The organism is Actinomadura napierensis, assembly GCF_039529375.1.
Lineage (GTDB): Bacteria > Actinomycetota > Actinomycetes > Streptosporangiales > Streptosporangiaceae > Spirillospora > Spirillospora napierensis.
Genome location: NZ_BAAAMR010000015.1, coordinates 1 through 115,343 on the forward strand (window position 1 = coordinate 1; position 115,343 = coordinate 115,343).

At 71.1% G+C, this 115,343-nt stretch carries 85 protein-coding genes and 2 pseudogenes (1 of these 87 running past the window's edge); 45 read left to right on the top strand and 42 right to left on the bottom strand.

Annotated elements, in window-relative coordinates; genetic code table 11:
- Positions 1-105 precede the first annotated feature (105 nt).
- The 3 genes from ABD296_RS11170 to ABD296_RS11180 form a co-directional block, all read right to left on the bottom strand.
- Positions 106-675 carry a VOC family protein gene (locus ABD296_RS11170; RefSeq protein ID WP_344264539.1) on the bottom strand — a complete coding sequence of 190 codons (570 nt, stop codon included), beginning with the start codon at positions 673-675 and terminating at the stop codon, positions 106-108.
- A 184-nt stretch (positions 676-859) separates the two neighbouring features.
- Positions 860-1,318, bottom strand: coding sequence for a hypothetical protein (locus ABD296_RS11175; RefSeq protein WP_344264542.1), 459 nt, complete (start codon positions 1,316-1,318; stop codon positions 860-862).
- An 18-nt stretch (positions 1,319-1,336) separates the two neighbouring features.
- The gene (locus ABD296_RS11180) at positions 1,337-3,667 is read right to left on the bottom strand and encodes a transketolase-like TK C-terminal-containing protein (RefSeq protein ID WP_344264545.1); all 2,331 of its coding nucleotides are present in this window, start codon (positions 3,665-3,667) and stop codon (positions 1,337-1,339) included.
- A gap of 98 nt (positions 3,668-3,765) precedes the next feature.
- Between ABD296_RS11180 and ABD296_RS11185 the strand changes: the two genes are divergently transcribed.
- The gene (locus tag ABD296_RS11185; RefSeq protein WP_344264549.1) at positions 3,766-4,455 is read left to right on the top strand and encodes a GntR family transcriptional regulator; all 690 of its coding nucleotides are present in this window, start codon (positions 3,766-3,768) and stop codon (positions 4,453-4,455) included.
- Positions 4,456-4,480: 25 nt separating this feature from the next.
- Here the strand turns inward: ABD296_RS11185 and manA are convergent, their stop codons facing one another.
- From manA to mmsA, 4 genes are all read right to left on the bottom strand, one after another.
- Positions 4,481-5,659: a mannose-6-phosphate isomerase, class I gene (manA, locus tag ABD296_RS11190; RefSeq protein WP_344264552.1), complete on the bottom strand. Its 1,179-nt coding sequence runs from the start codon at positions 5,657-5,659 to the stop codon at positions 4,481-4,483.
- A gap of 99 nt (positions 5,660-5,758) precedes the next feature.
- Positions 5,759-6,862, bottom strand: a complete 1,104-nt coding sequence (locus tag ABD296_RS11195; RefSeq protein ID WP_344264555.1) for a sugar-binding protein — start codon at positions 6,860-6,862, stop codon at positions 5,759-5,761.
- A 113-nt stretch (positions 6,863-6,975) separates the two neighbouring features.
- The gene (gene mmsB, locus ABD296_RS11200; protein WP_344264558.1) at positions 6,976-8,280 is read right to left on the bottom strand and encodes a multiple monosaccharide ABC transporter permease; all 1,305 of its coding nucleotides are present in this window, start codon (positions 8,278-8,280) and stop codon (positions 6,976-6,978) included.
- Positions 8,277-9,797 carry a multiple monosaccharide ABC transporter ATP-binding protein gene (gene mmsA, locus ABD296_RS11205; RefSeq protein ID WP_344264776.1) on the bottom strand — a complete coding sequence of 507 codons (1,521 nt, stop codon included), beginning with the start codon at positions 9,795-9,797 and terminating at the stop codon, positions 8,277-8,279. Before mmsA ends, mmsB begins: the two co-directional genes overlap by 4 nt.
- Before the next feature lie 341 nt (positions 9,798-10,138).
- Between mmsA and ABD296_RS11210 the strand changes: the two genes are divergently transcribed.
- The 3 genes and pseudogenes from ABD296_RS11210 to ABD296_RS50565 all read left to right on the top strand — a co-directional run.
- A complete protein-coding gene (locus tag ABD296_RS11210; RefSeq protein WP_344264561.1) occupies positions 10,139-11,380 on the top strand; it encodes an ROK family transcriptional regulator in 1,242 nt (413 codons plus the stop codon).
- Between the two features lie 69 nt (positions 11,381-11,449).
- Positions 11,450-12,373: an ROK family protein gene (locus ABD296_RS11215; RefSeq protein WP_344264564.1), complete on the top strand. Its 924-nt coding sequence runs from the start codon at positions 11,450-11,452 to the stop codon at positions 12,371-12,373.
- A gap of 137 nt (positions 12,374-12,510) precedes the next feature.
- A pseudogene (locus tag ABD296_RS50565) lies at positions 12,511-12,963 on the top strand (amidohydrolase family protein); the annotation flags it as partial.
- Positions 12,964-13,180: 217 nt separating this feature from the next.
- Here the strand turns inward: ABD296_RS50565 and ABD296_RS11220 are convergent.
- Together ABD296_RS11220 and ABD296_RS11225 are read right to left on the bottom strand one after the other, a co-directional pair.
- Positions 13,181-14,803, bottom strand: coding sequence for an FAD-dependent monooxygenase (locus tag ABD296_RS11220; RefSeq protein ID WP_344264566.1), 1,623 nt, complete (start codon positions 14,801-14,803; stop codon positions 13,181-13,183).
- On the bottom strand, positions 14,800-15,705 hold the full coding sequence (locus ABD296_RS11225) for an alpha/beta hydrolase (RefSeq protein ID WP_344264568.1): 906 nt from the start codon (positions 15,703-15,705) through the stop codon (positions 14,800-14,802). Before ABD296_RS11225 ends, ABD296_RS11220 begins: the two co-directional genes overlap by 4 nt.
- Before the next feature lie 239 nt (positions 15,706-15,944).
- Here ABD296_RS11225 and ABD296_RS11230 point away from each other — a divergent pair, with 239 nt between their 5' ends.
- Positions 15,945-16,370, top strand: a complete 426-nt coding sequence (locus tag ABD296_RS11230) for an ABC transporter permease subunit (protein ID WP_344264779.1) — start codon at positions 15,945-15,947, stop codon at positions 16,368-16,370.
- Positions 16,371-16,372: 2 nt separating this feature from the next.
- Here the strand turns inward: ABD296_RS11230 and ABD296_RS11235 are convergent, their stop codons facing one another.
- A complete protein-coding gene (locus tag ABD296_RS11235; protein ID WP_344264571.1) occupies positions 16,373-17,179 on the bottom strand; it encodes an IclR family transcriptional regulator in 807 nt (268 codons plus the stop codon).
- A 36-nt stretch (positions 17,180-17,215) separates the two neighbouring features.
- Positions 17,216-17,710, bottom strand: a complete 495-nt coding sequence (locus tag ABD296_RS11240; RefSeq protein WP_344264574.1) for a VOC family protein — start codon at positions 17,708-17,710, stop codon at positions 17,216-17,218.
- 109 nt (positions 17,711-17,819) lie between these two features.
- Here ABD296_RS11240 and ABD296_RS11245 point away from each other — a divergent pair, with 109 nt between their 5' ends.
- From ABD296_RS11245 to ABD296_RS11315, 15 genes are all read left to right on the top strand, one after another.
- A complete protein-coding gene (locus tag ABD296_RS11245) occupies positions 17,820-18,659 on the top strand; it encodes a fumarylacetoacetate hydrolase family protein (RefSeq protein ID WP_344264577.1) in 840 nt (279 codons plus the stop codon).
- Positions 18,660-18,718: 59 nt separating this feature from the next.
- Positions 18,719-19,804, top strand: coding sequence for a TAXI family TRAP transporter solute-binding subunit (locus ABD296_RS11250; protein ID WP_344264580.1), 1,086 nt, complete (start codon positions 18,719-18,721; stop codon positions 19,802-19,804).
- The gene (locus ABD296_RS11255) at positions 19,801-20,505 is read left to right on the top strand and encodes a class II aldolase/adducin family protein (protein ID WP_344264583.1); all 705 of its coding nucleotides are present in this window, start codon (positions 19,801-19,803) and stop codon (positions 20,503-20,505) included. The genes ABD296_RS11250 and ABD296_RS11255 overlap by 4 nt, the downstream gene beginning before the upstream one ends.
- 91 nt (positions 20,506-20,596) lie before the next feature.
- On the top strand, positions 20,597-21,346 hold the full coding sequence (locus tag ABD296_RS11260) for a dienelactone hydrolase family protein (protein ID WP_344264586.1): 750 nt from the start codon (positions 20,597-20,599) through the stop codon (positions 21,344-21,346).
- A 42-nt stretch (positions 21,347-21,388) separates the two neighbouring features.
- Positions 21,389-22,369: a cupin domain-containing protein gene (locus ABD296_RS11265; protein WP_344264589.1), complete on the top strand. Its 981-nt coding sequence runs from the start codon at positions 21,389-21,391 to the stop codon at positions 22,367-22,369.
- Positions 22,370-22,394: 25 nt separating this feature from the next.
- Positions 22,395-23,495, top strand: coding sequence for an alcohol dehydrogenase catalytic domain-containing protein (locus ABD296_RS11270; RefSeq protein WP_344264592.1), 1,101 nt, complete (start codon positions 22,395-22,397; stop codon positions 23,493-23,495).
- Complete coding sequence (locus ABD296_RS11275; RefSeq protein WP_344264595.1) at positions 23,492-25,087, top strand: bifunctional 3-(3-hydroxy-phenyl)propionate/3-hydroxycinnamic acid hydroxylase; 1,596 nt, start codon at positions 23,492-23,494, stop codon at positions 25,085-25,087. The genes ABD296_RS11270 and ABD296_RS11275 overlap by 4 nt, the downstream gene beginning before the upstream one ends.
- 95 nt (positions 25,088-25,182) lie before the next feature.
- Entirely contained in the window at positions 25,183-26,322 is a 1,140-nt protein-coding gene (locus tag ABD296_RS11280) for an NAD(P)-dependent alcohol dehydrogenase (RefSeq protein ID WP_344264598.1), read from the top strand.
- Entirely contained in the window at positions 26,319-27,767 is a 1,449-nt protein-coding gene (locus tag ABD296_RS11285) for an aldehyde dehydrogenase family protein (RefSeq protein WP_344264601.1), read from the top strand. The genes ABD296_RS11280 and ABD296_RS11285 overlap by 4 nt, the downstream gene beginning before the upstream one ends.
- A gap of 80 nt (positions 27,768-27,847) precedes the next feature.
- Positions 27,848-28,294, top strand: a complete 447-nt coding sequence (locus tag ABD296_RS11290; RefSeq protein WP_344264604.1) for a MarR family winged helix-turn-helix transcriptional regulator — start codon at positions 27,848-27,850, stop codon at positions 28,292-28,294.
- A gap of 224 nt (positions 28,295-28,518) precedes the next feature.
- On the top strand, positions 28,519-29,715 hold the full coding sequence (locus ABD296_RS11295; protein ID WP_344264607.1) for a cytochrome P450: 1,197 nt from the start codon (positions 28,519-28,521) through the stop codon (positions 29,713-29,715).
- Positions 29,712-29,903 (top strand): ferredoxin, encoded by a 192-nt coding sequence (locus ABD296_RS11300; RefSeq protein ID WP_344264610.1) that lies wholly within the window; start codon positions 29,712-29,714, stop codon positions 29,901-29,903. The genes ABD296_RS11295 and ABD296_RS11300 overlap by 4 nt, the downstream gene beginning before the upstream one ends.
- Positions 29,900-31,039, top strand: coding sequence for an NAD(P)/FAD-dependent oxidoreductase (locus ABD296_RS11305; protein ID WP_344264613.1), 1,140 nt, complete (start codon positions 29,900-29,902; stop codon positions 31,037-31,039). The genes ABD296_RS11300 and ABD296_RS11305 overlap by 4 nt, the downstream gene beginning before the upstream one ends.
- Before the next feature lie 391 nt (positions 31,040-31,430).
- Entirely contained in the window at positions 31,431-32,927 is a 1,497-nt protein-coding gene (locus ABD296_RS11310) for a GntT/GntP/DsdX family permease (RefSeq protein ID WP_344264616.1), read from the top strand.
- 469 nt (positions 32,928-33,396) lie between these two features.
- Positions 33,397-34,491, top strand: coding sequence for a class I SAM-dependent methyltransferase (locus tag ABD296_RS11315; protein WP_344264619.1), 1,095 nt, complete (start codon positions 33,397-33,399; stop codon positions 34,489-34,491).
- On the opposite strand, the gene ABD296_RS11320 is transcribed toward ABD296_RS11315, so the two are convergent.
- The 3 genes from ABD296_RS11320 to ABD296_RS11330 all read right to left on the bottom strand — a co-directional run bounded on the left by ABD296_RS11320 (position 34,469) and on the right by ABD296_RS11330 (position 39,361).
- Positions 34,469-37,309 carry an ATP-binding protein gene (locus ABD296_RS11320; protein ID WP_344264622.1) on the bottom strand — a complete coding sequence of 947 codons (2,841 nt, stop codon included), beginning with the start codon at positions 37,307-37,309 and terminating at the stop codon, positions 34,469-34,471. The two genes, ABD296_RS11315 and ABD296_RS11320, sit on opposite strands and share 23 nt — an antisense overlap.
- A gap of 230 nt (positions 37,310-37,539) precedes the next feature.
- The gene (locus tag ABD296_RS11325) at positions 37,540-38,397 is read right to left on the bottom strand and encodes a hypothetical protein (protein ID WP_344264625.1); all 858 of its coding nucleotides are present in this window, start codon (positions 38,395-38,397) and stop codon (positions 37,540-37,542) included.
- 607 nt (positions 38,398-39,004) lie between these two features.
- Positions 39,005-39,361 (bottom strand): STAS domain-containing protein, encoded by a 357-nt coding sequence (locus tag ABD296_RS11330; RefSeq protein WP_344264628.1) that lies wholly within the window; start codon positions 39,359-39,361, stop codon positions 39,005-39,007.
- A 526-nt stretch (positions 39,362-39,887) separates the two neighbouring features.
- On the opposite strand from ABD296_RS11330, the gene ABD296_RS11335 reads away from it, so the two are divergent.
- Both ABD296_RS11335 and ABD296_RS11340 read left to right on the top strand, forming a co-directional pair.
- The gene (locus tag ABD296_RS11335; protein ID WP_344264632.1) at positions 39,888-40,235 is read left to right on the top strand and encodes an MmcQ/YjbR family DNA-binding protein; all 348 of its coding nucleotides are present in this window, start codon (positions 39,888-39,890) and stop codon (positions 40,233-40,235) included.
- A 354-nt stretch (positions 40,236-40,589) separates the two neighbouring features.
- The gene (locus tag ABD296_RS11340; RefSeq protein WP_344264635.1) at positions 40,590-41,552 is read left to right on the top strand and encodes a hypothetical protein; all 963 of its coding nucleotides are present in this window, start codon (positions 40,590-40,592) and stop codon (positions 41,550-41,552) included.
- 74 nt (positions 41,553-41,626) lie between these two features.
- Here ABD296_RS11340 and ABD296_RS11345 read toward each other — a convergent pair whose 3' ends face one another.
- Positions 41,627-42,511, bottom strand: a complete 885-nt coding sequence (locus ABD296_RS11345) for a class I SAM-dependent methyltransferase (RefSeq protein ID WP_344264638.1) — start codon at positions 42,509-42,511, stop codon at positions 41,627-41,629.
- A 149-nt stretch (positions 42,512-42,660) separates the two neighbouring features.
- Here ABD296_RS11345 and ABD296_RS11350 point away from each other — a divergent pair, with 149 nt between their 5' ends.
- A complete protein-coding gene (locus tag ABD296_RS11350; protein WP_344264641.1) occupies positions 42,661-43,311 on the top strand; it encodes a TetR/AcrR family transcriptional regulator in 651 nt (216 codons plus the stop codon).
- A 955-nt stretch (positions 43,312-44,266) separates the two neighbouring features.
- Here ABD296_RS11350 and ABD296_RS11360 read toward each other — a convergent pair.
- Positions 44,267-45,502, bottom strand: coding sequence for a PucR family transcriptional regulator (locus ABD296_RS11360; RefSeq protein WP_344264647.1), 1,236 nt, complete (start codon positions 45,500-45,502; stop codon positions 44,267-44,269).
- A 155-nt stretch (positions 45,503-45,657) separates the two neighbouring features.
- Between ABD296_RS11360 and ABD296_RS11365 the strand changes: the two genes are divergently transcribed.
- The 8 genes from ABD296_RS11365 (at position 45,658) to ABD296_RS11400 (ending at position 52,620) form a co-directional block, all read left to right on the top strand.
- The gene (locus ABD296_RS11365) at positions 45,658-45,837 is read left to right on the top strand and encodes a hypothetical protein (protein WP_344264650.1); all 180 of its coding nucleotides are present in this window, start codon (positions 45,658-45,660) and stop codon (positions 45,835-45,837) included.
- Positions 45,838-46,259: 422 nt separating this feature from the next.
- A complete protein-coding gene (locus ABD296_RS11370; protein ID WP_344264653.1) occupies positions 46,260-48,644 on the top strand; it encodes a sensor histidine kinase in 2,385 nt (794 codons plus the stop codon).
- Positions 48,641-49,090 (top strand): roadblock/LC7 domain-containing protein, encoded by a 450-nt coding sequence (locus tag ABD296_RS11375; protein ID WP_344264657.1) that lies wholly within the window; start codon positions 48,641-48,643, stop codon positions 49,088-49,090. Before ABD296_RS11370 ends, ABD296_RS11375 begins: the two co-directional genes overlap by 4 nt.
- Before the next feature lie 6 nt (positions 49,091-49,096).
- Positions 49,097-49,471 (top strand): DUF742 domain-containing protein, encoded by a 375-nt coding sequence (locus ABD296_RS11380; RefSeq protein ID WP_344264660.1) that lies wholly within the window; start codon positions 49,097-49,099, stop codon positions 49,469-49,471.
- Positions 49,452-50,063, top strand: coding sequence for a GTP-binding protein (locus ABD296_RS11385; RefSeq protein ID WP_344264663.1), 612 nt, complete (start codon positions 49,452-49,454; stop codon positions 50,061-50,063). Before ABD296_RS11380 ends, ABD296_RS11385 begins: the two co-directional genes overlap by 20 nt.
- Before the next feature lie 146 nt (positions 50,064-50,209).
- On the top strand, positions 50,210-50,464 hold the full coding sequence (locus ABD296_RS11390) for a hypothetical protein (RefSeq protein ID WP_344264666.1): 255 nt from the start codon (positions 50,210-50,212) through the stop codon (positions 50,462-50,464).
- A complete protein-coding gene (locus ABD296_RS11395; protein ID WP_344264669.1) occupies positions 50,457-51,446 on the top strand; it encodes a polyprenyl synthetase family protein in 990 nt (329 codons plus the stop codon). The genes ABD296_RS11390 and ABD296_RS11395 overlap by 8 nt, the downstream gene beginning before the upstream one ends.
- Positions 51,439-52,620, top strand: a complete 1,182-nt coding sequence (locus ABD296_RS11400; RefSeq protein ID WP_344264672.1) for an oxygenase MpaB family protein — start codon at positions 51,439-51,441, stop codon at positions 52,618-52,620. Before ABD296_RS11395 ends, ABD296_RS11400 begins: the two co-directional genes overlap by 8 nt.
- 50 nt (positions 52,621-52,670) lie before the next feature.
- Here the strand turns inward: ABD296_RS11400 and ABD296_RS11405 are convergent, their stop codons facing one another.
- The 11 genes from ABD296_RS11405 to ABD296_RS11455 form a co-directional block, all read right to left on the bottom strand.
- A complete protein-coding gene (locus tag ABD296_RS11405; RefSeq protein ID WP_344264675.1) occupies positions 52,671-53,060 on the bottom strand; it encodes a group I truncated hemoglobin in 390 nt (129 codons plus the stop codon).
- Positions 53,057-53,392 (bottom strand): twin-arginine translocase TatA/TatE family subunit, encoded by a 336-nt coding sequence (locus ABD296_RS11410; protein WP_344264677.1) that lies wholly within the window; start codon positions 53,390-53,392, stop codon positions 53,057-53,059. The genes ABD296_RS11405 and ABD296_RS11410 overlap by 4 nt, the downstream gene beginning before the upstream one ends.
- Before the next feature lie 93 nt (positions 53,393-53,485).
- A complete protein-coding gene (locus ABD296_RS11415) occupies positions 53,486-54,316 on the bottom strand; it encodes a hypothetical protein (protein ID WP_344264680.1) in 831 nt (276 codons plus the stop codon).
- An 11-nt stretch (positions 54,317-54,327) separates the two neighbouring features.
- Entirely contained in the window at positions 54,328-55,635 is a 1,308-nt protein-coding gene (locus tag ABD296_RS11420) for an MCE family protein (RefSeq protein WP_344264683.1), read from the bottom strand.
- An 11-nt stretch (positions 55,636-55,646) separates the two neighbouring features.
- Positions 55,647-56,663 carry an MlaD family protein gene (locus ABD296_RS11425; protein ID WP_344264686.1) on the bottom strand — a complete coding sequence of 339 codons (1,017 nt, stop codon included), beginning with the start codon at positions 56,661-56,663 and terminating at the stop codon, positions 55,647-55,649.
- Positions 56,660-57,700, bottom strand: a complete 1,041-nt coding sequence (locus ABD296_RS11430; RefSeq protein ID WP_344264689.1) for an MCE family protein — start codon at positions 57,698-57,700, stop codon at positions 56,660-56,662. Before ABD296_RS11430 ends, ABD296_RS11425 begins: the two co-directional genes overlap by 4 nt.
- Positions 57,697-58,725 carry an MlaD family protein gene (locus tag ABD296_RS11435; RefSeq protein ID WP_344264692.1) on the bottom strand — a complete coding sequence of 343 codons (1,029 nt, stop codon included), beginning with the start codon at positions 58,723-58,725 and terminating at the stop codon, positions 57,697-57,699. Before ABD296_RS11435 ends, ABD296_RS11430 begins: the two co-directional genes overlap by 4 nt.
- On the bottom strand, positions 58,716-59,804 hold the full coding sequence (locus ABD296_RS11440; protein WP_344264695.1) for an MCE family protein: 1,089 nt from the start codon (positions 59,802-59,804) through the stop codon (positions 58,716-58,718). The genes ABD296_RS11435 and ABD296_RS11440 overlap by 10 nt, the downstream gene beginning before the upstream one ends.
- Position 59,805: 1 nt before the next feature.
- Positions 59,806-60,837 (bottom strand): MlaD family protein, encoded by a 1,032-nt coding sequence (locus tag ABD296_RS11445; protein WP_344264698.1) that lies wholly within the window; start codon positions 60,835-60,837, stop codon positions 59,806-59,808.
- Positions 60,834-61,700, bottom strand: coding sequence for an ABC transporter permease (locus ABD296_RS11450; protein WP_344264701.1), 867 nt, complete (start codon positions 61,698-61,700; stop codon positions 60,834-60,836). The genes ABD296_RS11445 and ABD296_RS11450 overlap by 4 nt, the downstream gene beginning before the upstream one ends.
- The gene (locus ABD296_RS11455) at positions 61,700-62,491 is read right to left on the bottom strand and encodes an MlaE family ABC transporter permease (RefSeq protein ID WP_455363854.1); all 792 of its coding nucleotides are present in this window, start codon (positions 62,489-62,491) and stop codon (positions 61,700-61,702) included. The genes ABD296_RS11450 and ABD296_RS11455 overlap by 1 nt, the downstream gene beginning before the upstream one ends.
- Positions 62,492-62,776: 285 nt before the next feature.
- Here ABD296_RS11455 and ABD296_RS11460 point away from each other — a divergent pair, with 285 nt between their 5' ends.
- The gene (locus ABD296_RS11460; RefSeq protein WP_344264707.1) at positions 62,777-64,498 is read left to right on the top strand and encodes a class I adenylate-forming enzyme family protein; all 1,722 of its coding nucleotides are present in this window, start codon (positions 62,777-62,779) and stop codon (positions 64,496-64,498) included.
- A gap of 38 nt (positions 64,499-64,536) precedes the next feature.
- On the opposite strand, the gene ABD296_RS11465 is transcribed toward ABD296_RS11460, so the two are convergent.
- Entirely contained in the window at positions 64,537-65,133 is a 597-nt protein-coding gene (locus ABD296_RS11465) for a TetR/AcrR family transcriptional regulator (RefSeq protein ID WP_344264710.1), read from the bottom strand.
- A 257-nt stretch (positions 65,134-65,390) separates the two neighbouring features.
- Between ABD296_RS11465 and ABD296_RS11470 the strand changes: the two genes are divergently transcribed.
- Together ABD296_RS11470 and ABD296_RS11475 are read left to right on the top strand one after the other, a co-directional pair.
- Positions 65,391-66,410, top strand: a complete 1,020-nt coding sequence (locus tag ABD296_RS11470) for a TIGR03617 family F420-dependent LLM class oxidoreductase (RefSeq protein ID WP_344264713.1) — start codon at positions 65,391-65,393, stop codon at positions 66,408-66,410.
- A 30-nt stretch (positions 66,411-66,440) separates the two neighbouring features.
- Positions 66,441-67,628, top strand: coding sequence for an amidohydrolase family protein (locus ABD296_RS11475; protein WP_344264716.1), 1,188 nt, complete (start codon positions 66,441-66,443; stop codon positions 67,626-67,628).
- A 6-nt stretch (positions 67,629-67,634) separates the two neighbouring features.
- Here ABD296_RS11475 and ABD296_RS11480 read toward each other — a convergent pair whose 3' ends face one another.
- Complete coding sequence (locus ABD296_RS11480; protein WP_344264719.1) at positions 67,635-68,459, bottom strand: amidohydrolase family protein; 825 nt, start codon at positions 68,457-68,459, stop codon at positions 67,635-67,637.
- A gap of 158 nt (positions 68,460-68,617) precedes the next feature.
- Here ABD296_RS11480 and ABD296_RS11485 point away from each other — a divergent pair, with 158 nt between their 5' ends.
- Complete coding sequence (locus ABD296_RS11485; RefSeq protein ID WP_344264722.1) at positions 68,618-69,922, top strand: GDSL-type esterase/lipase family protein; 1,305 nt, start codon at positions 68,618-68,620, stop codon at positions 69,920-69,922.
- A gap of 117 nt (positions 69,923-70,039) precedes the next feature.
- Here the strand turns inward: ABD296_RS11485 and ABD296_RS11490 are convergent, their stop codons facing one another.
- Genes ABD296_RS11490 through ABD296_RS11500 form a run of 3 tightly spaced genes read right to left on the bottom strand, consistent with a single transcriptional unit; the run spans position 70,040 to position 73,232 of the window.
- Positions 70,040-70,804 (bottom strand): SDR family NAD(P)-dependent oxidoreductase, encoded by a 765-nt coding sequence (locus ABD296_RS11490; RefSeq protein WP_344264725.1) that lies wholly within the window; start codon positions 70,802-70,804, stop codon positions 70,040-70,042.
- Positions 70,804-71,574: an enoyl-CoA hydratase/isomerase family protein gene (locus ABD296_RS11495; RefSeq protein ID WP_344264728.1), complete on the bottom strand. Its 771-nt coding sequence runs from the start codon at positions 71,572-71,574 to the stop codon at positions 70,804-70,806. The genes ABD296_RS11490 and ABD296_RS11495 overlap by 1 nt, the downstream gene beginning before the upstream one ends.
- Entirely contained in the window at positions 71,571-73,232 is a 1,662-nt protein-coding gene (locus ABD296_RS11500) for an AMP-binding protein (protein ID WP_344264731.1), read from the bottom strand. The genes ABD296_RS11495 and ABD296_RS11500 overlap by 4 nt, the downstream gene beginning before the upstream one ends.
- A 150-nt stretch (positions 73,233-73,382) precedes the next feature.
- Here ABD296_RS11500 and ABD296_RS11505 point away from each other — a divergent pair, with 150 nt between their 5' ends.
- A complete protein-coding gene (locus tag ABD296_RS11505) occupies positions 73,383-75,050 on the top strand; it encodes a CocE/NonD family hydrolase (RefSeq protein WP_344264734.1) in 1,668 nt (555 codons plus the stop codon).
- A 66-nt stretch (positions 75,051-75,116) separates the two neighbouring features.
- Here ABD296_RS11505 and ABD296_RS11510 read toward each other — a convergent pair whose 3' ends face one another.
- Positions 75,117-75,752, bottom strand: coding sequence for a TetR/AcrR family transcriptional regulator (locus ABD296_RS11510; RefSeq protein WP_344264737.1), 636 nt, complete (start codon positions 75,750-75,752; stop codon positions 75,117-75,119).
- Positions 75,753-76,220: 468 nt separating this feature from the next.
- Between ABD296_RS11510 and ABD296_RS11515 the strand changes: the two genes are divergently transcribed.
- The 3 genes from ABD296_RS11515 to ABD296_RS11525 are packed head-to-tail and all read left to right on the top strand — an operon-like array spanning position 76,221 to position 77,301.
- Positions 76,221-76,670 (top strand): hypothetical protein, encoded by a 450-nt coding sequence (locus tag ABD296_RS11515; RefSeq protein WP_344264783.1) that lies wholly within the window; start codon positions 76,221-76,223, stop codon positions 76,668-76,670.
- Positions 76,580-77,017, top strand: a complete 438-nt coding sequence (locus ABD296_RS11520) for a fumarylacetoacetate hydrolase family protein (protein WP_344264740.1) — start codon at positions 76,580-76,582, stop codon at positions 77,015-77,017. Before ABD296_RS11515 ends, ABD296_RS11520 begins: the two co-directional genes overlap by 91 nt.
- Positions 76,942-77,301 (top strand): hypothetical protein, encoded by a 360-nt coding sequence (locus ABD296_RS11525; protein WP_344264785.1) that lies wholly within the window; start codon positions 76,942-76,944, stop codon positions 77,299-77,301. The genes ABD296_RS11520 and ABD296_RS11525 overlap by 76 nt, the downstream gene beginning before the upstream one ends.
- Positions 77,302-77,777: 476 nt before the next feature.
- On the opposite strand, the gene ABD296_RS11530 is transcribed toward ABD296_RS11525, so the two are convergent.
- Positions 77,778-78,599 carry an adenylate/guanylate cyclase domain-containing protein gene (locus ABD296_RS11530; RefSeq protein WP_344264743.1) on the bottom strand — a complete coding sequence of 274 codons (822 nt, stop codon included), beginning with the start codon at positions 78,597-78,599 and terminating at the stop codon, positions 77,778-77,780.
- A gap of 148 nt (positions 78,600-78,747) precedes the next feature.
- Positions 78,748-79,938 (bottom strand): PucR family transcriptional regulator, encoded by a 1,191-nt coding sequence (locus ABD296_RS11535; protein ID WP_344264746.1) that lies wholly within the window; start codon positions 79,936-79,938, stop codon positions 78,748-78,750.
- Between the two features lie 213 nt (positions 79,939-80,151).
- On the opposite strand from ABD296_RS11535, the gene ABD296_RS11540 reads away from it, so the two are divergent.
- Entirely contained in the window at positions 80,152-82,146 is a 1,995-nt protein-coding gene (locus ABD296_RS11540; protein WP_344264781.1) for an ATP-binding protein, read from the top strand.
- 2 nt (positions 82,147-82,148) lie between these two features.
- Here ABD296_RS11540 and ABD296_RS11545 read toward each other — a convergent pair.
- The 4 genes and pseudogenes from ABD296_RS11545 to ABD296_RS11555 form a co-directional block, all read right to left on the bottom strand.
- A pseudogene (locus tag ABD296_RS11545) lies at positions 82,149-82,442 on the bottom strand (transposase); the annotation flags it as partial.
- Positions 82,443-82,636: 194 nt separating this feature from the next.
- Complete coding sequence (locus tag ABD296_RS50570) at positions 82,637-82,852, bottom strand: DUF6059 family protein (protein ID WP_407061468.1); 216 nt, start codon at positions 82,850-82,852, stop codon at positions 82,637-82,639.
- Between the two features lie 51 nt (positions 82,853-82,903).
- Positions 82,904-94,837, bottom strand: a complete 11,934-nt coding sequence (locus ABD296_RS11550; protein WP_344264749.1) for an SDR family NAD(P)-dependent oxidoreductase — start codon at positions 94,835-94,837, stop codon at positions 82,904-82,906.
- A 44-nt stretch (positions 94,838-94,881) separates the two neighbouring features.
- Positions 94,882-95,442 (bottom strand): allene oxide cyclase barrel-like domain-containing protein, encoded by a 561-nt coding sequence (locus tag ABD296_RS11555; protein WP_344264752.1) that lies wholly within the window; start codon positions 95,440-95,442, stop codon positions 94,882-94,884.
- 214 nt (positions 95,443-95,656) lie between these two features.
- Here ABD296_RS11555 and ABD296_RS11560 point away from each other — a divergent pair, with 214 nt between their 5' ends.
- Positions 95,657-96,859, top strand: a complete 1,203-nt coding sequence (locus ABD296_RS11560; protein WP_344264754.1) for a cytochrome P450 — start codon at positions 95,657-95,659, stop codon at positions 96,857-96,859.
- A gap of 44 nt (positions 96,860-96,903) precedes the next feature.
- On the opposite strand, the gene ABD296_RS11565 is transcribed toward ABD296_RS11560, so the two are convergent.
- The 3 genes from ABD296_RS11565 to ABD296_RS11575 form a co-directional block, all read right to left on the bottom strand.
- Positions 96,904-98,088, bottom strand: coding sequence for a cytochrome P450 (locus ABD296_RS11565; protein ID WP_344264757.1), 1,185 nt, complete (start codon positions 98,086-98,088; stop codon positions 96,904-96,906).
- 47 nt (positions 98,089-98,135) lie between these two features.
- On the bottom strand, positions 98,136-98,534 hold the full coding sequence (locus ABD296_RS11570) for a nuclear transport factor 2 family protein (protein ID WP_344264760.1): 399 nt from the start codon (positions 98,532-98,534) through the stop codon (positions 98,136-98,138).
- Between the two features lie 302 nt (positions 98,535-98,836).
- On the bottom strand, positions 98,837-99,352 hold the full coding sequence (locus tag ABD296_RS11575; protein ID WP_344264763.1) for a GbsR/MarR family transcriptional regulator: 516 nt from the start codon (positions 99,350-99,352) through the stop codon (positions 98,837-98,839).
- An 87-nt stretch (positions 99,353-99,439) separates the two neighbouring features.
- Here ABD296_RS11575 and ABD296_RS11580 point away from each other — a divergent pair, with 87 nt between their 5' ends.
- The 4 genes from ABD296_RS11580 to ABD296_RS11595 all read left to right on the top strand — a co-directional run.
- Entirely contained in the window at positions 99,440-100,366 is a 927-nt protein-coding gene (locus ABD296_RS11580; protein ID WP_344264766.1) for an ABC transporter ATP-binding protein, read from the top strand.
- Positions 100,363-101,970, top strand: a complete 1,608-nt coding sequence (locus tag ABD296_RS11585) for an ABC transporter permease (RefSeq protein ID WP_344264768.1) — start codon at positions 100,363-100,365, stop codon at positions 101,968-101,970. The genes ABD296_RS11580 and ABD296_RS11585 overlap by 4 nt, the downstream gene beginning before the upstream one ends.
- Before the next feature lie 258 nt (positions 101,971-102,228).
- The gene (locus tag ABD296_RS11590) at positions 102,229-107,736 is read left to right on the top strand and encodes a type I polyketide synthase (RefSeq protein WP_344264770.1); all 5,508 of its coding nucleotides are present in this window, start codon (positions 102,229-102,231) and stop codon (positions 107,734-107,736) included.
- A gap of 46 nt (positions 107,737-107,782) precedes the next feature.
- Positions 107,783-115,343: the 5' portion of a type I polyketide synthase gene (locus ABD296_RS11595; protein ID WP_344264772.1), read on the top strand. The gene runs 2,474 nt beyond the window's last position; the window shows 7,561 of its 10,035 coding nt (coding positions 1-7,561); the start codon lies at positions 107,783-107,785; its stop codon lies beyond the right edge, outside the window.

The window sequence follows — 115,343 nt, forward strand, 5'->3', positions numbered from 1 at the left end:
ATGATCCTTCCCGGCCGAGGCATCGGCCCCAGCCTTCCGGATCACCACCCCACCCACACGATCTTTCGGACAGTCCCGACTGGACCCCGTTTTCGCGCCTGGGAGCTAGTGCGCTCCCATGAGCACGCCCATCGGGTCCGGCAGCTCTGCCTGCACGGACCAGGAGCGGTTCGTGAGCTCGTCGACGGTGGCGCCGGACTTCCGCGCCTTGAGCAGTTCCTCGGGGTCGAACGCCGGTCCCACCGAGTCGGCGGCGTACTCCGGGCCGTGCATGTAGTGCGTGGCGTCGTCGGGCGCGGCGAAGTTGTCGATCTGCATCTCGACGAAGTTGCCGTCCGGGTCGCGGTAGTACATCGACGTCGTCACACCGTGTGCGATGGACACGGCGGGTGTGATTCCCCGGTCGCGGAGGAGCACGTACCGGTCGAGGAGGCCGTCGAGGTCGTCGAAGGTGTAGGCGACGTGGTGCATGCAGGCGGTGGCGGGGCTCTTGCGCTCCAACGGCGTTGGAGATTTGAGCAAGGCGATCCTGTGGTGCTCCTCGTCGAAGGTGATGAAGGCCAGCGCTTCGTCCTCGTAGACCACGTGCCCGTCCAGGACGGAGCAGTACCAGTCCCGCATCGCGGCGGGCTGGCCGGTCTGGAACACGACGTGCGCGAATTTCGGAGTCGGCATCGCAGGGACCTCCTCAGGGACGCCGGCGGACGGATCGTCGGCCGGCTCGTTCTGTGATGCAAGGCACAGATTAGTCTCTATATTTGATAACAGCAACCACGAACTGGCCTTATCCATAGACCCGCATTCGCCCTACCGTTGTCGGATGGGAAATGCCGGGCGGACCGAGGTCAGATGCCGTCGCTCAGGCGACCTCAGCGCCATCGGGGCGGGCGAGGCGACGGTATGCCTGCCGGACGGCCGGCAGCAGCCGGGCGGCCGCCTCGGGATCGGCCTGCTCGGTGCGGAGTTTGAGGATGTCGCCGTTGCGGCGGTCGGCCGGGACGTGGTCGCCGCGGGCCGCGACCAGCGTGTGGAAGTGCCGGTGGTTCTCACCGAAGACCAGCAGGTATGTCGCCGGTGCGCCGGTGGCCTCGGTGACGGCCGCGACCAGATCCCTGGCCCGCCGGGCGAAGGTGACCAGTTCCGCGTCGTCGAGACCGGTGATGAGGTCGGCGTGGCGCCGGGCCCGCAGGATGAACCAGCCCGGCACCTCGTACCCCGGGACGATCTCCGCGGCCCACAGGGGGTCGCTGAACACCCGCGCGGTCTCGTGGGCCCGCTCCATCTCGCACAGCGGGCATGGATTCTCTGTGTCGTTCACGGTTTCCTTCCGGGGACGTCAGCGCAGGTCGAGGGCCGCCGCCACGATGCTGTCGGTGTCGATGCGGTGATGGCGGTACACCTCGTCAAGGTCGCCGGACTGGCCGAACCGGGTCACCCCCAAGTGGCGCGCGCGCACGTTGTTGACAGCGGCCAGGAACGCCAGCGTGTGGGGATGCCCGTCCAGCACGGTGACCAGCGGGGCGCTCCGGTGCGCGGGGAAGGCGGCGTCCAGGATCCAGCTCGGACCTTCTTCCCGGCCGGCACGGTTCTGCAGCGCCTCGAAGAGCAGTCCCGGACTGGTCACGCACACCACGTCGGCGGGCACTCCCGACGCCGCCAGCCGGTCGGCCGCCGCCAGCGCCTCGGGCAGGAGGGCGCCCACCGCCGCGATGCTCACCGCGGGCGGGCCGTCGGCGCGGCGTATCGGGTACGCCCCCGCGACGACCTGGCGGCGCCGGAGCTCTCTGGCCGCCGGGTCCTCCGGGACGCCCGCCAGGGACTGGTCGACGGGACGGGTCGACAGCCGCAGATAGGCCGACGTGCCGTCCGGGCGGCCGAGCCTGGCCAGCGAGGCCAGCAGTGTCCATTCGACGTCGATGGCGAAGGCGGGCTCATAGGTGACGCAGCCCGGCTGCTCCAGCCCGACCGACGGGGTGGTGATCGACTGGTGCGCGCCGCCCTCGGGGGCGAGCGAGACGCCGGACGGCGTGCCGACCAGGATGGACTGGCCGCCCGCGTAGATGCCGAAGGACCAGGGTTCCAGTGCCCGCTCGACGAACGGGTCGTAGAGAACCCCGATCGGCAGCAGCGGGCGTCCCCAGCGGCTCCAGGTCGCGCCGAGCTCGCCCAGCAGCCCGACCAGGTTCGTCTCGGCGATGCCCAGCTCCAGGTGCTGGCCGGACGGACGCTCGCGCCAGTGCAGGATCGTCTCGGGGTCGTCGTCGAACCAGTCACGCCGCTCCCGCACCGACCAGACGCCGACCTTGTTGACCCAGCCGCCCAGGTTGGTGGACGAGCTGACGTCCGGGCACAGCGTGACGACCTGCCGCGCCGCCTCGGGAGCGGCACGGGTGAGGTCGAGCAGGGTCCGGCCGAGGGCGGCCTGGGTGGTCGTGCGCCCGCTCGGGGTCCGGCCGATGTCGGACGGGATCGCCGCCACCGCTCCCGCGGGGGCCGGTTCCCGGCGCAGGCGCAGCGCGGTCTCGGCGCACAGCCGCCCGGCCGCCGAGTCCGGGACGAAGCGGGCCCACGGCTCGTCCGGCGACATCCCGACCCGGTCCGCCAGCGCGGCGAACTGCTCGGCCGACAGCAGCGACGAGTGGTTCTGGGGGTGCCCCTCGGTGGCCAGCCCGTGCCCCTTCACCGTGTAGGCGAAGATCACGGTCGGCCGGTCGTCGTCGATGGCGTCGAGCGCGTCGCGGAGCGCGTCCAGGTCGTGTCCGCCGAGGTCGCGGACCGCCGCGTGGACGGTGTCGTCCGCAAGGGGGTCCAGCAGGGCCCGGACCGCCGCCGAGTCCGGCCCGGATCCGGGCAGCCGCTCGCGCAGCTGTTCCGGCGCGCACCTCAGCAGCCGCTGGTATTCCGGGTTGGTCATCGAGTCCAGGCGCCGCCTGAGCGCCTCGCCTCCGGGCCGGGCGAACAGCTCCTCCAGAAGGCGTCCGTACTTGACCGTGATGACCTGCCAGCCCGCCGCGTCGAACATGCCCTGCAGGCGGGTCGCGCCGATCTCGGGCACGACGCGGTCCAGCGACTGCCGGTTCAGGTCGACGATCCAGCACACCTCGCCGAGCTCGCCGACCATGGGGTCCAAGACCGCCTCCCAGCAGGCGCCCTCGTCCAGTTCGGCGTCTCCGACCAGGGAGAACTGCCGCCCCGTGCCGGCACCGCCGCCCTTGGACCCGACGTAGCGGCGGGCGAGCGCACCCCAGATGGGAGCCGTCGCGCCGATGCCGACCGATCCCGTGGAGTAGTCCACCACGTCGGGGTCCTTGGAACGGCTCGGGTAGCTCTGCAGCCCGCCGAAGGCGCGCAGGGTGGTGAGGTACTCCTCCTCCAGGCCGCCCAGCAGGTAGTTGATCGCGTGCAGCACCGGCGAGGCGTGCGGCTTGACCGACACGCGGTCCGCCGCCGTCAGGCATCCGAACCACAGCGCGGTCATGATCGTCACCATCGAGGCGCTGGAGGCCTGGTGCCCGCCGACCTTCAGGCCGGAGGGGTTGGGCCGTTTCCGGTTGGCGTGATCGATGATGGCGGTGGACAGCCACAGCACCCGTTCTTCCACCTGGCGCAGGGCATCGACGCGTTCCGCTCCAGGGCGCCGCCGGGACGGTGCCGTCGCGTTGGTCATGATCACCTCCGAGTGTTATCACATATAGCATGCCAGCTCGGAAGGGCTGATCGCTATAGTTGATATCGACCTACCCAACCGCGAGCAAGGGATCCGACGTGGCGACACCGCGGGGGGCCGTCCGGCCCATCACGTCCCGATCGGTGGTCGATCAGGCCACCGACGAGCTGCGCCGCGCGATCCTGGCCGGAACGCTCGCGCCCGGCGAGGAGTACTCGCTGCGCGAGCTGGCCGGCATGCTGGACATCAGCTTCATCCCGATCCGCGAGGCGCTGCGGATCCTGGAAAGCGAAGGCCTGGTCATCTCGCGGCCCGGCCGCAGCACCGTCATCGCGCCGCTCGACCTCGACGACCTGCACGGGATCTACCGGCTGCGGCGGACCCTCGAGCCGGAGATCGCCAGGCGCTCGTGCGTCCTGCTGACCGACGAGGAACTCGACGCCCTGGACGCACAGGCCGCCGGGTTCGGCATCAGGGAACACGGCATGGCCGACATCTACGAGGGGCACCACGCGTTTCACCTCGCGCTCCTGGCGCCCGCCGCGACGACCTGGGACATCCGGATCCTGACCACGCTCTGGCGCGCCGGCGAACGCTACATCCGGATCGGTTTCGGCAAGCTCGACCCGGATCCCGCCGAGCACGAACGCCGCGGGAAGGCGCACGTCGACCTCGTCGCCGCCTTCCGCAGCCGCGATCCCGACACCGCCGCCGCCGGCATCGAAGAGCATCTGTCCCGCAACGAGCGGATCGCCCTCGGCGCCCTCGGAGACGCCCCGCACTCTTGACCCTTCCCGCTCGGACGCGACGCGATCACCGGGGGCCGGCGTCGGGGGCGGATGCGCGAAATCCGACACCGTCGCCTTCGATCACCAGCGGGCCGGCGCCCTCGTAGGGCACGAACAGGGCCTCGCCCGGAGCGAGCAGCTCGGTGGTGCCGCCGCGCGCCACGCTGAGGGTGCCTTCGAGGCAGAGGATCGCGCTGGGGCCGGGGACCGGGATGCCGATGGGCGGGCGTGGGCGCAGCCTGGTCAGCTGGAACTGCTCGGCGGGGGTCGGGTACAGCTCCTCGCCCGTGGGCAGGATGGACGGCTCCAGCACCTCGGGCCGCGTCGGGGTGAAGTCGGTGACGGCGGCGAGTTCGGCCGTGTCGATGTGCTTGCCGGTCAGGCCGCCTCGCAGCACGTTGTCGGAGGAGGCCATGATCTCGACGGCCGTTCCGCGCAGGTAGGCGTGGATCGTTCGCGGGGCGGTGTAGAGGGCCTGCCCGGGACGCAGCGCGCGCAGGTTGAAGAGCAGGGAGGCGACCGCTCCCGGATCGTCGGGGTGGTCCGCCGCGATCATCGCCGCCGCTCGGTGCGCGGGGTCGGGGCCGGTCGTGCCCGCGTCGCGTACCTCCGCGACCAGGGCGGAACGGTCGGCGCCAGGCCAGGCGTTCAGCGCTCCGAGCGCCGCCTCGGGGCCGCCCTCCTCCAGGATGTCCGCGAGGCGCCGTAGCCGGGCGCCGTTCAGGGCCCGCAGCAGGCGCGCGGCGATCTCGGGCGCGCGGAATCCGCACAGCGCTTCGAACGCGGTGACGGCGTAGACCAGTTCCGGCTTCGGCCAGTCGTCGCGGTAGTTGCGCGTGGCGGAGTCGCGCGGGATCCCGAGCGCCTCCTCGCGCGCGAACCCGCGGCGGGCCTGCCCGGAGTCGGGGTGCACCTGGATCGACAGCGGCTCGGCGACCGCGAGGATCTTGAGCAGGAAGGGCAGGCGGTCGTGCCCGGGGCCCAGCAGTCCGGCGCGGTCCGCCTCGATCGCCGTCAGCAGGTCGGTCCCGTCGGCGAGCCTGGACGGCGCCGCCGGATGCGCCCCGATCCAGACCTCCGCCTCGGGGCCGGCCGTGGGCGAGGGCCTGCCCTGCAGGTCCGCGATGGCCGTCCGCGATCCCCAGGCGTAGTCGCGGATGGGGTTGTCCAGCCGGTGGAGCTGGAGCTGCGTGCCAGTGTGCATATCGTCCGGCTCGAGGTTCCTGGGGAGTCGGGGGTTCAAGGGTGCGGTGGGTCACGGGTCCGGCGGGCCGATGACAGACCCGCCGGACCGTTCGACCGCTTACCTGGTGAGCGGGGCGAGCTTGGGGTCGGTGGCGTACGCCTGGGCGGCGTTCTCCTTGGTCACGATGACCGGCGGAAGCAGGTACGCCGGGACGACCTTCACGCCGTTGTTGTAGCTGTTGGTGTCGTTGATCGGCGGCTTGGTGCCCGCCTGCAGCGCCTTCACCATGTTCACGGACTCGGCGACGAGCTTGCGGGTGTCCTTGTTGATGGTGGAGTACTGCTCGCCGGCCATGATCGACTTGACCGACTCGGCCTCGGAGTCCTGGCCGGTGACGACCGGGAGCGGCTTGCCGGCGCCCTTGACCGAGGTCAGGATCGCGCGGGCCAGGGTGTCGTTCGGGGACAGCACGCCGTCGAGGGTCTTCTTGCTGTAGGAGGAGGTCAGCAGCGAGTCCATGCGCTGCTGGGCGCCCTCGGCCTTCCAGCCCTGGATCGCGGTCTGCTTGATGTCGGTCTGGCCGGAGCCGACCTTGACCTCGCCCTTGTCGATGGCCGGCTTGAGGACGCTCATCGCGCCGTTGAAGAAGACCGCGGAGTTGTTGTCGTCCGGCGAGCCGGAGAACAGCTCGATGTTGTACGGGCCCTTCGGCTTCTTCTTCCTCATGCCGTCCAGCAGGGCCTGGCCCTGCAGCTGGCCGACCTTGAGGTTGTCGAACGCGACGTAGTAGTCGACGTCCTTGGTGTTGGTGATGAGCCGGTCGTAGGCGATGACGATCGCGCCGGACTGCTTGGCCTGCGCCACCTGGGTGGACAGCTGCGCGGCGTCGGTCGCGCCGATCACGATCACCTTCGCGCCCTTGGTGACCATCGAGGAGATCTGCGCCTGCTGGTCGGCCACCGTGGTCGAGGCGCCCGCGTACTGCACGTCGGCCTTGAACCCGGCCTGCTTCAGGCCGTTGGTGAACAGGTCGCCGGCGAGCACCCAGTTCTCGGAGGTCTTGGCGGGCAGCGCCACGCCGATGAGGGAGTCCTTGGCGAAGCCCTTCCCGTCGCCCCCCTTGCTGTCGGAGCCCTCCCGGTCGTTGGAGCAGGACGCGGCAGTGAGCGCGAGCATGGCTGCCGCGCCGACCGCAAGGGTCTTGGTGAGGATGGAGCGCATTGTCGGGTGACCTTTCTCGGTTACTGCGGGGTGGGATTGCCTGCCGCGGCAGTGGCGGTCGGAAGGCTGTCTGAGAGGAGCGGGTCAGCCGGAGCCCGGTCGGCCGTGTCCGCTCATCCGTTGACGGCGGCCCTGTCGGCAGCGGAGTCCCCGGGCGACGGTGGCGACGTCGCGTCCGCGGGCGCCGCGTCGCGTTGGAACTGACGCGTGATCGACCCGATGACCGAGAAGCGGCCCTGCTTCTTGTTGAGGACGTCCAGCGCGGCGGCGAGCAGCAGCACGAGACCCTTGATCATCTGAACCCGGTCCGAGCCGACGCCCTCGAGCTGGAGGCCGTTGTTCAACACGGCCATGACCAGGCCGCCGACGATGGAGCCGCCCACGGTGCCGAGACCGCCGGAGACCGCGGCGCCGCCGATGAACACCGCCGCGATCGCGTCGAGCTCCCAGTTCAGGCCGTCCTGCGGGCCGGACGCCGCCGAGCGCGCCACGAAGATCATTCCCGCCAGCGCAGCGAGGACCCCCATGTTGGTCATCACGAGGAAGTTGACCCGGCGGAGCTTCACGCCCGAGAGCTCGGCGGCGCGGGAGTTGCCGCCGACCGCGTAGATGTGCCGCCCGCCGGCGGTGTTGCGGGTGTAGAACGCGTAGGCGATCACCAGGACGGCCAGGATGATGCCGGAGATCGGCAGGCTCGTGCCGACCCGGCCGCCGGCGAAGCGCAGCGTGGCGAAGACGATGACGCCGAGCATGACCGCCAGGCGGATCGCCGAGACCCACACCGGGGTGAGCTCCGCGCCCATCTGCTGCCGGACCTGCCGTGCGCGCCACTCGCGCACCACGACCGCGACGCACGCCAGCAGGCCGAGCAGCAGGGTCAGGTTGTTGTAGCCGGTGTCGGGCCCGACCTCGGGCAGGAAGCCGGCGCCGATCTTGCGGAAGCCCTCCGGCACCGGCACGGTGTCGGCATTGCCGATGTACTGGTTGGCGCCGCGGAACAGCAGCATCCCGGCCAGCGTGACGATGAACGCCGGCACTCCGACGTAGGCGACCCAGAAGCCCTGCCAGGCGCCGATCGCGGCACCGGCGAGCAGGCCGAAGACGATCGCCACCGGCCATGGCAGGTTCCACTCCGACATCGACTTGGCGACCACGATGCCGGTGAACGCGGCGACCGAGCCGACCGACAGGTCGATGTGGCCGGCGACGATCACCATCAGCATGCCGATGGAAAGGATCAGGATGTAGGAGTACTGGCTGACGACCCCGATGAGGTTGCCCGACGACAGGGTGAGGCCGTCGGTGAGGACCTGGAACAGCAGCACGATCGCCACCAGCGTGAAGATCATGCCGAACTGTCGGGCGTTGGACTGGGTGCCCCCGAAAAGGCTCTTCTTCAGGTCTTGGTATCGGCTCACGGCGTTGCCAACTTCTTGTTGGAGGTCATCTGCTTCATGAGGAGTTCGGGGTCGGCCTCGCCGCGCGGCACCTCGCCGGTGATGGTCCCCTCGAACACGGTGTAGATCCGGTCGCACAGGCCGATCAGCTCGGGCAGCTCGGAGGAGATGACGATGATCCCCTTGCCCTGGCCGGCGAGCCGCTGGATGATCCCGTAGATCTCGTACTTGGCGCCCACGTCGATGCCGCGCGTGGGCTCGTCGAGGATCAGCAGGTCCGGGTCGGTGAACATCCACTTCGCCAGGACGACCTTCTGCTGGTTGCCGCCCGACAGCGTGGTGACGCCGGCGTCGACCGTGGGCGACTTGATCCGCAGGCTCTGGCGGTACCGGTCGGCGACCTCGTGCTCCCGGAACCTGTTGATCACTCCGCGCTGGGTGATCTTCGACAGCTTGGCGGCGACGATCGAGGACTTGATGTCGTCGAGCAGGTTGAGCCCGATCTCCTTGCGGTCCTCGCTCACGTAGGCCAGGCCGTGCCCGATGGCGTCGGAGACCGTCTTCAGATGGATCTCCTCGCCGTCCTTGTAGGCGTGCCCGCTCTCCCAGATCCCGTAGGAGCGTCCGAACAGGCTCATGGCGAGCTCGGTGCGGCCGGCGCCGACGAGGCCGGCGAAGCCGACGATCTCGCCGCGGCGGACGTTGAAGCTGGAGCGTTTGGCCACCAGCCGCTCGGCGGAGACGGGGTGGCGCACGGTCCAGTCACGGACCTCGAAGAACACCTCGCCGATGTCGGGGGTGTGGTCGGGGTAGCGGCTGCTCAGCTCGCGGCCCACCATGCCGCGCACGATGCGGTCCTCGTCGACGCCGTCTGCCTTGACGTCCAGCGACTCGATGGTCCGCCCGTCGCGCAGGATGGTGATCCGGTCGGCGACCGCCGCGATCTCGTTCAGCTTGTGCGAGATCATGATCGAGGTGACGCCCTGCCGCTTGAACTCGCGCAGCAGATCGAGCAGGTGCTGGGAGTCGCCCTCGTTCAGGGCGGCGGTCGGCTCGTCCAGGATCAGCAGCTTCACGTCCTTGGCGAACGCCTTGGCGATCTCGACCAGCTGCTGTTTGCCGACGCCGATGTCCTTGACGAGCGTGTCGGGGTCCTCCCTGAGGCCGACCTGTTTCAGCAGCGCCAGGACGCGGTGGTGGGCGCCCCTCCAGTCGATCGCGCCGCTCCGGCGCATCTCGTTGCCCAGGAAGACGTTCTCGGTGATCGACATCCCCGGCACCAGCGCGAGTTCCTGGTGGATGATCACGATGCCGGCGCTCTCGCTCGCGCGGATGTCGCCGAACCTGACCTCCTCGCCGCGGTAGACGATCTCGCCGCTGTAGGTGCCGTGCGGGTGCACCCCGCTCAGCACCTTCATGAGCGTCGACTTCCCGGCGCCGTTCTCGCCGACGATCGCGTGGATCTCGCCAGTGCGGACCGACAGGTTGACGTCGGCCAGGGCGGTGACGCCCGGGAACGTCTTGGTGATCGACCGCATCTCCAGCAGGACCGTGCCGGTCTCTGCGTCGGTGGCGGCGCCCTCGGCGGGGACCGCGTCCTTCGCGGGGCTCATACCCGATGCCCCCTGTCCCGCAGCCCGCCGCGACTGCGCGTATCCGGTCCCGGGGGGACGCGGTGTGCCTCTGACATCGATATCTCCGATGATCTTGCTTTGCCGGCGCGGGCCTGAGAGTCGGACGTGACCCGCCGACGGCGCACGCGTATGACGCGGGTTACATCGGGGCACTTTAAATCCAATTGTTTTACAAAGTCAACGGCAGGGGCCAGAATAGTGTTTGGCAGCAGGCAGAGGCCCGATGCCGGAAGAGAGGACCTTCGTTGCGGCAGGCAGGCACGAACCTTCCCAAGGTGGGGCGCTACAACAGCGCGGTGGTGCTGGACCAGATCCAGCTCGCCGACGGCATCAGCCGCGCCGAGATCGCCGAGCGCACGGGCCTCACCCCGCAGACGGTCTCCGGGATCGTGAAGAAGCTGCTCGCCGAGGGGATCGTCCGGGAGGACGGCTCCAGCCGCGTCGCCGGGCTCGGCAAGCCCCGCACGAGGCTGCGGATCAACGGCGACGCGGGCTGCGCGGTCGGCCTGCACTTCGACCCGGTCGGGCTCGCCTGCGTGGTCGTCGACCTGCTCGGGCGGCCGCTCGTGCTGAAGCGCAGCCCGACACCGGTCGGCGCGCAGCCCGCCGAAGTCGTCGCGGCCATGGCGGACCTGGCCGGTCAGGTGCTCGCCGCGGCGGCCGTGCCGCGCGAACGCGTGCTCGGCCTCGGCCTGGCCAGCCCCGGCCCGATCGACCAGGACCGCGGCATGGTCGTCGCGCCGCCCAAGCTCGAGAACTGGTCGCACGTGCCGATGAAGCAGCTGCTGAGCGAGGCCACGGGCCTGCCGGTGACGCTGGACAACGACGCCACCGCCGCCGCGATCGGCGAACGCTGGTCGGGCGCCGGCCGCGGGGTCGCCAACTTCGCCTACTTCTTCTTCGGCACCGGCATCGGCGGCGGCCTGATCCTCAACCATCAGGTCCACCGGGGCGGCTCGCTCAACGCGGCCGAGTTCGGGCACACGTCCGTGGAACCGGGCGGCCCGCGCTGCTACTGCGGCAACCACGGCTGCCTGGAGAGCCTGATCAGCCCCGCCGCCATCACCGCCGAGACGCACCGCAGGCTCACCGAGGGGGGAACGGGCAGCGCGCTGGAGGAGCCCTTCAAGCGCGACCCCGGCTCCGTCGACCACGCGGCGGTGCGGCACGCCGCCGCCGAGGGCGACCCGCTGGCCACCGCGGTCACCCGCGAGGCCGCCGAACGCGTCGCGTCCGTCGCGGTCAACGTCGCGAACATCACCGACGTCGACCTGATCGTGCTGGGCGGTCACGGCATCAGGCACGTCGAGGCCCTCTACCGCGACGCCGTCGCCGAGGCCCTGGCGACCAGACCGCTGTCACGGCACATCCGGGTCGCGGACGTCGCGGTGTCGCCGCTCGGCCCCGACGCCGCCGTCGTCGGCGCCGCCTCGCTCGTCCTGCACGCCACCTACTCACCGCAGCTGTCGGCGCTCCTGGAGGACTGACCGGAGCGGTTCGTCGCCTCCGCCGCCCGCACGTCGCTCACCCACCGCTCGCACACCAAGGAATTCTTCATGGACCATGACGTCGTGCTCGCGGCGGACATCGGCGGCACCAAGATCAGCGCCGGTCTCGTGGGCGCCGACGGACAGGTGCACCGCCAGTCCGAAGTCGCCACCCCCGCCACCGGGCCCCTGCTCGAGGAGGCGATGCGCGAGCTGCTCGGCTCGGTGGCCGAGGGCGCCTCACCACGCGCGATCGGGTTGGCCTCGGCGGGCCCGGTCGACCCCTCGGCCGGGCGCGTGAGCCCGGTGAACATCCCGGCGTGGCGGGAGTTCCCGCTGCTCGACCTGGTCGGCGCCATCATGCCCGGCGTCCCGTCCGTCCTGGTCGGGGACGGCATCGCGGCGGCGCTGGGCGAGCACTGGCTCGGCGCGGGGCAAGGGGTCGAGGCGATGCTCGGGATCGTGGTGTCCACGGGCATCGGCGGCGGTCTCGTCCTCGGCGGCGAGGTGTACCTCGGTCCGAGCGGCAACGCCGGCCACATCGGCCACGTCGTCGCCGATCCCGCCGGTCCACCGTGCTCGTGCGGCGGTACAGGATGCGTTGAGGCCTACGCGAGCGGGCCGTCGATGGTCAGGTGGGCTCGTGGTCAGGGGTGGACGGGGCTCGACGCCCGCGCTCTCTCCGCCGATGCCGGTCGCGGCGACACGATCGCGCTCGCCGCGTTCGACCGCGGCGCCCAAGCGCTGGCCCGCGGCATCGCCGCCACGGCCACGGTGTGCGACCTGGACCGCGTCGTGATCGGCGGCGGCCTCTCGGCCGCCGGGGAGGTGCTTTTCGCGCCGCTGCGCAGGCACCTGGAAGGCCTCCTCACCCTCGGCTACGCGCGGCGGCTGACCGTCGTGCCGTTCGGGCTCGGGCGTTCCGCCGGGCTGCTGGGCGCGGCCCGCAGCGCCCTCCCGACCGCCCAATTCGAGTTCCCCACCCCCGCCTAGCCAGGGAATGACAGGGGCGATCTCGCGCGGCGCCTTGACCAGTGGAATCGCACCGCCCGCCGCAGGCGCCTAAGGAGCGGACGTCGGGGAACGAGAGCGCGCGGCGACCGGGCCCGGGAGATCCGCCGTCCGCCAACGTGGCGCACGCCTACGGCAAGCTCGTTATGGCGCACGCCACGTCGTCCGCCGCGGTCGACGAGCCCCTGCTGGCCGGCGCCGACATGATCCACCATGTCCCGCTGGACATCGCCCTGACCGCCGCATCGGCCGCGCGGTACGTCTCTGGCAGGCGGGTGTCGGTCCCGACGCTGACCATGATGGAGGGCTTCGCCGCACTGGGCATCCCCGGTCTGAGCTACGCCGCGGCGCGCGACAGCGTCATCGCCCTGCACCAGGCGGGCGTCCGGATCCTCGCCGGCACCGACTCCAACCACAAGCAGGGCATCCCGGTGCAGCCCGCCTTCGGCACCAGCCTGCACCACGAGCTGGAACTTCTCGTCCAGGCCGGACTCAGCACCGTCGAGGCGCTGCGGGCGGCGACGATCCTTCCGGCGCAGTCCTTCGGGCTGCGCGATCGCGGAGCCGTCGCCCCTGGATACCCGGGCGGACCTGGTCCTGGTCGACGGCGACCCCATCGCCGACGTCCGCGCGACCCGGAACATCCAGCGCATCTGGGCCGGCGGCGTCGAGTACTCCCCCGCTGCCTGAGCGGCTCATGGGTCGTGCCGGCCGGGTCTCCCGTCGATCCGGCCGACATGAGCCGCCGGGCCCGAACAGCGCCGCGGCGCCCACCGTGCCACGGCGCGATCAGCGTGCCGCCGGACTCCGGGACCACGTGCCTCCCCGTACCTTGTCGACGAGGGCCATGGCGTCGTCCGGAGCCCTGTTCCCCACCCAGGCGACGATCTGGTCGGGACGGACGAGCAGGAGCCCCGGCCCGGCGCGGCCGGTGCCGGCCGACCCGGGAAGTTCGAGGGTCTTCAGCGGGACGCCGAGCACCGCCGCCGCGTCCTCGATCGCCTTCTTGCCCGCCGCGCCGTCCAGTACCAGAAGGGTCAGGTCGGGGCCGAGCAGGTCGTACAGCGACCGGCCGTCTTCGAGGAAGCGGTGCGGCAGACGGGCCCCCGGCGAGCCGGCGCCGACCGCGCACGGCGCGAAGGTTATGACGGGCGACGCGGTGATGTGCAGGTCGAGGACCAGGTCGAGGGAGTGGAACTCGGCCTTCTTGGTGTCCTGGATGCGGGTGCCCGCCGCCGCGCGGGCGCGGGCGCCCGTCTCGTCGCCGTCGTCGAGGTTGTCGGCGAGCAGCTCGGTCGAGAGCACCCGCATGTTCGCCGTCGCCTCGCCGACGACGCGTTCCTGGATGGGGCGCCGTTCGGTCTCGTAGCCGTCGAGCAGGCCCGGCCCGCCCCAGCCGTTCAGGACGGCCGCGAGTTTCCAGCCGAGGTCCACCGCGTCCCCGATGCCGGTGTTGAGTCCGTGGCCGCCGAACGGGGGGTTGAGGTGCGCGGCGTCGCCGGCGAGGAACACCCGGCGGTCGCGCATGCGGTCGGCGATCTGCATCCGCGCCGTCCAGGGGTCGGTCGACAGGACGCCGGCCCGCACCGGCCGGCCCGCCAGGCCGTCGATGATGCGCCGCGCCTCGCGTTCGCCGGTCTCCCGGTCGACGCCGAAGGCGATCGCCCACCAGGTTCCGTCCCGGTCGATGGGGCCGACCAGTGCCGGCGCGGACGGATTGACGACCCAGTACTGGACCGCCGGCCCGTGCTTCACGTGGCCCCAGAGCTCGGGGCATGCGAAGACCATGCCGAAGTTGGGGCGCAGCGCCTCTCCCCCGCTGTAGGAGGAGCCGATCTGCTCGCGGACGACGCTGCGCGGCCCGTCGCAGCCGATCACGTAGTCGGCGGTGACGGTGCTCTGCCTCCCCGAGGCGTCCTCGACGGTGACGCTCACCAGATCGGCGTCCTGCCGCACCGCGACGACCCGGCTTCCGAGCACGAGGGCGCAGCCGTCGATACCGGCGACGGCCTCGCGGAGAAGCTCCTCCAGGACGTACTGCGGAACCTGCTGGCCGACCTCGGGGAACCGGTCGCCCTCCGGGCTGAGCCCCAGCACCCCGGTGAAGCGCGACAGCTCGTGGCCGGTCAGCGAGGTGCAGAACACGACGTCCTGCGACCAGGAGGCGGGCAGCGGTGCGCGCTCCCGCAGCCGGTCCGCCAGGTCCCAGCGGCGCAGGTGCTCCATCGTGCGGACGTTGACGGTCTTGCAGCGCGGCCGGGCCGTGGAGACGGCGGAGCGCGGCTCGACGACCAGGCAGCCGACACCGCGCCGGCCGAGTTCGACGGCCGCCGCCAAGCCGACCGGTCCTCCGCCCGCGATCAGGACCTGGACGCCGCGCGGGAGGCGGCCGCTCTCGCTGGAGGAAGTCAACGCGCGCTCGCGGCGTTCTGCCGGGCCCAGGCGGCGCACTCCTCGGCGAAGGCCAGTTGCCGCAGATGCAGAGCGAACCCGAGGGTGTGATGGTCGATGCAGTGCCCGGTGCCGCGGGCGACGCTCGCGTCGACGAAGGGCGCCGCGGTGAACATGGCGGCGAACCTGGCGACGTTCTCAGGCGTGCTGTCCCAGAGGGCGTCGAACTCGGCGAGCGCGTTGTGCACCGGGACGCGGACGCGCGGCGCCACGCTCGGCAGGTGCTCCTTCGGCCACATCGGCGCCTGGACGAGCTCCCGTACCGGGACCGGGGCGTACGAGCCGTGGGCCTGCTCCAGCCCCTCGGGGCCGTAGCTGGACTCGGGCCCGAACATCACCTGGTCTCGCTGGTCGTAGGGCAGATCCACCGTCGCGTCCGGGGGAAGGGAACCGAGCGCCTCGGCCGCGCCGCCGGGCGGGATGACGGCGCCCATCCCGGTGGCGGACACGCCGATCAGCGGGAAGCCGGGCTCCCCTGCGGCGATCATCAAGGCGATCATGCCGCCGATCGAATGGCCGACCAGGAACACGGCGCCGGCCCGGAAGCGCTCGACCGCCTGCTCGATGGCAGGGCCGAGCAACTCCACGTGGCGGGCGAAGGTGTTGACGTCCGGCTCGAGCGGCGAGCTGCCCCCGTAGCCGGGACGGTCGAAGGCCACGACCCGATAACCGCAGCGGGCGGCGACGTCCAGGAACGAGCCCTGGTCGGCTCCCGCCACGTCGAAGTAGCGCGCGGTGTAGGTACCGCCGTGCAGGGCGACGATCAGTGGCCTGCCGCTGCCGGCGGCGGGACCGGCGGCGAGCGCCGTGATCTTGTGCCCGTCGACCTCGAAGGTCGGGGTCTCGCGATGCTGGGCCATCATCGGCCTCCTGCCGGGGGTGGGTGTGACGGTTCCGCTCGTCCCGCGCGTCCGCGTACGGGGATGCAACGAAAAGGCCTGGCCGGGCCGCCGCGTGAAGCCCCCGGACGGCCGGGATCCGGATGCTGCGAGGATGATCGCTATATGTGATAACAGCAACACCTGCGGCACATGTCCGCCGCGCTGTGGTACGTCCTGGAACGCACCCGCTGGGCCGGCGCATCTAGGCCACCGGCGGCAACATCGATGCGATGGGCGGGTCCAGCGAAGCGGCCGCGCTGGCCGGGATCCGTACCTCGCGGATCATCCTGGGTGCGCTGGTCACCAGCGGGCTGGTCGCCGGGCTGGACGGGGTGCTGGAGACCTCCCAGCTCTCGGCCGGTGACCCCACCATCGGCCCCGGCTTCCTGCTGCCCGTCATCGCCGCGGTCTTCCTCGGCTCCACCCAGTTCCGCGGCGGCCGCTTCAACATCTGGGGCACCGTCGTCGCCGCCTACGTCCTGGCCGTCGGCGTCAAAGGCCTCCAACTGGCAGTCCTGCCCATCTGGATCCCCGACCTGTTCAACGGCACCGCCCTCCTGCTCGCCGTCGGCCCCGCCGCCTGGCGCAGAACACCCACCCCGCGTCGTGACGTCGTTGGCCGATCCGGCCGCACTCGATGGCCGTAACGTCAGGCGATGTTCCGCAGCCGCGCTTGATCGGCCAGTTGCCCGGCCGCCTCGAGAACAGGGGTGACGTACTGGTCGATCGTCGCGTCGGGCACGCGATGCGAGAGCGTCGCGATACTGATCGCGCAGGTGACCCGGCCGTCTGCGTCGCGAACCGGAGCCGCGACACCGAGGACATCGGGGTCGAGTTCGCCGCGGCTGACCGCATAACCGTGGTGGCGAATGTCGGCGAGGTGCTTCCGCAGCTTGTCGGGATCGGCGTGGGTGGCATCGGTGAACCGGGTCAGGGGGCCGGCGAGCAGATCGTCGAGCTCGTCGTCCGGCACCCAGGCGAGCAGGGCCAGGGCCGCCGCGCCGGCATTGATCGGCAGCACCTGGCCCCGTTCGTACGACAGCCGGAGCGCCTGCCCGGCCTCCTGGCGTTCGAGGCACACCACGGCGGACCCGGTTCGCCGGGTGAGAAGCGCCGGGGCGCCGGTCCGCTCCACCAGCTCTCGCATGATCGGCTTGGCCAGTTCCGACAACCCGATCCCCTTGCGCGCGAGTCGCGCCAGTTCCAGGACGCGGGGTCCGAGCCGGAAACCGCTGCCGGTCTGGTTCTCTTCCAGGAAACCGTTGGAGGTCAGCGACTCCAGGTAACGGTATGCGGTGGACCGGGCCACCCCGAAGTGTTTGGTGACCTCACTGGCGGACAGGGTGAGCCGTTCGTCGTCGAACAGCAGCAGGATGTCCAGAGCCCGGTCCGCGGTCGAATTCCTGACCCGGTACCCCTGGCCGCCTCCGGCCTCGCGCGGTGCCGATACTGACATGCAAGCAAGTTAGCAGGCGCGATGACGGTGCCCGCGTCACTGCACCGGCTGGTAAGCGGTGCCCCCGTCGGTCAGCAGCCGCTCGGCCTCGGCGTAGATCTGCTCGGGCTCCAGTCCGAAGTCGATGCTCCTGCGGAACGGCTGCCGGACGTCCTTCTCGATGCGCAGATACACCTCGTTGCGGTTGCCCTCGGGATCGAAGAAGTAGATGCCGAAGGCGTTGCCGTGGGTCACCTCCTGCTGGACCCGGACGCCCTCCTGCTGGAACAGCCGGTGGAAGTCGCGGATGTCGTCGAGCGAGGCCACCCGCCAGGAGATCTGGTGCTGCTGCTTGTCGCCGATCGCGGACGTGCGCCCCTGCTGCAGCACGAACTCGTGGTGCTCCTCGTCGGGGCGTGCGCTGAAGAACACGATGCCGAGGTCGGCGTCCTCGTCGGTGACCGTCAGGCCCATCATCCGCTCGTAGAAGTCGCGCATCTTCGCCAGGTCGTAGACCCAGAGGCCGGTGTGACCGAGTCCGGTGATCGCCATGTCTCCACCTCTCGCGATGTCCTACTTAGCAGGACTTATATCCTGAATAGTAAAACTACTGTACGATCAGGACTCCGCAACGGTCAACGACAGAAGAGGTGCACGGCCCATGCGACTGGCCACACTCCGGATCCGAGGCGAGACTCGCGCGGCGCGCCTGGACGGCGATGAGTACGTTCTGCTGCCCTTCCCGGACCTCGGGTCGCTGCTGGCCGCCGGGGCGCAGTGGCAGGAGGTCGCCACCCAGTGCGAGGGTGAGCGCCTGCCGAGCATGGACGCGCTGTACGCGCCGGTGGTGCCGCACCCGAACAAGATCATCTGTCTCGGACTCAACTACGCCGCCCACATCGCCGAGATGGGCCGCGACGCTCCGCAGTACCCCACGTTGTTCGCCAAGTACGACGGTGCGCTGATCGGCGCGTACGACGCCATCGAACTTCCCTCCGTCAGCACCCGGGTGGACTGGGAGGCCGAGTTGGCCTTCGTGATCGGGCGGGCCGCCCGTCACGTGAGCAAGGACGCCGCTCTCCCGCATGTCGCCGGCTACACCGTCGCCAACGATGTGACCGTTCGCGACTACCAGCGGCGTACGCGCGAGTTCCTGTCGGGCAAGACGTTCGAGGCGACCACTCCGGTCGGTCCGGTCCTGGTCACGGCGGATGAATTCAACGGCGCGGAGCCGGACCTGGAGATCCGGTGCGAGGTCGACGGTGAGGTGATGCAGCGCTCGCGGACCTCGGATCTCCTGTTCGGGGTCGCCGACATCGTCGCATACGTCAGCGAGATCATCACTCTTCTGCCCGGCGATCTGATCCTCACCGGCACGCCGGGCGGGGTGGGCGACGGCCGCGACCCCAAGGTCTACCTGGAGGAAGGGCAGACGCTGCGGACGACCATCGAGGGCCTCGGCGAGACGTCCAACGTCTGCGCGCCGGCCACGGCTACCTGAAGCACGAGGTCAGACGGTATACCTCTAGTGGTAGAGCTGATAGGGCTCCGGAGGCGCCCATGTCCGCCCGGCCCGCCGCGGGTCGGCGTCCCTCAGGGCTGGATATTTTCGGCAAACAGGACCATAGTCCTGTTAATCAGGACTCCAACGGATGGTGGGGAAGAGCCATGTCATCGGATGTGACAGCAGGCGCACGCCCTGCAGAACCGAAGATCGACCGGTCGGTGACGCTGCATCTACGCGGCGACTGGGGCACCGCGAACCTCCACCGCGTTTGCGGGTGGATCTCTCAGGAGCTCACCGACCGCTGCGGCCCGCACACCCGCATCGCCGTCTGGAACGGCCGTGGTTTCAGCGATGCCGTGCGCGCGGTCGGCCGCGGGGAGGTCCACGTGGCGATGACGACCCCCGTCGCTTTCACGACCGCCGCGCTCGACTCCCGAGGGGTCTTCGGCTCCGAAGGCTTCCCCGACCTGCGCGCGCTCGGTGTGGTGCCGCAGCGCGACCGTCTGGTCATCGGCGTCCACAAATCGTGGGGCATCACCTCCTTCGCCGAACTGCGCGAGAAGAAGCCGCCGCTCAAGCTCGCCACGTCCGTCAACGACGGCGTGAACTACGTGGGGCTCGCCGCTCACGAGATCCTCACGCGATCCGGCGTCGACATCCGTGGCTGGGGCGGGCGGCTCCTGGAGGACGAGCGCCCCTTCGAGACCCTCGACCACGTCAAGGCCGGCCGCGCCGACGCCGTCGCCCACGAGGCCTACATGCTGCCCGCATGGCAGGACATCGGCCGCGACCTGCACATGCTCGAAGTCGAACAGGACGTTCTGGATGGGCTGTGGGACGACTACAGCTGGCCGGCCGCGACCGTGGACGAAGGCCACTTCCCCGCCAGCCGAGGCTTTCGCACCCTGGACTTCTCCGACTTCCTCGTCCTGACCCGCGCCGACCTGGCCGACGACATCGCCTACGCGATCGCCTGGGTACTCGGCGAGACCCGGCACATCATCGAGAACCAGTACCGGCATCTCGCACCCGAGCGCAGCCCCATCACCTATCCGCTGGATCCGGCCACCATGGGTGTGACCCCGGTTCCGTTGCATCCCGGCGCCGCCCGCTACTACCAGGCACTGCCGCGCGCATGACTCCTCTCGAAGCCCAGGAAATGGCCGTGCAGGCCTCGCATGCGCTGGCGGCCGGCGGCCACCAGGACATGGTCTGGGGCCATGCCGCGGTGCGCGACCCGCAGGGCCGCGGCATCTGGATCAAAGCACCGGGCTGGGGACTCGAAGAAGTCGACAGAACCCGGCTTCAACTGGTCTCCTTCGACGCCACAGTGCTGGCCGGCACAGGCCCTCCGCACAAGGAGTGCCACATTCACCTTGAGGTGCTGCTGGCCCGGCCAGAGCTGGTCTGCTCGGTGCACACGCACGCACGCAGCGCCGTCGCCTTCGCCGCCCTCGACGTGCCACTGCTTGCACTGTCACACGAAGGCGCCTTGTTCGGCGGTGACGACGTGCCCCGTTTCCGTGAGACCGGCGCCCTGGTCAGTACACCCGAACTCGGTGAGACGCTCGCCGCCACGCTCGCAGACGCCCCCGCCGCACTCATGCCCAAACACGGTCTGGTCGCCGCCGGTCGCAGCGTTCCCGCCGCCGTCATGCACGCGGTTCTGCTCGAACGGGCCTGCCAGATCCAGCTGGCGGCCATGGCGGCCGGGCACATCCGCACCTGTTCCGACATGAACGAGGCACGCGCCAAACGCGCCGAATGCTGGCCCGAGAGCCAGCTCGAGGCGGGCTGGCGCTATCTGCTGCGACGCGCCCCCGGGGCCATGCCGTCCTGAACCGGCCTTGGGCCGGCGCGGCGGGACCAGCCGGTCCAGCCACACGAGCACACCTCTGCCCACGTTGTCCGACCGATCAAGGAGGTCTCACATGGCCGACCCGACCAGCGCCGCATCCGCCGTGAGCACCGAGTGGCTCACGCTACCGACCGCCGACGGCCCGATGCGCGTGTACGCGGCCCGCCCCGCCGCACCGGCCGACCGGGCCGTCATCGTGCTGCAGGAGGCCTTCGGGGTCAACGACCACATCCAGGACATCGCCCGCCGCTACGCCGCCCAAGGCTTCTTGGCCATGGCCCCCGACCTGTTCCACCGCACGGGGGTCGTCACCCTCGACTATCAGCGGCATGCCGAAGCGATGCCCCTGATCGGCGCCATCGGAGCAGACGCCATCGTCACCGACGTCGGCGCGGTCATGGATCATCTGAGCACCACCGAGGGCGTCCCGGCCGGCCGCGTCGCGGTCAACGGATTCTGCTTCGGCGGCCGGGCCGCCTTCACCACCGCCACCGCGATGCCGGGTCTCGCCGCCACCGTCGTCTTCTACGGGCCGGGAATCGCCGCCGGCCCGCACGCCGTCATCGCCCGCGCCGAATCCATCGACGCCCCCGTGCTTCTGCACGTCGGCGCCGAAGACCCCACCATCCCCGCCGAGCAGGTCAAGGCGATCGACAGCGCCCTCGCCGCAGCGGGAGTCACCTTCGAAAGCCACGTCTACGACAACGCCGGCCATGCCTTCGCCTGCGACGCACGGCCCCACATGTACCACGCCCAGGCGGCCCGGCTCGCCTGGCAGCGCACCCACGAGTTCCTCGCACGGCACCTGCCGGCCAACGCCTGATCCGACCTGGACCTCCACCGCCCCACGAAGCGAGGCACCCCGATGGCGACAGTGCAAGAAGTCGTCCAGGTCGTCTGCACGGACCAACCCGAGCGGACGATCGAACGCGATGAGGACCAGCTGCTGGCTGCTCCGCACCCGAACCCGTTCCCCATCAAACTGTGGCGAGACCACGAGCCACTGACGGTCGTACATATGCCGCAGGAGTACAGGGCGCAGCCGTTCGCTCCGCCGCGCGGAATCTACGAGAACGACCAGGTCCGCATCGAATGGCAGACCATGGACAACCGTCAGCCCTTCTACCACCGCAACTGCGACGTCGACGAGATCTCCTACCAGATCGCCGGCGACCGGACCCTGATGACCGAGCTCGGGGTCGTCGAACACCGTCCGGGCGAATTCTCCCGGCTGCCACGTGGAGTCGCCCACGACAACCACGGTCGCGAGGAAAGCCACCTGCTGTTCTACACGCCCGCGCCGGCCAGGGAAGAGCGCGCAGCGGCGCGCCTGTCCGAGCCGACGTTCCCCGCGTTCCCCGGCTGGGAACCCGGTGCGGTCAACGAAGCCGTGACCCAATGCCTGGGCACGCCCGGACACGACATCACCGTGTTTCCCATCGACGAACTCCGGCTGCTCGAACAGGTCTACGCGGAGGACGGCAGACTGCAGGTCCTGCGCGGAACCGACGACGGGGTCAACTGGCTCTACCGCTCCCCCTGCTTCCGGCTGGCCACCGTGCGTCTGCCCGCCGTCGGCGGCCACGTCTACCGGCGGACCCTGGACGCGGACGAAATCCAGTATCAGATCAGCGGTCACCGCACCCTGGTCTCCCAGCGCGGCATCGTCGATCTGGGCCCCGGCGACTTCGTCCGCATCCCCCTGGGTGTCGCGCACACGAGCATCAGCACCGCGGACACCGAGTACATCGCCGTGTACTCCGACCGCGAACTGCCGCAGATCGCGGCGACCTCCAAGACCGCCGAGCCGTACACACCCCGGTTGCTGGCCGCCCGGCGCGGCTGACCTGATCCGGCGAAGGAACCGAACCATGACCGCGATGCTCGCCGCCCGGGCCCTGCAGGGGTCCACCGCGTTGCACCTGGACAAGATCGCCATCCCCGATCCCGGACCGCACGACGTCCTGATCAAGGTGGCGTCGGCCGGCCTGGCTCCCGGCATGATGACGCTGCTGGCCCAGGGCGCCTACACCCGGCTGCCCACCACGCTCGGCCACGAGGCCGCGGGAACGATCACCGCCGTGGGCAGCGCCGTCGACGGCGTCGCCGTCGGTGAGCGCGTACGGGTTCACCCGAACCTGAACTGCCGCTCCTGCAACTACTGCCGCACCGACCGGGACATGATGTGTCCCCAGCAGGCGATGATCGGCCACGCCGCCTTCGGGCAGGTGCCGATGCCCCTGTACGACCGGTATCACGACGGCGGGCTCGCCGAGTACGTGCGCGTCCCGTACTGGCTGGTGGACAAGCTCCCGGATTCGGTCGGCTTCGACGTCGGCGCCAAGGTCCACGACCTGGCCAATGCGGCACGAGCGCTGAAAAGCGCGGCGCTGCCATCTGCGGCCACACTCATCGTCACCGCCGCCACCGGCACCATGGGCACCGCCACCATCAAGCTCGCCGCCCACTTCGGCGTGGCCCGCCTGATCCTCGTCGGCCGCAGCGCCGAACGGCTCGACGCCGTGCGCCGTCTCGCCGGTGACATCCCCACCGACAGCGTGGCCCTGGAATCGCTGTCCACCGACTGGGCCACCACCCAGGGACTGACCCGAGCCCTGCGCCGACTCGCTCCTCAGGGCGCGGACGCGGTGCTCGACTTCATCCCCGACGGCCCGGCCAGCACCCAATCCCTCGCCGCCTTGGCCACCGGCGGCTCCCTCGTCCACATGGGCGCCAACCAGTCCCCTCTGGCCCTGCCCTACCTGGCGATCATGGTCAACTGCTGGCGCGTCATCGGCACCCGCGCCTGTACCCGCACCGACGCCCATGAGGTCCTTGCGCTGCTCAGCGGCGGCGCGCTCACCATCGACGAGCTCATCACCCACCGGTTCCCGCTCACGCAGACCGACGCCGCCGTAGCCGCGCTGCAGAGCCGAACCGAAGCCATCTGGATGGCGGTGGTCAACCCGTGACCCGCGAACGGCTCCCCGTGCTGGTCGTGGGCGGCGGCCCCGTCGGCCTCACCGTCGCCAATCTGCTCAGCGCCGGCGGCGTCCCCGTCACCCTCGTCGAACGCAACCCCGCGACCAGCGACGAGGCCAAGGCGATCAGCCTCGACGACGAGTCACTGCGCACCCTGCAGCAGGCCGGGCTCGCCGACGCGGTCCTCGACATCGTCGTACCGGGGACCGGCACCCGGTACTACGACCGCAAGGGCCGCCCGCTGTTCCACGCTCGCGGACCGCAGCCCTACCGCCACGGCTTTCCCTTCAAGAACCAGTTCGCCCAGCCGGAGCTGGAGCGCGTTCTGCTCGACGCCCTCAAGTCACGGCCGGAAGCCGACGTGCAGTTCTCCACCGAACTGGTCGCCCTGCACGACCGGGGGACCGGGAGCGGGGTCTGCGTCGCGGAACTGCGCGCCGCGGGGCAACCGGGCGCCGCCACCGAGACCCGCCGGTTCAGCTGGGTGCTCGGCTGCGACGGTGGACGCTCCACCGTTCGCGAACTGCTCGGCATCGCCATGACGGGCACCAGCCACCACCAGGTGTGGCTGGTCGCCGACACCATCGGCGACCATCACGACGAGCGCTACGGGATGCACCACGGCCGTCCGGCGCGCCCCACGGTCATCGTGCCCGGCCGCGGCGGACGCTGCCGTTACGAATTTCTGCTGAATCCAGGTGAAGGGCAGAAGGGACCGGCCGACTTCGCCACCATCCGCCGGTTGCTGGCCCCCTATCGCGACCTCACCGCCGAGCAGATCGAACGCTCCACGAACTACACCTTCAACGCCGTCGTCGCCGACCAATGGCGGGACGGCCGGTGCCTGCTCCTCGGCGACGCCGCGCACATGATGCCCCCGTTCGCCGGCCAGGGCCTGAACTCCGGCGTCCGCGACGCCGCCAACGTCGCCTGGAAGATCAACGAGGTATGGCACGGCCGGGCTCCGGCACGGCTGCTCGACACCTACGAGCAGGAACGCCGCCCGCACGCGACCGCGATGGTGCGGTACTCCGAGCGGCTCGGCGAGGTCGTCATGACGACCGGCAAGGGCCGCGCCCTGCTGCGGGACGTCGTCGTCCGCACGCTACTGGCCACGCCGCCGGGCCGGCGCTACCTCACCCAGATGCGGTTCCGGCCCGCCGCCCGGCACCAACGCGGGTACGTCTTCGACACCCACCCGCTCACCGGCACGCTGCTGCCGCAACCGCGGGTCCTGCAATCACCGCGCTTGCGGCCCGTAATGCTCGACGACGTGCTCGGCTCCGGCTTCGCCGTGCTGGGCGTGGCGGTGCCCGCCGCAGCGTGGGAAGCGTTCGAGGCCCCCGGCTGGTCTCGGCTCGCGGCGCCGATCCGCCGCATCGATGTCGTCATGGACGACCGGCTGCCCCGCGCCGAAGACGGCCGCCAGGCGATAGCGGACGCCGACGGTGCACTGCAACGAGCACTGCACACCGCCCGTAACCGCTTCGTCCTGGTCAAGCCGGACCGGTACGTGGCCGCGGTCATGGACCCCCTGGGCGTCTCGGACGTCGGATCACGGCTCAGCGAGATGGCCACATGACATTCCCGAACCGATCGGCCGTGATGCGGCCGGCACTTTCATCGGTGATGCGACGCGGCCGCACCGACCCCGGCTCGATGTAGAGGAGAACCGACGTGCCCACCTCCACCACGGCTGCCGTCGCCAGAGCCGGTGCGGACGACTTCGCCTGGGAACCGGTCGTACTCGATGACCCAGGACCCGATGAAGCCCTGGTCCGCATGGTCGCCACCGGGTTGTGCCATACCGACCTGTCGGTGCTCGCCGGACGGCTGCCCACGCCACTGCCCGCAGTCCTGGGCCACGAGGGCGCAGGAATCGTCGAAGCGGTCGGGCCCGGGACCCGTGGCGTGCGCCCCGGCGACCGCGTCGTGATGTCGTTCAACTCGTGCGGCCACTGCGCCCGATGCCGCACGGGTCAGCCGACCCGGTGCGGCACCTACTTCCCGCTCAACTTCGGCGCCGCGCGGCCCGACGGGTCCACTCCACTGCGCACAGCGGGTGGGGAGCCCATCGGCGGGCTGTTCTTCGGCCAGTCCTCCCTGGCCCGGCACGCCGTCGTTTCCGTGCACAGCCTGGTGCCCGTCGACCCGGCCGACGACCGCGAACTCGCTCTGTTGGCACCGATCGGTTGTGGCGTCCAGACCGGTGCCGGCGCCGTGCTCAACGTGCTCAAGCCCGGTCCTGGCGACACCCTCGCGGTGTTCGGTGCCGGAGCCGTGGGCCTGTCCGCGGTGATCGCCGCACAGCTCAGCGGCGTAAGTACGGTGATCGTCGCCGACCGGGTGCCGTCTCGCCTCACCACGGCCTCCGAGCTGGGCGCGACCCGCACCATCGACGCGGGTGTCGAAGACCTCGGCGAAAGCCTCGCCGACTTGACCGGCGGGCGCGGCGTCACCTCCATCGTGGAGACGACAGGCGTACCGGCACTGCTGGACCTGGCCGTCACCGCGATCGCCGCGTTCGGCACCGTAGCGGTGATCGGCGCTCCGGCCGCGGGAAGCCGTGCCTCCTTCGACGTCAACGCACTCATCGACGGCCGCACCATCCGCGGCGTCACCGAGGGCGCCAGCGACCGGGTCACCTTCATACCCGCCCTGATCGACCTGTTCCGGCAGGGCCGCCTGCCCTACGACCGGTTCGTCGAGTTCTACCCGGCCGCCGATCTGGCCGAAGCCGCAAAGGACGCCCGCCACGGCCGCACCATCAAACCGGTCATCGTCTTCGACGACCACGACGGCGAGGCGGGACGATGAGCCTTCCCCACGCGCGCAACTACATCAACGGCGACTGGAGTGACGGACACGCGGCAGGGGAGTCACGGTGTCCGGCCACCGGCGAGGTGATCGGCACCTACGCCGACGCCGGCGCCGTCACCGCCGGGCACGCCATCGCCGCCGCCCGGGCCGCCTTCCGCGAGACCGACTGGGCCCGCGACCGCGACCTGCGCGCCCGTGTCCTGCTGGAGATGGCCGACCGGATGACCGAGCGCCGCGACGAACTGGTGTCGCTCCTGTCACGCGAGAACGGCAAGAAGCTCGGCGACGCGGCGATGGAGATCGGCTCCGCGATCCCCAAGCTGCGCTACAACGCGGCTCTCGCCTTGACCGACACCGGACGGGCCGCGGAACTCGCCCCCGGCAGCTACTCGATGACACTGCACCAGCCGCTGGGCGTGGCCGGAGTGATCGTGCCATGGAACTCCCCCGTCGTCCTGGCAGTGCGCTCCTTCGCGCCGGCGCTCGCCGCCGGCTGCACGGTCGCGATGAAGATGCCGGCGCAGACGGCACTGACCAACGGCCTGCTGTACGAGATCATCGCGACGACACCGAGCCTGCCGGCCGGAGTCCTCAACGCGTTCACCGAGTCCGGCAACGACGGCGCGCCCCTGCTGGTGTCCCACCCGGACACCGATGTGATCAGCTACACCGGGTCCACCGCGGTGGGCCGCACCATCATGGCCGAGGCCGCACGCCGTCTGAAGCCGTGCTCGCTGGAGCTCGGCGGCAAGTCCCCGATGATCGTCTTCGACGACGCCGACCTCGACGCCGCCGTTCCGGTGCTCACCGCCGCGATCACCACTTTCGCCGGCCAGTTCTGCATGGCCGGCAGCCGGATCCTCGTTCAGCGCGCCATCGCCGACCGATTGCGCGGCCGGCTCACCGCGGCCCTGGAAGCGGTCGAGGTCGGGCCGGGCGACGATCCCGGCACGGACATGGGTCCGGTCATCGACCGGGCGCAAGCCGTCCGAATCGACCGGGTGATCGCCGAGTCGGCGCAGTACGGATCAATCCTGGTGCGCGGTGGGCTGCTGGAATACACGGGCGCGGCAGCTTACGTGCGTCCCGCGCTCGTCGAGGTCTCCGACCTGCAAGCGCCCTTGGTGCAGGAAGAAGTGTTCGGGCCGGTGGCCACCTTCGAAATCTTCGACGGCGAGGAGGACGCGATCCGGCGCGCGAATGCCACCCGGTACGGCCTGGCCGCCTCGGTGTGGACCAGGGACATGGACCGTGCGTTGCGCCTGGCCCGCCGGATCGACGCGGGCACCGTCTGGACGAACGACTGGGGGGTCGTCCGCGACCAGATGGAGGAAGGCGGATTCAAGCAGAGCGGCGTCGGCCGTCTGAACGGGCCGCGTGCCCTGGCCGAGTTCCAGGAGATCAAGCACCTCGTTCACTCCGCACCAGGGCGCAGCTCATGAGAACGCGGCGACCCGCGTCAGGCGGCACGGCCGCGTGGGAGGAGGAACGCCCCCATGATCCGCCTGTAAACTTCGCCGGCGTGACCGCCGACAGGTTGCCGGAAGACCTCACCCGCCTCGTCTGGACGCTGCACCGTCGGCTGCTGCAGGGGCAGAAGCCCCCGGCCGAGGAGAAGGTGCGCCCGCTGGCCCAGGTGGAACTGCTGCATCTGGTCGCTGCCGAACCGGGCATCACCGTACGGCAGGCCGCATCGGCATTGCGGATGAAACCCCACAACGTCAGCACTCTGGTCACCCTGCTGGTCCGCGACGGGTATTTCGTGCGCGTGCCCGACCCGGCGGATCGCCGGTACGTCCAGCTGCACCCCACGCCCAAGATGCTCGCGGCGGCCGAACAGAGCAACGCGAGCTCGTACCGCGGCATAGCCGAGGCGCTCAGCGACCTTCCGGAAGGCGCGGAACAGCGCATCGCCGCAGCCCTGCCGGACCTGTGGACCCTGGTCGACCGGTTGACCGACCGATCCTGACCGGACGTCGACTCCGCCGGTCCCCCGGCCGGCGGACCGTCACCGCGTACCCCGAGGCTCGTTGCCCGGCGGTGCGGCGACGGTCCGCGCTGTTCTCCCGCCTTACTGCCTTCTCACCACTGGAAACTTCACCACGCCCTCATGTGTTGCCTTTTTCAGGACACTAGTCTTGAATTGCAAGACATCACGGCCCATCGTCCGGCTCCGCCCGAGGAGATCTCGAGATGACCGTTCCGCTCGACCACCCGACCACCCACCTCGACCTGTTCTCGGCCGAGGTGGTGGCGGACCCGTCCCCCGCACTGGCGCAATTGCGTTCACTCGGCCCGGTCGTCTACTGCGCCGAGCACGACTTCTTCCTGCTGACGCGCTACGAAGACGTGCGCGCCGCCGCAGCGGACTGGCAGACCTTCACCTCGGCGCACGGAGTCGCCCTCACTCCGGAGTTCAACAAGCAGCTCGAAGGGTCCGTGCTCGCCACCGACCCGCCCGAGCACGACGCGCTGCGAGCCGTGCTCTCGGACAAGCTGGCCCCCCGCGGGCTGGCGAAGATCCGGCAGCGGATCAGCGACTACGCCCACGGACTCGTCGCGCAGACGGTCGCACGGGAGACCTTCGACGGCGTGCTCGACATCGCCCGAGTGTTCCCCATCAACGTGGTCGCCGACCTCGTGGGCCTCCCCCGCGAAGGACGCGAGTACATGCATCCCGGCGCGGACGCGACCTTCGCCGGCTTCGGCCCCTTCGGCGACTACGTCCAGCAGCACCTGCCGCAAATGCGCAGCTACCACGAGTGGATGGCCACCATGGCCGACCGCTCCAAACTCGCCCCCGGCGGATGGGGCGAGGCCATCATGGACGCCGTCGACGACGGCCGCCTCACCCGGCTCGGCGCCATTCGCACGGTCAGCGCCTACCTCACCGCCGGCATGGACACCACGGTCAACGCGATCGCCGCGCTGATGCGGCTGTTCGCCGACCGCACCGATGTGTGGGAGGCGCTCAAGGCGGACCCGCGTCTGGCCGGGCCCGTCTTCGAGGAGATTCTCCGGCTGGAAGCGCCGGTCTCCGGATTCTTCCGCGTCGCCCGGCACGACGTCGCCATCGGCGACGTGACCGTTCCCGCCGGCGCCCGGGTGATGCTGAACTGGGCCGCGGCCAACCGCGACCCGGCCAAGTACCCCGACCCCGACCGCTTCGACATCACCCGCAACCCCCTCGACCACGTCGCCTTCGGATACGGCATTCATGCCTGCGCGGGCCAGGGGCTCGCACGGATGGAAGCCGCCGCCCTTCTGCAGGCGCTCGCGGCACAGATCGACACCATCCACCTCACCGGCGAACCCGTACGAGGACGCAACCCCGTCGTACGCGGCTACGACTCCGTTCCGCTGCGCGTCACCCCCCGGAGGCCCGCATGAAAATCGAGACCAACCGCGCCGCGTGCGAAGGGCACGGCCTCTGTGAGCAGACGGCTCCGGACATCTACGCCCTCGACGAGCAGGGATACGTCTACGTTCGCGTACCCGAGATCCCGCCGGGGCTCGAGGCTTCCGCAGAGGCGGGAGCCCGGGTGTGCCCCGTCGCCGCCCTCCAGGTACGTCGATGAAGCACATCGTCGTCGCGGGCGGATCCATCGCGGCCGCCACGGCCGTCAGCACCCTGCGCGCGCACGGCTGGGACGGAAGGATCACGCTCGTCACGGACGAGGAAACGCCACCGTACTCGCGTGTTCCCCTGTCGAAGGGCGTCCTCTCCGGCGCCCTCGACCGGGGCTCGGTGACGTTGCCGGCTCTGCCCGACGACGTGGACGTCCATCTGGACACCCGCGCCACCGCACTGGACGTGCAGACCCGGACCGTCACCCTCTCCCGGGGCACGGATCTGCGCTATGACGGCCTGATCATCGCGACCGGCTCCCGACCGCGACGGCTGGCCCCCGACGGTCGGCAGGGCGAACTCGTGGTCCGCACCCTCGCCGACGCCGCCGCCATCAACGCGCGGCTCCGCACGGCGCGCTCAGCCATCGTCGTGGGCGCCGGCTTCCTGGGCATGGAGGTCGCCTCCACCCTGCGCGCCACCGGTCTCGCCGTCACGGTCATCGACCGCGACCCGCCGCTTCGGCGGCTCACCGGGCACTGGCTGGCCGACATCGTCACGGCGGCCCCCGCCGAGACCGGCGTCGACTTCGTCCTCGCCCCACGCGGAGTCACCCTGACCGGCGACCCGGTCACCGGCGTCGCCACCGCAGATGGTCAGACCCTCACCGCCGACGTCGTCATCTCCGCCGTCGGCGACATCCCCAACATCGAATGGCTGCACAACTCGGGCCTGCGCCTCGCGGAAGGAGTCGTGGTCGACCCATGGTGCCAGGCGGCGCCCAGTGTGGTCGCTGCCGGCGACGTCGCGACACGGCAGATCAGACCGGACCTCTACCGGCGGACGCCGCACTGGACCAATGCCGTGCTGCAAGGACGTCTCGCGGCCCTCAACCTGCTCGGCGTCCGCGAACCCTACGCGCCGGACCACTACTTCTGGACCGAACAGTTCGGCCTGAACATCAAGATCGCCGGCGAGCTTCCCCTGCAAGGCACCCCCATTCTCCTCGAAGGCGACCCCTCATCCCGGTCGCTGCTCGCCCAATGGCACCGTGCCGGCAGACCTGTGGCGGCGGCCACGGTCAATCTGCCGTTGCCCATCGTCCGCCTCAAACGTCTCGCCACGGTCGCGGTTGAAAGGAGCTGAGCAACGCCCCGGAAGGCCATAGCGCATCGACCAGCAGGCAACGTCGCCCTCCCGACACGGGTCAACGGAGATCCCGCCAAGTCCCGCGCCATGAACCAGGCGGCGCTCAAGTACCTGGAGACCGAGACACAAGGTCGACAGCACCCGTCCGCCGCAGACGATCATGTTGCGCGCCGACGGCGATTTTCGCACCGGGATGAACGGCGACGAAGCACGCTGAGTTCCTCGAAAGACAAAATGATGCCGAGAAGGTATCAATTGATGTCAAATCGGGTTTGGACACGCATGGAAAGCGCTCCTACGCTGCCGCGGTAGCAGGCCCGGTGGCCCCCGCCACCCAGGACCCCGACCGCCGACCACCCCAGCGGATCCGCGGAAAGAGCTGATCGCCATGCCCCTGCTCATCGTGGCGCTAGCCGTAGTGCTGCTGCTCGTGATGATGACCAAATTCAAGATCAACGGCTTCATCGCGCTGTTCATCGCCGCCCTGTTCGTGGGCCTGGCCCGCGGTATGGCGCTGCCCAAGATCTACGACGCGATCGTCTCCGGCGTCGGTGACCAGCTCGACGAGCTGATCCTCATCCTCGGCTTCGGCGCCATGCTCGGCAAGGTCCTCGCCGACAGCGGCGCAGCACAGCGGATCGCCACCTCGATGGTCGACGCCTTCGGCATCAGCCGCGTCCAGCTCGCCATGGTGCTGACCTCGACCGCGATCGGCATCACGATGTTCTACGAGGTCGGCTTCGTGCTCCTCATCCCACTGGTGTTCACGATCGTCCGCGAATACGACCTGCCGCTGCTGTGGGTCGGGCTTCCCATGTCGATGACCCTGTCGACGATGCACAGCTTCCTGCCGCCGCACCCCGGGCCGGCCGCCGTGACCGAGACCTTCCACGCCAGCCAGGGCATCACCCTGCTCTACGGTCTCCCCATCGCCATCGTCTCCGCCGCGATCGTCTGCTACCTCTGGCCGCGGCTCGCCTACGTCAAGCGGATCAACCCGCGCCTGCCGGTCGCGCTCATCACCGAGCGCAAGTTCGACGAGGCCGACCTGCCCCGCTTCAGCACCTGCCTGTTCATCGTCGTCATCCCGGTCGTGCTGATGGCGGTCTCGGCCGTCGCCGATCTCAGCACGAGTTCCGACAACAAGGCCATGGACTACATCGGCTTCTTCGGCGAAGCCCCGGTCGCGCTGCTCATCGCCCTGCTGCTGGCGGTCGTCCTCCTCGGACCCAAGATCGGCCGGGCCGCCGCCAAAGCCGACCAGGACCACACAGCCGTCGCGACCGACTCTGCCGATGGTGGCGCCGCGGCGCGTCCCGACGAGGGCGGCGGAGCGGCCACGGCGACCACTCCCGCCCCAGCGACCGGCACAGCGACCGGCACAGCTGCCGGCACGGCGACCGCGCCCCATGGCTGGCTGTCGGCTGCGATGGAGTCGTGCAACGAGGCCGTCAAACCGATCGCCATGATCATCATGGTCATCGGGGCCGGCGGCGCCTTCAAGGAGGTGCTCGTCAAGTCCGGGATCGCCGACTACATCGCCGATCTCACCCACGGCTGGAACATCTCCCCGCTCATCCTGGCCTGGGGCATCGCGGCCCTGGTCCGCATCGCGGTCGGCTCCGCCTCCGTCGCCGTCGTCACCGCCGCAGGCATCGTCCTGCCCCTGCTCCACAACTCCAGCACCGCCCCCGAACTGATGGTCCTCGCCGTCACCTGCGGCAGCATCGCCGCCAGCCACGTCAACGACCCCGGCTTCTGGCTGTTCAAGCAATACCTGAACCTCTCCGTACTGGACACCATCAAAATCCGCACCGCCTACACCTCGACCCTCGCCGTCCTAGGTCTGGGCGGCGTCCTGCTCATGAACACCGTCGTCGGCTAACCAGCAGGACGCCCGAACGGCCCGTGCCGGCTCGTTGTCGCCTCGGCGGTTCCGAAACGGATCGCCAGGCCGATGGAGCGGACCTTCGGCCCGCCGCCGGCGCGGAATCAGACGAGACAACGCCGCAACAAGAGCCGGCCACCATGAAACTGAGCGCGGTCGACCTGCAACCTGACGGCGCGACACCTGGTTCTCGTGACGGAGTACCAGTAACTCGGCATCCTTGGACAGATCAGACCGGACCAGCGTCATCGGCAGCCCGACCGACCGGTACAGCAGAGACCTCGAGATGGTCACAGTGACCGCTCCGGGGCCGCCGGGTATCCGTGCCCGGCACGGGGCCGGTGACTCCGTGCCAGCCACGGGCGAGGGGGCCTCCGTGGTGGCCACGGATGCCCCCTCGCCGCTCCGGGGCGCACGCTCCTCGCACAGGTCCATCGGGGACCTGCACCGAAGAGCGGAGAAGTTCATGACCACCGCAACCGGCAACCCGCCGATCGACCCCGCGCCGATCGACGAGGCCGAACTCCAGGCGTTCGTCGGACGGGCGGTCGTCGACATGGGGGCCGCGATCTCCGGACTGCTGCTCCACCTCGGCGACCGGCTCGGCCTCTACAAGGCGATGGCCGGCGCCGGCCCGATCACCTCGGCCGCGCTGGCGCGGCGCACCGGCACCTCCGAGCGCCTCGTCCGCGAATGGCTCGGCAACCAGGCGGCCGGCGGCTATGTCGGCTACGACCCCGCCGCCGGCACCTACGAGCTGCCGGCGGAGCACGCCATGGTCGTCGCGGACGAGGACAGCCCGGTCTTCCTCGGCGGCGCCTTCGAGGCCATCGCCTCCTGCTACGCCGACCACGACGTGCTGGCCGAGGCGTTCCGCACCGGCGCGGGCGTCGGCTGGGCCGAGCACGACCACCGGCTGTACTCCGGCATCGTGCGGTTCTTCCGCCCCGGCTACGCCGCCCACCTGGTCGAGGAATGGCTGCCGGCGCTGGACGGCGTGGCCGGGAAGCTGCGGGCGGGGGCGAGCGTGGCCGACGTCGGATGCGGGCACGGCGCGTCCACGATCATCATGGCCCGGGCGTTCGAGCGGTCGACGTTCGCGGGCTTCGACCCGCACGGCGCCTCCATCGAGGCCGCCCGCACGGCCGCGCGGGAGGCCGGCCTGGAGCAGCGGGCGAGGTTCGACGTCGCGTCCGGACGGGACTTCCCCGGCGAGGGCTACGACCTGGTGTGCCTGTTCGACGCCCTGCACGACATGGGCGACCCGGTCACCACCGCCCGCCGCGTCCGGCGGTCGCTGGCACCGGACGGCACGCTGCTGCTGGTCGAGCCGTACGCGGGCGACGCGCTGGAGGAGAACCTGAACCCGGTCGGGCGGGTCTACTACGGCCTGTCCACCGTGATCTGCACGCCGGGCTCGCTGGCCCAGGAGGTCGGACTGGGGCTGGGCGCGCAGGCCGGCGAACGCCGGCTGGCCGAGGTGCTGCGCGAGGCCGGGTTCAGCCGGGTGCGGCGGGCGGCCGAGACCCCGTTCAACATCATCCTGGAGGCCAGGCCGTAGGCACCGCGCCCATCCGTGCCAGCTCGGACTCGCCCTGCGCCCGCTGCTCCCCGCCGAGGAACACGAGCGTGCGGGCCCACTGGTAGCGGCATCCGGCGTCCGCGAAGGCGGCGGCCGCGGCGCGCAGAGCGTTGTGGCCGCCGCCTTGTCCCGTCCCGGCCGTCATGGCCGCCGCGCGATCGACGATGGCGGTGGCGACCGGGTTGCCCGCCGCCATCACGCGTGCGTGCCCGAGGCGTCCGGCCGCGTCCTGGTGCCCGGACAGGACGGACGCCTCGGCCCACAGCGCGGCGTTCCAGGGACGCCAGACGCTGTTGAACCACTGCGTCAGCTGCTCCGGAGGGGTGGCCAGCACCTCCACCGCGTGCTGGGGCGGACCGCGGTGCAGCAGAAGCAGGGCGTCGAAGAACTCGCCGTAACCGAGCTCCGCCATCGAGCGGTCCGGCGTCGTCAGGGCGTCGACGATGCCCAGCCACTCCGCACGGGCGTCGTCGTCGCCGCGCAGCCCGTAGACCATCGCGGCCGCGTACGCGCCGCGCGCGAGGTTGCCCGCACGGGGCCGCCCGGCCCGGTTCCAGCCTTCGTGGAACCGCTCCGCCAGCGCGGCCGTCTCGTCCCAGTCGCCCGCGAGCGCCGTGACGACGAGCAGCCGCACGGTCGCCAGGTGGCCCTCCTCCCGGTTGAACGGCAGGTCCCGCAGGTGCTCGGCGTGGCTCCGCGCGGCGGGCAGGTCGCCGGCGGCGACGGCGCAGTCGGAGGCCATGGTGAACCCGTCGAAGAACTCCAGCCCGCTCACGGCCGTCACCGGCAGCGGGGCCATCAGTTCGATGCGGCGCGAGGCGCTGGCCGCCGCGGCCCGGATCTCGCCGCGCACCAGCTGGATCGCGGTGAGCTGATCGAGCGCGGCGCTCTCGATCAGCGGGTCGCCGATGCGGCGGGCCAGGGTGAGCGCGCGCTCGACGAGTCCGGCGGTGGCCGGGTCGTCGGTCGCGCCGTTGAACGCCTCGGCGGTGAGCAGCCGGGCCCGCGCGGCCGGGTCGCCGCCGGCCAGTTCCCGACCTTCCGCGATCAGCGCCTCCACCTGCCCGGCCACCGGCCCGGTGTTCATCAGCCCCGGACCGCGGGTGATCAGTTCGGCGTTCCGGCCGAGATCGGTCGCCGCTTCGGCCCGGTCGCCCGCTCGTATCGCCGCGTCCGCGGCGGCCCTGCGCAGCCGCAGTGCCTCGGTACCGAACTGCCGGGATTCCGCGGCACCCGCCGCACCGCGCAAGGCGGCGGCGGCCGCGCGATCGTCCGCCGCCAGTCCGGCCGCCTGCTGGTAACGCCGCTGCGACTCCCCGGGCATGCCCCGGGCGAAGGTCAGCTCGGCCAGTCCTATCGCCAGCCGGTAGGCATCGGGAGCCCGATCCGCGGCGCTCGCGGCCCAGGTCAGGGCGGCCCGCAGCTCGTCGGCCACCCGGTCGAACGCGGCCCGCCAGGCGCCGGTGGGCTCGCGCGCCGCGGCCTGGAGCTCCGCGCTCTCCGCCAGGCACCAGCCGAGGTGGCGCGCATGCGCCTCGGCGGACTCGTCCGCGTCTTCGAGCCGGTCCGCCCCGTACTGGCGGATGGTCTCCAAGACGCGGTAGCGCGTCCCGCCCGGTTCGGGGATCGCCGTCAGCAGGCTCTGGTCGGCGAGGCCGGCCAGGCTCGTCGCGACGGCGCGGGCCGGCACCGGCGGCCAGCCGGCCAGGACCGTCGCGGCGGCGCCGGCGGTGAACGGGCCGGCGAAGACCGAGATCCGGCGCAGTACCGCCTGTTCGGGGCCGGGCAGCAGCGCATGACTCCAGTCGAGCGTCGAGCGCAACGAGCGGTGCCGGTCATCGATCCGCGGTCCGCCGGTCAGCAGCCGGAGCCGGTCGGCCAGCCCCGCCTCGAGCCCGTCGAGACCGAGCGACGCGTAGCGGGCGGCGGCCAGTTCGATCGCCAGCGCCATGCCGTCCAGACCCCGGCAGACCGACGCGACGCGCTTCTCGTCGCCGGGCCTGAGCCGGTTGCCGCCGGCCGCGACCCGGCCGTGGAACAGCTCGACCGCGTCACCGGGGCCGCCGTCGCCGGCTTCGACGGAGAGGCCGGGCACCGGGTACACCCCTTCGAAGGGCACCAGCAGCCGGGATCGGCTGGTGGCGAGCACCACCAGCCGGGGACTGCCGGCCAGGAGCCGTTCCAGCAGGACGACCACGCCGTCCAGCAGATGCTCGCAGTTGTCCAGCACGAGCAGCGTCTCCCGGCCGGCAAGCCAGCCGAGGACGCTGTCGGTCGCCGAGCGGCTCGGGCTCTCCCCAAGGCCGAGCGCGTCCGCGATCGTCGACGCGATCATCACCGGGTCGGTGACCGGCACCAGGTTGACGTACCAGACGCCGTCGGCGAACCGGTCGCCCACGTCGGCGGCGACGCTCAGGGCCAGCCGCGTCTTGCCGATCCCGCCCGGCCCGGTGGCCGTGACCAGCCGGTGCTCGCGCAGCGCCCGCGTCAACGCCGCCCGCTCGGCCACCCGCCCCACGAACGGCGTCAGCGGCGACGGCAGCGCCGCGACCGCCGTCGGCGCGCTCCCCGCGACCGCCGTCCCGGCGGGCAGGTGCGCCGAGAGCGCGGCCAGGGCGCGGCGGTCGTCCACCCGGAGCTTGCGCAGCAGTGACGAGACGTGACTCTCGACGGTGCGGACGGAGATGAACAGCCGGGCCCCGATCTCGGCGTTGGTCAGGTGTTCCCCGAGCGCGGCCAGGACCTCGGACTCGCGGGCCGAAATGCTTACCGCCGGAGATGCAGCCTCATTGGCCATGCCCCGATTGTGCACGCAACAAGGCTTCCTGCCCTCAAGCCGCGGCGACATGAGCGGTGTGCTCAGGGGCATGTCGACGGGCATCACGTTCTTCGACACTGCCGAGGTCTGCGGCCGCTATGTCAACGAGGACCTTCGGCGCAGCGCCGCGTGTGCGGACCACGGACGTCCGCGGCCGGTGCGGCAGCACCACAGGGAGCACGCCCGGACGGGGCGTGCTCCCATAGGGCCTAGTTGGCGCAGAAGACGATCGTCTCCATGGACAAGGGTTCACTTCGCGGGACCGACGTCTGCACACCGAAGTCGCCGAGGGTAGGTGCGTTCGCCGTGTGCGGCGCGATCTGCTGGAGGTGTGCGCCCGGGACCGATGTGGAGCCGGCGAGGCCGATGAGGCCCGTCCCGGGCGGGCAGGGGACGCTCGCCTGCTGGACCGCTCCTGTCTTGAACTGCTGGAAGTCGCCGAACACGTTCGCCTTCGCGCACACCGAGTAGCCGGTGACGGTGTAGTTGCCGGCGAACCCGTCGGCGTCCTCCTTGGCGAAGGCGGCGACGCTGGTCGGGAACGATCCGCTGGTGTTGGTGGTCAGGCCCAGGTCCACCTGTCCGTTGCCGTTGTCGATCTTGCCGCCGGCGCCGATGACCTGACCCGTCGTGCAACCCACCGCGGCCTGGTCGTTGGGATTCGATGTCGGTGCGTTGGCATGGGAGGTGATCCGCAGGCCCAGCGCGTCAGGGACGGTGGCGCAGAACGCGAACACCTGGAAGTTCCAGGCCACGGGGATGCCGAACTGGTCCGCAGCCGCGTTGGCCTCGAAACTGTCCCCGGCCGCGGTGTGGATCGGCTGCAACTCGGTGATGACGGCGTGGACGCCGCCGACCGTGAGCGCGCCGCCCCCGAGCACCCGCTGCCCGGAGGGGCACTTCGCGCGGAAGGGCTCCTTCGACGCCAGGGTGTTGACCGGGGACGATGCGGAGACGGCGTGAACGGAGCCGACCGGAATACTGGTCGCCCCCGCCGACGGGGCTCCAAGCGTCTGAGAGGCGAGGACGAGGAGGCCGAGGACCACCGCCGACGCCCACGTTCTCATTGCACGCGTGGTCAAGGCGCCGGCCAATGCACCCCTCACCCACGTCCCGAAACTCTTCCTGCGTGCCTTCACGATGTCCTTCTCTCTACGCGTCGGGACCGAACGGGCCGGTGCTCTGGCCTGAGTTGATGCGCACCGTGGGCGCATCGCACCCGGTGAGGCGGCCATGGCCGCGGCCGATCTGTGGCTGGTACCGACCCTGAGCCAGAGCGGGCCCATCAGACATCCGCGCCCGCCACGGATTCGAGGCGTGCGTGGCGGCATCCGTGCTCGGCACCGATGTACTGCACCCAGGCATGTCGGCACGCTCCTACACGCGCTGGTCCATCCGGGGGCCTGCACCCAAGGACGAGGGGACACCAATGCCCACCGCACGGGCCCCGAGAGAAGCACGTGACGCTCCACGAACTGGCCAACGCCATCTACGGCGGACCAACCCACTGATCCCCACCGAAGCCGACATCGCAGAGATCGCCCGCGGCCTGCCCTGCCCTCCCCCACAGCCGGTCCCGATGGACGAGGCGTCATCGAGTCAGCAATTGAGGTCCTCGACGACCTCGCGGCTCGCGCTGTTGCATGTCGTCGCCGCTGTGATGCGGGCCGACTGTTACTCGGCGGCGGGGGCGGCGCGGATGGCGGCGCGGATGGTGGGGTAGGCCGGCAGGGCGGTCGCCAGTCCGGTCAGGTGCAGCAGGAGTTGAATGTGGTCGGGGACGTGTGCCAGGCGGAGTCCGTGCGGCAGGTGTCGGGTCTGGCGGCGGGCGGTGATCAGAGGTGTCAGGCCGCTGGCGTCCATGAAGCTGACCTGGCTGAGTTCCACCACGACTCCGTAGCGGGCGCAGGCGGCGGCCTTGGCGAGAGCGCCGCGCAGTATGGGGGCGGTGGCGATGTCCAGTTCCCCGGCGGGGCTGATGGTGGCGTGACCGTCAGGGCGCAATGTGATCGGTAGCAGGTGAGGGTGCATGGCAGGTCCCCGCACGGCGCGCAGGGACTTGCCCGGGCTGGTGCGGTCCGGAATGTGGGTCCGGCCGGTCCGCGCCGTGGCATGGTCGGGGCGTGCTGGTGGGCACGCGTGCGGGTGGGGGGTCTGCCAGGGTCCGGGGCAGGCGGGCAGGCCGGCAGGCCACTCCAGTGACCTCACGTATCCAGGTGCGCGCTTTCAGTAGCGTATGCGCACAGGGGGGATGGGGCCTCCGATACGCCAGAAACCGCTTCCGCCTCCGCCTCCCTCATGGCCAACGCCTCGACTGCGACTTCGGTCCCAGGCCCACCTGGCCACACCAACAACTTCACCACCAGCCACGCGAGACGAGAGCGTGGATCACACCTGCGAGTACTTTGGAGCACCCGGCTGCGGCAGTGCCGGCTGCCTCGGGCCCCTTCGCGGTTTGTGGGCCGATAGCCTGCACGTGTGCGGAAACCGGTGTCTGGGAGCGACCAGGATGGCTGACGCCGAAGACGTTCGCCGGTTGGCACTCGTGCTACCTCACGTGGTCGAGATCGACAGCGACGGCTTCGATTTCCGGGTCGGCGGCAAAGGGTTCGTCTGGTCCTATCCCGAGCGCAGACCGGGTAAGCCGCGCGTCATCCGGACCGACATCGCCGTACTGTACGTCGGCGACGAGGCGGAGAAGCAGGCGTTGCTGCTCGGTGAGCCGGAACGCTTCTTCACCACACCCGCCTACGACGGGATGCCTCTGGTCATGCTGTGGCTGGGCGAAGTGGACCTCGACCGTCTGGAAGAGCTCATCACCGACGCCTGGCGCATGCGCGCGCCGGACACGCTCGTCGGCGACCTCGACACCGCAGCCGATCAGCCCAGCACAGATCCGGGATGAGCGGAGCCGGCCAGGCCGAGACCGCGGTCAGCCGCCCTGCGCATTTACGGACATGGTCCTTCTAGCACCCCCGCTCGAGTCAGACACCCGCGCACCTAGACGGCCCCTACGACGATCGCTCTGCGGCAAAAGAAAATGTTGGGGCTGAAGCAGCACTCGGGAAGCCGAGGGCTTTGACGCGGCGGACGTCGGCCTTGAAGGGGAGTTTGTCGCGGCCTAGGTGTTCGGCCAGGTCCAGGGTGGCCCGCCGATCTCCCGCTCGGTAGGAGACGAGGCGTGTCCGGTTGAGGCCTGAACGTGGCGGCCTCCGTGAGTTGCGCGCCACGATGGTCCCCCGGATCGCGAGGAGACAGCATGAGCCAGGACGACAGGAGAATCGTCTTCTTCGCGGCCACCGTGCTGCTGGTGATGTTCGTCCTACCCACGGGCCTGCTGTTCGGTCCGCTCCACCTGGGAGATGGGGAGGCTGCGCGGCTCGCGGCCGTGCTCACGTTCGTCGGCGTTCTGGTCACCGCATCGGTATCGCTGATCGGATTCATGGTGAACCGCCAGACCGAGCACCGGCTGCAGACAGAGCAAACCGAACAGAGCCGCCGGCTCAGACTGGACTCGGCAATGCGCGCGGGGCAGCTGATCGCCCCCGCTGACGGGGGCTCGTCCGATCCGGCCGCGCTGGCCTCCGGGCTCCTCGCGCTCACCAAGCTCGACAACGCCGATCTCGCCGTGACTCTCCTGGTCGACCTGTGGTCGCCGGAGAATCCGCGTGTCTCCCATGAGACCGCCGTGCTCGTCATCGATGCGGCACTACGCTCGGCATCGCCCAACGCGCAGCTCATCGCCGCCGAGCTGCTGTGCCGCCACTCGACCCGCCTCAATCCCTGCCAGTCCCTGCACTGGCCGAGTGCGGTGGAGGGCTGCTGGGTGTCCGATCTCAGCCCACGGGCCAAGCTGCTGCTGGTCGAGGCACTGGTGAACATGACGCTGGCCGGACCGACCAACGAGAGCGCCCTGCGCGCGGTCGCCGTCCGCCTCTACGGCATCTGGCGCGACGACCCCGACGACCGTGTGCGGGGCTGCATCGGCAAGCTCATCGACCCGCTGATCGGCAGGCTCAACGACCTCGGCTACAAGGACTTCATGCAGGGCACCCAACAGGTCATGCTAAGCGAGTTGCAGATGGCCGCGCGGAGCAGGAACGAAAACCCGGACGGTTACCTCGACCGGTTGTCGACCAGATTCGCCGCCGACCTCCGCGACTGGGCACAGCGGTGCGAAGGACTACCCACAGAACACGGATGCCTCGCCACAGCCGACTGACCAAGGAACCGCCGGTCACCACTAGCGAACGACACCGGCGGCACGGCGCTCACCCACGTCACCGAGGGCGGCTGCTACTTGGTGGTCTTGTTGAGGGCACCGCTGACGTAAAGCACGTCCGCCATGCGCAGGTCGTCGTCCTTGATGGGCGGAAGGTCGTTGGCGGCGAGCAGGTCTCGGATGGTGATGGTGTTCAGAGTCCAGCCGAGGTCGGCCAGGTAGGAAGCCGCTTCGTTGCGCTCACCGAAATAGCGCAGCCGCGCGTGGTCGAGATCGAAACCGTGCGCACGCCAGCGTTCGTAGATGCGGTGAAGGCCTTCCTTCGTCTGATCCTCGTCGCCCGGTCGCGGGTTGGGCCTGCTTTCGGTGGCCACCCGGCTTCCCAGCGCGCTGAGTTCGGTGATGGAGTCCAGCAAGCTGTCCTGCGCCTCGGGCGGCAGGTAGCCCAGCAGGCCCTCGGCGCTCCACGCGGTCGGTCGGGCCGGGTCGAATCCGGCGGCGCGCAGTGCGGCGGGCCAGTCATCGCGCAGATCGACCGCGATCACTCGCCGGTCGGCGGCGGGCGCTGCGCCCAGCGCGGCCAGGGTTCGGGTCTTGAACTCGATGACCCGCGGCTGGTCGACCTCGTACACCACGGTCCCAGCCGGCCAGGGCAGTCGGTACGCGCGGGAGTCCAGTCCCGAGGCCAGGATCACGACCTGTGCGATGTCCGCGCTCGTCGCGTCGAGGAAGAACTCGTCGTAGAACTTGGTCCGTACCTTGGCTCCATCGATCGCCGCGTGCCCGACCAAGTCGTCGGGGGCCACCTCGCCGGTCGCCAGTCGGGTGAGGAGGTCGATGCCGACCGCCCGGACGAGCGGTTCGGCGAACGGGTCGTCGATGAGCGCTTGATCCGTGCGGGTCGCTATCGACCGTGTTGCGGCGGCCATGGTTGCGGTCGCGCCGACGCTGGAGGCCAAGTCCCAGGTGTCTCCGTCGTACCTGGTGGAATTCATGCTCTGCCCTGTCTTTCCCAGGATTGGGTCCCGTGGTGGCGTGATCTGCTCGATCAGGACTGATCAGCCGACCGTAGTGGGGCACCCCCATCCGTCTAACTAAAGTGATAGCGGTGACCGCTCGTTTGCCTCGCAACCTGCGTTCCGACGCCCGGGACAACCGCGACCGCATCCTCAACGCGACCCGCTCGGCGTTCGTCACCGACGGCTTGGACGTGCCGATCCGCGAGATCGCCCGACGCGCCGAAGTCGGGCCCGCGACCGTCTACCGCCATTTCCCGACCAAGGACATGCTGGTCGCCGAGGCGTTCACCGACCAGATGCTGGCATGGCGATCCATCCTGGACGAAGGGCTCGCCGACCCCGATCCCTGGCACGGCTTCTGCGTGACGGTTGAGAAGCTGTGTGAGCTGCAAGCACGCGACCGCGGCTTCATCACGGCCTTCAAGTCCGCCTTCCCACGCGCGATGGATTTCGCCGCGAACCGCTCTTCCTCGCTGACCTCCGCAGCCGAACTGATGCGCCGCGCCAAGGGCACCGGCCGCCTGCGTCCCGACGCCGTCCTGGACGATCTCATCCTCGTGATCAGGGCCAACGACGGCATCCGCGCGAGTACACCGCCAGCCGGAATCGCGGCCTCCCGGCGCTTCGCCGCACTCATGATCCAAGCGTTCCAAGCCTCACCAGCGCCCTCACCGCTGCCGCCGCTGCCGCCTGCGGCGTCGGTACCCCGACGCAGGCCACCAGGCGGAATCACAGGGTGACCGAGGGTCGGACGCCCGGTCATCGGCATGAGCGGGCATCCTTCAACCCGGCCATGTTCCCCTGCTTTTGACGCTGATCGTCCTCGGCGTCGGTGAGATCGTGGCGGTTCTCGCCAAGCGGCGGCATCGCACACGAGCGCCGGACGTTCCGTAGCGGCGCCCTGCCACCGCCGGGAATGGCCGGGTTATCTGCAGGAATAGGTGAAGGTCGTGGACTTCTGCGTGCCTGGGGCGCCGACCTGCCGCTCACCCCGGCGCTGCCCGCCGGACCGGACCGGCCATGAGGCTGATCGTCGCCGAGGACGCGCTGTTGGAGCGCGAGAGGCTGGTCAGCGTGCTGTACGGGCTCGGGCACGAGGGGCTGCGGCTCGCCGCGCACATCCGCGACCGCCACTCCCGCACGGCGGTGCTCGTCCTGTCCAAGTATGTCGAGACGTCCTACGCGGCCGAGCTACTGCGCACCGGCGCGTCCCGCGTCGGCTACCTGCTGAAGGACCGGCTGTTCGAGCCGGCGGTGCTCGGCGACGCCCTGGACCGCCTAGCCGCCGGCGAGGCCGCCATCGACCCGGAGGTCGTCGCCGATCTGGTCGCCCCCGGTCCCGGCCCGGACTCGCTCGCCTCACTGACGCCGCGCGAGCGCGACGTGCTCACGCTGATGGCGCAGGGCCTGTCCGACCGTGGCATCGCCGAACGCCGCGTCATCACCGAGAAGACGGTCGGCTCGCATGCCTGCGGCGCCTCGGCCGGGGTTAAGGCCGACTCGGAACGCAAAGCCGCTCTTGTTCGCAGAGCAATAAGCCACCTCCTTTACGCTGTAGATTTCAGGCACTCACCTGACGGCGATTCGGGCTGCATGTTGCTACGCGTTCGCGGCCGGCCGAGGAGCCCACTACCACGTTCGCTGCATCGGGGGCTCGACAGGAAGGGCTGTCGCTCGGCGGTGGCGTTGAGCTGGTCACGGCTGGCGGGGTGGTGGCTGGTGCGAGGGTGTTGGTTCGGCTGGGAGGAAATGGATGCGCAGGCCCGTCTCCATCTCAAAGCGCCAGTCGGCGTCGTGGAGTTGGTGACCGAAGAGTTCTTCCAGCTGTCGCATGCGGTATCGGACGGTCTGCGGGTGCAGGTGCAGCAGCCGGGATGCGTCGACGATGCGGCCCTGGGATCGCAGCCAGGCGTAAAGGGTCTGGGTCAGCCTTTCCCTGCTGGGCGGGGTGAGGTGGGAGAAGGGGGCCATGCAGCGTTCGACCAGTAGCTGGGTGAGTGATTCGTCCTGCAGCAGCACCAATGTCGTCAGATGTTGGCCGCAAAGGACCGGGTAGTCGGGGATGGTGCCGCGGCGGGCGAGGTCGAGTCCGTGGCGGGCAAGGCGCAGGGACAGGGACGCTTGGGTCAATGCGACGGTGGGTCCGATGCTGACCTGGCCGTCGTTGAGGGCGCGCAGCAGTTGGCCGCTGCGGCCGGGCACGTCGGGGTCACCGACGATCAGGAAGGGGTCGGGCCGGTCGAGGTCCATGAGCACCTCCTCGCCCAGGGCAGGTGGGACCGCGTGGCCAGGGGTCCAGGGCTCGCCGAGCGCCACACAGGCCAGCGTGGGAGGCAATGGCCAGCGAGCTTGTTCGGCGAGCTCGGCGATCCGGCTGGATGATGCCAGGGAGGGGCCGGCGACGAGGAGTTCCAGCAGTCGCTGGCGTTTGCGCTGGACGTCCCCGGCCAGTTCGGCGCTCAGCGCCGCGTACCCGTTGACCGCGTGGGCGCCGGCCTCTTCGACGAAGGCGAATACCGTCTCGGCGAGCAGATACATGGTGTCGGGCGACAGGTGGGCGTGCTTGCCGAGCCGGGAGTAGAACCGCCAGCTGACCCGGGCGCCGACTCTGAACGCGCTTTGCAAAGAGTCCAGGCTGCGTCCTGCGATGTATTCCGACCGGCCGAGCGCCCGATACAGCGAGGCGTTGTGTTCGGTGGCGCGGGCCGGGTCGGCGATGCCGTCGATGAACTGGTGCAGCCAGCGGGAAACGGCGGTGTGCGCGGAGGCGCGGTCCGCCTCGACCAGGGGCTCGAATTCCGGCAGGCACCGCTGAATCTCGGCGACGATTTCGTGGGTGAGTGCTTCGACCTGACGGCGAAGCAGATCGGTCAGTTCGTCGGGCAGCTCCGCGAATGATGCGGCCGCCCCAGAATGCGCCGTCTGCGCCATGTCCGCCCCTCAATCAAAGCCGACCGCGCCCCAACGTGACGACGGTCACGGTAATCACGTCTCGGCGACCGCGCAATCGGAGCCTGGGGCCGGTCCATCGATCGGCTGACCGTGAGCGTTGGTTGGGTCACTGTGGGGTGATGGGTCGTGGTGGCTTGACCGATGTCGAGTGGATGGTGGCGCACCGGAAACAAGCCATCGACTGCGCCGACCGTGTCGCCCTCCTCGGGCGCGCCCGGATCGTCGGGGAGCGCGCCCACGACGGACTCCTGCGCGACAGCGACCGCGAGGCCGATTTCCGGAACATGCCGATGACACCCGCGGCGAACGAATGAGCCGCCCATTCAGTGGGCGACGCCATGAGTGACCCGGTGGACACTGCTGCGTAATCCGCGATGGCCCTGCCGGTTGCAGGAGAATTCCATCGGCGGCGAAGGGGCGCCCGATTCGAGGGCCCGCCGAATGGACGGCTACGGTATGCACTCGCGTCGTCACAGTCTCCTTTGGGGACTCAAGCGTGCAAATGCGCAGGTTCGCCCAGGAGGCACAGGGCCCTGACAAACCCCTTTTCGCAGTTCACTTTGGGATTCAATCTCTGATTCCTTGTGTTCACGGGCGCATGGTGGTGCAATGCGTCCTGGGGTGATGCGCGTCACAGGATCACCTTTTGAGGACATGGGGCCGCGGCGAGAGGCTTGGGAATGCTCGGAGAACGGCATGGACGCAGGCCCGCGCCGCCATTGCGGGGGTGCCGCCGATGACCCCCGCCGCCGGCCCGGGCATCGAGCCGTCCCCAGGCCCTCAGCCCGTGCACCGCAGGGCTCCTCGGCGGCGCACGATCCGGACGCAGCTGGTGATCCTGCTCCTGGTGCCGCTGGCCTCCCTCGTGGCGCTGTGGGGCTTCGCCGCAAGTCTGACCCTCGGCCCGGCGCTCACCAAGAACGCCGTCTCGCGGGCCTACGACAAGATCGGAATCCCGGCCAGCACGCTTTCCATCCAGCTGCAGCTCGAACGCGGCAACTCGGTCATGTACATCGCGTCGGCCCACCGCGACGGCGGCGCGCTTGCGGCTCAGCGCGCCAAGACCGACCGGGCGTTGGCCGCGTTCCGCCGCACCGCGCTGAACGCCAAGCTGAGCGGCCCGTCCGACAAGCTCGTCAAGCAGCGGACAGGCGAGCTGGTCGACCAGCTCGGACGCCTCGGGACGCTGCGCGGCGGCGTCGACCGCGGCTCGCTCCCCCGCCTGGACATCATCGACCGGTACGGCTCGATGGTCGGCCGGGCCAACGAGCTGTTCAGCAGCCTGTCGCTCGTCAACGACCTCGGCGTCTACCAGTCCGCGCGCGCGCTGAACAGCCTGAGCTGGGCGGTGGAGTTCATGCAGCGGGAGAGCACGCTGGCCGGCGCCGCCGCGCTCGGAGGCGGGCAGCTGAGCGTGCCGGAGCGGTCGGCGCTCGGGCAGTGGGTCGGAGCCGGACGCCAGTACTTCGACACCGGTCTCGCCGAGCTCACCGGCAAGATGCGCGTCCCCGTGCAGCAGGTGGCCGACTCGCAGGACTACGTGCGCTTCCGGCAGCTGGAGACGTCACTGTTGGAGGCGCGCGGCCGGCCGGCCGCGCAGACCGCGGGCGCCCTGGGCCAGCTCGCCCCCCGGCTGCTGCAGACTCTCGGGCAGGCGGTCATCCGCTCGGGCACCATCCTCACCGGGCAGGCCAAGTCGATCGGTAACCAGATCATGGTCAAGCTGGTGGTCGCGGGCGGCGTCGGCCTGCTGGCCGTGATCGCCTCCGTCCTGCTGTCGGCCCTGTTCGGCCGCAGGCTGGTCCGCGAGCTGCGCGACCTGCAGAGGGCCGCGCGGATGCTGGCGGAGGAGCGATTGCCCCGCCTGGTCGGCCTGCTGCGCCGCGGTGAACCGGTCGACCTGAACGCGGAGGCGCCGCCGATCAGCGCGGCCAGGACGACCGAGATCGGACGGGTCGCCGACGCCTTCACGCAGGCCCAGCGCGTGGCCGTGCAGAGCGCCGTCGGCGAGTCGAAGCTGCGCCAGGGCATCAGCCGCGTGTTCCTCAACCTGGCCTGGCGGAGCCAGTCGCTGCTGCACCGCCAGCTGCGCATGCTCGACGGCATGGAACGCCGGGTCACCGACCCCGAGGCGCTCCAGGACCTGTTCCGGCTCGACCACCTCACCACGAGGATGCGGCGCCACGCCGAAGGCCTGGTCATCCTCTCCGGCGCGCCCCCCGGCCGCGAGTGGAGCAAGCCCGCCCGGATGGAGGACGTGGTGCGCGCCGCCATCGCCGAGGTGGAGGACTATGAGCGGGTCGAGGTGCGCACGGCGGAGCCGACCGCGCTGACCGGGGCCGTGGTCGCCGACGTCGTGCACATGCTCGCCGAGCTGATCGAGAACGCCACGGCCTTCTCCCCGCCCAACACCGAGGTGCTCGTGCGCGGCGAGACCGTCGGCAACGGGTTCGCGATCGAGATCATCGACCGGGGCATCGGCATGAACGAGTCCGAGCGAGCGCGGCTGAACGAGCTGCTGGCGAGCCCGCCGGAGTTCGACCTCGCCGACACCGACCGGCTCGGGCTCTTCGTCGTCTCCCGCCTCGCCGCCCGGCACGGCATCAAGGTGCGCCTGCAGGAGTCCGGCTACAGCGGGACGACCGCGATCGTCGTGCTGCCCAGGAGCCTCGTCGTGGGCGCCCTGCAATCGCCGGCCGAGCGTCCCCGCCCGGTGCCCGCCGCCGAGCGTGCGCAGCCGGTGATCCCCTGGCAGGACGAACCGGCCTCGCCGTACGGCACGTCGACGGTCGCCCGGGCCGAGCCGCTGTACCCCAACGGCGGCTCCGCCGTCCCGTCGGCGGAGCACGAACCGCCAGCGGAGCACGGCCCGCCGGCGGACCCCAACGGCCCCCGCCCGCCCCTGACCCGCCGGCGGAAGATGGCCAACCTCGCTCCGCAGCTGCGCGATGTCAGGGCCGGCGCCGAGGGCGTCCCGGCGCCGGGGCAGCAGGAGGGCCCGAACGACACGGGCGCGAACGGCGGCGGGCTGGGCCATTCCGCCGACGCGTCGCGCGACCTGTGGAGCTCGTTGCAGGGCGGCTGGAGTCGCGGGCGGGAAGACAACGGGGAGGACATGTGAACGGACACGCCGGATGGGAAGGGCCGTCACCGGTGTTCGCGGACGCGGGCGCGCTCGGCTGGATGCTCGACGACCTCATCGAACGGGTCGGCCAGATCCGCAACGCACTGGTCCTGTCCCGCGACGGGCTGGTGATGGGCGCCTGCCGCGATCTGTCCCGGGACGAGGCGGAGTACCTGGCCGCGCTCGCCGCCGGCCTGTACAGCGTCGCGAACGGCGCCCAGCCCCACCTGGACGCGGGCGAGGTGAGGCAGGCGGTCATCGAGCTGGAGGCGGGGCTGTTCTTCGTCGTCCCCGCCGGATCGGGCAGCTGCCTGGCATTGCTGAGCGAGGCGGGCGCCAACGCGGGACTGGTCGCCTACGAGATGACGATGCTGGTGAAGCGGGTCAGCCAGCATCTCGCGGCACGGCCGCGGGCCGACCTGCCGTCCTCCGGCGCGGGGTGATCCGCGATGGCCTCCACGCGTCCTGAACGCTGGGTCGACGCGGACGCGGGGCCGTTGGTGCGGCCGTACGCCATCACGCGCGGCCGGACGCGGCCGCGCGGCCAGCGCCTCGACCTCGTCACGATCCTGTCGGGGACGGGGCGCCCGGCCCCGGAACCGGGCCTGCTGACACACGAGCACGAGAGGCTGCTGGCCTTGTCCGGCCGTTCGTACACCGTCGCGGACCTGGCCTCCGAGCTCGAACTCCCGCTCGGCGTCGTCGCGGTGCTGGCGGGAGACCTGATCGAGCTCGGCCTGCTCACCGTCGTGCGCGACGCGCCGGCGCAACGGCCGGACCTGGACATGCTGCGGAGGATTCGCGATGAGCTACGAGCCCTCTGAGCCGGGGGAGGGACCCCGCGTCGCCATCAAGATCCTGGTGGCGGGCGGTTTCGGCGCCGGCAAGACGACCCTCGTGGGCTCCGTCAGCGAGATCCGCCCGCTGCGGACCGAGGCGTACATGACCGAGGTCAGCGTCGGCGTCGACGACGTCCGGGGCGTCGAGGGCAAGGAGACGACCACGCTGGCGATGGACTTCGGCCGGATCACCCTCAGCGACGGCGTCGCCCTCTACCTGTTCGGAACTCCGGGCCAGGAGCGCTTCTGGTTCATGTGGCAGGAGCTGTCCAGGGGCGCTCTGGGCGCGGTGGTCCTGGTCGACACCCGGCGGATCAGCGCGAGCTTCGGCGCGATCGACTTCTTCGAGCAGCGCGCCGCCCCCTTCGTCGTCGCGGTCAACTGCTTCGACGGGGGCCACGCGTACACGGCGGAGGAGGTCCGCGCGGCCCTCGACGTCGATCCGCAGGTCCCGGTCCTCCTTTGCGACGCCCGCTTCCGCGCATCGGCGAAGCAGGTGCTCGTCGCACTCGTCGAGCACGCCATGCGCCCCTACGAGCAGGACGCCCCCAGAACCAGAACCGCAGACCGCATCTGAAGACGTGCTCAACGAGGGCGGCCGCAAGGACGCGACGTCGGTCGTAACAGACGGACAGTCGTCCCTTGCTGATCGGGCGTTTCGGGGGCGACGTCCAAGACCTCGTGTTACTACTGTCGGTGTCGCCTACGGAACGGTGAGTGCCGATGAGTCGTGATGAGACCGTCAAATCGCACGACGAGGTGGTGTATCTGGCGGCCGGGGTCGCCGACGTGGTGGTGGGCGGCGCGCGGAGCGTCCTGCGGCGGCTGCCCGGATGGGGCGAGGTCCGCCGGGAGCTGCGGGCGCGCGGTGAGCTGGCGTGGGGCCGGACGGCGCCGGTGTCCGAGTCCCATATGGAGGTGCTGGCCCGGCGGGTGGGCGAGCGCGGGGCGCGGCGCGTGAGCGATGCCGGTGAGTGATCTCCGGGCCCGGGTGGACCGGGCGCTGGAGGAGTTCCTGGACGATGAGGTCGCCGAACTGGTGGCGCTGGACGCCGGCCTGGCGCCGGTCGCCGAGCAGGCGCGCGTGTCGGTGGCGGGCGGCAAGCGGATCCGTCCCGCGTTCTGCTACTGGGGGTGGCGGGCGGCCGGGCAGCCGGACACCGAGTCGATGGTGCGGGCCGCCGCGGCACTGGAGCTGGTGCACGCGGCGGCGATCGTCCACGACGACATCATCGACCGCAGCCCGCTGCGGCGGGGCCGCCCCACGGCCCACCAGCGGCTCGGCGACGGCCTGGCCATCATGGTCGGCGACCTGCTGCTGGGCTGGGCCGGGCAGCTGTTCCACGCCTCCGGGCTGCCGCGCACGTTCGTCGCGCGGGCGGTGTCGCTGTGGACGGCGATGGGCCGCGAGCTGATCGCCGGTGAATGCCTGGAGCTGCTGAGCACCGGCGCCCCCGCCGACGTCGGGCGGTCGCTGCGGATCGTCCGGTTCAAGACCGGCTCCTACACCGTGGAATGGCCGCTGCGGATCGGCGCGGTGCTCGGAGGCGCCGCCCCCGTGATGCTGGAGGCGCTGGCGGGCTACACCCGTCCGCTCGGCGAGGCGTTCCAGCTCCGCGACGACCTGTGGGGCGTGTTCGGCGACCCGGCGGTCACCGGCAAGTCCGACCTCGACGACCTGGCCGGCCGCAAGCCGACCGCGCTGCTGGCCCTCGCCCTCGAACACGCCGGCCGAGCCGACTGCGAGGAGTTGCAGGAGCTGCTGCGCGGCGCGGTCGGCGTCCCCGAGGCCGACCGGATCAGGCAGATCATGCGCCGGTCCGGTGCCGCCGACCAGGTGCGGCAGATGATCGGCGAACGCGCCGGAGCCGCGCGGACGGCGCTGGCCGGCGTCCGGCTCGCGCCCGAGACCACCCGCGCCCTGACCCTTCTGATCGATGAGGTGACCGCAGATGCCTGACGCCCCGGCCTCCCCCGGCCTGCCGGGCACCGGCCCCTATGACGACGTCTTCATGGACGCCTTGCGGCTCCAGGGCGACGAACTGGCCGACGCGACCGTGGAGGCGCTGTTCACCGGTGGTCACGTCGCGCGGTTCAACACGTTGATGCGCTGGTTCACCACCTCCGGGCAGCCGCTTCCCGACGGGCTGCCCGATGCCGCCCGCGACTACCTGAACGCCACCGCCACCGCGCCCGACTGGGTCGACTGGACGGTGATGGAGGAGGCCCGGCAGTTCTTCATCGACAACGACGTGCACATCTCCACCGCGCTGTCGTTCGCGTCCATGCCCGCCTGCTACATGGTCCCGCACGTGGCCAGGCTGCTGTCGGCGACGCACTCGCTGGACTACCCCTCGCGCCGCATGGCCGAGACCGGGCAGTTCACCGTCCACCTCATGCAACCGGACGCCTTCGAGGCCGGCGGACGGTTCCTGCCGTCCGCACAGAAGGTGCGGCTGCTGCACGCCTCCATCCGCCGCCACCTGCACGAGGCCGGCCGCTGGCCCGAACCCGTGCCGATCTGCCAGGAGGACATGCTCGGCGGACTGATGATGTTCAGCATCCAGGTCCTGGACGCCCTGCACCGCCTCGGCATCCACATGACCCAGCAAGGCGCCGAAGCCTACTACTACGCCTGGCGCGTCGTCGGCACGATCCTGGGCTGCGACCCGGCCGCCATCCCGCCGGACCTGCACGCCGCCCGCGAGTTCTCCGACCGCTACATGCTGCGTCACATGGGCCCCTCCGCCGAAGGCGCGCACCTGACCCGCCAGCTCATCGACCTGTACGAGGACGTCGTCCCCGGCACCCTGCTCGACCCCGTGGTGCCGGCCCTGATCCGGTTCCTGGTCGGCGACACCGCAGCCGACTGGCTGCAGGTCCCCCGGTCCCGCTGGGACGGCGTCATCAAGATCGCGCCCGCGCTGCTCGGCGTCATCGAACGCTTCGAGGACCGCGGCCCATGGGCCGCCCAGGTCTCCGACCGGCTCGGACGCCTGGTCACCCACCTGGAACTGACGTCCCTGACGCGCGGCCGAGTCATGCACTACGCCATTCCCGAGGAACTGAAACCCGACCACGGCGTCCCCGTCACCACCCGATGGGCCCCGCCACCGCCCATCGCCGCCCCATGACCATCGAAGAGCGAGGTATTCCCAGTTCAGCTGAGGACGAGGAGCATCTCTCACCGTCCCTCCGGCGCTACGGCCTTCAGCGTGGGCCTGCCGGACACGATGTCGTCCGCCAGGGGCATCACCACGGCGGCGATCTCGGCGATGGTCGCCTCCGGGACGCCGGCCGCGGCGAGCGAGTCCACCAGGTGCTCGGCGACCCGGTCGAAGTGGTCGCGCCCGATCCCGAGCCCGCGATGGACGTCCTTCATCGTCCTCCCCTGGTAGACGGCCGGGCCGCCGAGCGCCTGCGCGAAGAACTCGACCTGGCGGCCTTTCAGCTTGCCGAGGTTCATGCCGGTGAAGAACGCGTTCAGCGTGCCGTCGGCGAGGATCCGGTCGTAGAGGTCGTCCACCACGGCCGTCAGGGCCGCCTCGCCGCCGATCGACTCGTAAATGCTCATTTCGCCTCCGTCGTGGTCGGCTGACCTGGGTGTTCGAGTCGCGCGGCTTCCGCGCGCAGCAGTGCCGCCCGCTCGCGCAGTCCGGCGGGACCGCCCTGGAGGGAGACCGTGCGAGGTGCGGCGGCACCGGTGCTCGGGGCGACGTGCTCGCCGGTTTCCCCCCGGGTGTCCTCGGGTGCGGCCTCGTCGTTCCGCAGTCCCTGCGTCTCGTCCCGCAGGATGCGCGCCGACCTGCCGAGCGATCGCGCGAGGTTCGGGAGCCGTGTCGATCCGAACAGGACCAGCACCACGGCCAGCACGATGAGGATCTCGCTCGTTCCGAAGTTGCCCATGGCCGTCCTCCTGCAGGTGCCGGGGATATCAGAATTCCATGCTATTGGCGCAACGCCAATAGCGGATGGCGAGTGGACAATGGCTCGTGCGCGTCAGCCTCCGGGCGATGGCGATGGTTCGGGCTGAGTGGGCGTGGTCTGCTGCTTTCCGTCGGGGTCGGTCATGCTCTCGTTGGCTGCGCCGATCGAGGTGACCTCGGTGACCTTCCAGGTGCCGTGGCTGCGGGCGAGCTTCATGTCGAGGTAGGAGCCGAGGACATTGCGAGTCCCGGCGGTGCTGTGGACCTCGCTGTCCATCACGACGACGGCGCGGGCGTTGCTCCCGTCGACGTCGCCGACGTAGACGGTGCGGACGGTCGCGGAGGCATCGGCCTTGAGCTTGGTGATGATGCCTTCGAGCCCGCCGGTGAACGCCTGGTCGTAGGTCTTGGCGAAGTCGTCGGACGCCAGCGACAGCACCGTGTTGCGGGCGGCCTGGAGCCGGGTGTGGTCGTAGCTGAGCAGGGCCTGCCCGAACCTGCCCGCGCTGTCGCCGACCTGCCGACGTTCGTCGGCTCGGGTGTCGGCCTTGTCCGCCCGATGCCACTGCAGTCCGGCGGTGACGATGGAGGCGATCAGGACCGCGGCGACGAGGAGCTTGGCGGTGATCTGCCCGGTCAGGAGGCCGAGCATCCGGCTGCGCCATGACGGCCGGTTCTCCGGGGCGTCCGCTTCCGCGGTCGCGTCCTTGGCTGCGGATTCGCCGGGGTCGTCGTGTTGAGCCTCGGCTTCGCCGTCCTCGGTCTTCTCGGTCTCCTCCGCCGAAGCGGAGTCCGCGGCCTTCTCGTCCGCGGCAGGCTCGTCTTTCTTCTCTGCCGTGGCGGGTTCCGCGTCCTTCTCTTCGGCGGCCGGCGAGCGGATGTCCTCGGTCGTCTCGGTCTTCACTGGTCCTCCATTCATCGGCGGGCGCCGAATCGGCGGCGCACGAGCGTCCTGGCGACGTTGGCGGCGACGGCCAGCACCACCACGGCGGCGAGCGCGGGCGGCAGCAGGGGAAGTGCGCGCGACAGCGGGGAGCGGCGATCGCCGTCCGCGCTGACCGGGCGGGTCGAGAGCGCCTTCGGCGTCCGCTCCTTCGCCGCGGTCCCCGCCGTGGAGCCGTTCCCGGAGCGGGGCTTGCCGCCGGACTTCGCGGAGCCCTTCCCCCTGGACGCAGGGCAAAGGGAGAGGGCCGGCGCAGTGGGCTTCGGCGTCGGGGTGGCGTACTCGGCGGCCTGCGGCGGGCCCGCCACGGTGATCACCGCGGTGGTGCGCAGGGCGCTGCCCTTGCCTTCCTTCACCCGGACGTCCGACACCAGCGCCTGGAGGGTCGGAACCATCCGGAGGACGTGGTTGATCCTCGCCCCGTTGGCGGCGTCGAAGACCGGGACGGTCTGCACGGCGGCCGCCGACAGCAGGCAGTCCAGCCCGGGCCGGGCGCTCTCCAGGAGCGCGTCGAGGTCGCCGAGGGTACCGGGGCCCTGGGCCAGCACGCTGTCGAGGTCCCGGCGCGCCTGGCGCATCGTCGCGGTGAACGCGGCGAGGTCGTTGACGCCGGAGACCAGCTGGTAGCGGTGCCGGGTGAGGGTGCTCGTCAGCCGGGTGAGCTCGGTGGCGAGGGCGTCCAGCGTGGGGGCGTCGGCGGCGAGCGTCGCGGTGAGCCGGTCGGTGTCGCCGATCATGTCGTGGAGCGCGGTACCGCGCCCCTGGAGTCCGGTCGCCGCCTCGTGGAACAGGGTCTGCGCGTCCCGCGGGTCGACGGCCTTGAGCGTGTTGCTGAGCCCGGTGAACAACTGCTTGTAGTCGGTCGTCCCGGACGTCCGGCCGAGAGGGATGTGGTCGCCGGCCTTGAGGTATCCCCCGCTCGGCGTCTTCGGCGAGGTCAGTTCGATGTACGGCTCGCCGATCGCGGACTTGCGGAGGACCTGCGCGCCGGCGCCGTCCGGGACGTGGACGCCGCGGTCCATCTCGATGCGGACCTCGACGTGGCCGTCGCGGAGCGCCACGCCGCCGACGCGTCCGACCTTCACGCCGAGGTGGGTGACCTCCAGGTCGCTGTGCAGGCCGGGCGAGGAGGCGAAGTCGGCGGTCACCGGGAACGGCCGCTCCAGGGCGTCGATGGTGATGATGTTGCGCACCGCCCAGACCGCGAGGAGCGCGCCGAGCAGCGCGAAGAAGACCAGGTTGATGACGATCCGCGGCTGCTTGACCTGCGGGAGCTTCAACGGCGGTGTCCTCATGGTCGTGGTCCGAGGAGTCCGGTCAGCGACTGCGACCGCGGGCGGGCCGTGGCGGGCGCCTTGCCGGATGACGGCAGGAAGCCCTTGATCCACAGGAACAGCAGGGCCTGGCCGCTGGAGGAGACCGACGGGCCGCGCAGGAACGTCAGCACGTTGGCGGCGATCGCCTTCAGGTCGTTGCGGCCGCGCAGCGCGGCGGCGAGCAGCTGGTCGGCGCGTCCCAGCAGGACGGCCAGGCGCTTGGCGTGCCGCTGCTGCACCTTCGCGTTGACCGATCGGGCGAGCTGGTCGAGCCGCTGGATGGAGATCTTGATGCGGTGGCGTTCGTCCTGGAGCCGCCGGGTGGCGAGGGCGACGTTGCCAGGGAGCCGGCCGATGTCGCTCTTGCCCTTCTCCAGGGAGTCGCCGAGCTTGCCGAGCGAGTCCAGGGCGCGGCCGAGGTCGGCGCTGGCGGCGGCGTAGCTGTCGGTGACGTCCGCGGCCCGCTTGATCAAGGTGTTGAGCTTGGGGCCCTTGCCGTCGAGCGCGGTCGCCGATTCGTCGGCGATGGTCGCCAGGTCCTGCCCGCCGAGCGCGGCGATCAGCGGCCCGACCTTCGCGCTGACCTGTTCCAGGTCGGGTTGGACGGAGGTCTGGACGATCGCGGCGCCGCTGCGCAGGAAGGGGCCGGTGCGCATGTCGCGCCCGGGCGGGAGGTCCAGGCGGACGTAGTTCTCGCCGAGCAGCGACGACTTGGCGATCGTGGCGGTGGTGCCGGCGGGGATGCGCCGGTCGGTCTTCAGCGACATGGTCACCCTGGCGCGGTAGCCGGACAGCCCGATCGCGGTGACGGTGCCGACCCGCACGTCCGAGACTTGGACGCTGTGGCCGACGACGAGGCTCTGCACGTCGTCGAACGTCGCCGAGAGGGTCATGCCGCCGCGCGGCGCCCCGATGGTCTGGAGGGAGCATCCGCCGGCGCCGAGGGTCAGCGCGGTGGCCAGGGCGCAGCAGGCGACGATGGGGCGTCTCATTTGCCCGCCTTTCCGGTCGGCACGCAGTTGCCGAGGGCCGGGTTGTCCGGGACGCAGGGGACGGTGCCCCAGCCCATCGCGGTGAACAGCGGCTGGAGCCAGGTGCGGAGGGTGGCGTGGACGAGCACGCGGATGGTGGCGACGTGCTGCTTGCGGTTCCAGGCCTTCACCGCGACGTCGGCGAACTGCCCGAGGCCCTGGATGGCCTGGTTGAGCCCCTGCGCGTTGCCCTTGAGGGTGAGGATGATGTTGGACAGGTCCGCGACGGTGCCGGGCAGCGTCTCGCGGTAGTCGGTGATGAGGACGTCGCTCTTGCGGATGGCGGCGGCCAGGCCGGCGACGAAGTCCCGTAGTTTCGTCCGTTCCCCGGACAGCGTGCCGCTGGTGGTGGAGAAGGAGGCGATGAGCTGCGAGAGCTGCTTGTCGCGCCCGTTGAGGCTCGCCGCGACCGCCCGCAGGTTCCTGGCCAGCGAGGCGATCTGCCGGTCCTGGGCGGCGAGGTCGCCGGTGAGCCGGGACGTGGCGCCGAGCGCGACGTTGATGTCGCCGCCGTGGCCGCGCAGCCCGTCCGCGCCGCGGTGCAGGGCCGAGCCGAGCTGCTTGGGGTCGATGGAGCGGTTGAGCTTGGCGAACGCGTTGAGGGCCTCGTCGATCTCGACGGGCAGCTCGGTGCGCGACTGCGGGACGACGGCGCCGGCCGCCGCCTTGCGCATGCCGGGTTTCCAGACCGGGTGGAGGAGCACGTACCGCTCGCCGAGCGCGTTGTCGGAGGCGATGGTGGCGTGCACGTCGTCGGGCAGCGGCACCGACCGCTTGACGGCGAGGTCCACGCGGACGCGGGTCTGCTCGTCCTTGATGGAGGTGATCGTGCCGGAGTCGGCGCCCATGACCTTCACCCGGGACCGCTCGTACAGCGACGGCGTCTTGGCGAAGTAAACGGTCAGTTTGTAGGTGCTGCCGCCGCCGGTCACCGTGCATCCGCCCGTGGTCGCGGCCAGCACCAGTGCCGCGAGCGCCGGGACGAGACGTCGCATCATCGTTCTCCCTGGGGGGCGAGGCGGGCGAGCTGCGCGAGGTCCTGCGGGGACAGCGGGCCGAGCCCCGTCGCGACGACCTCCAGCCACGGCCCGTAGCCGCCGGTTCCGGCGAGGCCGCTGAGGGTGGGGCCCGCCCAGGCGAGCAGGTCGTTGAACGCGCCGGTCTGCGGGCGCAGCGTGCCGAGCGTGCCGCGCAGGTCGGACATGACCGACACCAGTTGCGCCTGGTGGTCGTCGATGAGCTTGGAGAGGCTCGACACGGTGCGGCTGCCGCTGCCGAGGAACGCCGCCAGCTCCCGCTTGCGCCGCTGCAGCTCGTCGAGCATCGCCTGGATGTTGCCGAGCAGCCGGTCGAGCTGCCGGTCCTTGGCGTGCGCGAGGGACAGGACGCGGTCGCCGCCGGCGAGCATCCGCTTGATCTGCGGACTGGAGCCGTCGACCGTCTCGGCGAGCTTGGACAGGTTCACCAGGGTCCGGGACAGGCGTCCGCGGTGCTCGGCGTCCACGCCCTGGAGCTCCGAGACGATCTTGTTGATGGACCGGGTGTCCAGCCGTGCGACCGTCCGCGTGGAGGTGTTGAGGACGTCGTTGACCGTGGTCGGCACCTGCGTCCGCTCCAGGGGGATGCGCCTCCTGGCGGGCGGCAGGTCCTCCAGGTGCGGGGCCGTGACGGCGCCGGACAGCCGCAGGTACCGGCCGCCGAGGATGTTCGACACCTCGATCTGCGCGCTGGTCGAGGGGCCGAGGTCGACGCCGGAGTCGACCTTCCAGGTGACGAGCACCCGGCCGCGCCGGAAGTCCGGGTGGACGGCGGTGACCTCGCCGACGCGGACGCCGGCCACCCGGACGTCGTCGCCGGAGGAGAGCCCGCCGGTGTCGGCGAAGACGCCGGTGACGGTGTAGCGGTCCTGGAGCAGGCCCTTCGTCCCGACCAGGAACACCGACACCAGGAGCAGCACCAGGGCCGTCGCCGAGACCAGCCCGACGACGATCTTGTTGCGGTCGCGGAAGGACTTCAGTGCCACGGGCGGCCTCCGACCATGAGGTTCTCCAGGGCGCCCGCCGAGTCGATCGGCTTCCCGCTCTCCCGCGGGCCGGGAAGCCGGGTCGGGTACGGGCACGGCGGGGCGGCGAGGCTGAGGCAGGGGACGGCCACCTCGATGTAGCGGCCGTTGTCGACGGCGGAGAAGATGTGCTGCAGCTTCGGCGTCGCAGAGCCGAGCACGTTGGCGACGGTCTCGTCGTTGCGGTGCACGCCGGCGGTGAAGGTCGAGAGCTTGGCGATGACGTCGGCGAGCCGGTCGCCGTTGCCCGCCAGGACGGCGTCGGACGTGCGGGCCAGCGCGGCGAGCTGCACGAGCGTGTCGTCGATCAGCCGGCGGTTGTCGGCGAACGCGCCGCTCAGGCTCACCAGGTCGTCGGTCGCCGCGCTGATCTGCTTGTCGCGCCTAGCGATGAGCTCGGTGACGGTCGCGTAGTCCGACAGCATCTGCTTGAGGGTGCTGCGGCGCTCGGCGATCGTGGACGACAGCCGGTCGACATTGCCGACCAGCCGGTCGATGTCTCCGGCGTTGCCGTCCAGGGCCTGCGCGAGCGAGGTGAGCACTGTGTTCACCTGCTTCGGGTCCAGGCTCTTGGTGAGCGGCGCGAGCTCGTCCAGCAGCGCGCTGCCGTCCACGACGGAGTGGGTGCGGGTGATGCGGGCGCCGGAGCGCATCTTCGCCGGGCTCGTGCCGGGGATGAGGTAGACCACGCGGCGTCCCATGGCGTCCCGCCACCGGATCGCGGCCTCGCTGTCGGACGGCACCTTCACCGAGTCGCGGACGGTCATGTCGACCTTGGCGCGGCCGTCCACGACCTTCACGCCGTCGACCCGGCCGACCGGCGCACCGGCGATCTTGACCTCGTCGCCCTTGGACAGGCCGCTCGCGTCGTCGAAGGTCGCCGACACGTGCCAGCCGCCGCCGAGCCCCACCCGCGCGATCTGCATGCCGATGAACAGGGTGAGGAGCCCGGTCACCAGCAGGAACGCGACCAGCCGGACGACGACGCCGGCGCGCGCCCGCGCCTGCTCGCTCAGCCGCGCCGTACCGAAGCGGGCCATGTCACCGGCCCCCCTTCGCGCCCGTGCCCGGACCGCACAGGCCGAGGATCAGCTCGCACGGATCGCTCGGCAGGTACGCCTCGGACGCCAGGTAGTGCTTGCCGCCGGGCCCCGGTGTCGTGGCCAGTTCCTGGTAGAGCGGGAGCAGGCGGTTGCCGGTGCGGACCGCGTCCCCGAGCAGGCCGAGCTGGGCGTAGATGACCGCGGCGGCGCGCTCACCGCTGCGGAACGCCTCGCCGAGCTGCCCGCCGCGCTTGTCGAAACCGTGGGCGACCAGCGCCGACACGGCGGAGAGCTGGTCGGCGAAGTCGCCGAGCCGGCCCTTGCGGCCGCTCGCCGCGGCGGTGATGAGCGCGTTGGCGTCCCCGCTGATTCCCATGATCTCGTCGCCCGATCCGGACAGCGCGCTGCTCAGGTCCGCGCCGTCGGAGATGAACCGGCGGGCGTCCTGGCGATGCTTGTAGGCGACGTTCAGCAGGACGCCGGTCTGGTCGATGGTGGCGGCGAGCTTCGCCCCCTGCCCGTCCAGGCTCTGCGCGGTGGTGTGGACGATCGTGTAGACGTCCTCGGGCGCGATCGCGCCGAGCTGCTGGTCGGCGTCCGCGAGCAGGTCCGACAGGTCCTGCGGATCGGAGGTGCGCGTGATCCTCGCCCCCGAGGCGAGGTAGGGACCGGCGCCCTCGTGCGCGCCGGGAACCAGGTCCACGAACTTCGGGCCGAAGGCGGAGGCGGGCTCGATCGACGCGGTGACCGTGTCCGGGACGTGCGTCCCGGCGTGGAGCCGCAGCGTCAGCCGCGCCTTGCCGTCCTCGCCCAGCCGCACCCGCTGGACCGAGCCGACCTGGACGCCGCGGACCTTCACGGGGGCGCCCTTGCCGAGCCCCTGCCCGGCGCGGCCGAACTCGGCGGTCAGCACCGTCCCTCCGGCCTGGAACGGCTTGGCGACCAGCGTCCACAGCACCAGCGCGACCGCGGCCAGCGTGAGCGCCGTGATCAGCAGCCGGCGGACCAGGGAGAGCTCCTCGTTGATCATCCGCTCAGCCTCACCGTCGCGCCGTTGCCCCAGAACACGTACGACAGGAGCAGGTTCAGGGTCACGATCGTCACGATCGACAGCCGGATCGCCCGGCCCGCCGCGCGCCCGACCCCGGCCGGCCCGCCGGTGGCGTAGTAGCCGTAGAAGCAGTGGATGGTGATGACGGCGAACGCGAACACCGCCACCTTGACCGAGCTGTAGACCAGGTCGATCGTCGGCAGGTACAGCCGGAAGTAGTAGTCGTACACACCCGGCGCCAGGTCGAAGAACTCCGTGCTGATCAGCCGGGTCGCGAAGAAGCTCGCGAACAGCGCGATCAGGTACAGCGGGACCAGCGCGATCAGCGCGGCGACCACCCGCGTGCACACCAGGTAGGCGAACGACCCGATGCCCATGACCTCCAGCGCGTCGATCTCCTCGGAGATCCGCATCGCGCCGAGCTCGGCGGTGAACGCCGACCCGCACTGCGCCGCGAGCGCCGTCGCCGCGATCACCGGGGTGATCTCGCGGACGTTGGCGAACGACCCGACCAGCCCCATGAACGACTGCGCGCCGATCGACTCCAGCCCGGTGTAGCCCTGCAGGCCCACCTCGGTGCCGACGAAGAACGCCATCGTGAAGATCACGAAGATCATGCCGCCGCCGACCACGGTCGCGCCCGCGCCGACGACCACGTCGCTGACGTGCCGCGCGACCGTCCGCGCGTACTTGCGGCGCCAGACCAGGTCGCGGGCGGAGTACAGCAGCACCCGGTAGACGAACACCGGCCACTGCGCGAGGTCGCCGGTCCGCGCCGCGAGCCGTCCCGCCGCGCGCACGCCGCTCCGGCCCGCCCGGCCGGCCGGGATCGAGCCCGCCATCAGATCTTGGGCGGGAACGCGACGAAGTACACCGTCGTGATCACGTAGTTGAGGGCGAACACCAGCATGAAGGCGACCACGATCGCCCGGTTCACCGCGCGGCCGACCCCGACCGGGCTCTGCGCGCAGGTCATCCCCATGTAGCAGGCCACGACCGCGGCGACCAGCCCGAACAGCCACGCCTTCAGCAGCGTCACGACCAGGTCCGACACCTGCAGCAGCGACACCGCGCCGTCGAAGTAGGCGCCCGGCGTGACGTCCTGCAGCAGCACGTTGAACACGAAGCCGCCGGCGGCGCCGGAGACGATCACCAGCGAGGCCAGCAGCGTCGAGATCAGGCTGGACGCCCACAGCCGCGGCGTGACGAGGCGGTGCACCGGGTTGACCGCCATGGTCTCCATGGCCGCCAGCTCGTCGCGGATCCGGCGGGCGCCCATGTCGGCGGTCATCGCCGATCCGCCCGCACCCGCGATGATCAGCGCGGCGGCGATCGGCGCGACCTCGCGCACCAGCCCCACGACGACCGCTCCCCCGGTCGCCGACTGCGCGCCGAGCTGGGCGGCCAGCTGGCCCACCTGCAGCGCCACGGTCGCGCCCAGCGGCAGCGACACCAGGATCACCGGCAGGCTCGTCACGCGGGCCAGGAACCACGCCTGCTCGGCGAACTCCCAGAACCAGCGGCGCACGTCCCAGGTGCGCCGCAGCCTCTCCAGGGCGACGACGAACAGCTCACCGACCTCGCTGAGCAGCCCGTGGACACGGCCGGGCAGGTAGACGACGGCCACACCGATCACCTCCTCGGTCGTCGGGCACGCACACCCTAGAGCACTAATTGGCGGTACGCCAATAGCAACTGACGGTTCGCCAGTAGATCGCCTCGGCGGCGGCTTCACGGCATCCGGATCAAATCCAGCAGGCGCGGCGCGCTGATCCCTGCTCGCGCCGGCCGTCAGAATCTGATTTCGCCCCTCTGAGGTGTTCGCGCGATCGGGCCTTGCTCGGCACGGAGGAGGGCGTTAGATTTTCTAGATGTAGATTCTCGTTCTAGTTCATCAGGCTGGCCTCCAGGGGTGGGCATGTCGCTGTCGGTCGTGGCCGTTCATCAGGCCGTCGTGGAGTCGCTGACCGCGTCGGGAGGCCGGTTCGAGCTGGAGCAGGTCACCGTCGGAGAGCGCCTTTACCGTGCTTACCGGCACGCGCCGGCGAGCCTTGAGGAGTTCTTCTCCAATGCGGCGTCCTCGTTCGCGGACCGGGGGCTGCTGGTCCAGGAGGGCCGCCGGTACACGTACGGCGAACTGTTCACCGCGGCCCGGCGGTTGGCGGGGTCGCTGCGGGACGAGTTCGGGGTGGGCACCGGGGATCGGGTGGGCATCGTGATGCGCAACCGTGCCGAGTACCTCGTGGCGTTGTTCGCCGCCGCCCGGATCGGCGCCGTGGCCGTGCTGTTCAACAGCCGTGGCACGGCGACCGAGCTCGGCGCGGCAACCGACGACGTACCGTGCACCGTGATCATCGCCGACAAGGGTCGAGCCGAGCGCCTGACCGAAGGCGATTGCGCGGCTCCGCTGGTCGTCGTCGGCGGGCACGGCTCCTCCGGGACCGCGGACGCGACCGACTACGCGGATCTGGTCGCGCCGGGGCGGCGCGACGCGGCCGCTGCCGTGGTGGACCGGGACGCGCCGGCGTGGGTGCTGTTCACGTCCGGCACCTCAGGGCGGTCCAAGGGCGCGGTGTTGACCCAGCGCAACGTCTGCAACATGATCACGAACCTGGACTACATGCGGGAGTCGGCACGGGAGCTGAGGTCCCGGCTCTCCGGCGTACCGGCCGAGGTTCTCCTGGAGCGCACCCCGCCGCTGGTGTCCCTCCTGGTCTATCCGCTCTTCCACGTCTCGGGTCTGAGCGTGATGGCGGGCGCGCTGCTGAAGGGAGGGCACATGGTGGCCCTGCGCCGCTGGGACCCGGAACGGGCCGCGCGGGACATCGTGGAGAACAAGGTCACCGCGCTGTCCGCCCCGCCGCTGGTGCTGCACGATCTGCTGGCGTTGCCGGACGCGGCGGGCGTCTTGCGCGGTCTCGTCCAAATCGGCGCGGGCGGGCAGGCGACCCCGGTCAACCTGGCCCGGCGGATGCGGGAGGCCGCACCGGGCGCCGCGCAGAGCGGAGGGTGGGGAATGACCGAGACCGTGGCGACCGTCTGCGCCGCCGCCGGACCGCTCGCCGACGCGCGCCCGGGTGCTGCGGGACGGACGATGCCGGTGATGGACGTACGCGCGGTCGACGATGCGGGCCGTGTCCTTCCGCCGGGGACTCCGGGTGAGCTGCAGGTGCGCGGGGTGCTGGTGATGCAGGGCTACTACGGCCGTCCCGAGGCGACCGCCACCGCGTTCGACGGTGAGTGGTATCGCACGGGCGACGTCGGCCACGTCGACGAAGACGGCTTCGTGTACGTCATCGACAGGTTGACCGACATGGTGATCAGCGGTGGCGAGAACATCTACTGCGCCGAGGTCGAGAAGGCCCTGACGGCCACGGACGACTTCGTCGAGGTGGCGGTCTTCGGTGTGCCGGACGTCCGGACGGGGGAACGAACGGTCGCTGCCGTGCGGCCACGCGACGGACTGGTCCTCGCCCCGGAGGACATCAGGTCCGCGGTCGGCAGGGTGCTGGCGGACTACAAGGTGCCGTCCGAGGTGGTGTTCCTTCCCGATCCGTTCCCGCGCACCGCGACCGGCAAGGTGGAGAAGGCCAAGCTACGCGCGGCCTTCCTCGCGGACCGCGGGAAACGGCGGGACTGACACGGCGGGACTGACACGGCGCGGCCCCGGCCGGCGGATCACGCCTGCTCGGTCTTGCGGATCTGATCGGGCAGCAGGCCGATGTAGACGTCGGCGATCCGGTGCACTTCCGCGTAGCTACCGTCATGGAACGCGGCGTTGAGGAGCTGGTTGGACACGATCGACCACAGCATGCGGGCGGCGTCCCCGGTGGTGGGGCTGCCGAGGACGTGCATGTCCTCGGCCAGGAGACGATGGGCGTTGGCTCCGATGGCGGCGCGGATCGTCTCCACTTCCCGATCGTTGCTGCTGTAGAGCAGCATGAGGACCTTGAAGAAGCGGGGCTGGCGTGCGAAGGCGTCGATGACGGCGTGGACGCGGGCCCGGATGCGCTCGTCGGGGAGCCGGCCGGGCGGCGGCTCGGCCGAGCCGAGGTGCGCGAGCCACTCCTGGAGGACGACGGCGTAGAGATGTTCCTTCGAGGAGAAGTAGCGGTAGAGCGTGCCTAGCGCGACCTCCGCGCGCTGGGCGACCGCGGCGATGCGGATCTCCTCGTAGTCCTGCTCGTCCAGCATGGCCATGGCCGCTCGCACGATGCGCTTTCTACGTTCGCGCTTGTAGGCGGGCATCTCCTCGGCCGTCGTGGCGTGAGACACCGCCGGCACCCCCTCCGCGAAACTCTGCTCCGTAGGCGATCCTCGAAACAAGAACGATAGTCCCATTCTGAGCGCAGGGTGCCGCTCTGAGGTGGGCGTCCGATCGGCGTCCCCACCCGTCGGCGGCCGAGGCGGGGACAGGTATTGAAATTAGATCCTCATTCTCATATTTTGGTGATGTCGGTGGCCCCGCGCTCATCGGTCCCCCGCGCGTCCGGAGGTCTGCGAGTTCGTCGCAGGTGAGGAGACCGCTGTCCATGACTCTCAAGGTCGATGTGCTGCTGGCCGATTCGGTGGTCGGCGCGGCGGACCGCGCGCGAGCCCTCGAACGGACCGGCGTCACCGGGGTGTTCAGCTTCGAGAACGCGCACGACCTGTTCTTCCCGCTGGTGGCCGCGGCGCCGGTGTGTTCCCTGGACCTGCTGACCAACGTGGCGATCGCCTTCCCGCGCAGCCCGATGCACCTGGCCCACGCCGCCTACGACCTGCAACTGCTGTCCCAGGGACGGTTCCGGCTGGGCCTCGGAACCCAGGTCAGGGCCCATGTGGAGAGTCGCTTCGGCGCGCTGTGGGACAAGCCCGTGGCCCAGATGCGCGAGTGGGTTCTGGCCGTCAAAGCGATCTTGCACAGCTGGCAGGACGGCACCCGCCTGGACTTCCAGGGCGACTACACGGCACACACGCTCATGACACCGGCGTTCAATCCCGGCCCCAACCCCTTCGGCGTCCCGAAGATCCTCGTCGGGGCGCTGGGCCCGAGGATGAACCGGATGGCCGCCGAGGTCGCCGACGGAATCCTCGTCATGCCCTTCAACACCGCCCGGCACATGCGGGAACGCACGATGCCGGCGATCCGGGCGGGGCTCGGCGCCGCCGGCCGGTCCCGGAGCGACCTGGAACTCACCGCCGAAGTCATCGTGGCGATGGGCCGCAACGAGGAGGAGATCCAGGCCGCGGCCGCGGGATGCCGCTACACCCTCGCCTTCTACGCCTCGACGCCCGCCTACAGGGCAGTGCTCGACCTCGAAGATCTCGGTGAGCTCCAGCCCGAACTGAACTCCCTGTCCAAACACGGCGAGTGGGCGAAGATGGCCGAACTCGTCTCCGATGACATGTTGCGGACCTTCGCCGCCGTCGGCACGCCGGACCAGGTGGCCAAGGAGATCGTCGCCCGGTACGGCGACTGCGACCGCGTCTGCCTCTACTTTCCCGGCTACCAGGTGAGCGACGACCTCATCGCCGACTGCGTGACGGCACTGCGGCACGCGTCGCGCTGACACTCGTCACGACCACCCAGAGGAGGAGCGATGGCCGGCCTTCCCTTCCGGTTCTTCGACTGCGACAACCACTACTACGAGGCGCTGGACGCCTTCACCCGCTACGCCGAGCCGGAGTTCGCCAGGCGGACGGTCCAGTGGGCGCAGATCAACGGCAAGCCCCGGCTGCTGGTCGCCGGCAAGGTCAACCGTTTCATTCCGAACCCGACGTTCGACCCGGTCGCCAAGCCGGGCGCGATGGACGAGTACTTCCGCGGCCGCAATCCCAAGTCCGCCGACGTCCGGCAACTGTTCGGCGAACTGGAACCCATCCGGCCGGCCTACCGCGACCGGGACGCCCGGCTGGCACTCATGGACGAGCAGGGGATCCAGGGGACGCTGCTGCTGCCGACCCTCGGAGTCGGCGTGGAGCAGGCGCTCATCCACGACATCCCGGCCCTGGCCTCGGCGTTCCGCTCGTTCAACCGATGGCTCGACGACGACTGGGGATACGCCTACCAGGAGCGGATCTTCGCCGCGCCCTACATCACACTTGCCGACCCCGACAACGCGGTGGCCGAGCTCCGGCGCGCCCTCGACCGCGACGCGCGGTTCGTCGTGATGGTCGCCGGACCGGTGATGACGGTCGAGGGCCTCAAGTCGCCCGCGAGCCCCTACTTCGAGGGTTTCTGGCAGCTGGCCAATGACTCGGGCATCACGGTCGTCTATCACTCCGGCCTGACGTACTACACCAACTACCTGGCGGACTGGGGTGAATCCTCCGAACTCGAAGCGTTCAAGGCGTCCACCTCGTTCCACGCTCTCTCCTCGCCGGACCCGGTCCACGACACCTTCGCCAGCATGTTCGCCCAGCGCCTGTTCACCCGCTTCCCGCGGCTGCGGCTGGCGGTGATCGAGTCGGGCTCGACCTGGGTGCTGCACCTGTTCGAGAAGCTGAAGAAGATCTACGGCAAGGCACCGTTCCAGTTCCCCGAGGACCCGCGCGAGACCTTCCGCCGGCACGTCTGGGTGGCACCGTTCTACGAGGACGAACTCGGACGGCTCAAGGAGCTGGTCGGCGTCGACCGGATCCTGATGGGATCGGACTTCCCGCACGTCGAGGGCCTGGCCGAACCCGCCTCCTACCGCAAGGACCTGGAGAACTTTCACTTCACGCCCGCGGAGATCGAGAAGATCATGCGCACCAACGGCCTGGCACTGGCCACCCGCCCCGCCTGATCGCCGTCAGCCGATTTTCAGGACGCGGCGGGCGTTCTCATGCAGGAACTTCGGCCAGACGTGGTCCCGGAACGCCACATTCGGCATCGCCTCGAAGATGCGCTCCAGCGACAGCCCCATGGGAAAGTAACCGCCATAGATGATCTTGTCGGCGCCACGGGTGTTGGCATAGTCGACGATCGCCTTCGGGTAGTACTTGGGCGAGAAGGCGCTGGTCGAGTAGTGGAGGCCCGGCCACTTGAGCATGAGCTTGACCGCCAGCTCGGTCCACGGCTCGCAGCCGTGCCGGGTCACGAAGACCAGCTCGGGAAAGTCGAACATGACCTCGTCGATGAGCTCGACCCGCTGCGGGTCCATCCGCAGCCGGGGCCCGGGCACACCGGCGCACACGAAGATCGGGATGTCCAGCTCCACGCACTTGGCGTAGACCGGGTACATCTTTTTGTCGTTGATGGGCACCTGCGGAAACGTGCCGGCGGGGAACACCGTCGCGGCACGGACGCCGAACTCCTCGTGCTCGCGCACCAGCTTGCGGACCGCCGCCATCCCCTGGTTCGGGTCCACGCTCGCGGAGGCCACGAACCGGTCGGGATGCCTGGTGAGGGCCAGCCGGGACGTCTCGTCCTCGACGCCGATCAGACCCCACTCGATGTTATGGCGATCCATTCCCCGCAGCGTGACGCTGATCGGATCCTCGGCGGGCAGGTCCTTGGGGACCTCCTTGAACATGTACTCCGCCGGGAACTCCATCTCTTCCCTGGAAGAGACGTCCTTGGTCTGCGCCCGGATGAAGTCGTACTGCGCAGAGTCCGACCGGGGAAAACCGATCATCGTATCGATGATGGGGATCGCGCTGTCCAAGGCCAATGACCCCTCCCGACCGAGACTCCCAAAACCGAACGAAGAAAACTATATCTAGACTCTTATTTCCAATTCAAGGTGGCCCGGCACGATCTCCTTGGTATCGATCGGATCGATAGCGTGAGGGGGTGGAGTTGCGGAGCTTGGATTTGAATCTGCTGCTGGCTCTTGACGCGTTGCTGCAGCATCGCAGTGTGAGCAAGGCCGCGCGGCAGACGGGGGTCGGGCAGCCGGCGATGTCGGCGTCGCTGGCGCGGCTGCGACGGCACTTCGGTGACGAGCTGTTGGCGCGGGCGGGCAACCGGTACCGGCTGACGCCGCTGGCGGCGGAGTTGCGGGAGCGCACACGGATGGCGGTGACCGGCGTGGAGCGAGTGTTCGATGCGCGGAGGGGGTTCGATCCGGCGTCGTCGACGCGGGAGTTCTCCCTGATGGTCACGATCGCGCCGCAGAGCCGGCGCGCCGCGACCGGCGCGCAAGTGCCGCTGACCTTCCGCGGCTCCGCCTCGGTCACCGTGCCCGCCGGCCAAGACGTCGTCAGCGACCCGGCCGCGCTCGCCTTCGCGGCGTTCACCCCGCTGGCGGTCAGCGTGTTCCTGCCGCAGAGCACCCAAGCGGTGACCAAGCACTGGAACGCCAACGCCACCTCCTACTATTCGGGTTCCGGCAGCGGGGACCTGACCGCCCGCACCGCGGCGGACGGCTTCACCGGCAAGACGCTCAGCTGGCTGCTCGTCACCGGGCTGGACGTGCGGTCCGACGCTCGCGCGGTAGTGGCGTTCGGCGACTCCATCACCGACGGGTTCGTCGGCGGCAGCCCGCTCAGCATCCCCGCCGACGCCTCCGTCGCCGACAAGAACGGCCGCTACCCCGACCAACTCCAGCGCCGTCTGGACGCCGCCGGGCTGTCGATCGCCGTGGTCAACGCCGGCATCGGCAGCAACCAGCTCCTGGGCGGCCTCGGCCTCATGGACGGCCCGAGCGGCCTGTCCCGCTTCCAAAAGGACGCCCTCGACATCCCCGGCGCCACCGGCGTCCTGGTCCTGGAAGGCATCAACGACCTCGGCCTGCATCCCGGCGTCACTCCCGACCAGATCCAGGACGGCTACACCCGGCTCATCACCGAAGCCCACACCGCCGGCAAGAAGATCTGGCTCGCCACCCTCACACCCGCCGCCAACTCCATCATCGACGGCACCGCCACCGCCCCCGACAGCGAGAGATACCGGCAGCAGATCAACGCCTGGATCCGCAACCAGACCCTCGCCGACGGCGTCGTCGACTTCGACGCCGCCGTCCGCGACCCCGCGGCCCCCTCCCAGCTCCTGCCCGCCTACGCCGGCCCCGACAACCTCCACCCCAACCTCGCCGGCTACACCAAGATGGCAGACGCCGTTCCCCTGGGCCTCCTGAACACCGCCGCCTGCCCCTGACCCACAGCAGCTCCTAGCCCGACAGGTCGGCGGAGGTCTCATTGCGCTCGACCGAGTGGGACGACCTGCTCCGTGCAGGGCGTCGTTGTGCTGCGGGAAGACCACGTGGCTTCCGCGTCAGCGGATGGAAGAGCCGATGCCGATTCCGCCGTCGACGTCGAGGACGACGCCGGTGATGTACCGGGCCTCCGGAGAGCAGAGGAAGGCGGCTGCGGCAGCGATGTCCTCGGGCTGTCCGGTGTGGCGCATGGGCACCTTGCCGACGAGCTTTTCGTGCGCCGGTCCGTTCATCGAGGCGAGCATGGGGGTCTCGATGAGACCCGGCGCGATCGCGTTCGCGGTCACACCGTGCTTGGCGCCCTCGAGAGCGAACCCGCGGGTGAAACCGACGACACCGGCCTTGGCGGCGACGTAGTTGACCTGGCCGAAGTTGCCTCGCCAGCTCATGGAGGAGAAGGAGAGGACGCGTCCGTACCGCCGCTCCCGCATGTGCGCGAAGGCGGCCTGGGTGCAGTGGAACGAGCCGCTCAGGCTGACGGCGAGGACGGCGTCCCAGTCCTCACTCGAGATGTTCTCGATCCTGTTGTCCCGGATGATCCCGGCGTTGTTGACCAGCACGTCGATGCGGCCTTGGTCGGCCGCCACGCCGTCGATCCACGTGCGCGCCGCGGTGGGGTCGGTGATGTCGACCTGGTCGAACGCGTGACCGTCGCCGTCCAGGCTCGCGAGCACCTCGGCCCCGGCAGCGGCGTTGAGGTCGGCGAAGTGCACGCGCGCCCCTTCGGCGGCGAATCGCTGCACCATGGCGCGGCCGAGCCCTTGCGCGCCACCGGTGACGAGCACGATCTGGTCGGCGTAGCGGTCGGTGAAGCCGTAGGACATCAGGAGGCCTCTCGGTTCCTTGCCAGGAAGGCGCGCAGGGTTTGCGGAACGTCGTGGGCGAGCCAGTGCCGGTCGAAGGCGTCCAGTTCCCGGTCGCGGTCGGTCGGGGACAGGCGGCCGTGTGTCCGGTCGAGGAGCCGCTTGTAGGCGGCCCTGGCTGTGGCCGGTGCCGCGAGGAGTTTCTGGACGATCGCGGCCACCGCGTCGTCGAGATCCTCGGGTGCCGTGACGGCGTGCAGCCACGAGGCGAACGACGGGGCCTCGGCGTGCAGGAGCTCACCTGTGAGTGCAAGCCAGGTCGCCGCGGCCCGGCCAAGGGTCCGCTCCATGCGGACGCTGGCGCCTCCTCCCGGCATCAGGCACTGCCGTACGTGCCCGTCGCCGATGAGGGTCCCGGCCGATGCCACCACGACGTCACAGGCCAGGGCGAGTTCCAGGCCGCCGGCGATGGCGTGTCCGTGCAGCACCGCCACGTAGGTCACCGCGCTGCGTTCCATGGCGAGGGTGAGGTCCCAGATGGCGGTGAGGTGGTCGCGGGGAGTCCGGCCGCGGGCAGAGTCGTAGGTGCTGAGCAGCGACAGGTCGGCGCCCGCGCAGAAGCTCGGACCGCCCCCGCGCAGCACGACGACCTCGGTGTCGGTGGCCTCGGCCGAGGCCGCCGCGGCGCCGAGCAGCGTGATCAGGTTCTCATCGAGCGCGTTGCGGACCGCGGGTCGGTTCAGCGTCCACGTCTCGACGGGCCCGTGGCGCTCGACCAGCAGCTCGCTCACTCCGCGGTCCCGGCGCCGGAGGAGCGGGTCATCGAGCGCAGCACCGCGCGCTGGATCTTGCCGCTCGGCGTCTTAGGCAGTGAGTCGGCGAAGGTGACCAGGCGCGGGTAGGCGTGCGCGGCGTACCGGGTGCGTACCCAGTCCTGGAGCTCGCGGACCAGGGCGTCCGGGTCGTCCGGGGTCATGGCCGGCACGACGTGAGCGTGCACGACCTCGCCGCGGACCTCGTCCGGAGTCGCGACGACGGCGCATTCGACCACCTGGGGATGGGTGGCCAGGACGCTCTCGACGTCGAACGGGCCGATGCGGTAGCCGGCCATCACGATGACGTCGTCGTCGCGGGAGGAGAACCTGAGCAACCCGTCCTCGCCGACCGAGGCGAGATCGCCGGTCAGGTAGTGCGAGCCATCAGCGGTGAACCGGGAGGCGCGGTCGTCTCGTGCCGTCCCGTAGCCGGTGAAGGTGAAGAACGGGCTGCCTGCCACCTCGACCGCCAGGCGACCGACCTCACCGACCGATGCCGGCTGATCGGCCTCCGCCTGCAGGACGGTCATGCGCCAGCCGGGCAGGGACTCACCCATGGCACGAGGGACGACCTGGCGGGCGAGGTCGGCGTGTTGTGCGAAGCCGGCGGTCATGCCCAGCTCGGTCTGCCCGAAGTGGTCGTGCACGTCGATGCCGAACCGTTCGCGGGTCCACTCGATCACCTCAGGAGTCAGGGGCTCACCGGCGGTCGACAGTCGCCGCAGCGCCGGCAGCCGTACTCCTGGATCACAGGCGCGCAGCGCGCGCAGTGCGGTCGGGGCGGCGGCGTAGTCGCTCACCCCGAGCTGCTCCAGGACCCGCCACGTCATCTCGGGCTTGAAGGTGCCGCACGTGAAGATGCTGGTCGTGCCGACGGCGAGAGGCCCGATGATGAGGGTGTACAGGCCGTAGGCCCACCCGGGGTCGGCTCCGCACCAGTAGCCCTCACCCGGCGCGAGACCGAGCTCCACGTAGGACTGCCATCCGGCGGCGTAGGCCAGCGGGTGCACGACGACCTTGGGCTTGCCCGTCGTGCCCGAGGTCGCCATCTGGACGATGGGCGTCTGCGGGCCCGTCAGCGGTGAGGGCTTCGTCCACTCCGGACCGTCGATCAGGACAGCGCCCAGGTCGTCGTGCGCAAGTCCCTCATCGTGCTGGTCCGTGTTCGCCAACATGACACGCGCCGCCAGATCCCGGACCTTGGGTAGCTGCTCCATATCGGTGACGACGAGCTTGACGCCGGCGTCGCTGATGCGCTCCTGGACGGCCGACGCGGCGAACGCCGTGAACAGCGGGACGTAGACCGCCCCCAAGCGCCAGATGCCCAAGATCAGGACCGGCAGGTCGGGCCCCTTGCCCAGCAGACCGGCCACCCGGTCACCGGGCCCGATGCCCCGCTGAGCGAGCGCGTGGGCCGCACGCCGCGACCGTCGCGCGAGCTCGCCGTAGGTCATGTCGCTCACTCGCAGGTCGCCGTCCACGAACCGGAACGCCACGGCATCGACCGGATGCCGGTCGCACACCAGCCACGGCGCCGTGGCGTCGACGGCGTTGAAGGCGGCATGGATCTGGAGCGCTCGCTGATGCGGGCCGATCGGACGGCCTTCCCCTGCTGGCTGCGTCGTGTTCGTCAAGGCGAGTGCCTACCTCTCGGTCTCTCCGCCGACCGTTCCCAAAGTGCAGAGTACGGATCTAGATACGAACGTACTCTCAATGTTACTGTCCTCACAACTTGCGGAAGCCAGCGGAGCCACCCCCACGGCCTTCTTCGAAAGGACAGCTCCTTGCACGACATCGAGATCGACCTGGACGTTCCCGTCCCCATGCGCGACGGCACGGTGCTGCGGGCCAACGTGTTCCGCCCCGCAGGGGAGGGGCCCTTCCCGGTCGTGTTGACCCGCCACCCCTACAACAAGAACTCCAACTTCGACGGACTTCTCGACACCAAGACCATGGTGCGCGCGGGCTACATCGTGGTCCACCAGGACTCTCGCGGGCGCTTCAGCTCCGATGGTGAGTGGCTGCCGTGGAAGTACGAGCGCGAGGACGGCTACGACACCATCGAGTGGGCGGCCTCGCTGCCGAAGGGCAACGGCAAGGTCGGCATGTTCGGTGGCAGCTACCTCGGCAGCACGCAGTGGAGTGCCGCCATCGCCGGGGCGCCGCACCTGGCGTCCATCGCCCCGATGACGACCTGGGCCGACCCGGACAACGGCCTGATGTTCCGCGGCGGAGCGATCGAACTGGGGCTCAACACCTTCTGGGCGCTGACGACCGCCCTCGGTCAGATTCCCAAGGCCGGGCTCTCACCCGAGGAGACCATGAACCGGCTCATGGCGACCGTCCACGATTACGACTCACTGAGACAGCGGACCTACTGGCAGTTGCCCTCCGGCGCCATGCCCGTCCTCAAGGCCTGCGGCCAGCCCGATGTCGGTGTCACCCGTGCGCTGGCCGACCCGGACACCCTGGAGGAATCGCGGGTCTCGAACAGGTACGACGAGATCAACGTCCCGAGCATCGGGTTCGCCGGCTGGTACGACGTCTTCCTCCAGGGCGACCTCGACAACCACATCGGCATGCGCACCCGCGGCCGCACCGCACGCCTGGTCATTGGCCCCTGGAACCACTACAGCCTCGTGATGCCACAGGGAGGCCAAGTCGGCGAGGTCAACTTCGGGCTGTCGGCACTCACTCCCGGCGGCAAGGCGGTCACCGACATCCAGCGCGAATGGTACGACCACTGGCTCAAGGACATGCCCGCCACCGAAGCGCACCGGTCCGGGGTCCTGATCTTTGTGATGGGGACCGACCAGTGGCGAGCCGAGGAGGAGTGGCCGCTCGCCCGGGCCCGCGACACCGCGCTGCACCTGAGCCCGGATTCGACGCTGACATGGACCGCACCGGACGCCGAAGAGGCCGAGTCCGGTTTCGTCTACGACCCCGCCGACCCCGTCATCACGCGGGGAGGCAACCTGGTCATGTCGACCGAGTTCCCGCCCGGACCGTTCGACCAGCGCGAGGCGGAGGCCCGCGACGACGTGCTCGTGTTCACGAGCCCGCCGCTCGAGGAGGACCTCGAGATCACCGGCAGGGTCCGGGCGACGCTGTTCGCCGCGACCGACGGCCCGTCCACCGACTGGGTCGTGAGGCTGTGCGAGGTCGACGCGAACGGGGTCTCGCGCAACATCGTGGACGGCATCACCCGGGTGCACACCGAACCCGGGCGCATCGACGAGGTCGAGATCGACCTCTGGTCCACCTCCATCGCCATCAGGGCAGGCCACCGGCTCCGCGTGCAGGTGACCTCCAGCAACTTCCCCCGCTGGGACCGCAACCTCAACACCGGCGAGCCGGTGACCGAGGGCACCGCCATCCGGGTCGCCCGGCAGCGGATCCACCACGACCGCAACCGGCCCTCGCGGCTCATCCTCCCGATCGTCCCCAGCTGACGCGAGAGGCGGACAGACGGCCGAAAGTGGGCGGAGGCGACGTCCAGTCGCCCCGCCCACTGCCCTTCATGCCGTGCCGCTGCGCACCGCGAGCCCGTGGACGAGCAGCTCACCGAGCTCGGCGAAGGCCTCCCCCGCGCTCAGTCCGGTGGTCTCGAGGACCTCACCGGACTGGACCCCGTCCATCAGGTACGCCACGGTCAACGACGCCAGTGCGGCGTCGGCCGACCGGAAGATCCCGTCTCGCAAGCCCTCCTCGATCATGGCCTGCACCCGATCCGCCGCCGCCCGCGAGTTCAGGCGGTAGATCTCCGCCGTGGGCGGGTAGCTCACCATGTCCTCGTAGAAAGCCGGCGAGTTGCGGTTCATCGCCTCGCCCACCCCCTTCAAATACTCCACGATCCGCCTGGCCGGGTCCGTCGTAGCGGACACCTCGGCCTCGATGGCGGCGGTCGAGTGAGCGAAGAAGTGCCGGACAACCGCCTGGTTGATCTGCTCGCGGGACCCGGCGACGCTGTACAGCGTCGACTTCGAGCACCGCAACCTCTTGCACAGGTCATCGGTCGTCAGCGAGCTGAACCCCTCATCGAGGAAGATCTCCTCCAGGTCCTGCAGCAGCTGCTTGCGTTTCGGGTCCTCACGCGTAGGCCGGGAACGCCGGTCCCGCGCGGGATCGACGCCGGACCGAAACGCTGTGGACATGCCTTAAGTCTCTCACAACACCCCTCTCGACCCGGGCGCAGACTCATCCGCGCCCCGCAGGCCCGCGTCTGCTGCGACACCGGCCGCCGACACTCGCAACTCTGCCGACATGTGTGGCTTTCCGTAATCGCTCAGCAGACCGGCCTGCTCCCGCGGTCCCCTCGGAGGGGCCGGCCGACTCGCACTCCCCACGCCTCGTCCTGGACCTCTGACCCGCCCGGCCGAACCTTCACCCAGAAGGCGCCTTCCTCCTTTCGTTTTCGTCAGCACTGCGGCATGCACCATAAGTCCGGTGGATGGCTGGGCATACGTAGCAACTATTTCCCCTCGATGGCACCTTTGCTCGATGCTGGGCGTACGGCGACTGGATGTCGCCTGTGTTCCGGAGGGGTGAATCGCACTTGCCGTTCACGGATGTGACTTCGATCGAGCACGCGGGCGCTGGGTCGCCTGGAGGAGGCCGGACGCGTGTTCCCTGCTCTCGTCGCTCACGAGCGTGTGCTGGACCTGTCGGCTCGTGACGAGGTCGGGCGCCCTCGCGGGACGCTCGAACTGCTCGACCGTTGGGATGAGGTCCTGCCCGCCCTGGAAGCCCTCGCCGCAAGCACGGGCCGTTCGGACTGGCGGGCGCTCGCCGGCCTCCACGTGCACAGCCCGGTGGAGCCGCGGCAGGTCTTCCAGGCGGGAGCGAACTACCGGACGCACGTCATCGATATCGCGGCGGCCCACCATGACGGTTCCGACGGCCGTGCCGTCGAGCAGGTGCGGGCGGACGCCGCCGCGCAGATGGACGACCGGCTGAAGTTTCCGCCGTACGTCTCACCGGAATGCCCGGCGCGATCTGCGGGCCGTACGACGACGTCGTCCTCCCGTACGACGGGGAGAAGCCGGATTGGGAGCTGGAACCGGCGGCGGTGATCGGTCGGCCGGCACGCCGGATCTCCCCTGATCGGGCGCTGGACGCCGTCGCCGGCTGGGTGATCGTCAACGACCTCACCCTGCGCGAGCGGATCTTCCGTGGGGACATGCCCGAGCTGGGCGCCGACTGGCTGGCCGCGAAGAACGCGCCGACGTTCCTGCCGGCCGGGCCCGTGCTGGTGCCGCGCCGGGCGGTCCCCGACCCCTCGGACCTGCGGATCACGCTGCGGCTCAACGGCGAGGTCATGCAGGACGAGTCGACCAAGGACATGTGCTGCATGAGGCGATTCGGGAAATGGCCCGGATCTTCACCCGGCACGCCCGTTTCCTCGGATCCATCGTGCTGATCTCCGGCGCCCATCCCGAGGTCCGGCGACGCGGCGGCGTCAACGCCTGGGAACTCGGGGACCAATTCGCCTCGCTCGTGCTGAAGCACCGCGACCACATCACCCACGACGACCCCGAAGAAGCCGTCCATGCCTGCTACAACACCATTTTCTCGACCCTGGTCATCCGCGTCGCCTACGGCCCAGGATTTACCGCCCCCGCCCCCGCCACCGACGACGCCACCTTCACCGACCAACTCACTGACGTCGCAACACGCTTCCTCCCCGGAAAATCCCTCCAATAATGAGGTATCTCTCCCGGTGCGGTAAGTGATCTCGAGCAGTAGTCGCGGCGTCTTGACAGCTGGCCCTATGTAGCGGACGAACTCCATCGACACGGTTGCGACGATCCAGCCCCCGTCGGCCAGCGGGTTCACAGAATGGTCTTGTTCGCAGCGACGCCCCCTCTAGTCCAGAGGAAGCCGCGGGGGGAGCCAATTGGGAAGCCACCTTGGTGGCCCCCAGACCCGCCGCGACTCCACCATGGTGTTTCTGCAGGTGAGAGGCTCCGATCGACTTCCATCTACCTTGATCGACTGGCCTTCTGCGCCTGGGGGTCAAGAGCTACTGACCATCAAGACCGCCCTTGACACGGATTGCGGCTACCAGCGGCCGAGGACCGGGCGGTCAGCTGACGAGTGCGCCGGCGCTCGAGTTGAATCCCTCTCGTCACAGTCCTCGCGACCGCCAGGACCCCGCCTGACGTCCGAGTCTCGGTTGATCAGGCCGAGTCGTGCTGGTGCGCCGGCGACTGGATGGGGTGGAGCGTGTGTTCACCGTTGAATCCTTTAAGAAAGGTCTGCCGCGGTTGTGAGAGACGGAACCTTGTCGGGTCGGGTAGTGCGCCGAGCGTCTCATCGCTGACAAGGACCTCACCGCCGCCGGCTTGTGCGGCGACGCGGGCGGCCATGGCCACGGCACGGCCGAAGTAGTCGCCGGCGCGGGAGACCGCTTTGCCGCGATGCACGCCAATGCGCACGGTGATGCGACTGGTGCGGGACATCTTGCGGCGCCGCTTGGACAGCGCGTGCTGAATCGCAACGGCGGCGTCGATCGCCTCCCCGGGATCGCTGAACGCGATCATGAAGCCGTCGCCCTGGGACTTGACGATGTGGCCCCCACGGACGGTGACCTGCCTGCGAACGAGGCGGTCGTGGGCTTTGAGGATCCGCACCCACTCCTTGTCGCCGAATTCCTCGTTCAACGACGTGGAGTCGACGATGTCGGTGAACATGAAGGTGATGGTGCCGTCAGCGGCGGTCACGCGGACGAGTTCCGCCCGATCTTCCGCCGCCCATCTGGCCAGGTCGTCGAGAGAGCTCATCAGCATCGAGCCGACCCCGTGCCGCCGCAACCGCGACGCGGTGCTCACCGCGACCTTGACCGCCCGGTGCGTTCCCTGCAGCAGGCCGGAGTCGGAGCGCGGCCGGGTCGAGGCCAACAGCCGGTCGTGGCGACGGCGCTCTCGCACCAGCAGCACCGACAGCACGGTTACGGCCGCCAAAGCGATGACGGCAACCCCAGTTGCGACCAACGGCCACACGATGATGACGGCTCCCCCTTATGGCCGGGCAGGCGACACGACCCCCGCTCTCGATCACGTCGTCGCGCGGCGGCTCCCTCACCGAGGGGCACCGCAAAGTCAGAGACGGTGCTCTACCGAATGGTAACTTACTGCGAGTAGCCCGGCATCAGGAACCGGACGGGTCGGAGAGTGCGTCGATCTGGAGCCGGTAGGTGACGGCCGCCTGGTATTCGAGATTGCGGTCGGGGTCGCGGATGGCAGGGCCGAAGGCCTCGTCGAGGTGCCGCATGCGGTAGCGAATGGTCTGCGGATGCATGTGCAGGATGGCCGCGACCTCGGAGGCGTTGAACCCGGTCTGCAAGCACCGCAGAAGGGTCTCCATGAGTTCACGGCTGCGACGCAGTCTGGTGAGCGGGGCCAGCAGCGTGGCCGTCAGATGTTCCATCATCTCGGCACCGTGCGACAGCACGAGGGGCATGGCGTGGTCGCCGGCGTGGACGGGCCGGTCGGCGTCCAGGTCGCCCCGGGCGGCCAGATCCAGCGTCCGGCGTGCCCAGCGCAGCGAAAGTCCGGCCTGGGTGACGGGCACCGTGGGGCCCACCGCGGCGGTCCAGTCCTTCAGTTCGGCGGCGAGCCGATCCCGCCGGCCGGGGCCGGCGGGATCCGGAATGATCAGGCAGGGGTCCGGGAGGTGCAGGCCGGCGAGCGCGCCGGCCGGGACACCCGGCCGCAGCACGACCGCGTCGGCGCGCAGGGAGAGGGCGACGGCGGCGACGGTCCGTGGAACGGCCCAGCCGGCGTCGACCGCGAGCCGGCGGATGGCGTCTGGCGAAGGATCGTCGCTGATCAGCAGTTCGAGGAGCTTGCGGCGGTGGTGCAGGACGTCGCCGGCCGAGCGGGCGTCGGCGTAACCCTCGGCCGTGGCGCCGGTGATCTGTTCGAGGTAGTACAGGACGTCCTGCGCGACCTTGGCGACGGCGGTCGGGGTGACGCCGGGCAGGGATCCGACGGCCTCGGTCAGCCGGTTGATCGCCACGCCGGTACTGACGCGGAAGCCGGCCTGCCAGGTCTCCTGGGCGATCCCCTCCTCGGCGATGAGCACGCCGAGGTCGCGGTAGAAGTCGCGAAGCTCCTCCAAGCGACCGTCGCCGCCGGTGAGGAGTTCGACGAACTGGCCGATACCCTGCTGCACCGCCTGGGTGAGGAACACGGCGTAGCGCGGATCGTGGGGTCGGACCAGGACGGGCAGCTGCGTCTCGATCTCGCCGACCGCCTCGGCGGCGACGTCCGGAAGACGCCCGCGCAACACATCGCTCAGTTCCGCGACTTGGGCCTCGGTCAGATCCAGATCGGTCAACCGCACGACACTCACCCCTATCGCGTAATTCAGATCACACGATAGGGGTCAGACCGGATATGCGGGTCTCTGTGCCACCACCCATATCTCCTTGCCCGCCGACGCCCGCCCCGCACTGGAGTCCGGACACCGCCGGCGCCCGCACCAGCGCTCACCGCCCCAGCGCTCACCGACCCGCCGCCGCGGACGGCCCCTCCCTCGGAGCCGGCTCCGATCGGCGAGGCTCCGTTCGTCGGACGCCAGGCACAGCTGTCGGCGCTGGTCATGGCTGCCGCGCAGGCCGTCACCGACGGCGCCCGCGTCGCCCTGGTCACCGGCGAGGCCGGGCTCGGCAAGTCGACGCTGCTGGAGCACCTGGGCAGGCGGCTCGAACGGGAGGGATGGCTGGTCGCCGCCGGCCGCTGCCTCGAGGTCGACAGCGCGCCGCCCGCGTGGGCCTGGACCGAGGCGCTGAGAGCCGTCGCCGCGACCACGTCCCCGGGAGAGTTCGCCGACGACCTCGCGCCGCTGCTCACCGACACCGGACCGGTGAACGCCGACGCCACCGCCGGACGGTTCCGCCTGCGCCAGGCCATATGGAAGTGGCTCGCGGAGGTCGCCGCGGAACGCCCGGTCGCCGTCGTGCTGGACGACCTGCACTGGGCCGACGCCGCCACGCTGGAGCTGCTCGGCGGCGGCCTCGGCCTGCGGGCCCCGATCCTGGTCGTCGCCGCGTACCGCGCGGACGAAAGCGGGCACCTCACCGAGATGCTGGCCTCGCTCGCGCGCGCCGCACCGCTCCGCCTGGCGCTGCCGGGTCTGAGCGACGAGGCCGTCGCGGAGCTCGTGCGGACCGAATGCGAAGCGGACGAGGAGACCATCGCCGGGATCGCCGAGCGCACCGGCGGCAATCCCTTCTACGTGCGCGAAAGTGCCCGGCTGCTGAACGGCGAAGGGGCGCTGGTCGCCCTCTCCGAAGTCCCCGAAGGCGTGCGGGACGTCCTGCGCCGCCGGCTCGCGCGCCTGCCCGAGGGAGCCGTGTCCATCCTCCGGCTCGCCGCGGTCGCAGGCCGGGAGAGCCCGGTGGACGTCCTCGTCAAGGCCGCCGACGCCGACGAGGACGGCGTGCTGGACGCGCTGGACGCGGGCGTCATCTCCGGGCTCCTCGACGAGCCCGGCCCAGGCCTCGTCCGCTTCGTCCACGCCCTCGTCAGGGACACGCTCGTCGCCGACCTCAGCCGCCTCCGCGCAGCCCGGATGCACGCCCGGATCGCCGACGCCATGGAAGGCACCGACGACATCGCGGCGCTGGCCCACCACTACGCGCGCGCCGGCTCGCCCAAGGCCGTCGGCTACTGCGTCCAAGCCGCCGAGCTCGCCGAGGCACGCTACGCCCACGACGTGGCGGCCTGCCTCCTCAGCGACGCCGTCGCCAACTCGACCGGACCGGACGAACACGTCGAACTGCTCGGCAGGCTCCTGCGCGCGCAGATCAGGGCGGGAGCCCTCGCGGCCGCCCGCGAGACACGCCGTGAAGCCGTGGAGTACGCGGAGTCCTTAGGCCGCGACGACCTGATGATCGCCGCATTCACCGCGTGGACGGAGCCGACCGTTCTGGAGGCGGCGCAGGAGGCCCTCGACCTCGCCACCGGCCCCCGCCTGCGGGCCGCGGCACTCCAGATCCTGGCCGAAGTCCATGGCGACGCCGAGCTCTCCCAGGAGCTCGTGGAGATCGGCACGGAGCACGACCTGCCGGTGTACCGCGTCACCGGGCGGCTCAACCATGCCGCCGTCGCCGCCGCCGCCAACGACCCGGTGACCATGCGCCGGGTGACCGCCGAGGCCCTGGAGCTCGCGCGCACCTACCGGATGCCCGAGGCGATCGCCGTCGCCGAGATCACGCTGGCGGCCCTTACGGTCATCGAAGGCCGGCTCGCCGACGCCGCACACCTCTACAACAAGGCCGGCGAGGGCAGGCGGCGCACCGGATCGGTGCACGCCGCGGGCTTTCTCCAACTCGCCCTGGCCGTCATCTGGCTGAACGACGGCACGCTCGGAGCGCATCTGGACGACGTGCGCGCCGTGCTCAGCCCCATGACCACCGACCTGCTCGCGCTCGCCCTGCACGCCAACGGCCTGGACACCGAAGCCCGCAAGGTCCGCGCGTCATCCGGCCCGATCCGCCCCGACTTCTTCTTCACCTTCCTCACAACGCTGCGCTTCTTGTAGCAGATCAGGGTGGCGGCGAGGGTCGGGAAGGCGGTGAACAGGTGGCCGTGGCGTTCGTAGCGGATGGTCAAGCGGCGATGTCCCAGCAGCCAGGCGATCGTGCGCTCGATCTTCCATCGGTGCCGCCTGAGCCGTTCGGAGGAGTCGACGCCACCGCGTGCGATACGTGGCACGACGCCCCGTTGGCGGAGCCATTGCCGCAGGTCGGCTGAGTCATAGGCTTTGTCGGCCCGGGCCTTGGCCGGTCGCCGGCGGCCTGGACCGCGCCGAAAGCGGATCGGCGGAACGGCCATGAGCAGCGCCCCAGGAAGCGGCATGCCCTACGTCCAGAGATTCTTGTGTTGCTAGTCGCTCATGACAGCACTACCAGCTTCGGATACCAGGGCCATGCAGCCGACCTCTCCGATAGGACGCGCCTGGGGGCGATGCCGATCACGGGGTGTCGGTGCGGCGGGTGCCCGCTACCAGAGCGTGCACCGGCGGGAGGTGGTCACAGTTGGTCCCACAATCCCCGTTCCACCGAGGAGGGAGGGGCGCTGCACAAGCATTCCGGGTGCCCCGGGGGAAGTCCGGCGGGCGCTGCCGGATCCTGTGGTACGCCCCGCCATGGACACGGTGCCGAACATCCGAAGTAGACGCACCATCCCCACCCGATGTCCTGCAACGTACGCCCCAGGTACCGCATCAGCCGGTGCCGGTCCACCATCGGTGGCCTCCTCCGTTTCCGATCTTCGTGGCCGGCCCGCGGGCCGGCCGGTCAGGAGATGCCGAGCTCCTTGTCGATCATGGAGAACATCTCCTCGTCGGTGGCCGACTCGATCCGGGCCCGCCCGTTCTCGACGCCGTCCCGGCCGGTCAGGGCGGCCAGCGCCTCCTGGAGCCGGCCGGTGACCGTGTTACGTGTCTCGTCGTCCATGCCGGGTAGTGCGAGGTCGGCTTCGAGCCTGGCGAGCGTGCCGAGTACCGTCGCGCCGTGCTCGGCCTCCTCGGGGGACAGCCGAGTGGCCAGATACCGGGCGAGCGCGGTCGCGTTGGGGTGGTCGAACACGACCGTGGACGGCAGGCGCGTCTCGGTGGCCGTGCTGAGCCTGTTGCGTAGTTCGACGGCTGTGAGCGAATCGAAACCGAGGTCCATGAACCCGCGTTCCGCGTCGATGCTCTCCGGCGTCGCGTGGCCCAGCACCGTGGCGGCGTGGTCCCGGACCGTCTGGAGCAGCAGGTCGAACCGGTCCTCCGTGGTGAGACGGGCGAGGCGCCGTGCGGGAGAGACGGCGCCGGGCCGGCGGGGTGTATCGCCGGTGGGCCTGACCAGCGCGTGGAGCAGTCTGGGCAGTGTCGCCCTGGGCTGCTCGCGCAACGTTCGCATCGCCGGCCGGACCGCGACCAGCAGCGCTTCACCGGCGTCCAGGGCGGCGTCGAACAAGGCCAGCCCCTCCCGGGTCGGCAGGGGAAGGATTCCCGAGCGGCCGAGTCGGGACAGATCCTTGCGGTCGAGGCCCTGGGTCAGCTCACTGGTGTCCTCCCACAGCCCCCAGGCCACCGACGTGGCCGGCAGTCCGCGGGCTCTGCGCCAGGCGGCGAACGCGTCCTCGAAGGTGTTGGCCGCGGCATAGTTGGCCTGGCCCGGTGCCCCGAGCACGCCCGCGCTCGACGAGAACAGCACGAACGCCGACAGGTCCCGGTCGCGGGTCAGCTCGTGGAGGTTCATCACGCCGTCCACCTTGGGCCGCAGCACCTGTTCCAGCCGGTCCGGCGTCAGGGAGCCGACGACGGCGTCGTCCACTGTCCCGGCGGTATGGACCACCGCGGTCAGCGGATGGTCCTCCGGTATGCCCGCGAGCACTTGGGTCAGCCGCTCCCGGTCGGCGACGTCGCATGCGGCGATCTCGATCTCTGCCCCTGCGGCGGCCAGCTCGGCGCGCAGTTCGGTCGCGCCGGGGCTGCCGGGTCCGCGCCGGCTGGTCAGGAGGAGATGCCGCACCCCGTGCTCGGCCACCAGGTGCCGTGCCACCAGGGCGCCGAGTGTCCCTGTGCCTCCGGTGACCAGCACGGTGCCGTCCGGATCGGGCGGCGCGGGAACGGTGAGGACGATCTTCCCGACGTGCCGCGCCCGGCTCATGAACCGGAACGCCTCCGGCGCCCGGCGCACGTCCCAGGCGCGCACCGGCAACGGGCTCAGGATCCCGCGTTCGAACAGCTCGCGGAGCTCGGCCAGCATCTCGCCGATCCGCGCCGCCGGGACGTTCGCCAGGGAGAACGCCTGGTAGGCGACTCCCGGGCGTGCGGTGGCGACCTCCTCGGCGTCGCGGATGTCGAGCTTCCCCATCTCGATGAAGCGCCCGCCCCTCGGCATCAGCCGGAGCGAGGCGTCGACGAACTCGTGCACGAGGGAGTTGAGGACGACATCAACGCCCTGGCCTTGTGTCTCGTCCATGAACCGCTGCTCGAACGCGGTGTCGCGGGACGAGGCGATGCACGCGCCGTCGATTCCCGCCGCGCGCAGCGCGTCCCACTTGTGCGGGCTCGCCGTGCCGTACACGCGGGCGCCCCAGTGCCGCGCCAGCTGCGTGGCCGCCATACCGACACCGCCGGCGGCCGCGTGCACCAGGACGGACTGGCCGGACTCCAGCCCTGCTATGTCGGCCAGCCCGTAGTAAGCGGTCAGGAACACCGCCGGAACCGCGGCGGCCTGCTCGAATGACCAACCGGACGGCATCGGCTCCACAACGCGGTGATCTGCCACCGCGACCGGGCCGAAGGTGCCGGCGAAGAGGCCCATCACCCGGTCGCCCGCTGCGAGGCCGCGCACCCCTGGACCGACCTCGGTGATCACACCCGCGGCCTCGCTCCCGATCACGCCTCCGTCCTCGTGCGCGCCGAGGGCGATCAACACGTCACGGAAGTTGAGGCCCGCCGCCCGGATGGAGACCCGGACCTCGCCGGCCTCCAGCGGCCGGAGCGCCTCCGGGGCCGGCGCCAGCGCCATGCTCTCCAGCGTCCCGCCGTCACCCGGCGCCAACGTCCAGGCGTCGGTTCCCTCCGGTAGTGCCAGCACGCCGTCCCCGGGCTGCCCGGTGGATCCGCGCACCAGCCTCGGGATCCTCGTCCGGCCGCGGCGCAGCGCGATCTGCTCCTCGCCTTCACCGGCGGCGGTGGCGATCGCGGCCGGAAGCGCCCGAAGGGAGTCCGCCTCCCCGTCGACATCGGCGAGCAGGAAGCGGCCCGGATGCTCCGACTGCGCCGAGCGGAGCAGCCCCCAGACCGGTGCGTGCGCCACCCCGGCCACGTCGTCGTCGGCTCCGGCCGCCACCGCGCCGCACGTGACCACCACGAGCCGAGCATCCTCGAAGCGTGGCTCGGCCAGCCAGTCCTGGACCAGCCGCAACGCCTCGACGGCCGCCCGGTGAGCCTCGGCCGCCGGGTCGTCCACGGTCCCGGCCGGGGGCGGGCAGCACGCCAGCACCATCGGGGCGATCCCGGCATCCGATCGACGCGCCAGAGCGGCCAGATCGGAGTGCGCCCGCATCCTCACCTCAGAGATCTGGAACGCGTCACTCAGGCCCACCGGATCGTCGCCGACCAGAGCCCACTCTCCCGACGCCCGGAAGCCGGTCACGCCGAGCGGAAGCCAGCCGACCCTGAGCAGCCGGTCGTCCCGGCGCGCCATCCGCCCCGCGAGGCTCCGCGCCGCGATCGGCCGGACCACGATGGAGTCGGCCGAGGCCACAAGGCGCCCCGCGATATCGGTCATCGTCAGCGATATGGCATCGTCACCGACCCGTGTCACGTGCACGCGCAGCGACCGCGCCCCCCGGTGGAACACCCGGAAGCCCGACCATGCGAAGGGCAGGCGGAGCCGGTCGGTTCCTTCGTTGGTGGAGTCCAGCAGGGCGACCTGCAGAGCGGCGTCCAGCAGTGCCGGGTGGATCTCGAAGGCGTCCGAATGCTCCGCCTGTTCTTCGGCCAGGCCCACCTCGGCGTACAGGTCCGCGCCGCTCCGCCATGCCCGCTCCACGCCTTGGAACGTCGGCCCGTAGCCGTAGCCGCGCTCGGCCAGGCCGTCGTAGAAGCCGACCAGGTCGACCGGGTTCGCGTCTGCGGGCGGCCACTCGCGCCGGGTGGCGGGCTCGTCCGCCGCGGCGTCCGGCGACAGCAGTCCCTCGGCATGACGCGTCCACGGTACGTCCGAGGAGCCGCCGAGCATCCGTGCGAAGACACCGACCGTCCGCGCTCCCTCCTCGCCGGGAGCACCGACCCGGACCTGCACCGCGACCGCGGCCTGCTCCTCGAGGACGAGCGGCTCCCGCAGGGTGATCTCCGCCAGCCGGTCGCAGCCCAGCTCGCGGCCCGCCCGCAACGCCATCTCGGCGAATGCCGCGGCCGGTACCAGCGGCGCGTCCATCGCCCGGTGGTCGGCCAGCCACGGCTGGGACCCCAGCGACAGGCGTCCTGTGAGCACCATTTCCTCCCCGTCGGCCAGGGCGAGGGACGCTCCCAGGAACGGGTGGTCGGTCCTTTCCAATCCGAGGCCCTCCGCGTCACCCCGAGCCGTTCCGCCGCCGTCGAGCCAGTAGCGCCGGCGTTGGAAGGCGTAGGTGGGCAGGGCGGGTGGTGTTGTGGGCCGGGGGTTGTTCAGGGTGTTGAGGATTCGGGTCCAGTCGGTGGCGAGGCCGTGGGTGTGCAGATGGGCGAGGTTGGTCAGGAGTTGTGTCCAGCCGCCGTTGTCGCGGTGGAGCGTGCCTACCGCAATGGCAGGGGTGTCGAGGGCGTCGAAGGTGTGTTGGATGGGTGCGGTGAGGGCGGGGTGGGGGCTCACCTCGATGTAGGTGGTGTGGCCGTGGTCGGCGAGGTGGGTGATGGTGGGGTGGAAGTGGACGGTGTTGCGGATGTTGTCGTACCAGTACCGGCCGTCCAGTTCGGTGCCCTCGATGGGTTGGCCGGTGACAGTGGAGTAGATGGTGGCGATCGTGGCTTGGGGCTGGATGCCGTTCGCAGCTGTGGTGATCTGGTCGGCGATCGCTTCGATGGCGGGGCTGTGGGAGGCGTAGTCGACGTCGATGCGGCGGGTCTTGATCTGGTGCTGCTCGCAGTGGTCGAGCAGGGTGGTGATGGCGTCCTCGGGGCCGGCGACGATGGTGGTGGCGGGCCCGTTGATCGCGCCGATTGCGATGTCGTCGGGGAGGAGTTCGGTGAGCTGGTCGGGGGCGGTGTGGATGGCGGCCATGGTGCCGGTGCCGGCCAGCGCGGTCAGGGCTCGGCTGCGTAACGCCACGAGCTGAGCAGCATCGTTGAGGGTGAGTGCGCCGGCGGTGTAGGCGGCGGCGATCTCGCCCTGGGAGTGGCCGATCACGGCGTCGGGTTCGACACCGAGCGACTTCCACAGGTGCGCCAGGCCGGTCATCACGGCGAACAGTGCGGGCTGCACGACGTCGACCCGGTCAAGGGAGGCGGCTCCATCGGCTCCGGTGAGGACGTCGGTCAGCGACCAGTCCACGTGCTGCGACAATGCCTGGTCGCAGGCGAGGATGTGGTCCCGGAAGACCGGGCTGGTGGCCAGGAGTTCGGCGCCCATCCCGGCCCACTGTGAACCCTGGCCGGGGAAGACGAACACCGTCCTGCCGTGCCCGCCCGGCTGGGCGCGGCCGGTGACGACTGCGGGATGCGGCTCACCGGCCGCAAGCGCCCGCAGCCCCTCGCGCAAGACCGTCTCGTCGCCGATGATGACGGCGCGGTGGTCCAGGACCGAGCGGGTGGTGGCCAGCGCCCACGCCACCTCACCGGTATCCAGGCCGGGGTGGGTGTCCAGATGCTCGACAAGCCGCTGCGCCTGCGCGGCCAACCCCGCCTCGGTCTTCGCCGACAGCAACCACGGCAGCACCTCTGGCCTGGAGGTCTCCCTGGCCGGCACCTCCAGATCAGTGCTGGACGGGTGCGGCGAAGGCGCGGATTCCGCCTCGGGTTCCACGGCTGCAGGAGGCTGCTCCATGATCACATGCGCGTTGGTGCCGCTCGCGCCGAAGGAGGAGATCCCCGCGCGTCGCGGACGCCCGGTATCCGGCCACGTCACCTGCTCGGTGAGCAGTTCGACTGCCCCCGCCGACCAGTCGACGTGCGGGGTCGGCTCATCGACGTGCAGCGTCCGCGGCAGGATCCCATGCCGCATCGCCTCGACCATCTTGATCAGACCCGCCATCCCCGCAGCGGCCTGGGTATGCCCGATGTTCGACTTGACCGACCCCAGCCACAGCGGCCGGTCGGCGGGCCGGGCCTCCCCATAGGCCGCCAAAAGGGCCTGCGCCTCGATGGGGTCGCCGAGCCGGGTGCCGGTTCCGTGCGCCTCCACTGCGTCGACCTCGGCCGGCGAGAGCCGGGCGTTCGCCAGGGCCGCACGGATCACCCGCTGCTGGGAGGGGCCGTTCGGCGCCGTGAGACCGTTGCTGGCACCGTCCTGGTTCACCGCCGAGCCGCGCACCACTGCCAGCACGCGGCGCCCGTTGCGTACGGCGTCGGACAGCCGTTCCACCAGGAGGACGCCGACGCCCTCGGACCAGCCCGTACCGTCGGCCGCCGACGCGAAGGCCTTACACCTGCCATCGGGAGACAGGCCCCGCTGACGGGAGAACTCCACGAAGGTGTCCGGGGTGGACATCACCGTCGCACCGCCGACGAGCGCCAGCGAGCACTCCCCCTGCCGCAGCGCGTGACCCGCCAGGTGCAGGGCGACCAGGGACGACGAGCAGGCCGTGTCGATGGTGACGGCGGGTCCCTCAAGGCCGAGGGCGTAGGCGACACGGCCGGACATGACGCTGCCCGTGGTGCCGCTCAGCAGGTAGCCCTCGATGTCCCGCGGCCGCGCGTCCGCGGCATAGTCCTGATGGATGGCGCCGGCGAACACGCCCGTGGCGCTCCCGCGCAGCGACACCGGATCGATGCCGGCACGTTCGATGGCCTCCCAGGCGACCTCCAGCAGGAGGCGCTGCTGCGGGTCCATGGTCGCCGCCTCACGCGGCGAGATCCCGAAGAACCCGGCGTCGAACTCCCCGGCGTCGTACAGGAACCCTCCCTCTCGCGCGTACGACGTGCCGAGGTGATCGGGATCGGGATGGTAGAGCCGTTCCACATCCCAGCCACGGTCCTCGGGGAAGCCGGAGATGACGTCCGTACCGTCGGCGACCAGGCGCCAGAGGCCCTCGGGGGAGCCGACGCCTCCGGGGAAGCGGCAGCCCATCCCGACGATCGCGATGGGCTCTTCTGCCGCGGCCGGCCCCGTTCCCCCACCCACGGTTCCGGTCGACTCACCCAGCAGTTCGGTGCGCAGCAGGCGGGCCACCGCGCTCGGAGCCGGATGGTCATAGACCAGCGTGGCCGGCAGGCGCAGCCCGGTCGCGGCCCGCAGCCGGTTGCGCAGTTCCACGGCCGTGAGCGAGTCGAACCCGAGTTCGCGGAACGCCCGGTCGGCGTCCACGGCTTCCGGATCCCCGTGTCCCAGAACCGCCGCCACCTGGCCGCGTACCAGGCTCAGCAGTTCGCGACCTTGATCGGCCGGCGGCAGGCCGACCAGACGCCGTACCAGCGCGGACCCATCGCCTGGTCGCTCCCCGATTGCGGTGCGCCGCGACGGCACGCGGACCAGCCCGCGGAGCATCTCCGGCAGGACGCCCGCGCCGGCGCGAGCGTGCAGGGCCGCGGTGTCCAGCCGCATCGGCAGGACCAGGCTTTCGGCCATGCCGCAGGCCGAGTCGAAGAGTTCCAGGCCCGCAGACGATTCGAGCGGCACGACGCCCGACCGGCGCGCCCGGGATCGATCGTCACGATCGACCTCGGCGGTCATCCCGCCGGCCTCGTCCCATAGCCCCCAAGCGAGAGAGAGCCCGGGCATCCCCGCAACCCGGCGGAATGCCGCGAGGCCGTCGAGGAACGCGTTCGCCGCGGCGTAGTTCCCCTGGCCCGGGTTGCCGAGAACCCCGGCGGCCGACGAGAACAGCGCGAAGGCCGACAGGTCGAGTCCGCTGGTCAGTTCGTGGAGGTTGACCGCGGCGTCCACCTTGGGGCGCATCACCCGGTCCAGCCGCTCGGGGGTCAGCGCGCCGATCACACCGTCGTCCAGGGCTCCCGCGGCGTGCACCACCCACGTCAGCGGATGCTCGGCCGGGATCCCGTCCAACACCTCGGCCAGCGCGGACCGGTCCGCGGCATCACAGGCGACCAGGCTCACCTGCGCCCCCCGGGCGGCCAGTTCGGCCTGCAGCTCGGCCGCGCCCTGCGCCTGAGGCCCGGACCGGCTGGCCAGCACCAGATGGCGGACGCCGTGCGCGGTGACCAGATGTCGGGCCAGCAGCGTTCCCAGGGTCCCCGTCCCGCCCGTGATCAGGGCCGTGCCCGAGGGGTTCCAGAGTCCGTCCTCGCCGCCGGGCCGCGGATCCGATGCCGCACCGGTGATCCGCGTCAGGTGGGGCGCCAGCACCGTCCCGTGCCGCACGGCGGCCTGCTCAACCCCGGATGAGAGGACCGTCGTCAACGAGCGCGCCGGGTCGTCGGAACCGTCGATGTCCACGATCACGAACCGGCCCGGGTTCTCCGCCTGCGCAGAGCGGAGCAGGCCCCAGACGGGCGCGTGCACCAGATCGGCGACGCCGTCGTGTTCTCCCGCCGCGACGGCGCCGCGGGTCACGAGCAGCAGGGTGGCCGCCTCAAAGCGCTCGTCGGCCAGCCAGTCCTGGACCAGCTTCAGCGCCCCGCACGCCGCCTCGCGGGCCCGGACGCCGATAGCGACAGAGTCCAGGGCTTCGGCACCGTAGGAGACCAGAACCGCGTCAGGAACGGAGTCGGCCGCCTCGGCGAGCGCGGTCAGGTCCGGGTACCGGCGGACTCTCGCCTCGCCCGCCTCAAGCGCGGGTAGCAGGCCTAGCGCATCCGCGCCGACGACGGCCCAGTCCCCCGGCGCGACGGGGTCATCGCTATGCGGTAGCAGAGTCCATTCCACCTGGTGGAGTGCGGAGTCCTGGTGCCCGCCGTCCGTCTGTTCCAGCTGGTCGGTGGAGACCGGGCGCAGCGCCAGCGACTCGACGGCGCCCACGGGCTCCCCGTCCGCGTCGGCCATGGTCAGCGATATGGCGGCGTCTCCCGCCGGGGAGATCCGCACCCGCGCGGTGGTGGCGCCGATCGCGTGGAGTTCCACCCCGCTCCACTCGAACGGCAGCCGCACCCGACCGTCCTCCGCGGGACCGCCGACCGCGAGTGCAGCGTGCAGCGCGGCGTCCAGCAGCGCGGGATGCACGCCGAAGTTCCCGGTGTCCTCGGCCTGCCGCTCGGGCAGGCTCACCTCGCCGAAAATCTCGTCCCCGCGCCGCCACACCGCACGCAGGCCTTGGAAGGCCGGCCCGTACTGGTAGCCGCGCTCCGCGAGATCGTCGTAGAAGCCTGTCAGGTCCACGGGCTGTGCGCCCGGTGGCGGCCACGCGCGCAGGCCCTCCGCCCTGCGGTCCTGGCCCGCTCCGGCGATGGTCAGGACGCCTTCTGCGTGCCGCGTCCACGGCAGGTCCGGGGCAGCGGCGCTGTCCGGACGGGAGTACACGCTCACCGTCCGCCGCCCGTCCTCGTCGGCGGCCGCCACCACGACCTGCAGGACCACCGCGCCCTTCTCCGGGAGGACGAGCGGCTGCCGCAGGGTCAGCTCTTCGATCCGGTCGCAGCCCACTTCGTCGCCGGCTCGGATCGCCAGCTCGGCGAACGCGGCCCCGGGGACGAGCGCGGCCCCCAGCGCCATGTGGTCGGCGAGCCAGGGATGCGACGCCAGCGACAGCCTGCCAGTGAGAATCGTGCCGCCCTGCGCCAGCCCCAGCGAGGCCCCGAGCAGGGGGTGCCCCGCCGCGCCGATGCCCGTCGCGGTCACGTCGGCGGTCGCGGTTCCCACCGAATCCGCCCAGTAGCGGCGGCGCTGGAATGGGTAGGTGGGCAGTTCCACCCACCCGGCACCGGCTCCGGCGAACGCACCGCTCCAGTCCACCCCAGCACCACGGACATGGACCTCGGCCAGCGAGGTCAGGAAGCGGCGCAAATTGCCCTGGTCACGCGACAACGTCCCGATGGCCGCGCAGTCCGCCTCGGCTTCCTCTGCGGTCTCCTGCAGGCCCGCCGCCAACACGGGGTGCGGGCTCGCCTCTATGAAGAAGCGGTGCCCGTCCGCGAGCAGCGCCCGGACGGCGCCGGTGAAGTCCACCTGGTTGCGGACGTTGCGGTACCAGTACTCCGCGTCGAGCCCGCCGGTCTCCAGCAGGCCGCCCGTCACGGTGGAGTAGAACGCGATCTCGCCGGTCCGGGGCGTCACCGGCGCCAGCAGTTCGAGCAGCCGTTCGCGCAGCGCGTCCACCTGCTGGGAGTGCGACGCCACCGTCGCCGGGACGATCTTCGCGCGGATCCCGTCGGCCGTGCACGCGGCGACGAACTCGCGCAGGGCGGCCAGCTCGCCGGTGACGATCACGGAGGCGGGCCCGTTGACTCCGCCGACGGCAAGGCGGCCGTTCCAGCCGGCCAGCCGTTCCAGCACGTGTGCCTCGGCCGCCCCCACTGAGGCGACGGCCCCTTTGCCGGTCAGCATTTCGGCAAAGAGCCGGCTGCGGGAGACGACCACCCGCACCGCGTCGTCCAGAGACAGGGCCCCGGCCACGTGGGCGGCCGCCACCTCGCCCTGCGAGTGCCCGACGACCGCGCTCGGCTCCACCCCGTACGAGCGCCACAGGGCCGCCAGGGACACCATGACGGCGAACAGGGCGGGCTGGACCACGTCGATGCGGTCCAGGGAAGGCGCGCCTGGCTCCGCTCGCAGCACAGCGGTCAACGACCAGTCCACGTGCGAGGAGAGAGCACGTTCGCACTCGCTCATCCGCTCGGCGAACACCGGTGCCTCTGCGAGGAGTTCCACCGCCATCCGCGGCCACTGCGAGCCCTGCCCGGGGAAGACGAAGACGACCTTGCCGTTGATGTCGGCCATGCCCTCGACGAGGGCGCCGTTCTCAGCCCCCTCGCTCAGCGCTTCAAGGGCCGCCGAGGCCTCGGTCCGGTCTGCCGCGATCACCACCGCACGGTGGTCGAGGGTCGCCCTGGTGGCGGCCAGCGACCGCCCGACGTCCGGCATCGACGGCTCGGGGTGGACGGCCAGGTGGGAACGCAGCCGCGCGGCCTGGCTCCGCAGGGCCCGCTCACCGCGCCCGGACAGCAGCCAGGGCACGACCGGCGCCGGCGGTGCGGTGACCAGCGCGACCGACTCCCGGCCGCCCGCGTCGCCGGTCACGCCGGCGTGCTGGTCCGGCGGCGCCTCCTCCAGGATCACGTGCGCGTTGGTGCCGCTGATCCCGAACGAGGACACCCCGGCCCGCCGGGGTCCGCCGTGCCGCGGCCAGCTCACCGGCTCGGTCAGCAGCGACACCGCGCCGGACGACCAGTCCACCTCGGGCGTGGGGGCGTCCACGTGCAGCGTCGCCGGCAGCAACTCGTTCCGCAACGCCATGACCATCTTGATAACGCTCGCCATGCCCGCCGCAGCCTGCGTATGGCTGATATTCGACTTGACCGAGCCGAGCCACAGCGGCCTGCCGTCGGGCCGCTGCCGCCCATAGGTCGCCAGCAGCGCCTGCGCTTCGATGGGATCGCCCAGGGTGGTGCCGGTACCGTGCGCCTCCACCGCGTCGACCTGATCGGCCGTGAGGCGCCCGTCGGCCAGCGCCGCGCGGATCACCCGCTGCTGGGACGGCCCGTTCGGCGCGGTCAGCCCATTGCTGGCGCCGTCCTGGTTGGTGGCGCTCCCGCGCACCACCGCCAGGATCCGCGAGCCGTCGCGCACGGCGTCCGACAGCCGTTTCAGCACCAGCATTCCGGCCCCCTCCCCGAAGGCCGTGCCGTCGGCGGCGGCGGAGAACGCCTTGCAGCGCCCGTCGGGCGCCAGAACGCGCTGGCGGCTGAACTCGACGAACTCGCTGGGGTTGGGCATGACCGCGACCCCGCCCGCCAGCGCGACCTCGCACTCCCCCCGCCGCAGGGCCTGGCCGGCCAGATGCATGGCCACCAGCGACGACGAGCAGGCCGTGTCCACCGTCACCGCCGGTCCTTCGAGCCCGAAGGTGTAGGCGATCCGCCCCGAGATCACGCTGGCGGCGTTGCCGACCAGTGAGAAGCCTTCGACCTCCTTGCGGACTTGCTGCATCCCAACGAGGTAGCCGAGGTTGCCGGCGCCGGTGAAGACCCCCGTGCGGCTGCCCCTCAGCCCCTTCGGATCGAGCCCCGCGCGCTCCAGCGCCTCCCAGGCCACCTCCATCATGAGGCGCTGCTGCGGATCCATCGCCAGCGCTTCGCGCGGGGAGATCCCGAACAACCCGGCGTCGAACAGGTCGGCGTCGTGCAGGAAGCCGCTTTCCCGCAGATAGGACTTCCCCGTCTTTTCCGGGTCCGGATCGTAGAGACCCTCCAGATCCCAGCCCCGGTTCACCGGGAATCCGGAGACCGCGTCGGTCCCCGAGTCGACCAGATGCCAGAGCGCTTCCGGTGAGAACGCGTCACCGGGGAAACGGCAGGCCATCCCGACGATGGCCACGGGCTCACGTTCCCGCTCGGTCACCTCGCGGAGCCGCTGCCGGGCATCGTGCAGTTCAGCGGCGACGCGTTTGAGATAGCCGAGCAGGGTCTCGTCGTCCGCCATGCGAGGCCGTCCTCCCTAGATCTGCGACATCCCGAGAACCGGAGTCACCCGAAGGAAATGGAACTGAATCCCGTGTCGCAGCACTTTTCCAGCGGTCGCGCACACAGGACCATCCTGGCTTTGGCGTTCATCGTTGATTCGATGACCCACGACAGGGTTCCCACCTTGCCGAGATAGCGCCCGCCCGTTCCGACGATGTAGATCACGACCCGGCTTCCCGTCAACTGATCGTTGAGGTCCACGAACCCCATCGAGCGCGCTGTGCCGCCGTCCTCGAATTCGTAGGAGACGCGAGTGAAGGCGACCCAGTGCTCGGTCTCGGGGTCATGGTGCACGATCTGCATGCGGCCGCTGTCCCTGGCGATCTTGTTGCCCTCGGGATCGAAGAACTCGCCACCCGCCGTCGCCACGTCACCGACCGCTGGTTCCGACTCCCGATAACTCCGCTCGCTGACGCTGTAAGCGAGTTCCTCGTAGCGGATGCATTCGTCGTCCGGCGGCACACCGGGCCCCGCGCTGATCGCGGCGAAGACGCCGCCGGGGTCCTCCCCGAGCGCGGCGGCCAAGGATACGGCCAGGCCAGGCCGCAGTGAGGTCATGCCCATGATCGTCCTCCTTCGGCCCGGCCGTCCACGGCCGGGATCGCCCGCCCTCACATCCTGCGGGATTCTCTAAAACGCGGCTAACGCACGGCTTAAGCCGCGCTTTCGCGGGCCAGGAAAAGCAACCTTCGGGCGGGGTCGCCCATCCTCTGCTTATGGACATCGCGCGCAACGGGACCGGACAATAATTCCGTCACCCACGCAGAAGGAGAGGCAGATGGCCGACGCAACGACCGCACCGCCCCCGCATCCGACTCACCGCAGCGATTTACTCTCGCCCCCGGACGGGCTGCGGCTGCTGCGCGACGAGTCCCCGGTCAGTGAGATCACCTATCCGGGTGGCACCGCAGGCTGGCTGGTGACCAGCTACGCGGCCGCGCGGACGGTATTGGCCGACCGCCGCTTCAGTGTCCGGAACGAGCTGCGCCAATTCCCGGTCCGCTCAGCGGAGACGGAGCTGAAGGGCCAGCCGGCGGCACCGGGCTGGTTCATCGCCATGGACCCGCCTGATCACACCCGGCTGCGCCGGCCGCTGATCGCCCAGTTCACGATGTCGCGGATGCGCGCACTCAGCTCGAAGATCGAGGAGATCACCTCTGGGCTGCTCGACGAAATGGCCGAGCACGGGCCACCGGTAGATCTGGTCGAAGCCTTCGCGAAGCCGATTCCGTCACTGATGATCTGCGAGATGCTCGGGGTCCCCTACAGCGAGCGGGAGCAATTTCAGCAGAACACCGAGACGATGACGAGCTTCACGTCCAAACCCGAGGAACTGGTGGCCGCCTACCAGGAGTATTACTCCTTCATGGATCGGCTCAAGGATCGCAAGCGCGCCGATCCGGCCGACGACATCCTGAGCGGGCTCATCGCCGCGGACGAGCTGAGCGACGCCGAGCTGATCGGGGTCGGCCTGCTGCTGCTGTCCGCCGGTTACGAGCCGCCCGCGAACATGCTCTCCCTCGGCGCCTACGCGCTGCTGCGCCATCCCGCCCAGCTGGCCACGCTGCGCACCGACCCCTCATTGATCGACACCGCCGTCGAAGAGCTGCTGCGCTACCTGAGCGTCCTGCAGTACGGGGTCATCCGCGCCGCGCTGGAGGACGTCGAGCTGGAGGGGCGGCTGATCAGGGCCGGCGATCCGGTCACGATCTCGCTGCCCGCGGCCAACCGGGACCCGGGGCGCTTCGAGGACCCCGACACCCTGGACGTGACGCGCCGTTCCGCGACCGCCCAGATGGCGTTCGGGCACGGCATCCACCAGTGTCTGGGCCAGCAGCTGGCGCGCAGGCAGCTGCGGATCGGGCTGTCGATGCTGCTGGACCGGTTTCCCGGGCTGCGCCTCGCCGCGCCCGTCGAGGAGATCCCGATGCGCGACGACATGCGGGTCTACGGTGTGCGCGAGCTGCCCGTCGCCTGGTGACGGCACCCGGGGCGCCCGCTGGTGCGGGCGCCCCGGGGCGGCGATCACCCGCCCGTCGCCACCCACACCTCCCGCGGCGCGAGAATTCGTGGATTGGGATACATCTCGGGCTCACGCAGCACCTTCGGCCCTGGCACGCGGGTCAGCAGGGCCTCCAGCGCGATCCGTCCCTCGAGCCGGGCGAGCGAGGCCCCCAGGCAGAAGTGGATGCCGTGCCCGAACCCCACGTGCGGGTTCGGCTCGCGCCGGATGTCGAAGGTGCCGGGGTCATCGATGTGCCGCTCGTCGTGGTTGGCCGACAGCGTCCATGTCGTGACCAGGCTGCCCGCGGGCATCGTCCTGCCGTGCAGCTCGACGTCGTTCTTCAGGAGCTTGAGGCTCTGCGGGAGCGGCGGGTAGTACCGGACGACCTCTTCGACGGCGCCCGGGATCAGGCTCGGATCCGCGCGCAGCGCGTCCGCCGCGCCCGGGTTGTCGTGCAGCAGCAGCACCGCGTTGCCCAGCATCGCCGCCACCGTGGTGTAGCCGGCCATCAGCAACAGCCCGGTGAAGTGCACGATCTCCTGGTCGTCGAGGCGGTCTCCGCTGACCTCGGCGAGGGCGAGCCTGCTGATCAGATCGTCGCTGGGGCGCCGCCGCCGGGCCCGGACATGCTCCAGCAGGTACGCGTGCATCTCGTCCACGGAGGCCCGGATCGTGTCGTCGTCGAAGACCGCCTCCGCTTCGTGGTCCCCCGACAGGCGAGTGTCGGCCCAGCCGCGGAACATCTCCCGGTCCTGCCGCGGGACGCCGAGCAGCTCGGCGATGATGCTGATCGGAAGCGGGTAGGCCAGCTCGCGCATCAGCTCGAACTCGTCTTGGCCGGCCGCCTCGTCGAGCAACCGCCCGGTGAGCTCTTCCACCTGCGGCTCCAGCCGGGCCACGGTACGCGGGGTGAACGCCTGGCCGACCAGCGCGCGGACCTGGCCGTGACGGGGCGGGTCCATGACTGCCAGCACACCGCGGCTCAGCTCGCCGAGCGGGAGCACCCTCCCCAGCTCGGCGGAGAAGTCGATCAGGTCGGTATGGCTGCGATGGATGTCGTCGTGGCGGAACAGCTGCCACATGCCCGTGGCCTCGTCGAGGGCCACCGGATGTTGGTCGCGCATCCAGCGGAGCCATTCCAGGAGCGCGGCCCGGCCGCTCTCCGGCTTGGGCGGAGTTAAGGGGACGTCCTTCTGCTGCGTCATGCGCGTTGCTCCTTCAAGGCAGGGCCGGTCCGGCGGCGTGGGCGGGATCAGCCGCCGGGGACCAGCGTCGCGTCCGTCCTCCCCCAGAAGACCCGCACCTGGCGGATCAACTCGTCCGGGCCCACGCTCATCATGGCCACGAGATTGATTCGCAGCCGCTGCCCCGGCTCGGCACCCGGCGGGCGCAGCGAGACGGTGATCGGCATCACCACGTGCTCGTCGTCGAGGGCCGCCACGGGATCGCCGGCGGTCTCCCGCACCTCATGCTCGATCGCCTGGGCGAGATGCGCCCGCAGCGCCCGCCGGCCGAGGATCGGGTCCGCGCCGACCGGATCCTCGAACCGGACGTCGTCGACGAAGAGCGCGAGAACCGCGTCGACGTCGCCGGCGTTCATGAACCTGCAGTAGTCGAGCGCGAGCTTCTTGCGGACCGTCTCGTCAGGCACGGTGCCTCCTTGCGCGGCCGCCCGCGAGTGTCGGCCGCCTCGCGGGGGTGCCCCGCCGTCGTGGGCGCGGTCCACGCCGTCGCGCGGTCATCGGACCGGGTGGAGTGGAGCCTGCGCGACGTGCCCGGCACGGCGGCCGGTGAAGCATCGTGCACGGCCCCACCCCGCCATGATGGGAACCCCGTCTAAAGTCTCCCTAGAGTCCTTGATTGCGGACTCCGCGCCGGCGCGCGTTCTCCGCCCGCGCCCGCCGCGCTGCGGCGTGCGCCGTCTGAGCGGCCCTTACATGCGCAGGGGCGCCCTCACGTACCCAGGGACGGCGAGGGCCCCTCTGCGAGCCCCGCCTTGACGTCCCTCCAGCGCTTGTAGATCTCGGTCAACTCGTTCTGGAAGAACCTGAAGAAGTCGCGCATCTCCGCCATCCGGGCCCCAGGCGAGGTCTCCGCGCCGCCCAGCACGCCGACGCCCTCGTCGGCCAGGTCCGCGATCATCTTGAAGTACACGGCCTTGGACACGCTGCCCTCGTACCAGGTGTCCTCGGTCAGCCGGTAGCGATGGCTCCGCGACCCGGCCATCGGCTCGCGTACGAGGATCCCGATGTGCATCAGGTGGCGCACGGCCGTGGACACGGCGCCCGGGCTCACACCGAGCCGTTCACCGAAGTCCGCGGCCGACAGCGTCTCGGTGTCGCTGGTCATCATCGTGACGAGCACCCGCGCCGACATCGGCGGGAAGCCGAAGTCGGCCAGCGCCGCCGCCAGATGCTCCACGAAATTGCGCACCGAGCCCTCATCGCGGCCCGCCGACGTCTCCTCCACGCTGCCTCATCCCCTCTCGTCAGCACGAACGACTTCACAAGCTTCTGAAGGTTTACGAACTTCTAAAACTAGAATAGCATCCCAGGCATGACTCCCGTGATCTCGATGTCCGGCGTCGAGAAGTCCTTCGGCCAGACCCGCGCGCTGGACCAGCTCGACCTCACCGTGGAACCCGGCGAGGTCCACGGTTTCCTGGGCCCCAACGGGGCCGGGAAGACCACCACGATCCGCATCCTGCTGGGGCTGCTGCACGCCGACGCCGGCCAGATCCGCGTGCTCGGCGGCGACCCCTGGACCGACGCCACCGAGCTGCACCGGCGGCTCGCCTACGTGCCCGGCGACGTCAACCTGTGGCCGGGGCTGACCGGCGGCGAGACCATCGACCTGATCGCCCGGATGCGCGGCGGGATCGACCCGCGCCGCAAATCCGACCTCATCGAACGCTTCGACCTCAACCCCAAGAAGAAGGCCCGCACCTACTCCAAGGGCAACCGGCAGAAGGTCACCCTGATCGCCGCCCTGGCCTCCGAGGTGGAACTGCTCGTGCTGGACGAGCCGACCTCGGGACTCGACCCGCTGATGGAGGAGACCTTCCGCCAGGTCGTCCACGAAGAGGCCCGCAACGGCCGCACCGTGCTGCTGTCCAGCCACATCCTCGCCGAGGTCGAGGCGCTGTGTAACCGGATCACCATCATCCGCGACGGGCGGACGGTGGAGACCGGCTCGATCCAGGACATGCACCACCTCAGCCGCACCTCGATCACCGCACGGCTGACCGGCGAGGTCCCGCGCGATCTGCCCGGTGCCCACGAGGTGCACGTGGCGGACGGCGAGATCCGCTGCGAGGTCGACACCGACCGGCTGAACGAGGCGCTCGGCCGGCTCATCTCGGTCGGGGTGCAGAACCTGGTCGCGCAGCCCCCCACGCTGGAAGAACTCTTCCTGCGCTACTACGTCGACAGCCCCGCCGGCGGCGCGGACGCCTCCACGGCGCGCTCGGGGAGCGTGCGGTGAACGGCACCCTCGCCGGCACCCGCAAGCTGATCCGGCTGATCCTGCGCCGCGACCGGATCCTGCTGCCGCTGTGGGTGCTGTGGCTGTCACTGGCCCCGGTCAACTTCGTGTCCATGACCAAGGACCTGTTCCCCACGGCCGCCGACCGCCAGGAGTACGCCCACACCAGCGGCAGCGACCCGGCCTTCCTCGCGCTGTTCGGCCCGCTGCACAGCGACAGCCTCGGCGGCATCGTCACCCAGCGCCTCGGCCTGGTCCCGCTGGTCGTGGCACTGATCAGCGTCCTCACGGTGATCCGCCACACCCGCACCGAGGAGGAGAACGGCCGGCGCGAGCTGCTGGGCGCCACGGTCATCGGGCGGCACGCCCCGCTGGCCGCCGCGCTGACCGTGACCATCGCCGCCAACCTGGTGCTGGCCCTCATCATGGCCGCCGGGCTGTCCGGCAACGGCCAGCCGGGCGGCGCGTCCTTCGCGCTGGCGATGCAGTTCGCCATCTGCGGCTGCGTCTTCGCCGCGGTCGCCGCCGTGGCCGCGCAGGTCACCGAGGGCGCGGGCGCGGCGCGCGGCGTCGCGATCGGCGCGCTGGGCGTGGCCTACCTGCTGCGCCTGGCAGGCGACGCCGGCGGCGACGGCAATGCGCTGGCCTGGCTGTCGTGGCTGTCTCCGGTCGGCTGGGCGCAGCAGCTGCGCCCCTTCGCCGACGAGCGGTGGTGGGTCCTGCTGCCGGCCGCCGCCCTCATCGCGCTGCTGATCGCCGCGGCGTTCCGGCTGTCGGGCCGCCGCGACCTGGGAGCCGGCCTGTTCGCCGCGCGCCTCGGCCCCGAAACCGCCGCACCCTCGCTGAGCGGCCCCTTCGGCCTGGCCTGGCGCCTCGACCGCGGCATGCTGCTGGCCTGGATCGCCGGACTGGCCGTCCTCGGCGCGGTGTTCGGCGGCCTGGCCAAAGGCGTCGGCGACGCGCTGCGCGACAACACCGACCTCAAGGACGCCTTCACCCGCCTGGGCGGCGAGGCGACCCTCGTCGACACCTTCATCGCCTCGGGCATGAGCATCGTCGCTCTGATCGCCTCCGGCTACGCGGTGCTCACCACGCTGCGGCTGCGCAGCGAGGAGGAGAAACTGCGGGCCGAGCACGTGCTGACCACCCCGGTGCCCCGGCTGCGCTGGGCGGCCAGCCACCTGCTGTTCGCGCTCGGGGGCACCACCGCCGCCGTCGCCGCCGCAGGACTGGCCGCCGGGCTGGTCCACGGCCTGAACAGCGGCGACCTCGGACGGGAACTGCCGCGCATCCTCGGCGGCGCCCTCGTCCAACTGCCCGCCGTCTGGACACTGGCCGCGATCACCGTCGCGGCCTTCGGCCTGCTCCCCCGCCTCACCGCGGCCATAGGCTGGGGCGCCCTGGTGATCTTCCTCTTCCTCGGACAGTTCGGCGCCCTGATGGGCATGAGCCAACGCGCGCTCGACCTGTCCCCGTTCACCCACATCCCGAAGCTACCGGGCGGCGACGTGTCGGCCGCGCCCCTGCTATGGCTGATCGCCCTCACCGCGGCGCTCGTCGCGCTCGGCCTCGCCGGATTCCGCCGCCGCGACTACACCGCCTGAGGACTCCTGGCGCGGTCCGCGCCGCACCGCACGCCGCCGTCCACCACGAGATCGGTGGACGGCGGCGAACCGTCCCCCTCCCGGGTGCGCCTCGTCCAGCGCTCCGACGGACAAGTCGAGCCTTAGTCCGGCTTTAGCCGGCTCCGGATCATAGGACACACGCATCGCGTGGCATGTGCGTGTTCCGCAGGTGACCGCCACCGCGATCCTTCGGATCGGACCGGTGTCGCCGTCGCCTTCGTCCGGAGACAGGCTCAGATGACCAATACGGAAGACAAGCTCCGCCGGTACCTGAAGCGGGTCACCATGGACCTGCAGTCGACGCGCCGGCGCCTGCAGGACGCCGAGGCGAAGGCCCAGGAGCCCATCGCCATCGTCGCGATGGCGTGCCGCTATCCGGGAGGCGTCCACTCGCCCGAGGACCTGTGGGAACTGCTCACCGCCAAGAAGGACGCGTTCTCCGGCTTTCCGGAGGACCGCGGCTGGGATCTGGAGCGCGTCCACGACCCGGAGCCGGGTGGCAGACCCGGCACGTCGTACGTCCGCACCGGCGCGTTCCTCGATGGCGCGATGGAATTCGACGCCGGCCTCTTCGGCATCTCACCGCGCGAGGCCATGGCGATGGATCCGCAGCAGCGCCAGTTGCTGGAGGCCACCTGGCAGGTCTTCGAGCGGGCCGGCATCGACCCGCGGGGGCTGCGCGAGAGCCCGACCGGGGTCTTCATCGGCGCCGCGCACACCGGCTATGTCGCCAACGAGCGCCAGATCCCGCCGAGCTATGAGAACTACTCGCTCACCGGCAACACCGGAAGCGTCATCTCCGGACGCGTCGCCTACACGTTCGGGCTGGAAGGACCGGCGGTCACCATCGACACGGCGTGCTCCTCCTCGCTGGTCGCGCTGCATTTGGCCTGCCGGTCGCTGCTGCAGGACGAGTGCTCGCTCGCCCTGGCGGGCGGGGTCATGGTCATGCCGACCCCGGGCCTGTTCATCGAGTTCTCCCGGCAGCGCGGGCTGGCCCGTGACGGCCGCTGCAAGCCGTTCGCCGCGCAGGCCGATGGAACCGGCCTGGGCGAGGGCGTGGGCGTGGTGCTGCTGGAGCGCCTGTCGGACGCACGCCGCAACGGTCACTCCGTCCTGGCGACCGTGCGGGGCAGCGCCATCAACCAGGACGGTGCGAGCAGCGCGCTGACCGCACCGAACGGGCCGGCCCAGCAGCGGGTCATCCGCCGGGCCCTGCAGCGGGCGCGGCTGTCGCCGGGCGACATCGACGCGGTCGAGGCGCACGGCACCGGCACGACACTGGGCGACCCGATCGAGGCGCAGGCGCTACTGGCCGTCTACGGCCGGGACCGGCCGCAGGACCGGCCCGCCTGGCTCGGTTCGATCAAGTCCAACATCGGGCATACGGCCACCGCGGCCGGCGTCGCCGGGTTGATCAAGATGGTGCTGGCGATGCGGCACGGCCGGCTGCCGCAGACGCTGCACGTCGACTCCCCCACCCCGCACGTGGACTGGGACTCGGGCGCCGTGCGGCTGCTGACCGAGGAGATCCGGTGGCCGGAGACCGGCCGTCCCCGCCGGGCCGGGGTCTCCTCCTTCGGGATCAGTGGCACCAACGCCCACGTGATCCTGGAGGAGGCCGTCCCGGAGACCGCGGATCCCGAGGACCTCGATGACGGGAAAGCCCGGCTCGTCCCGGCCTGGACCGGGCCGGTGCCGCTGCCGCTGTCGGCCCGCAGCGAGCCGGCGCTGCGGGCGCAGGCCGCCCGGCTGGCCGAGCATGTCGGCACACGTCCCGAAACGCGCCCCGTCGACCTGGCGTTCTCGGCGGCAACCGGACGCGCCGCCCTCGAGCACCGTGCCGTGGTGGTCGGCGCGGACACGCGCGAACTGCACCTCGGCCTGACCGCGGCGGCGCGCGGGGAGACCGCGCAGAATCTGGTCCTGGAGCCCGTGAGGCCGGGCAAGCTGGCGTTCCTGTTCTCCGGACAGGGCGCCCAGCGCACTGGCATGGGCCGCGAGATGTACGCCGCGTCCGCCACGTTCGCGTCGGCGTTCGACGAGGTCTGCGCCGAACTGGAGCCCTACCTCGATCGGCCGCTGCGGGACGTGCTCTGGAATGACGATCCGGCCCTGCACCAGACCTCCTTCACCCAGGCGGCGCTGTTCGCGGTCGAGGTGGGGCTGTTCCGGCTGGTGGAATCGTGGGGCGTCCGGCCCGACTACGTGGCGGGCCATTCGGTCGGGGAACTGGTCGCGGCGTACGTGGCCGGCATGTGCTCCCTGCCCGACGCCGCACGGCTGGTGGCGAGCCGGGGACGGCTCATGCAGGCGCTGCCGCCCGGCGGTGCGATGGTGGCGGTCCGGGCCGCGGAGCACCAGGTCGAACCGCTGCTGACGAACGAGGTGAGCATCGCGGCGGTCAACGGCCCGGCCTCGGTGGTGATCTCGGGAGCCGAGGACGCGGTGGAGAGGATCGCCGCCCGCCTGAAGGCCGACGGGGCCAAGACGTCCCGGCTGACCGTCTCGCACGCTTTCCACTCGCCCCTCATGGAGCCGATGCTGGCGGAATTCCGCCGGGTGGCCGAGAGCGTCACGTTCAACGCGCCGTCCATTCCCCTGGTGTCGAACCTGACCGGCGCGGTCGCGTCCGTCGCGGAACTCGGCTCGGCGGACTACTGGGTCCGGCACGTCCGCCAGGCGGTCCGGTTCGCCGACGGGATCAGGTGCCTGGAAGACGCGGGCGTCACGCGATTCGCCGAAGTGGGACCGGACGGCGTGCTGACCGCCATGGCGCAGGAATGCGTGAGGTCCGAGAGCGCGCTGCTGCTCGCCTTGCAGCAGCGGGAACGGTCCGAGGCGGCGACCTTGCAGTCGGGCGTGGGCCGCTTGTACTCGTCCGGGGTCCCGGTGAACCTGGAGGCGATCTTCCAGGGTCAACGGGCGCGCCGCGTGGACCTGCCCACGTACGCCTTCGAGCACCGCCGCTACTGGCTCCCCGAGAGACAGCCCGGCGAGGACCCGGCGGCAATGGGGCTGGGTTCGGTCGATCACCCGCTGTTGGGCGCGGCCGTGGCGCTACCGGGTTCCGGTGGCGTCGTCGCCACCGGCCGGCTCACCCGGGACGCTCATCCCTGGCTGACGCAGCACGATGTCCTGGGTACGGCGGTGGTGCCGCCATCGGCTCTGGTGGACCTGGCGTTGCACGCCGGCGGCCTCGTGGACTGCGCATTCCTGGCGGAACTGGCCCAGGAAGCTCCGCTTGTCCTGCCCGAGCAGGGCGGTGTGGATCTGCGGGTCGTGGTGGGCGCGGCCGAAGGGACGGGGGCCAGGCCGGTCTGCGTTCACTCCCGCTCCGACGGCCCGGCAGACGATCGCCCTTGGGTCCGCAACGCCGTCGGCGTCGTCACACCGTCGCCCCCCATGCCGCCCCAGGAGGTGGAGGTGGTGTGGCCACCGGCCGGAGCGACCGAGGTCCAGGTGGACGACGCCTACGAACGACTGCTGGCGCGGGGTTACGGGCACGGGCCGGTGTTCCAGGGACTGCGGGCAGCCTGGCGCCGCGGGGAGGAACTGTTCGCCGAGGTGGCTTTGCCGGAGGGCGTCCAGACCGACACCGACCGTTTCGGCGTGCACCCGGCACTGCTTGACGCGGCGACGCACGTGACCCGGCTCTCCGACGAGTCCGATGCCCCGGTCGTGCTCGACTCCACGTGGAGCGGAGTGGCCCTGTACGCCTCAGCCTCCGGAACGGCGCGGGTGCGGCTGACTCCGGCCGAGGACCCCGATGCCGTGCGGCTGCTGGTGTCCGACGAGACCGGGCAGCCGATCCTGTCGGCTCGGTCAGTGCGACCGTGCCCTGTGCAGACCGAGAGGCTGGAGACCGGAACGGGCACGCGGGGGTCCCTGTTCCGATTCGACTGGGCTCCACTGCCCGCACTCTCAGGGGATGTCCCGCCGGACCTCGCCGGCGGCTGGGTCGTGCTGGGGACGGAAAACGAAAGCGCCCCGGCATACGTGGACCTGAGGGCGCTCGGGGACGCGTTGAGTCCCGGGTCGCCGGTGCCGGAGCTGGTCGTATACCCGTGCCCCGTCCTCCCGGGGGATGTGCCCTCGTCGGCCCGGAGGGTGGCTGCCGACGTGCTGGAGGTCCTGAAGGCGTGGCAATCCGACGAGCGGTTCGCGGCCTCGCGGTTGGCGGTCGTCACACGCGGGGTGGCGGAGGCCGCGGATCCGGCCCATGCGGCGGTATGGGGGCTGGTGAGGGCGGCCGAGGCAGAGAACCCGGGGCGGTTCGCGCTGGTGCACCTGGACCCGGCAGTGACCTCGTTCGAGGTCGTGCCCGGGGCGCTGCGGCGGTCCGATGAGCCTGAGTTGGCCATCCGAGACGGCGCCGTCCTGGTGCCCCGCCTTGCGTCGGCGTCAAGCACCGACCGGCCGGCAATGCGGTGGGACCCGGACGGCACGGTTCTGATCACCGGCGGTACGAGCGGCCTGGGCGCTCTGGTGGCCAGGCACCTGGTGACCCAGCACGGCGTCCGGAATCTGATGCTCCTCAGCCGGCGTGGGGCGGCGGCTCCAGGGGCCGCCGTGCTGCGCGCGGAGCTCGGCGCCCTCGGCGCGCGGGTGGACATGGCCGCGTGCGACGCCGCCGACCGCGGCGCGCTCGCCGCGGCGGTGGAGGACGTCCCGGACGATCGTCCGCTCAGCGGGGTGGTGCATGCCGCCGGCGTCCTGGACGACGGAGTGCTGGCCTCTCTGACGCCCGACCGGCTGGACGCGGTGCTGCGGCCCAAGGTGGACGCGGCCTGGAACCTGCACGAGCTGACCCGGGACGCGGAGCTGTCGGCGTTCGTGCTGTTCTCCTCCGCGGCCGGGTCGCTGGGCGGGCCGGGCCAGGCGAACTACGCGGCGGCCAACACCTTTCTGGACCATCTCGCCCGGTACCGCACGGCCCTCGGGCTGCCCGCGCGGTCGCTGGCCTGGGGGCCGTGGACGCAGGCCGGCGGCATGGCCGACCGCATGGACGAGGGCGAGCGGCGCCGGCTGCGCCGCCTGGGCACCCGCCCGCTGGTCCCGGCCGAGGGGCTCGCGCTGCTGGACGCGGCGTTGGCGATCGACGCGCCGCAGGTCCTGCCGGTCCATCTCGACTTCGTGGCGCTGCGCGGGCAGGCGGTCTCCGGATCGCTCCCGCCCGTCCTGCGCGATCTGGTCCGGGTGCCTGCGCGCCGGGCGGGCGCGGCGCCGCTGCGGCGGCGGCTGGCGCGCCTGCCCGTCCAGGAGCGCGGCCCGGCGCTCCTGGAGGTGGTGCGCGCGCAGGTGGCGCGGGTGCTCGGCCACGACCGGGCCGCCGCGGTGCCGCCGGACCGGGCGTTCCAGCAGCTCGGGTTCACCTCGCTGGCGGCGGTGGAGCTGCGCAACGCGCTGAACGCCGAGACGGGCCTGCGGCTGCCGGTGACCCTGGTCTACGACCGGCCCTCGCCGCGCGCGGTCACCGGCCATCTGCTCGAACTGCTGGACCTGGGGAGCGACGACGGGGTCGGGACCGCGCTGGCGGAGATCGACCGGCTGGCGGCCGCGCTGGCGCCGCTCGCGGCCGGCGGCGGCTCCCCCGCCGCGATCACGGCGCGGCTGGAGTCGCTGCTGCGCACCTGGCAGGACGCGCTGCGGGCCGGGGAGCCGGCCGGTTCCGCGCTCGACCTCGACACGGTCACCGACGGCGAGCTGTTCGCCGTCCTGGACCGGGAGCTCGGACAGACCTGACGCCGCCGCCCCGGATCGCGACCCCCTCCAGATTGGTTGGTGCCCGATGGAGAACGACGACAAGTTCCGCGACTATCTCAAACGGGCCACGGCCGAGCTCCAGAGCACCCGGCAGCGCCTGCGCGAGGCGGAGGCCCGGGACCGCGAACCCGTCGCGATCGTGGGCATGGCATGCCGTTTTCCCGGTGGCGCCTCGACCCCGGACGGCCTGTGGCGGCTGGTCGCCGAGGGCCGTGACGCGGTCACCGCGTTCCCCGCCGACCGCGGCTGGGACCTGGAGCGGATCTTCCACCCGGATCCGGACGTGCCCGGCACCTCCTATGTGCGCGAGGGCGGGTTCGTCGGCGAGGCGCCCTGGTTCGACGCCGAGCTGTTCGGGATCTCGCCGCGCGAGGCGCTGGCCATGGACCCCCAGCAGCGCCTTCTGCTGGAGACCGCCTGGGAGGCGTTCGAGGGCGCCGGGATGGCGCCGGCGTCGGTGTCGGGCAGCCGGACCGGCGTGTTCGTCGGCGCGACCTACCAGGAGTACGGCCCGCACCTGTCCGAGGCCGGCGAGGACATCGAGGGCCATCTGTCCACCGGGGTCACGCCGAGCGTGGCGTCGGGCCGGCTGGCCTACGTGTTCGGGCTGGAGGGGCCCGCGCTCACAATCGACACGGCGTGCTCGTCGTCGCTGGTGGCGCTGCACCTGGCGTGCCAGTCGCTGCGGCGCGGGGAATGCTCGCTGGCACTGGCGGGCGGGGCCACGGTCCTGTCGTCCCCCGGGCTGTTCACGGAGTTCTCCCGGCAGCGCGGCCTGGCGCCCGACGGGCGGTGCAAGGCGTTCGCGGCGGCGGCGGACGGCACCGGCTGGGGCGAGGGCGCGGGCCTGGTGCTGGTGGAGCGCCTGTCGGACGCGCACCGCAACGGGCACCCGGTGCTGGCGGTGATCCGCGGCTCTGCGGTCAACCAGGACGGTGCCAGCAACGGCCTGACGGCGCCGAACGGGCCGTCGCAGCGGCGGGTGATCGAGCAGGCGCTGGCCTCTGCCGGGCTGGCGCCGGGGGACGTGGACGCGGTGGAGGCGCACGGGACCGGCACGACGCTGGGCGACCCGATCGAGGCGCAGGCGCTGATCGCCGCGTACGGGAGTCGCCGGGACCGGCCGCTGTGGCTGGGGTCGGTCAAGTCGAACATCGGGCACACGCAGGCCGCGGCGGGGATGGCCGGCCTGATCAAGATGGTGCAGGCGATGCGGCACGGCGTCCTGCCCCAGACCCTGCACGTCGATGAGCCGACCCCGCACGTGGACTGGTCGGCCGGCTCGGTGCGCTTGCTCGTCGAGCCGGTCGAGTGGCCCGAGGCCGGGAGGCCGCGCCGTGCGGGGATCTCCTCGTTCGGCATCAGCGGCACCAACGCCCATGTGATCGTGGAGCAGGCGCCGCCCGCCGAGACCGACCGGCCCGAGCCGCCCGACCGGCCGTCGGCGGTGCCGTGGCTGCTGTCGGCCAAGACCGAGGCCGGGCTCGCCGCCCAGGCCGAACGGCTGGCCGAGCACCTGGACGCCCATCCCGAGTCGGACCACGGCCAGATCGCGTGGGCGCTGGCCACCACCCGCTCGATGCTGGACCACCGGGCGGTCATCGTAGGCGAGGGGGCGGAGCTGCGCGAGGGCCTGCGGGCGCTCGCGGCGGGCGCACCGCATCCCGGCCTGGTCACCGGTCACGCGTCTCCCGGGGAGGTGGGCGGCAAGACCGTCCTGGTGTTCCCCGGCCAGGGGTCGCAGTGGGCGGGGATGGGCGCCGAGCTGCTGTCCACCAGTTCGGTGTTCCGCGAACACATCCAGGAGTGTGAGCGGGCGCTCGCTCCTCATGTGGACTGGTCGCTGACCGGCGCTCTCACGGGCCGCGTGCCGTTGACGCGGGTCGATGTGGTTCAGCCCGCGCTGTTCGCGGTGATGACCGGCCTCGCCCACGTGTGGAAGTCGCTGGGCGTCGAACCTGATGCGGTGATCGGGCACTCCCAGGGCGAGATCGCGGCCGCCTACACCGCGGGCGCTCTCACCCTGGAGGACGCCGCCCGGCTCGTGGCGTTACGCAGCCGCGCCCTGACCGCGCTGGCCGGGACCGGCACCATGGCCGCCATCCACACCACCCCGGACCAAGTGGCCGACCTGCTCCCCGAGACCGTCGCGATCGCCGCGATCAACGCACCGACCACCACGATCGTCGCCGGTCCAGAGGACGCCATCAACAGGCTGCTCGAGACCTGCGAACGCCAAGAGATCAAAACCCGCCGCATCGACGTCGACTACGCCTCCCACGGCCCCGCGATCGACGCCATCGCCGACCAGATCATCGAGGCGGGCTCCGGGCTCGACCCGCGAACCACCACCACGGCCATGTACTCCACCGTCACCGGCCGGCTCATCGACGGAACGGAACTGGACAGCCGGTACTGGTTCGACAACATCCGCAACACCGTCCGTTTCCACCCCACCGTCACCCACCTCGTCGAGCAGGGCCACACCACCTACATCGAGGCCAGCCCCCACCCCGTCCTCACCGCCGGCATCGAGGACGCCCCCGTCCTGGCCACCGGGACGCTCCACCGCGACGGCGGCGGCCGGGACCGGCTCCTCATGAGCCTCGCCCGCCTCCACGCCAACGGCTTCTCGATCGATTGGGCCCGCGTCCTGGACGCCCTCGCCCTCCCCCGGCCCGCGGCGCCGCCCGTCCCTTTGCCCGCCTACGCCTTCCAGCGCGAGCGGTTCTGGCTGGACGGCAGGGGCCGCCGGGCCGGGGACGTCGCGGAGGCGGGCCTGGCCCCGGCGGACCATCCGCTGATCGGGGCCATGGTCAAGCTCGCCGGCGGTGACGAGATCGTCCTGACGGGCCGGGTGTCGCGGGGGTCGCATCCGTGGCTCGCCGACCATGTGGTGGCCGGGTCGGCGCTGCTGCCGGGGTCGGCGTTCGTGGAGCTGGCGATGCACGCCGGCGGGCTGGCGGGCTGCGGCCGGGTGGAGTCGCTGACGCTGGAGGCGCCGATGCCGCTGCCCGACCGCGGCGGCGTCGGGCTCCAGATCGCGGTGGGGGCGGCCGACGAGCGCGGCCGGCGCGCGATCACCGTCTTCTCGCGGCCGGAGGAGAGCGCGGACGACCTCCCGTGGACCCGCCACGCCGGCGGGGTGGTGACGCCGGGGCGCCCGGCCGACCAGCCGGACATGCCGCTCTGGCCGCCCGCGCAGGCGCTGCCGGTCGACACCGAGGGCCTCTACCCGGCCCTGGCCGAGCTCGGCTACGAGTACGGCCCGGCCTTCCAGGGGCTGCGGCGCGCGTGGCGCGACGGCGACGACCTGCTCGCCGAAGTGGCGCTGCCCGACGGCGGTGACGCGGCCCGGTTCGGCGTCCACCCCGCGCTCCTGGACGCCTGTCTGCACGCCGTGGCCCTGGCCGGGCTCGGCGGCGCCGAGCGGGAGCTGAACCTGCCGTTCGACTGGAACGGCGTGTCGCTTTTCCTCCCCGGCGCCGGGGCCGCGCGGGCGCGGGTCTCCCCGATCGGCCCCCGCACGGTGACGGTGTCCATCGCCGACGAGACCGGCCGGCCGATGATGTCGGTGGAGTCGCTGACGATGCGGCCGGTCCGCGCCGACAACCTGCGGCACGACCACCACCTGTTCCGCATGGACTGGACGCCACTGGAGGAACAGGAGGCCCCGCCGCTGGGCGCGTGGGCGATCCTCGGCACTGACGACCTGGGGCTCGAACCCGACCTGGGACCGTTCGCCGACCTGGGGCAGGCGGCGGACGCCGGCGACGTCCCGGACACCGTCATGACCGTCTGCTCCGGTGACGGGACCGGCGACTTGGCAGAAGCGGCGCGGGCGGCCGGCGCCGCCGCGCTCGGGCTCGTGCGCGCCTGGCTGGAGGACCGGCGGTGGGAGTCGTCCCGGCTGGTCGTCGTCACGCGCGGCGCGGTGTCCACCCGCGCGGGCGAGGACGTCGCCGACCTGGCCGCCGCCCCGGTGTGGGGGCTGGTCCGCACGGCCGAGTCGGAGAACCCCGGCCGGTTCCTGCTGGCCGACATCGACGGCCACCCGGACTCGGCGCGCCTGCTGCCCGGCCTGGCGCAGGCGGCGTCCGCCTCGGGCGAGACGCAGATCGCCGTCCGGCAGGGCACGGCCCTGGTGCCGCGGCTGGCCACCGTCGCGCCCGCCGAGGACCCCCCGGCGCTCCTGCCGGCCCCGGACGGCACGGTCCTCATCACCGGCGGGACGGGGCTGGTCGGCGGCCGGATCGCCCATCACCTGGTGGCGGCCCACGGCGCCCGGCACCTCATCCTGGCCGGCCGCCGGGGACCCGGCGCGGCGGGCGCCGCGGAACTGCGGGACCGGCTGGCCGAGCTGGGCGCCGAGGTCACCGTGGCCGCCTGCGACGCCGCCGACCGCGAGCAGCTCGCCGACCTGCTGGCGGGCGTCCCGGCCGCGCACCCGCTGACCGCCGTGATCCACGCGGCGGGCGTGATCGACGACGCGGTCGTGGGGTCGCTGACGCCCGAGCGGATGGCGTCGGTGGCGCGCCCGAAGATCGACGCCGCCGTCAACCTGCACGAGCTGACGCGGCACGAGGACCTCGCGCTGTTCGCGCTGTTCTCGTCCGCCGCGGGGATCACCGGCACCCCCGGCCAGGGCAACTACGCGGCGGCCAACGCCTTCCTGGACGCGCTGGCCGCGCACCGGCGGGCGGCGGGCCTGCCGGCGGCCTCCCTGGCCTGGGGCCTGTGGGCGGAGACCAGCGAGATGACCGCCCACCTGGGGGCGGCCGAACTGGCCCGGGTCGAGCACGACGGGCTGGTCCGGCTGGGGTCGCGGCAGGGGACGGCGCTCTTCGACGCCGGGTGCGCGGCGGGCGAGGCGCTGGTGGCGCCCGTCCTGCTGGACTTCGCGGCGCTGCGCGCCCGCGCGTCCGGCGGCACGCTGCCCGCCCTGTTCCGCAGGCTGGTTCCAGCCAGGCCCGCGGGCGGCGGCGCGGCGGCGCGGCCGGACGGCGCGCTCGCCCGGCGGCTGGCCGGGCTGCCGGAGGCGGAGCAGCGGCAGGCCCTGCTCGACCTGACGCGCGGCCACGTGACGGCGGTGCTGCGGCGCGACACCGCGCAGGGCATGCTCGCCGAGCGGGCGTTCCAGGATCTCGGGTTCGACTCGCTGACCGCGATCGAGCTGCGCAACCGGCTGAGCGCGGCCACGGGGCTGGCGCTGCCGGCCACCTTGGTCTTCGACCACCCGACGCCGCAGGCCGTCGCCGACCATCTTCGCGCCCTGCTGGCCGGGGCGCGGCACGGGCCCGCCGTCCCGGCCGCCGCCGGGAGGGCCGCCGACGAGCCGATCGCGATCGTGGCGATGGCCTGCCGCTACCCCGGCGGGATCCGCTCGCCCGAGGACCTGTGGCGGTTCGTGGCGGAGGGCCGCGACGGGATCTCGGCGTTCCCCACCGACCGCGGCTGGGACCTGGACCGGCTCTACCATCCCGCCCCCGGCCACCCTGGCACCACCTATGCCCGCGAGGGCGGGTTCGTCTACGACGCCGCCGACTTCGACCCCGAGTTCTTCGAGATCTCGCCGCGTGAGGCCGCCGCGATGGACCCGCAGCAGCGGCTGCTGCTGGAGGTCGCCTGGGAGGTCCTGGAGAACGCCGGCATCCCGCCCGGAGCGCTGAAGCACAGCCCGACCGGCGTCTTCACCGGGGTGATGTACCAGGACTACATGACGCTCCCTGAGCAGTTCACCGACACCACGGCGGGATACTCCCTGACCGGGACGTCGGGCAGCGCCGCGTCGGGCCGCATCTCCTACGTGTTCGGCCTGGAGGGCCCGGCCCTGACCGTGGACACCGCCTGCTCCTCCTCGCTGGTGGCGCTGCACCTGGCCTGCCAGGCCCTGCGGCGCGGGGAGTGCGACCTCGCGCTGGCGGGCGGCGCCACCGTCATGGCGACGCCGACCCTGTTCGTGGAGTTCTCGCGGCAGCGGGGGCTGGCGCCCGACGGCCGGTGCAAGCCGTTCGCCGCCGCCGCCGACGGCGCGGGCTGGTCGGAGGGCGCCGGGCTGCTGCTGGTCGAGCGGCTGTCGGACGCCCGCCGCAACGGCCACCCCGTGCTGGCGGTCGTGCGCGGCTCGGCGGTGAACCAGGACGGCGCCAGCAATGGCCTGACGTCGCCCAACGGCCCGTCCCAGCAGCGCGTGATCGCGCGGGCGCTCGCCGACGCGGGCCTGGCCGCCGGTGACGTCGACGCGGTCGAGGCGCACGGCACCGGCACCACGCTCGGCGACCCGATCGAGGCGCAGGCGCTCCTGGCCGCCTACGGGCAGCGGCGCGCCCGGCCGCTGTGGCTCGGTTCGATCAAGTCCAACCTGGGGCACACCCAGGCCGCCGCCGGGGTCGCCGGGGTCATCAAGATGGTCGAGGCGATCAACCACGGCGTGCTCCCGCGCACCCTGCACGTGGACCGGCCCACGCCGCACGTCGACTGGAGCGCGGGGGCGGTGAGCCTGCTCACCGAGCCGGTCCCGTGGCCGGAGACCGGACGGCCGCGCCGGGCCGCGGTCTCGTCCTTCGGCATCAGCGGCACCAACGCGCACGTGATCGTGGAGCAGGCGCCGGCCGCCCGCGCGGCCGGGGCCCCGGCCGTGACGGGGCCGGCGCCGCTGCTGGTGTCGGGCGCGAGCGAGGCCGGGCTGCGCGGGCAGGCCGGGCGCCTGGCGGAGTTCCTGCGGGAACGCCCGGCCCTGGACCCGGCGGCCGTGGCGGGGGCGCTGGCGACCAGGCGCGCGACGCTGCGCCACCGCGCCGTGGTGTTCTCCCTTGACGAGTTGCCGGCGCTCGCCGCCGGCTCCCCCTCCGGCGGGGTGGTCGAGGGCGTCGCCGACCTGGACGGCAAGGTCGCGTTCGTCTTCCCGGGGCAGGGCGCCCAGTGGGAGGGCATGGCCACGTCGCTGCTGGCGCAGTCCGCGGAGTTCGCCGAGCACATCGCCCGGTGCGAGGAGGCCCTCGCGCCGCACGTGCCGTGGTCGCTGGCCGAGGTGCTGCGGGACGCGTCCGCGCTGGAGCGCGTCGACGTCGTCCAGCCGGCGCTGTTCGCGGTCATGGTGGCGCTGGCCGGGCTGTGGCGCGCGTACGGGGTGGAGCCCGCGGCCGTCGCCGGCCACTCCCAGGGCGAGATCGCCGCCGCGCACATCGCCGGCGCCCTGACCCTGGAGGACGCGGCCAAGGTGGTGGCGCTGCGCAGCCGGGCCCTGCGCGAGCTGGCCGGGCACGGTGCCATGGCGTCGGTCGCCCTGCCCGCCGCCGAGGTCGAGCGGCGACTCGCCCGCTGGGACGGCGCGCTGACGCTGGCCGCGGTGAACGGCCCCGCCTCCGCCGTGGTCTCCGGCACCCCCTCGGCCATCGACGGCTTCCTGTCCGAGTGCGGTGCTGAAGAGATCCGCACCCGCCGCGTCAACGTCGACTACGCCTCCCACTCCCCGCAGATCGACCGCATCGAGGCCACGCTGCGCGAAGCCCTCGCCGGCATCGCGCCGCAGCCGTCCCGCATCCCGTTCTTCTCCACCGTCACCGGCGACCGGTTCGACACGACCG

Coding starts and splice junctions, on each gene's coding strand:
- ABD296_RS11490 (WP_344264725.1), bottom strand. CDS start 70,804: ATGTCCTACGGCTTCACCGACCGCTACGCCGACCAGATCGTGCTCGTC.
- ABD296_RS11560 (WP_344264754.1), top strand. CDS start 95,657: ATGGCCGACGCAACGACCGCACCGCCCCCGCATCCGACTCACCGCAGC.
- ABD296_RS11255 (WP_344264583.1), top strand. CDS start 19,801: ATGACTCCTCTCGAAGCCCAGGAAATGGCCGTGCAGGCCTCGCATGCG.
- ABD296_RS11450 (WP_344264701.1), bottom strand. CDS start 61,700: ATGGCGGGCTCGATCCCGGCCGGCCGGGCGGGCCGGAGCGGCGTGCGC.
- ABD296_RS11565 (WP_344264757.1), bottom strand. CDS start 98,088: ATGACGCAGCAGAAGGACGTCCCCTTAACTCCGCCCAAGCCGGAGAGC.
- ABD296_RS11240 (WP_344264574.1), bottom strand. CDS start 17,710: ATGGCGATCACCGGACTCGGTCACACCGGCCTCTGGGTCTACGACCTG.
- ABD296_RS11520 (WP_344264740.1), top strand. CDS start 76,580: ATGCCCGGCGCGATCTGCGGGCCGTACGACGACGTCGTCCTCCCGTAC.
- ABD296_RS11390 (WP_344264666.1), top strand. CDS start 50,210: ATGAGTCGTGATGAGACCGTCAAATCGCACGACGAGGTGGTGTATCTG.
- manA (WP_344264552.1), bottom strand. CDS start 5,659: ATGCACACTGGCACGCAGCTCCAGCTCCACCGGCTGGACAACCCCATC.
- ABD296_RS11340 (WP_344264635.1), top strand. CDS start 40,590: ATGAGCCAGGACGACAGGAGAATCGTCTTCTTCGCGGCCACCGTGCTG.
- ABD296_RS11470 (WP_344264713.1), top strand. CDS start 65,391: ATGACTCTCAAGGTCGATGTGCTGCTGGCCGATTCGGTGGTCGGCGCG.
- ABD296_RS11310 (WP_344264616.1), top strand. CDS start 31,431: ATGCCCCTGCTCATCGTGGCGCTAGCCGTAGTGCTGCTGCTCGTGATG.
- ABD296_RS11300 (WP_344264610.1), top strand. CDS start 29,712: ATGAAAATCGAGACCAACCGCGCCGCGTGCGAAGGGCACGGCCTCTGT.
- ABD296_RS11260 (WP_344264586.1), top strand. CDS start 20,597: ATGGCCGACCCGACCAGCGCCGCATCCGCCGTGAGCACCGAGTGGCTC.
- ABD296_RS11430 (WP_344264689.1), bottom strand. CDS start 57,700: ATGATGCGACGTCTCGTCCCGGCGCTCGCGGCACTGGTGCTGGCCGCG.
- mmsA (WP_344264776.1), bottom strand. CDS start 9,797: ATGCGGTCGATCACCAAGACGTTCCCGGGCGTCACCGCCCTGGCCGAC.
- ABD296_RS11215 (WP_344264564.1), top strand. CDS start 11,450: ATGGACCATGACGTCGTGCTCGCGGCGGACATCGGCGGCACCAAGATC.
- ABD296_RS11235 (WP_344264571.1), bottom strand. CDS start 17,179: ATGTCAGTATCGGCACCGCGCGAGGCCGGAGGCGGCCAGGGGTACCGG.
- ABD296_RS11445 (WP_344264698.1), bottom strand. CDS start 60,837: ATGATCAACGAGGAGCTCTCCCTGGTCCGCCGGCTGCTGATCACGGCG.
- ABD296_RS11550 (WP_344264749.1), bottom strand. CDS start 94,837: ATGGCGGACGACGAGACCCTGCTCGGCTATCTCAAACGCGTCGCCGCT.
- ABD296_RS11580 (WP_344264766.1), top strand. CDS start 99,440: ATGACTCCCGTGATCTCGATGTCCGGCGTCGAGAAGTCCTTCGGCCAG.
- ABD296_RS11370 (WP_344264653.1), top strand. CDS start 46,260: ATGACCCCCGCCGCCGGCCCGGGCATCGAGCCGTCCCCAGGCCCTCAG.
- ABD296_RS11305 (WP_344264613.1), top strand. CDS start 29,900: ATGAAGCACATCGTCGTCGCGGGCGGATCCATCGCGGCCGCCACGGCC.
- ABD296_RS11320 (WP_344264622.1), bottom strand. CDS start 37,309: ATGGCCAATGAGGCTGCATCTCCGGCGGTAAGCATTTCGGCCCGCGAG.
- ABD296_RS11245 (WP_344264577.1), top strand. CDS start 17,820: ATGCGACTGGCCACACTCCGGATCCGAGGCGAGACTCGCGCGGCGCGC.
- ABD296_RS11440 (WP_344264695.1), bottom strand. CDS start 59,804: ATGGCCCGCTTCGGTACGGCGCGGCTGAGCGAGCAGGCGCGGGCGCGC.
- ABD296_RS11425 (WP_344264686.1), bottom strand. CDS start 56,663: ATGAGACGCCCCATCGTCGCCTGCTGCGCCCTGGCCACCGCGCTGACC.
- ABD296_RS11510 (WP_344264737.1), bottom strand. CDS start 75,752: ATGTCCACAGCGTTTCGGTCCGGCGTCGATCCCGCGCGGGACCGGCGT.
- ABD296_RS11405 (WP_344264675.1), bottom strand. CDS start 53,060: ATGAGCATTTACGAGTCGATCGGCGGCGAGGCGGCCCTGACGGCCGTG.
- ABD296_RS11250 (WP_344264580.1), top strand. CDS start 18,719: ATGTCCGCCCGGCCCGCCGCGGGTCGGCGTCCCTCAGGGCTGGATATT.
- ABD296_RS11170 (WP_344264539.1), bottom strand. CDS start 675: ATGCCGACTCCGAAATTCGCGCACGTCGTGTTCCAGACCGGCCAGCCC.
- ABD296_RS11265 (WP_344264589.1), top strand. CDS start 21,389: ATGGCGACAGTGCAAGAAGTCGTCCAGGTCGTCTGCACGGACCAACCC.
- ABD296_RS11460 (WP_344264707.1), top strand. CDS start 62,777: ATGTCGCTGTCGGTCGTGGCCGTTCATCAGGCCGTCGTGGAGTCGCTG.
- ABD296_RS11385 (WP_344264663.1), top strand. CDS start 49,452: ATGAGCTACGAGCCCTCTGAGCCGGGGGAGGGACCCCGCGTCGCCATC.
- ABD296_RS11400 (WP_344264672.1), top strand. CDS start 51,439: ATGCCTGACGCCCCGGCCTCCCCCGGCCTGCCGGGCACCGGCCCCTAT.
- ABD296_RS11475 (WP_344264716.1), top strand. CDS start 66,441: ATGGCCGGCCTTCCCTTCCGGTTCTTCGACTGCGACAACCACTACTAC.
- ABD296_RS50570 (WP_407061468.1), bottom strand. CDS start 82,852: ATGGTGGACCGGCACCGGCTGATGCGGTACCTGGGGCGTACGTTGCAG.
- ABD296_RS11330 (WP_344264628.1), bottom strand. CDS start 39,361: ATGCACCCTCACCTGCTACCGATCACATTGCGCCCTGACGGTCACGCC.
- ABD296_RS11360 (WP_344264647.1), bottom strand. CDS start 45,502: ATGGCGCAGACGGCGCATTCTGGGGCGGCCGCATCATTCGCGGAGCTG.
- ABD296_RS11295 (WP_344264607.1), top strand. CDS start 28,519: ATGACCGTTCCGCTCGACCACCCGACCACCCACCTCGACCTGTTCTCG.
- ABD296_RS11225 (WP_344264568.1), bottom strand. CDS start 15,705: ATGATGGCCCAGCATCGCGAGACCCCGACCTTCGAGGTCGACGGGCAC.
- ABD296_RS11380 (WP_344264660.1), top strand. CDS start 49,097: ATGGCCTCCACGCGTCCTGAACGCTGGGTCGACGCGGACGCGGGGCCG.
- ABD296_RS11410 (WP_344264677.1), bottom strand. CDS start 53,392: ATGGGCAACTTCGGAACGAGCGAGATCCTCATCGTGCTGGCCGTGGTG.
- ABD296_RS11555 (WP_344264752.1), bottom strand. CDS start 95,442: ATGGGCATGACCTCACTGCGGCCTGGCCTGGCCGTATCCTTGGCCGCC.
- ABD296_RS11315 (WP_344264619.1), top strand. CDS start 33,397: ATGACCACCGCAACCGGCAACCCGCCGATCGACCCCGCGCCGATCGAC.
- ABD296_RS11285 (WP_344264601.1), top strand. CDS start 26,319: ATGAGCCTTCCCCACGCGCGCAACTACATCAACGGCGACTGGAGTGAC.
- ABD296_RS11270 (WP_344264592.1), top strand. CDS start 22,395: ATGACCGCGATGCTCGCCGCCCGGGCCCTGCAGGGGTCCACCGCGTTG.
- ABD296_RS11195 (WP_344264555.1), bottom strand. CDS start 6,862: ATGCGCTCCATCCTCACCAAGACCCTTGCGGTCGGCGCGGCAGCCATG.
- ABD296_RS11480 (WP_344264719.1), bottom strand. CDS start 68,459: ATGATCGGTTTTCCCCGGTCGGACTCTGCGCAGTACGACTTCATCCGG.
- ABD296_RS11180 (WP_344264545.1), bottom strand. CDS start 3,667: ATGACCAACGCGACGGCACCGTCCCGGCGGCGCCCTGGAGCGGAACGC.
- ABD296_RS11590 (WP_344264770.1), top strand. CDS start 102,229: ATGACCAATACGGAAGACAAGCTCCGCCGGTACCTGAAGCGGGTCACC.
- ABD296_RS11325 (WP_344264625.1), bottom strand. CDS start 38,397: ATGAGAACGTGGGCGTCGGCGGTGGTCCTCGGCCTCCTCGTCCTCGCC.